This is a genomic window from Perlabentimonas gracilis (assembly GCF_011174675.1).
GTDB lineage: Bacteria > Bacteroidota > Bacteroidia > Bacteroidales > Tenuifilaceae > Perlabentimonas > Perlabentimonas gracilis.
Map to the genome: position 1 here is coordinate 1 of NZ_JAANIG010000013.1, position 95,047 is coordinate 95,047.

62 protein-coding genes are annotated in these 95,047 nt (G+C 41.5%); 26 read left to right on the forward strand and 36 right to left on the reverse strand.

Annotated elements, in window-relative coordinates:
- Window positions 1-240 precede the first annotated feature (240 nt).
- The 10 genes from G8O23_RS07565 to G8O23_RS07610 all read right to left on the reverse strand — a co-directional run bounded on the left by G8O23_RS07565 (window position 241) and on the right by G8O23_RS07610 (window position 20,543).
- A complete protein-coding gene (locus G8O23_RS07565; protein WP_166363391.1) occupies window positions 241-951 on the reverse strand; it encodes a hypothetical protein in 711 nt (236 codons plus the stop codon).
- 26 nt (window positions 952-977) lie between these two features.
- Window positions 978-5,684, reverse strand: a complete 4,707-nt coding sequence (locus G8O23_RS07570) for an efflux RND transporter permease subunit (RefSeq protein WP_166363393.1) — start codon at window positions 5,682-5,684, stop codon at window positions 978-980.
- 32 nt (window positions 5,685-5,716) lie between these two features.
- Window positions 5,717-8,818 carry an efflux RND transporter permease subunit gene (locus G8O23_RS07575; RefSeq protein WP_166363395.1) on the reverse strand — a complete coding sequence of 1,034 codons (3,102 nt, stop codon included), beginning with the start codon at window positions 8,816-8,818 and terminating at the stop codon, window positions 5,717-5,719.
- Between the two features lie 47 nt (window positions 8,819-8,865).
- Window positions 8,866-10,104 (reverse strand): DUF418 domain-containing protein, encoded by a 1,239-nt coding sequence (locus tag G8O23_RS07580; protein WP_166363397.1) that lies wholly within the window; start codon window positions 10,102-10,104, stop codon window positions 8,866-8,868.
- 33 nt (window positions 10,105-10,137) lie between these two features.
- Window positions 10,138-11,187 (reverse strand): efflux RND transporter periplasmic adaptor subunit, encoded by a 1,050-nt coding sequence (locus G8O23_RS07585; protein ID WP_166363399.1) that lies wholly within the window; start codon window positions 11,185-11,187, stop codon window positions 10,138-10,140.
- Window positions 11,188-11,212: 25 nt separating this feature from the next.
- Window positions 11,213-12,727, reverse strand: a complete 1,515-nt coding sequence (locus G8O23_RS07590) for a TolC family protein (RefSeq protein WP_166363401.1) — start codon at window positions 12,725-12,727, stop codon at window positions 11,213-11,215.
- 74 nt (window positions 12,728-12,801) lie between these two features.
- A complete protein-coding gene (locus G8O23_RS07595) occupies window positions 12,802-16,149 on the reverse strand; it encodes a golvesin C-terminal-like domain-containing protein (RefSeq protein WP_166363403.1) in 3,348 nt (1,115 codons plus the stop codon).
- Complete coding sequence (locus tag G8O23_RS07600) at window positions 16,146-17,042, reverse strand: ABC transporter ATP-binding protein (RefSeq protein WP_166363405.1); 897 nt, start codon at window positions 17,040-17,042, stop codon at window positions 16,146-16,148. Before G8O23_RS07600 ends, G8O23_RS07595 begins: the two co-directional genes overlap by 4 nt.
- 349 nt (window positions 17,043-17,391) lie before the next feature.
- Window positions 17,392-19,845 carry an ABC transporter permease gene (locus tag G8O23_RS07605; protein WP_166363407.1) on the reverse strand — a complete coding sequence of 818 codons (2,454 nt, stop codon included), beginning with the start codon at window positions 19,843-19,845 and terminating at the stop codon, window positions 17,392-17,394.
- Window positions 19,846-19,859: 14 nt separating this feature from the next.
- The gene (locus G8O23_RS07610) at window positions 19,860-20,543 is read right to left on the reverse strand and encodes an ABC transporter ATP-binding protein (protein ID WP_166363409.1); all 684 of its coding nucleotides are present in this window, start codon (window positions 20,541-20,543) and stop codon (window positions 19,860-19,862) included.
- 248 nt (window positions 20,544-20,791) lie between these two features.
- Here G8O23_RS07610 and G8O23_RS07615 point away from each other — a divergent pair, with 248 nt between their 5' ends.
- From G8O23_RS07615 to G8O23_RS07630, 4 genes are all read left to right on the forward strand, one after another.
- Window positions 20,792-23,845 carry a glycosyltransferase family 117 protein gene (locus G8O23_RS07615; RefSeq protein WP_166363411.1) on the forward strand — a complete coding sequence of 1,018 codons (3,054 nt, stop codon included), beginning with the start codon at window positions 20,792-20,794 and terminating at the stop codon, window positions 23,843-23,845.
- 222 nt (window positions 23,846-24,067) lie between these two features.
- Window positions 24,068-25,585 carry a F0F1 ATP synthase subunit beta gene (gene atpD / locus G8O23_RS07620; protein WP_166363413.1) on the forward strand — a complete coding sequence of 506 codons (1,518 nt, stop codon included), beginning with the start codon at window positions 24,068-24,070 and terminating at the stop codon, window positions 25,583-25,585.
- 2 nt (window positions 25,586-25,587) lie between these two features.
- On the forward strand, window positions 25,588-25,857 hold the full coding sequence (locus tag G8O23_RS07625) for a FoF1 ATP synthase subunit delta/epsilon (protein WP_166363415.1): 270 nt from the start codon (window positions 25,588-25,590) through the stop codon (window positions 25,855-25,857).
- Window positions 25,858-25,912: 55 nt separating this feature from the next.
- Window positions 25,913-26,641 carry an alpha/beta hydrolase gene (locus G8O23_RS07630; protein ID WP_166363417.1) on the forward strand — a complete coding sequence of 243 codons (729 nt, stop codon included), beginning with the start codon at window positions 25,913-25,915 and terminating at the stop codon, window positions 26,639-26,641.
- A 60-nt stretch (window positions 26,642-26,701) separates the two neighbouring features.
- Here G8O23_RS07630 and G8O23_RS07635 read toward each other — a convergent pair whose 3' ends face one another.
- The 14 genes from G8O23_RS07635 to G8O23_RS07700 form a co-directional block, all read right to left on the reverse strand.
- Window positions 26,702-29,941 (reverse strand): PAS domain S-box protein, encoded by a 3,240-nt coding sequence (locus G8O23_RS07635; RefSeq protein WP_166363419.1) that lies wholly within the window; start codon window positions 29,939-29,941, stop codon window positions 26,702-26,704.
- A 139-nt stretch (window positions 29,942-30,080) separates the two neighbouring features.
- Entirely contained in the window at window positions 30,081-33,773 is a 3,693-nt protein-coding gene (locus tag G8O23_RS07640) for a C25 family cysteine peptidase (RefSeq protein WP_166363421.1), read from the reverse strand.
- A gap of 77 nt (window positions 33,774-33,850) precedes the next feature.
- The gene (gene uvrC, locus G8O23_RS07645) at window positions 33,851-35,674 is read right to left on the reverse strand and encodes an excinuclease ABC subunit UvrC (protein ID WP_166363423.1); all 1,824 of its coding nucleotides are present in this window, start codon (window positions 35,672-35,674) and stop codon (window positions 33,851-33,853) included.
- A gap of 9 nt (window positions 35,675-35,683) precedes the next feature.
- Window positions 35,684-36,703 carry an inorganic phosphate transporter gene (locus tag G8O23_RS07650; protein WP_219932451.1) on the reverse strand — a complete coding sequence of 340 codons (1,020 nt, stop codon included), beginning with the start codon at window positions 36,701-36,703 and terminating at the stop codon, window positions 35,684-35,686.
- A gap of 42 nt (window positions 36,704-36,745) precedes the next feature.
- Window positions 36,746-38,374, reverse strand: a complete 1,629-nt coding sequence (gene ade / locus G8O23_RS07655) for an adenine deaminase (RefSeq protein ID WP_166363425.1) — start codon at window positions 38,372-38,374, stop codon at window positions 36,746-36,748.
- A gap of 152 nt (window positions 38,375-38,526) precedes the next feature.
- Window positions 38,527-40,386 (reverse strand): tRNA uridine-5-carboxymethylaminomethyl(34) synthesis enzyme MnmG, encoded by a 1,860-nt coding sequence (gene mnmG / locus G8O23_RS07660; protein ID WP_166363427.1) that lies wholly within the window; start codon window positions 40,384-40,386, stop codon window positions 38,527-38,529.
- The gene (ybeY, locus tag G8O23_RS07665) at window positions 40,370-40,813 is read right to left on the reverse strand and encodes an rRNA maturation RNase YbeY (RefSeq protein ID WP_166363429.1); all 444 of its coding nucleotides are present in this window, start codon (window positions 40,811-40,813) and stop codon (window positions 40,370-40,372) included. The genes mnmG and ybeY overlap by 17 nt, the downstream gene beginning before the upstream one ends.
- Window positions 40,814-40,824: 11 nt before the next feature.
- Window positions 40,825-41,220 (reverse strand): ATP-binding protein, encoded by a 396-nt coding sequence (locus G8O23_RS07670; RefSeq protein WP_166363431.1) that lies wholly within the window; start codon window positions 41,218-41,220, stop codon window positions 40,825-40,827.
- Between the two features lie 77 nt (window positions 41,221-41,297).
- Entirely contained in the window at window positions 41,298-42,473 is a 1,176-nt protein-coding gene (locus G8O23_RS07675) for a murein hydrolase activator EnvC family protein (protein WP_166363433.1), read from the reverse strand.
- Window positions 42,466-43,221: a DUF4292 domain-containing protein gene (locus G8O23_RS07680; RefSeq protein WP_166363435.1), complete on the reverse strand. Its 756-nt coding sequence runs from the start codon at window positions 43,219-43,221 to the stop codon at window positions 42,466-42,468. The genes G8O23_RS07675 and G8O23_RS07680 overlap by 8 nt, the downstream gene beginning before the upstream one ends.
- Window positions 43,211-44,911, reverse strand: a complete 1,701-nt coding sequence (locus G8O23_RS07685; protein WP_166363437.1) for a tetratricopeptide repeat protein — start codon at window positions 44,909-44,911, stop codon at window positions 43,211-43,213. Before G8O23_RS07685 ends, G8O23_RS07680 begins: the two co-directional genes overlap by 11 nt.
- A 5-nt stretch (window positions 44,912-44,916) precedes the next feature.
- Complete coding sequence (gene dut / locus G8O23_RS07690; protein WP_166363439.1) at window positions 44,917-45,351, reverse strand: dUTP diphosphatase; 435 nt, start codon at window positions 45,349-45,351, stop codon at window positions 44,917-44,919.
- A complete protein-coding gene (locus G8O23_RS07695; protein ID WP_166363441.1) occupies window positions 45,348-46,817 on the reverse strand; it encodes an oligosaccharide flippase family protein in 1,470 nt (489 codons plus the stop codon). Before G8O23_RS07695 ends, dut begins: the two co-directional genes overlap by 4 nt.
- A 109-nt stretch (window positions 46,818-46,926) precedes the next feature.
- On the reverse strand, window positions 46,927-49,296 hold the full coding sequence (locus G8O23_RS07700; protein ID WP_166363443.1) for a patatin-like phospholipase family protein: 2,370 nt from the start codon (window positions 49,294-49,296) through the stop codon (window positions 46,927-46,929).
- Window positions 49,297-49,439: 143 nt separating this feature from the next.
- Here G8O23_RS07700 and G8O23_RS07705 point away from each other — a divergent pair, with 143 nt between their 5' ends.
- The 3 genes from G8O23_RS07705 (at window position 49,440) to G8O23_RS07715 (ending at window position 52,058) form a co-directional block, all read left to right on the forward strand.
- Window positions 49,440-50,261, forward strand: coding sequence for a peptidylprolyl isomerase (locus tag G8O23_RS07705; protein WP_166363445.1), 822 nt, complete (start codon window positions 49,440-49,442; stop codon window positions 50,259-50,261).
- Between the two features lie 6 nt (window positions 50,262-50,267).
- On the forward strand, window positions 50,268-51,287 hold the full coding sequence (gene pheS, locus G8O23_RS07710; protein WP_166363447.1) for a phenylalanine--tRNA ligase subunit alpha: 1,020 nt from the start codon (window positions 50,268-50,270) through the stop codon (window positions 51,285-51,287).
- 72 nt (window positions 51,288-51,359) lie between these two features.
- Window positions 51,360-52,058, forward strand: coding sequence for a Crp/Fnr family transcriptional regulator (locus G8O23_RS07715; RefSeq protein WP_166363449.1), 699 nt, complete (start codon window positions 51,360-51,362; stop codon window positions 52,056-52,058).
- On the opposite strand, the gene ruvB is transcribed toward G8O23_RS07715, so the two are convergent.
- A complete protein-coding gene (ruvB, locus tag G8O23_RS07720; RefSeq protein ID WP_166363451.1) occupies window positions 52,055-53,077 on the reverse strand; it encodes a Holliday junction branch migration DNA helicase RuvB in 1,023 nt (340 codons plus the stop codon). The genes G8O23_RS07715 and ruvB overlap by 4 nt on opposite strands.
- Before the next feature lie 26 nt (window positions 53,078-53,103).
- Window positions 53,104-54,111 carry a quinolinate synthase NadA gene (gene nadA, locus G8O23_RS07725; RefSeq protein ID WP_166363453.1) on the reverse strand — a complete coding sequence of 336 codons (1,008 nt, stop codon included), beginning with the start codon at window positions 54,109-54,111 and terminating at the stop codon, window positions 53,104-53,106.
- A gap of 552 nt (window positions 54,112-54,663) precedes the next feature.
- Here nadA and G8O23_RS07730 point away from each other — a divergent pair.
- The 5 genes from G8O23_RS07730 (at window position 54,664) to trpS (ending at window position 69,111) form a co-directional block, all read left to right on the forward strand.
- Window positions 54,664-56,352 carry a hypothetical protein gene (locus G8O23_RS07730; protein WP_166363455.1) on the forward strand — a complete coding sequence of 563 codons (1,689 nt, stop codon included), beginning with the start codon at window positions 54,664-54,666 and terminating at the stop codon, window positions 56,350-56,352.
- 261 nt (window positions 56,353-56,613) lie between these two features.
- Window positions 56,614-66,402: an InlB B-repeat-containing protein gene (locus G8O23_RS07735; RefSeq protein ID WP_166363457.1), complete on the forward strand. Its 9,789-nt coding sequence runs from the start codon at window positions 56,614-56,616 to the stop codon at window positions 66,400-66,402.
- 150 nt (window positions 66,403-66,552) lie between these two features.
- On the forward strand, window positions 66,553-67,293 hold the full coding sequence (locus G8O23_RS07740) for an MlaE family ABC transporter permease (protein WP_166363459.1): 741 nt from the start codon (window positions 66,553-66,555) through the stop codon (window positions 67,291-67,293).
- Window positions 67,290-68,048: an ABC transporter ATP-binding protein gene (locus G8O23_RS07745; RefSeq protein WP_166363461.1), complete on the forward strand. Its 759-nt coding sequence runs from the start codon at window positions 67,290-67,292 to the stop codon at window positions 68,046-68,048. Before G8O23_RS07740 ends, G8O23_RS07745 begins: the two co-directional genes overlap by 4 nt.
- Before the next feature lie 73 nt (window positions 68,049-68,121).
- A complete protein-coding gene (trpS, locus tag G8O23_RS07750; protein WP_166363463.1) occupies window positions 68,122-69,111 on the forward strand; it encodes a tryptophan--tRNA ligase in 990 nt (329 codons plus the stop codon).
- Window positions 69,112-69,204: 93 nt separating this feature from the next.
- Here trpS and G8O23_RS07755 read toward each other — a convergent pair whose 3' ends face one another.
- The gene (locus G8O23_RS07755) at window positions 69,205-70,632 is read right to left on the reverse strand and encodes a hypothetical protein (protein ID WP_166363465.1); all 1,428 of its coding nucleotides are present in this window, start codon (window positions 70,630-70,632) and stop codon (window positions 69,205-69,207) included.
- A 263-nt stretch (window positions 70,633-70,895) separates the two neighbouring features.
- Between G8O23_RS07755 and G8O23_RS07760 the strand changes: the two genes are divergently transcribed.
- Window positions 70,896-73,925 carry a ligand-binding sensor domain-containing protein gene (locus tag G8O23_RS07760; protein ID WP_166363467.1) on the forward strand — a complete coding sequence of 1,010 codons (3,030 nt, stop codon included), beginning with the start codon at window positions 70,896-70,898 and terminating at the stop codon, window positions 73,923-73,925.
- Between the two features lie 8 nt (window positions 73,926-73,933).
- Here G8O23_RS07760 and G8O23_RS07765 read toward each other — a convergent pair whose 3' ends face one another.
- The 5 genes from G8O23_RS07765 to G8O23_RS07785 all read right to left on the reverse strand — a co-directional run bounded on the left by G8O23_RS07765 (window position 73,934) and on the right by G8O23_RS07785 (window position 79,282).
- Window positions 73,934-74,659: a LytR/AlgR family response regulator transcription factor gene (locus G8O23_RS07765; RefSeq protein ID WP_166363469.1), complete on the reverse strand. Its 726-nt coding sequence runs from the start codon at window positions 74,657-74,659 to the stop codon at window positions 73,934-73,936.
- A gap of 100 nt (window positions 74,660-74,759) precedes the next feature.
- On the reverse strand, window positions 74,760-77,069 hold the full coding sequence (locus G8O23_RS07770) for a TonB-dependent receptor (protein WP_166363471.1): 2,310 nt from the start codon (window positions 77,067-77,069) through the stop codon (window positions 74,760-74,762).
- Window positions 77,070-77,080: 11 nt separating this feature from the next.
- A complete protein-coding gene (locus G8O23_RS07775; protein ID WP_166363473.1) occupies window positions 77,081-77,962 on the reverse strand; it encodes a hypothetical protein in 882 nt (293 codons plus the stop codon).
- 53 nt (window positions 77,963-78,015) lie between these two features.
- Window positions 78,016-78,594 (reverse strand): hypothetical protein, encoded by a 579-nt coding sequence (locus tag G8O23_RS07780; protein WP_166363475.1) that lies wholly within the window; start codon window positions 78,592-78,594, stop codon window positions 78,016-78,018.
- Entirely contained in the window at window positions 78,536-79,282 is a 747-nt protein-coding gene (locus G8O23_RS07785) for a hypothetical protein (protein ID WP_166363477.1), read from the reverse strand. Before G8O23_RS07785 ends, G8O23_RS07780 begins: the two co-directional genes overlap by 59 nt.
- Window positions 79,283-79,471: 189 nt before the next feature.
- Between G8O23_RS07785 and G8O23_RS07790 the strand changes: the two genes are divergently transcribed.
- The 4 genes from G8O23_RS07790 (at window position 79,472) to G8O23_RS07805 (ending at window position 84,494) form a co-directional block, all read left to right on the forward strand.
- Complete coding sequence (locus G8O23_RS07790) at window positions 79,472-80,044, forward strand: hypothetical protein (RefSeq protein ID WP_166363479.1); 573 nt, start codon at window positions 79,472-79,474, stop codon at window positions 80,042-80,044.
- A 111-nt stretch (window positions 80,045-80,155) separates the two neighbouring features.
- Window positions 80,156-81,052 (forward strand): hypothetical protein, encoded by an 897-nt coding sequence (locus tag G8O23_RS07795; RefSeq protein ID WP_166363481.1) that lies wholly within the window; start codon window positions 80,156-80,158, stop codon window positions 81,050-81,052.
- Between the two features lie 52 nt (window positions 81,053-81,104).
- Window positions 81,105-83,405, forward strand: coding sequence for a TonB-dependent receptor (locus G8O23_RS07800; RefSeq protein WP_166363483.1), 2,301 nt, complete (start codon window positions 81,105-81,107; stop codon window positions 83,403-83,405).
- A 27-nt stretch (window positions 83,406-83,432) separates the two neighbouring features.
- Complete coding sequence (locus tag G8O23_RS07805; RefSeq protein ID WP_166363485.1) at window positions 83,433-84,494, forward strand: hypothetical protein; 1,062 nt, start codon at window positions 83,433-83,435, stop codon at window positions 84,492-84,494.
- Window positions 84,495-84,540: 46 nt separating this feature from the next.
- Here G8O23_RS07805 and G8O23_RS07810 read toward each other — a convergent pair whose 3' ends face one another.
- On the reverse strand, window positions 84,541-85,023 hold the full coding sequence (locus tag G8O23_RS07810) for a hypothetical protein (RefSeq protein ID WP_166363487.1): 483 nt from the start codon (window positions 85,021-85,023) through the stop codon (window positions 84,541-84,543).
- 155 nt (window positions 85,024-85,178) lie between these two features.
- Between G8O23_RS07810 and G8O23_RS07815 the strand changes: the two genes are divergently transcribed.
- Window positions 85,179-85,811 (forward strand): MarC family NAAT transporter, encoded by a 633-nt coding sequence (locus tag G8O23_RS07815; RefSeq protein ID WP_219932453.1) that lies wholly within the window; start codon window positions 85,179-85,181, stop codon window positions 85,809-85,811.
- Here G8O23_RS07815 and G8O23_RS07820 read toward each other — a convergent pair.
- From G8O23_RS07820 to G8O23_RS07830, 3 genes are read right to left on the reverse strand one after another with little or no spacing between them, the layout of a single operon-like run.
- Window positions 85,808-86,959, reverse strand: coding sequence for a DNA cytosine methyltransferase (locus tag G8O23_RS07820; protein ID WP_166363489.1), 1,152 nt, complete (start codon window positions 86,957-86,959; stop codon window positions 85,808-85,810). The genes G8O23_RS07815 and G8O23_RS07820 overlap by 4 nt on opposite strands.
- Before the next feature lie 32 nt (window positions 86,960-86,991).
- The gene (locus tag G8O23_RS07825) at window positions 86,992-87,339 is read right to left on the reverse strand and encodes a type II toxin-antitoxin system PemK/MazF family toxin (RefSeq protein WP_166363491.1); all 348 of its coding nucleotides are present in this window, start codon (window positions 87,337-87,339) and stop codon (window positions 86,992-86,994) included.
- Window positions 87,326-87,538 carry a hypothetical protein gene (locus G8O23_RS07830; RefSeq protein ID WP_166363493.1) on the reverse strand — a complete coding sequence of 71 codons (213 nt, stop codon included), beginning with the start codon at window positions 87,536-87,538 and terminating at the stop codon, window positions 87,326-87,328. The genes G8O23_RS07825 and G8O23_RS07830 overlap by 14 nt, the downstream gene beginning before the upstream one ends.
- Before the next feature lie 217 nt (window positions 87,539-87,755).
- Here G8O23_RS07830 and G8O23_RS07835 point away from each other — a divergent pair, with 217 nt between their 5' ends.
- The 8 genes from G8O23_RS07835 to G8O23_RS07870 all read left to right on the forward strand — a co-directional run bounded on the left by G8O23_RS07835 (window position 87,756) and on the right by G8O23_RS07870 (window position 94,996).
- Window positions 87,756-89,291 carry a serine hydrolase gene (locus G8O23_RS07835; RefSeq protein ID WP_166363495.1) on the forward strand — a complete coding sequence of 512 codons (1,536 nt, stop codon included), beginning with the start codon at window positions 87,756-87,758 and terminating at the stop codon, window positions 89,289-89,291.
- 54 nt (window positions 89,292-89,345) lie between these two features.
- On the forward strand, window positions 89,346-90,479 hold the full coding sequence (locus tag G8O23_RS07840; RefSeq protein WP_166363497.1) for a helix-turn-helix domain-containing protein: 1,134 nt from the start codon (window positions 89,346-89,348) through the stop codon (window positions 90,477-90,479).
- A 101-nt stretch (window positions 90,480-90,580) separates the two neighbouring features.
- Entirely contained in the window at window positions 90,581-91,270 is a 690-nt protein-coding gene (locus G8O23_RS07845) for a hypothetical protein (RefSeq protein ID WP_166363499.1), read from the forward strand.
- Window positions 91,271-91,494: 224 nt separating this feature from the next.
- Window positions 91,495-91,968 carry a flavodoxin domain-containing protein gene (locus tag G8O23_RS07850; RefSeq protein ID WP_166363501.1) on the forward strand — a complete coding sequence of 158 codons (474 nt, stop codon included), beginning with the start codon at window positions 91,495-91,497 and terminating at the stop codon, window positions 91,966-91,968.
- A gap of 32 nt (window positions 91,969-92,000) precedes the next feature.
- Window positions 92,001-92,561, forward strand: a complete 561-nt coding sequence (locus G8O23_RS07855) for a hypothetical protein (protein WP_166363503.1) — start codon at window positions 92,001-92,003, stop codon at window positions 92,559-92,561.
- A gap of 24 nt (window positions 92,562-92,585) precedes the next feature.
- Window positions 92,586-93,449, forward strand: coding sequence for a hypothetical protein (locus tag G8O23_RS07860; RefSeq protein WP_166363505.1), 864 nt, complete (start codon window positions 92,586-92,588; stop codon window positions 93,447-93,449).
- 24 nt (window positions 93,450-93,473) lie between these two features.
- Window positions 93,474-94,388, forward strand: a complete 915-nt coding sequence (locus G8O23_RS07865) for an alpha/beta hydrolase (RefSeq protein ID WP_166363507.1) — start codon at window positions 93,474-93,476, stop codon at window positions 94,386-94,388.
- A 41-nt stretch (window positions 94,389-94,429) separates the two neighbouring features.
- A complete protein-coding gene (locus G8O23_RS07870) occupies window positions 94,430-94,996 on the forward strand; it encodes an SRPBCC domain-containing protein (protein WP_166363509.1) in 567 nt (188 codons plus the stop codon).
- The last annotated feature ends 51 nt before the right edge of the window (window positions 94,997-95,047 follow it).

Sequence of the window (95,047 nt, forward strand, 5' to 3'; positions counted from 1 at the left end):
CTCAGGAAAAAATACCGACAATAAGGCCTTTAGGCTTTCTTGTGTTTCCATACCCAAAGGTAATAACTCTTCTCCAGCACCTCAAAATAATATTTAGCCGTTATATAACAGGGGGTTACATCTGACTACAAAAAACAGTGTTGGTATAATTCCAACACTGCCCTAAACTCGGCAACTTTTTAATTATTATCCAATTGCGTGATATCTGGCTTGATTATACTTGCAGTACAAGGGCACCTTTTAAATAAACTTTTCCCTTCGCTGCAAATTGATTAAAGACCATAGCATCGAAACCACGCTACCCACCACTAGCATCAACCGGTTCTGATAGATCACGTTTTTCCATACGGTAAGGCTCATATCGTTTGGTACCGTAAAGGGGTTAAGAAAGATGTTCCACTTGCTATGCTCAACTGCTTCGCTCATAATCCAAAAGAATAAGCCAATTACTATCATTATTACTGCTGCCGCGCTTGCATTGCGAGTTAGGCTTGCCATAAGAAACCCAAGAGACGCAAGGAAAAGTAGTGGAAACATAAGCTGGTAAACCATTTTGAGCACAGGAATCCGAAGAACGGCAAAAACAGTAAAACTCCCCATAAAGAAAAGTAGGACAACAAGAATTAGTATGCTTATCAGGAAGCGAACTAGATAAACCTTGAAGCGGTAATTGGGAACACCAAAAATTATTTCAAGCATCCGGGCATCCTTATCGTTCTGGATATTAAAAATAACGGGGTAAAATATTATAAGAATACCGGGTAAGATGAGGGCCGAATACATATCGCCAGTGTTCATACTTGCTGAGCTCGAAAAAAGCGCAATGGCAATTACCAGTAGGTAAAAAGCCAAGGCTGCTATTAGGAAATACACAAACTTATTGGCAAATACAATTTTAAGATTGTACCTAACCATATCGAAACCTAGCTTTATTCTATTTAGGTGCTTCATAATGCTTAATTTTTAAACTAATCGATTTACTCCCCATCGCTAAGCAGGTATAGGTAAGCATCCTCGAGATTGGCTTTTACTAGCTTTGCATCGTCTGTTGGGGGATCTTTGGCAAGGCAACGACAACGAATAAAATCACCCTCCTTAAGGTGGTGAATAACCACCAGCTTATCCTTTATCTCATCGAACTTGTCATCAGGTAGTCGTAACGACCAAACCCTATCCTTAGCAATCTTGGCCATTTCGATTGGTGCACCCAAGTACCTAATCTCGCCACGTTTCATTACGGCAACCAGATTACATGAGCTGGCCACATCCTCGATTATATGGGTCGAAAAGATTACCACCCGCTCCTTGCTGAGCTCAACCAGCAGGTTACGGAAACGAATTCTTTCCCTTGGGTCGAGTCCGGCAGTGGGCTCATCGACCACTAAAATTCTAGGTAGATGCAAAAGAATTTGTGCAATTCCAACTCGTTGCTTCATCCCACCTGAGAAGGAGCCAATCTTGTCGTGCTTATTGGCCTCCATATGCACAGCGCTAAGCACGTAATTAATGCGATCAAACCGCTCCTGTTGATTGTAAATTTTCTTAAGAATCCCCATATAGTTTAAAAAATCCCAGGCGGTCATATTCTCGTACATTCCAAACTCCTGAGGCAGAAATCCTATTAAGCCCTGCAACTCCTCGCGTTTTTCCCTTAGATCGATGCCATTAATGGTAATTTGCCCATAGCTTTGCTCAAGAACCCCACAAATAATTCGCATTAGGGTTGACTTTCCGGCCCCGTTGGGTCCCAAAAGTCCAAACATACCTGTGCGAATATCAAGCGAAACACCCTTAAGGGCTTTAAAAGGAATTTTTTTCTTCCCAATAATTGGAATGGATAAAACAATTCTATAAAAAATCTTCCTCAGGCCCTTGAAACGGCCTGTGATTCGGTTGATGTTTACTTTATTCTTGTATAGGCTTTCGGATGTTCTTTTAATTGCAATTGCTATATACCAAAAAACACCTACAGGAATAACCAATCCTAAATTTTTATACTTAAAATAGTAAACCATTAGGGCAAAGGCTGGGAATAACCAGAGGAAAACTAGGAAGATGCCTTTTAGTACAAAGGGTAAATACATTCTAGAACCCTCAGTGGTTTTGTTCCAAAAACCCTGAAAAGGATAGAGGAACGAAACAACAATAATGTATAGCCCAATAGGAAGAAACAGACCCCAACCCGCACTATGTAAGTGGAAATAAATAAAATAGATCAGAAAGCCAACAAGAGGAATCTGCCAAATAACCCCCCTTAAATCTTGTATTGACTTGTACTCGGTCTCGATACCGAGCCGCTTACGAATTCCTATACCCGCCTTCCAATCGCGCATAAACCGGCTATCCCATTCGTAAATTTTTACTAAATTCCTTATTCTGATGTAAAGCGGTTCATCCTTGTCAATAAGCTTTTCGTTTGCCTTACGGAGGCTGTTCTGCACAAAGAAGATTGATGCAGGTACAGCAATTACTAATAGTATGAAGTTTATTATCTGCCAAATTCGGCTATCGACCTCGGTGAAGATAAAGTAGCTACCAACAACCCAAACTGCAATTTGAATCACTTTGGTAATGGTTCTTTGTGAATAAATCCAATGCAACGCCGATTTAAGACCTGAATTAAGGGTTGGTATAAATATCAGGGTAAGCAGTGTGCTTATGGCAAGGCCTCCGATAATGGTTATTGCAAAGGGCACACCTATTAAAGCTACGTACTCGGCTTTTCCAAGAGCCAAGGGTATTAGTGCAATTATTGTTGTAATAGCCGTTATTAGTATGGGCCTTACCCTTGCAAGTCCAGCCATCATTAGTGCCCGTGATTCGTTGTAACCTCTTGCCCGCAAAACCCGTGAGTAGTCGATAAGGATTATCCCATTATTGACCACAATACCCAGAAGAATAAGCAACCCGGTCATTACGTTGGTGTTGAGAATAGATGTACCCGTTAGGATTAGCATCGCCAAAGAGCCAATGCCTGCCAACGGGATTGAAAACATCATAACAACAGGCGTTGTAAATGACTCGAAAACAGAGGCTAGTATCATATAAATTAGGACAAAAGCCATTAGCAAGAGAAAAGCAAACTCACCCAGCTCATTCTCCTCATGCACAACCTCTAGCGCTATACCCGATGGTAATGGCATACTGGCCACAATTTCATCAATCTCAATTCGCGCAGCATTAAGCAAATCCTTGCTATCGAGAATTTCGCTGGTAAACTCGTAAACTAGCTCAAGGTGCTTTTCCTGATTTGTTCTTCGAATGGTCGATAACCCTTCGGTGAAATTAAAGTCGCTAATATTCTGTAGTTCGTAAATGGCTCCATCGGCACTCCTAACCGGTAACGCCTTTAAGTCATTTAAATTCCTCTCGCTTTGCTGATTGTATCCAGTTGTTTTTATCTGAATATCATACTCCTCACCATCCTGCTTAAAGGTTACCCCGCTCGAAAAATTGGGTTGAAAACTATTAAGCTCCGAGAGTACCGAGGTTACCGGAATATTGTAAAAGGCTAAAAGCTGCTTGTTAAGCCCAAGGGTTAGTTCGGGTCGCTTGGCGGGTAAACGGATATCAATCTTTTTTACCGATGTTAGCTGGCCAACGTAGTACTTCACGTCGTTGGCATGGCTTAACATTCTATCGAAATCCTGACCCCTAATAATAACCTTTTCACGTTGTCCACCAATACCAAGCATTCGAGCAAATCCATCGTCGTTTTCAAATCCACCCTCATTCCCACCAAATCGTCTGCTGGTAGTTGGTGGATCCCAGCTGAATGAAGCCGGACTAACATCACGCAGCTGTTTAGATATCTCGTTTTTAATTTTTGGAATTGAATAGTTTCGCTTATCAAGATAGTTATCAACCAACGAAATGGTAATCACGGCCTCCTCCTCGTAAATCTGACTTATCAAATCTTTCTTCTCCTCTATCTCCTCTAATTTTTTCTCCGCCTCAGCAACCACAACATCGGTATTATCGAGGGTGCTACCGCTGGGCATCGTAACGTAAAGTTTAAGTTCCTTTATTTCGGCCTCCTGCGATGAGGTTATGCTCACTGCTAAGCTGATAAGTAGGGCAGCAAAAAAAACACCAAGTGCACCCAGAACTGTTTTTGCCGGGCTGCGCATAGTGGTTTTAAGCAAAACCAGGTAGATCTGAATTAGCCTGTTGTGAATGGAGAGGGTTTCAAAACGCATCGGTTTTTTATCTCCTCTTTTCAGAAAAAAATGGGTGATGGAGGGTATTAGTATAAGGGCAACAACTAGCGAAATAACAAGGGTTGATATTATGGATACGCCAATGTGCTTACCAATTAGCCCTATGAAGAAATTCTCGGAAAACACGAATGGCAAAAACACCGTGATGGTGGTAAGTGTAGCTGCAAAGATAGAACGCCATACCTCTTTGGTTCCCTGTACTACAGCCCTATCGGGGTGAATTTTTTGAGATGCTAAACGGTAAATGTTTTCTAATACCACAATGCTATTGTCGAGCAGCATACTTATGGCCAAGGCCATTCCCAATAGCGTAAGGCTATTAATGCTTATCCCAAAAGCGTAGAAAAAGTTAAAAGCGGTATATACTGAAATTGGGATGGCCAGAGCAATAGCCACCACAAGTCTTATATTCTTGAGAAATATCCATAGAACAAAAATGGCCAGCAATCCTCCCAGAAGGGCTAGATCGATTATGGAGTTGATATTATCCTCCATGGTTTCGGCAGTATTGTTCTGCACAACCAGTTCGATCTCCTTATCGCCTAAATCGTGATTTAAAATTTCGATAGCCTCCTTTACCCTATTGGCCAAATCAATAACATTTGCCTGCGAATCCTTTGTTAGGCTTATGGTTACCGATTCCAACCCGTTGACACGGCTATAGGTTTCCTGTGGTTTTAGTCCGAAGTGGATTGTGGCAATATCCTTTAATTTTACATTCCCCGATTCCTTAACCACCAGGTTATGAATATCGTTAAGGTCATCGAATTCAGCTATCACATTTACAAAGTGAAGCTGGTTGTTTTGGGTAACCCTTCCGGCAAAAGTTCTTGCCCTGCTATTGCTGCTCAGGGCCGATCGCACATCGGAAGGTGATATGCCGTAGGCCTCACAAACATCACGATCAAGAATGATCTCTATGGATTTTTCCCGTCCGCCAAAAACTTCGGCATTGGCGACACCATCAATATTTTTGATCTTTTCGACTATTTCCCTATTCGTCACCTGCCTAACCCTATCGACACCACCACTGCCACGAACCTGAATGGTCATGAACATATTGTTCAGCTGCTCCAGGTCGAATTTAAAAACCTGAACTCTGAAATCCTCAGGCAGCTGTTTCTTGGCCTCATCAACCTTTTCGACAAGTTTTAGGTAGGCATACTTTAGGTTTGTGCCCTGCTGATAGGATATTTGAATACTTCCCTGCTGCTGCCCTGCCGACGAAACGATCTCCTCAATTCCCTCCAGTGTTCCAATAGCTCCCTCGAGGGGAATAATAGCCTGATTCTCCATATACTTTGGGTCAACCTCGAGCGGTGTACCCACCTGTACAAAAAGCATAGGGAGAGTGGCGTTGGGATATAGCTCAACTGGAAGATTCTTATAGGATATATACCCGAGCATACTAAGCCCTGTGAAGAGCATAGCAATTAGGGTTTTTCGTTTTATTATAAAATCCATTTACTTATTAATTTGCGTAAAGCGTAAGTAAATTAAGCCTTAAAAAATTTTGCTTTTAAAATTTCAAAAACATAGTAAAGACAAGGAATAACCGCCAGCGTTAGCAGGGTTGAGGTAATCAATCCCGATATAACGGCAATGGCCATGGGTGAGCGTAACGATGCGCTCTCCCCTATTCCAAGCGTTAAGGGCAGTAGGGCCAGTATGGTTGTCAAGCTGGTCATAACTATAGGACGAATTCTGTTCTCCCCTGCCCTAATAATGGCATCGCGGAGCGAAAGACCCTTTTCTCGCAATTTATTAATTGCATCAACAAGAATAATTGAATCGTTAACGGCAATACCCGCCAGCATAATAATACCGATGTATGCCATTATGCTTAATGGCTTTCCAATGATTAGAAACGCCCAAATGGTTCCAACGCCGGCAAGAGGTATGGATAAAAGGATGGTGAAGGGATGCAATAAAGATTCAAACGTGGATGCCATAACCATATAAACAAGTACAATGGATAAAATAAGGGCAAAACCAAGGCTACCCATGGCATCCTTTCGCTTTTGCTCCTCGCCCTCAATGGTTATTTGGTAATCGGCAGGGACATCAATGTTTGATAATTGCTGTTTTACATCATTTACTAGCAAATTTAATGGAATATCATTTGCAACGTAGGCCATAACCCTACCAATTCTGATCTGATTGCGGCGCATTAGCTGCTTGGGCGAAACTGAACTTTTAAGGCTCGCTACCTCGTAAAGATGAACCTCCCCATTTTGAGTGCTTATTTTAAGCGCATTAAACTCTGACAGGCTCATTTCGGGAAGTTTAATGGTTATATCGCTCATTTCGCCGCCCTGCTCGTACTTTCCAGCACTTTTGCCCATAAGCTTTTCCTTTAGCTGATTTATGATATTATCAACCGTTAGGCCAAATATGCCTGCTTTATACCTATCAATTACAACGTCAATTTCTGGTGCACCCTCCTCAACGCTGGTTTTTACATTATGCAGATTGGGTAGGCTTAATAAGCTATTCTTTACTTGCTCTGTTAAATCGCTAATCACATCAATACTTTTGCCCTTAACCTCAACAACCAGGGGTGCCTCATCGGTTCCGAGAGTAGCCTGCAAAGCGGTTTCGTCGCGAAGAATTGAGATTTCGGCATCGGGTATGGATCCAAGCTGATCCTCGACAGCCGCCATTATACTATTCGATTGATCAACCCAGTTGCTGCTGATTACCACCTTTATGGTTGCAGTATTCTCGTTTTGGAAAACGGACTTTTCGTTTCCAAACCCATTACTCGGGCCAATCTGACTATAAAGTATTTCAGCCCTCTCGCCTAGCAAATCGGTAAGCATACCTTCAATAGCCCTAACGGTTTCGGAAGTGCGCTCTAGCTGAGTGCCCTCGTTCAGCTTAACCTCAATGCTAAATTCACTTGTGGCGCTCTTGGGTAAAAACTCCGATCCTACTTTAGGAAATACGTAGGCTGTAGCAGCCATTAGAGCAAGCGCTGATATTAGAATAATCGCTTTGTGATTAAGCATCATTGATAAAACCCTTCCATACCAGGTGATATTCACTGCCTCTAGCTTTTCCTTCGTAATCTTATCTTTAAATGCCACTTTAAAGAGCATTGGAATTACAAGAATGGCAACAAAAAGCGAAGCAAGAAGCGAAAAAGCAACGGTCCACGCCTGATCCTTAAAAAGAGCACCCGATGCACCCTGAAGATATACAATTGGTAGAAAAACCACAATGGTTGTTAGGGTAGAGGCAATTATTGCCCCACCAACCTCGGCCGTTCCATTTATGGCAGCTTCCTTAACCGACATACCCCGCTCCATATGGCGGAATATATTCTCCACCACCACAATGGCATTATCAACCAGCATACCCGCTCCAAGGGCTAGGCCACCCAAAGTCATTATGTTTAGGGTTAAACCATTAAAGTACATCAGGTTAAATGTGGCAACAATAGAAATTGGAATGGCGAATGATATAATGGCTGTTACCTTTAAGCGACGCAAAAAGATGAAAAGAACGAAAACGGCAATGAGTATCCCAATTAGCGCTGTGTCCCTAACCTCGTTAACTGAGGTTTGAATAAAACGCCCCTGATTCTGAACCACAATAAACTCATAGCCAGGTAACGCTTTTTTAATTGTTTCTAATGATTTTGTAAGCTCATTTACTGCTTTAACCGTATTAGTCCCTGTCTCTTTATGTACCGACAAACCAACACAACGCTGGCCATTTATTCGAACTATATTGAGCGGTTGTTTATTCACAAAGTTCACTTTGGCCACATCGGCTAATAGTATGGGAACTCGTTCCTCATTTCCATTCTGCGGGGTAGCACTTGGGGAAGTGGGATCATCTTTAACCAACCTGTAGCTAAGCACCAAATTTTCTATGTCCTCAACCGTTTTAACTAAACCCGAGCCTTTTATAATGAACTTTTTACCCATTTCGATAATGCTACCACCCGAAACGTTACGGTTCATGTTCTGAATGGCCGAAGCAATATCGCCAGTTGAAAGGCCAAAAGCTTTTAGCTTAAAGGGATCGGTTACAATTTGTATTTCCTTTTCTTCGGTACCGCTGAGGGTAATATCAGCAATTCCCTCGAGCCGAATCAGCTCGTTGCGGATATAGCTTTCCCCAACCTTGCGCAGCTCATCCATATCCGATATTTCAGGATGCATCATGGCCACAATCATCACCGGTGCAGCATTAGGGTCGTGCTGGGTGATATTAAAACTCTCAATATCGGTACTTTGGCTGAAAGTGGTAAGGGCACGCTGCAGGTCGAGAAAGGCTTCATCCATATCTGTTCCCCAGCTGTACTCAACCGTTATTCGTGCCGATCCCACCATGCATATTGATGAAACCTGAGCAACCCCCTTTTGCCTTATAGCCTGCGATTCGATGCTCTCCACAAATTGCTTCTCTATCTCCTCGGGTGGTCGTTCGCCCGCATTAAGTTCCACGAATATCCTTGGAGCGTTCATATCGGGAAAAAGATCGATGCTTAACCTCCCGAATGAAATATACCCCAAAAGCAGAATGCCAAGCACCAGCATTGAAACGGTTACGGGGTTACTTACCGAAAATTGGGTTATTCTTCTCATCATTCTCAATTATTGCTGAAAACTACAGCTCCCAGGCTGTATTTATTCTAGTTTATCTTATTGCTTATCCTTTTTCCATAGGTAATCCATCGCCATAGCCATTCGGCAGGGCCAAATTTGTACCGATTAAGCCACCAGTGGCTAATGGGCAGCTGAATACCCCAAACTATAAGGGTAATGAGTAATCCCTGAAAAGCATCTACTTTACCGTAAAGGCCCAAACCGTAACCATAAAAAATGGTTGTACATACTATGCTTTGTAAAAGATAGTTGGTAAGCGCCATTCGGCCTGTTGATGCAACCATTTGTAAAACTTTTACTTGACTAAACCTACTGTAAAGTAGAAGGCCACCAGTAAAATATGCTAAAGCTAAAATGGGTGAGCCCAGAAAAAAACCAATGATATGGTAAGCGCCAGACATATCGATAGCAAGTCGTGAATAGTTAAAAACACCAAAGGGATGAAGTGCTGCTATTGGCAAACCGATTAGCAGGCTAATCCAAAACACTCTTCGTAGGAAAGGCTTATTCTCGCTAATGCTATTGAGCTTACCGCTCTTACCAAAAGCTAAACCTATTAAAAACATAGCCAGTACCGATGGAAAAATCACCATAAAACCTGAGTATTGCTGAGCTAACTCAACTGTTCTCATCCTTATCATTTCAAGATAATTTGTACCCGAATACACCTCGTTGGCAAGTTGAGCCTTTTCGGCAAATGAACTTTCAACCTTTTCAAATTGCTCAAGTACAAAGTCCATATTGGGTAGGTTTTGTAGAAGCTCAACTATCCCAAAAATTAGGATCTGAAAAAGAAGAATAAAAACAATTAATCCAACAGACCACTTGATTAGACCTTTTACAGAAACCCGCTTAAATGCTATTAACAAAAACCCAACCAGGCTATAGGTAATTAGAATATCGCCCGACCATAACAGAAATGCATGTACTAAACCGAACAGCAGTAGCCCAAGCATACGTCGTTTGAAGAACGAATCCATTAGGATACGCTGGGTTTTTTCCTTAAGCAAAAAGATGCTAAAGCCGAAACCAAAGAGTAGAGAGAATAAGGAGTAGAACTTTCCTTCGGCAAAAAAATAGATAAAACCACTTGCAATGCTATTAAGCGTTCCACCAGAAAATGGTTGTTCAAGGGTCATTTCAAAAATTGAACTTCGGAAAATGGCCATATTCACAAGAAGTATTCCTAGCAATGCAAATCCTCTAACAAAGTCAATCTCCTTGATTCGCTCCTTTGGGGCAATTGGTTTAAAGTTTTCGCTCATAGTAAATTGGTTTGGGTTATGTTGAGTTTTAGTTTACCTTACCACTTTAACTTTAGATCTGTTTCTCAAGGTTTCAAAGCCTTTTGTAACCAACCGTTCGCCTTTTTCTAATCCCGAAGTGATTTGAACCTCGGTTTGGTTCTCCAAACCGAATGTAACTAACCTTTCCTGCGCTAACCCCTTATCCACAACAAATACGGTATTTCCCCTTTGTTTTGAAATAATTACGTTTTTGGGAATTACCAGTGCGCTGTCAACCCTGGCAACAACTATTTCGCCCTTGGCAAACATTCCGGGTCGTAGCAGCAACTTGAGATTATTAATGGTAATAATCGTTTTGAATGAGCGGGTGGTAACATCAATGGCCGGTGATATTTGAGAGATTATTCCCCGAAGCGTATCGTTTGGCAATGTATAGTTTGTAATCTTAACCCCTTGTCCAATCTTTACTGTAGGGTAATCCTTTTCAGCCAAGCTGGTTTCCATATATAGCTGGGTATAATCCATAATTTTAAACATTACAGTATTGGCATCGATGCGAGTTGCCGGAGTTTGATACGGCAATTCAACAATTACACCAGAAAATGGTGCTTTAATCTGCATTTTAGCAAGCCTAATCAGGGCATCCTCGTAAGAATATTTTGAGTTGATATAGTCAATCTCGGCGTTTTTTAGCTCGCTAAGGGTAACACCACCCTTTTCGTAAAGCGATTGCTGCTTCTCGTAAACCTGTTTCGATATTTCAAGTCTAAGTTTAAGTGATGTTATCTTTATATTGTTTTCGAACTCTTTATCCTCAATTCTAATGATCTCATCGCCCTCGGTAACGTAATCGCCCAGCGAGTATTTCTTTCCTGTTTTGGGGTTAGTTAGCAGATTGTAAATACCCGAAATTTCACTTTTTAGGGCTGCCTCTTTAATGGGACTAACATTTCCAGTAGTCTCAATGAAACGCTCAATAGATTTTAGCCCTAAATCCATAACCGAAACGGGAACAGATATATCCTTATTCAAATCTTCGTCGGATTGATTGCAGGATAAAAACATCAGGGCTATTACTGTGATGGCTATTAGTTTTCTCATTGCAGTAGTTTTATACTATTATGTTTTACTTTACGTTTTGCAGGTTTTGCTGGAACTCCAAGGGCACAAAAGAGGTATTCCTCTCGAAGTCCCAAAGCGATTGTATTTTCAGGTTAAGCAATTCCAACTTGTAGTTGATAAGGGCATTGGAAAGATTTATTTTTTTCTGCGAAAGCTGGTTCTGATAGCGCTCCAAATCGATACTGGTTAAATCGCCGTTTTTGTATCGCTCTAGATTGATCTCGTATGTTAGCTTGGCATTCTTTTCGTTCTGCTCAGCAATGGCAATCTGAGTGGAAAGGTTTTGCAAGTTGCGATAGATTTTTCGGATATTAATTACGATGTCCTTTTCAAGCTCCTTAAGGTCAATTTCTTTTGACTCGACCCTGAGCTCTGCTGCTCTTATGCGCGCTTTTCTTTCGCCCCAATCGAAAATGGGAATTGAGAATGAAACCCCAACCTGTGGGCTGCGCGTGGGCTTATCGTACATATTTATGAACTGCTCATTGTTGCCCATTATTCCAATGGAAAGGTTTACATCACCTTTAAACTCATTGGTTGCAGAGGTTTCAATCAGATCCATTTCGGCATTGTTTAAATCAATTTTTCGCTGGGTTAGTTCAAGTCTTTGGCTTAGCCCATTTTCAATGGCCTTGTCTAAATCTACCAGCACAGGGATGTAGTTAATATCAGTTGATATTTCAACCTTTTCATCAAGGGGTAAGCCAATTAGCTGCTTAAACTGATCCATTGAGTTTTCAAGGTCAACCAGGGCATTGTCGAGGTTGGATTGGCTGGTGGCATAGTTTAGCTCACCCTGAAGGAGTTCTTCCTGAGCCGAAAGACCAGCCTCAACCTTACTGCGAATAATTTCCAAGCTTACCTTTTGATTTTCGAACTCTTCGCAAGATATCTGAACCGACATCTGCTTTTGATAAATTGTGTAGAACGCCTGCGTAACCATTCGCTCCATGCTAAGCATCTGTATTGAGTATGCAAGGGTTGAATTCTCGAGGCTAAGTTGATTCCTCTTAAGATTCATCTGGGTTCGGTTGTAGGTAAACAGCGGCTGGTTATAGCTAAGGAAAAAATTATTATTAAAACCGCTGTAGGTTTTTGTAGTGGTCCCAGGATTAAGTGGATCCTGGTTGTTCACATCCGATTTGGTGTTCAGGTACTCAAAATTATTTCTTAACGACAGGGTGCCATCGGTCCACTTTATGGGTTGGGCAATGAGCAATCCTCCGCTTGATGATATACGCTCCGATTTATACCACTGCGAAAAATACTCATCGTATGAATCGCTAACCGAATATTCAATGGGAGCAACATTCAACGAAAAGAATGATTTCAGCCTAGCCAGCTGGGCATTTAACAGCTCTCGACTCTGCTCCATATTAATTCTCGACTGCCTAATCTCCGGGCTGTTCTCAAGGGAAATGAGCATTGCATCTTCAAGGGTGATAATTTTTTGTGCATAAGAGTTTAGCACAAATACCGAAGCAAACCCTAGAGCAAAAATAAATTTTAAATGTTTCATATTCGAGTGTTATAGTACATTCAGATTACCTTTTAGTTTTAATTATTGGCTGTAATATATTATTAAACTGATTTTTATTGTTTCATAACCCATTTAATGGCATCGGCAAAAATAATTCTTCCTACCGATTTGTTGGTTAGCTCCACCTTGGCATTCTCTGGTGATATATAGTAAGTTCCAAGGTAGTTCCACCCACTATCGAGCTCCTCGTCGCTTAGGGTTATATCATCAACGCCATCGTCATGATAAACTCTGTAGTTGTAGTTCGACTTTCGTTTATTGCGACCCCAGTAAACATTTACCTTGGCGGTATGGCAGTACACATCGTAGTACGCTCCCTGTGGTAAATTAGGTGTCCACTTGGCATATCTGCTACCATCACCCGAAGCAGTATAGTAACCTGACCGAACATATTTTCCATAAAACCCGGACTCAAGGACAGGTTTCCACTCATTTGGCGGGTTCCATACATGAATGCCCGTGTACTTATACTCTTTTGCTGAGTCTTTATTAATGAGTGATTTTAAATAGCTTTCTTCTATTTCCTGTACTACTTCAAAGCCATCGTCTTCATTGTCAACAACAAATTCGTTTTCTTTAATATCGCTATCAAAAAACGGGATCTTAGCCACTCCATCTAATTTTGCGTTACGCCTTAATTCATCAAATCCAGAAAGATCAAAAGCTATTGTATTCGGCAAATTTTCAGACACTCCAGTAAATATATTCATCCGTATAGGTTCACTATTGAACACAACACCAAGCTCCTTGGCCGACTGAGCAGGTATGAAAATTCTTTGAAAATGATCGGGTTGCCGAGGTTCCTCGCTAGTAAAGCTCCGAGTATTACCACCCAAAAAGAATGAAACCTCCACAATACCATCAACAGAAGTGGGATTGGATATACTAGCCCTAACCTGATACTTTGTATAATCGCCATCCAGAACCTTATGGGTTTGAAGATTACTAATTATAAAACCCGGTAAGCTGGTTGAGGTATACCAATTCTCAACCTCACTAGCAATTGAGCTATTAAAGTTGTTTACTACCAAGCTATCAAACTCACTGAATGACCAGATTTGGCGATGGTTCTCCGCAATTAATCCATTCAGCAATTCATCAAAAATATTTTTGTTGAAGCGAGAACGAAGGATTGAGAATAATTGATTCCCTTTAGCTAAAACTATATCATTCATTACAAGTGGATTAAAAGAATTCTTCTCCTTGTCAATTTGTCTCTTCCCCTCATTAAGTATCATGCTTAAGCTGGCTTGTTGTAACTCGAGGTTAATCTTTTCGTTATTTGATATACCCCTAAAGTACCAAGTATTTTGAGGCATATAGTTTAAGTATCGATTTAATAAGTACACCTCGGTGGCTGAATTAAGAATGGGCCAGCTATGGCTTTCGAGACTTGTTATAAAACTGTAGTAGTATGGTATTAAGGAAAAAGTGTACCGATCCATTAGCTCACCAAACTCAAACCATTCTGTTGGTGAGGCCATAAGATTCGCCCTTACAAAACGCTTGAAAATTCGACTCTGTAGTTCGACGTCTGTAACCTCCTCGTTGTTGGATTTCATCTGCCTCTCAGCTCTCTTTTTGCGTCGAGTAAAATCGGTTTCATCCATTAGAACCCCTTTTTCGGGATAAAAGATTATTTCGGGCTGAACCGCATCACTTACGTTAGAAAAAATATGCCTATCAATAGAAATATTTAGCGGAACCTCGGCCAAGCTTAATCGGTTAAATCCAAAACCTAAACCTATTGATGCCTCATATTCATTTTTCAATTCCCTGATAATGGAGGGTAAGGTATCGCCAAGCTCTTCAAACTGCTCAGCATAGTAATCGTTACCCTTAATGGTATAAATTGAATACTCTATCGAGTCAACATTAAGACTATGTTTCTGGTAGTTCCCAATAAGTAGACTGACTTTTGGTAAAGGATCGGTATTTGAAAACTCGAATTTCCCGTTTTTATCAGATATACTTTCGCCTTGTGATATTGCAACCAGGTTTTCCCTTGTAGATACGCTTACCGAAAATTGGGCAAAGTTAACATTTTGATATGCAGGTTTATTTGTAGCATAGGTTACTCCTGCTAAAGGATACCACAACGATTCGCTTGTTAAACAAACAAAATTTGGCGTAATATAAGCAAAACGCTTGTGTGCTCTAAAAAGCTCCATCGACAGGTTATCATCATATTCATTGGGATGTATATCAAGAAAATGCGTGTTTTCATTTATACTACCACTATAACTAAATTCGATTGTTTTGGATGAGTCTGCTGGGAGCGTTTGGTTAGGAATAAACAAAAGGTGTAAATTCCGATAATACTCAACATTGTGACCATCAATCTGTATAGTTGAAATTGTAAGTGAGGGATTTAGGCTAAACAACAGCGTATCTACCTGAATATTATTTTCATTTGATACTTTAATGGAAGTACTTACCTCAATTTTACTACCATTGTGCTTTAAATCAATGTCATATTCACAAATTCGTACCGTTGGAAAAGAAAGAAACCTATTATTGAGATCAACCATTGCCTGCTTTTCTTCAAGTACATCCTTTTTTTGGCTGATATACATAAAGCCGAGATATGCACTGCTGAAGAATAAAACGGCAGCAAAAACCAAGGGCAAAAATGCATTACGTGGAGTTTGAGGCAATCTGTTTAGCTTAAACACAGTAAAGAATATAAATGCTAGGCCTAACAAAAAGTAAACTCCTCGGTGCAAAACCACTGAGCTTAGGTCTCCAAAACCACCTATGGTTGAACTTAGCAACGGAATCCGATAGCCTATGTAATCGAAAAGATGATGGTAAACATCGTTTAGGTAGAAAACGGTTAGGGCGATATAGCCAAGAATTATAATAAAAGTGATGGCCTGGTTACGAAGCACACTCATTAAGAAAAAAGATAGGCCAAGAATGAAGGTTAGCGTTGGCAAGCTGATAAGAATTGGATAAAGGAAAAATTCAACCACACCCTTCGCCGAATCGGCACTAATAAACGAAAAACCTATGCCAATAATTAGTACAACAAGATTTAGCAAAAGAAACACTGTAAGAATGCCCAGTGTTTTACCAAATACATACTCAAAATTTGTCATCGACCGAACGTAGATAACCTCTACAGTATCGTTTTTTCTATCCTGTTTTAAAAATTCGGATGCAAGAAATACAGCAACTATAGCCTGTCCAAGATTAAGGATTATCAGATTTGCATTGGGTAACGATGCTGGCAGGGCTCTGTAAATCCATGGAACCCCAGTATTATCGAGAAAAACAACAAGATTGAAAATTCCGATGCCAACGATAGCCATTGCTGCAAAAATTCTGAAAAACCAACTCCTCAGGAGCGTTTTCCTTTCAAAACGGGCTACCGTAAAAAGGTTGTGGAGTGCACTCATCGTAATTCAAGTTTTTTTTGCGCTAAATACTCCATAAAGTAAACGTAAGCATGCTCAAGATTTGGTTCAATGGGAATTGCATTGTAGCCATTGAGCTCCTCGCCAACCAGCTGCACCTCCCACCCCTCATCCGATGGAATGGTTGAAATAACAGCGTATTTCTCCTTGAGCAACTCATACTCAAACCCAGATGTGGAGAGCTGCCAAACGTGCCCTTGGGCTTTCTGCACCAGCTCCTCGGGGGTTCCATAAAATCCAACCTGGCCGTTGTTAAGTAGTGCAAGGCATTGACACACGCTAGAAATATCGCCAACAATATGTGTTGAAAGGATAATGATAACATCCCGTTGGCTTAGTTCCGACAGGATGTTGCGAAAACGTATTCTTTCCTCCGGATCAAGCCCTGTGGTTGGCTCATCTACTATAACAATTTTGGGGTCTCCGATAAGGGCTTGGGCAATACCTAATCGGCGTTTCATTCCTCCCGACAGCTTATTTGCACTCCTTTCGCGCACATCGAAAAGACCAACCTTTTCGAGCCATTCATCCACTTTGGCAGAACGCTCCTTTGCGCTTCGAATTCCAGATAACCCTGCTGCATAATCGAGAAACTCCCATGTTCTTAGCCTTGTGAAAAAGCGGAAATCCTGTGGTAAGTATCCTAGCAATTTACGAATCTCGCCTCGTTGTTTCTGAATATCGAAACCATTTACATTAACCCTGCCGGTGGAAGGATTCATAAGCGTTACCAGAATGCGCATTAGGGTGGATTTTCCTGCACCATTAGGACCAAGTAGTCCAAACATTCCGTTTTCTATTTCAAGATTTACGTCAGCAAGCGCTTTCTTGCCATTGTCGTATACCTTTCCAAGATTCTCAATACTTATTCTCATCAAAAAAATATATTGGGAAATACTCTCCCCCTTTCGGTTAATAAAGTAGCGCTAGAATTTTGAAAATTGATCAAAAATTAAACCAACACACATATTCATCTATAAATCTGATAAATCGTTTGGTACTAAATGTAATAAAGTGTTCCTTTTCGCATACTGGGTGTTCGAAAACGAACAATTTGGCCTATTTTAATAGTCTTGCTAAAAGAAAGAAAACTATAAAAACAGCTTAAGGATTCCAATAAGTTCTAACTCGCTTACAAAGCAAATCTAATGAGTTATAATGAGGCCTGCTTGTTTAGGAAAAACTTAACAAGCTGGCCTTTAAAACCAATGTTTACATTTGATATTACTCGTATTTCAACGATTGGGCGGGATTGCTTTCGGCTGCCTTCCAAGCTAATATTCCAACCGTTAGCATAGCAATAAACAATGCTATTAAACTTGCCAAGACTAGAGGTATAGCAGTTTCTAAACTAAAAACTGTTTGGCCAAAGTTAATTCTATACGAAAAACCTTGCAACCACTTTTGCATCGCGTAAAAAGCAATAGGCCAAGCAAAAACATTGGCCATAAGAACCAGACCCAAGAATTGACCCGAAAGTAGCTTAACAATATCAAAACTAGTGCTGCCCAAAACCTTTCTAACGCCAATCTCTTTCGTTTTCTGTTCGGTAACAAATGATGTAAGGCCAAGCAAACCTAAACATGAGATGAAAATGGTTATCAAAGAAAAGGCTCTAAAAAGCCACCCCAGTTTTTGCTCACCTCTGTAAAGCTGCTCTAAACGTTGGTCGAGGAAATAGTAGCTTATATCGCGTGTGGCCTTAAACTCATCGAACTTTTGCTTAACGTGGGTTAAGGCTTGTTCTGCTTGGCCCGGACGAATTCGGATACTAAGCACTCTAGGAGGCGCAGGGGATACATAAAACATAAAGGGCTCAATGGGATTGTGAATTGAGGAGTAATGAAAATCCTTAACTACCCCCACTACACTGCCATCCCTACTGGCCGAACCGTCCATTCTAATACCAAACTGTATTCGCTTTCCTATGGGCTCCCCTGCCCATCCATAAGCTCGCTCTGCAGTCTCATTTATAATAAAAGCTTGCGTTGAGTCGGTTCTGAGAACTGGATCAAAAAATCTTCCCTTATCAAGTTTTACTCCTAAAAGCTCTAAGTAGTCGAAATCACAAGCAATAAGATTAATGCCCATCTCCTGCATTTCGCCATCCTGCTCAATACGACTTACAATCTTACTATTGCCTACACCCAATGCCATTTGGGATCCTCCAACTCCAGTAATCGAAGAATTTCTTAGGAGTTCCTCTTTGAAGGGTGCTATATGGTTACTTATGGCTGTATCTAAATCGGTTATAACCAGCAGGTTGTTCTTGTCGAAACCCATATCCTTATTCCTGATATAGTTCTGCTGCTGGCTAACAACAAAAGTTGCTACAATCATAACAATTGATATAGTAAACTGAAACAATACCAATACTTTGCGTACACCTACTTTTCCCTTTACTTTATCAGCAGTACCCTTTAAAACCTTTACCGGAGAAAAGGAAGAAAGGAAGAAAGCTGGATAGCTTCCCGCCACAAGTCCCACGAACAGGACAATTAGTGCTGTTCCACCAATAAACGTTGGATTAAACAGCTCAGCAAGAGAGATCTCCTTTTCGGTTAAATTATTAAACCAAGGAAGTATTGCTGCTGCAACTAAGTATGCTAGCGCTCCTGCTATGAATGAGATGAGTAACGATTCACTTATAAACTGTTGAACTAGCTTACCTTTGCCCGCGCCAACAACTTTTCGTAAGCCCACCTCCTTTGCTCTATTTACCGAGCGTGCCGTAGCCATATTCATATAGTTTATGCAGGCAACTATCAGTATGAATAGTGAAACGAACGAAAAAATGTATAGATTTGACTTATTGCCAATGGGGAAATCGTCCTGTAATCCTGATATATTGGGAAAGTGTGTCTCTTTTAAGGATTGAAAAATGGGGGTAAACTCTCCGTTAATAATATTTCCTACAGGTACTATGTACTTTTCGTTGAAATGATCATAGTTATCAATGATAGTTTGGGGGAGTGAACCGTTTCGAAGCAAAACGTAAGAGTATACGTTAACATTCCAAAACGAACCTGAGCTATTGTCGTTAAAACGCTCCTCGCCTATCTGTTCCCTTATGGTTGCCGATGAAACCAGCGCGTTAAAACGAAAATGTGATGTTCGTGGCAGCTCCTCTATTACCGCCGTAACTGTAAATGGCTCGTTTCTCATCCCCTGCAACACCTTACCTATTGGGTTCTCATTCCCAAAGAGTCTTTTGGCAAGAGTTTCGGTTAGAACAATTGAATACGGCCTACTCAAAGCACTTGTAGGATCGCCCAGCAGGAAGTTATGGTCGAAAATTTTGAAAACTGTTGAATCGGCAAAGTAGAAATCCTCCTCGTTAAAATCGGCTCCATGGTAACGGAAAAAGAAATTATCAGTAGGAATGAACCTAACATATTCCTCAATTTCATCATACTCATCCTTAAGGGTTGGTGCAATGGAATGAGACGATAGGGCAAACAGATCCTGCTTGTTGTTAACGTGAAAATTGGATACTAATCGATATATTCTTTCGTGTTTTGAGTGGTGCTTATCGAAAGCGCTTTCCTCGGCTACATAAACAAGTACCAGTATAGCTGAAACAACACCTATGGTTAAACCTAAGATATTGATGATTGAGAAGAATCGGTTACGTATAAGGTTACGATAAGCGCTTACTAAATAATTTTTTATAAGCATAGTTTTTATCTCTTTTATAGAATTTTTTTAATATTTTCGGTAACTATATGTCCGTCGAAAAGTTGGATAATGCGATGGGCTTTCTCGGCATCGCTTGGGGAGTGCGTAACCATAACGATGGTAGTTCCCTCATTATTTAGCTCTGATAAAAGACTCATAACCTCTTCGCCATTGGCCGAATCGAGGTTACCGGTAGGCTCATCGGCAAGGATTAACTTTGGGTTAGCCACAACGGCTCGGGCAATGGCTACTCTCTGCTGCTGTCCGCCCGATAGCTGCTGTGGAAAATGCTTTTTTCTGTGAGAAATTTTCATCCTTTCAAGAACCATCTCTACCTTTTTCTTCCTTTCCGATGAGGAAACATTCATATAGAGAAGTGGCAACTCAACATTTTCGAATACGGTTAGCTCATCTATCAAGTTAAAACTCTGGAAAACGAACCCAATATTTGCCTTGCGCATATTTGTCCGTTGTTTCTCCTTGAACTTAGACACCTCTATACCATCAAAATAGAATTCACCACCAGATGGGTTATCAAGCAAACCGAGGATATTAAGTAGTGTTGATTTACCACAACCCGAAGGGCCCATTATAGCAACAAATTCTCCTTTTTTAATTTCTAAAGAAACTTTATTCAAGGCGGTTGTTTCAACCTCATCGGTTCGAAAAACCTTGGACAATTCATTTGTTTTAATCATAGTTTAAATTTTTAAGCTTAAATAATTAAAGAAAAGACGATTTGGCGGAGGCTTTTGTTACAAGTGCTGAATAAATTTGGGGAATAAAGCTAAAACCAAATGCTTTGTTGATGAATAATAATGTGTTTAAAAAACTATTCGAACAGTTAAAATACAGCAAAACAAATATGAATAGCCTAAAAAAAACTATTTTAGCTTCGCTTAAATTTACGATTTATTTTAAAACATAATAAAACATACAATCTATAATGAAAAGCTATAAGCAACTAAATGTAGTAATCGGGTGGATCGTGTTTCTAATTGCAGCCACTGTTTACTTAATGACAATGGAGTCGTCGGCCAGTTTTTGGGATTGCAGCGAACGTATTACAGCTGCTTATAAGCTGGAGGTTCCTCATCCTCCTGGAGCTCCATTCTTTATGCTTCTGGGGAATTTTTTCACAACTTTTGCTGCTAGTCCCAGCCAGGTGGCCATAATGGTAAACTCCATGTCGGCATTAGCCGCAGCGTTTACCATTCTATTCCTGTTCTGGTCAATTACACATCTTTCACGGAAGTTACTTGTTACCAATGGTAACGAACCCACAATGGCTCAAACCATTGCAATTATTGGGAGTGGAGCCGTTGGTGCTTTAGCTTACACGTTTACCGACAGCTTTTGGTTTATTGCTGTAGAGGCTGAGGCGTATGCCACATCATCGCTGTTCACAGCCTTGGTGTTCTGGGCTATATTAAAATGGGAAAATGTTGCTGACAAACCACACGCAAATAGATGGTTAGTGCTTATTGCTTATATAATGGGTTTATCAATAGGTGTTCACCTATTGAACCTCCTTACCATCCCTGCAATTGTTTTTGTATATTACTTTAAAAAACATAAGGCAACTAAATGGGGAATTGTTGGTGCCTTGGCCACATCGGTTGCAATACTTGGAGGTATAATGTATGTAATAATACCCGGAGTGGTTACACTAGCGTCGAAGTTTGAGTTGCTTTTTGTCAACGCCTTTAAGTTCCCATACAATAGCGGGGTTCTAATCTTTATTATAACCCTAGCATCATTGCTTGCTTACGGTTTGTGGTATACGGTTCAACACAAAAGGGTGATGCTTCACACGCTTATTTTGGGTACCGCAGTAATTACCATTGGTTACTCGTCATACGCCCTTCTTGTTATTAGGGCCAATGCAAATCCACCGATGAACCAAAACAACCCATCATCGGTTTTCTCACTACTTCACTACCTAAATCGCGAGCAGTATGGTACTCGTCCTCTTGTAACTGGCCAGTACTACAATGCACCCGTGGTTGATAGTAACGACAAACACACCTACATCAGAAAGAATGGTCGGTATGAGAAAACCTACCTACGGACTGAGTATAAATTCGACGATAGGTTTAAAACCATTTTCCCTCGAATGTGGAGCTGGCAAAGTGATCATACTAACGAATACAAAAAATGGGGCGATATAAAAGGCAAACCTATCCGAATTAACACCCCAGCAGGAGAACAAGAGGTGCGAAGAGTGCCAACATTTGGCGAAAACCTAAATTTTTTCTTTAGCTACCAAATTGGGCATATGTACTGGCGATACTTTATGTGGAACTTTGTGGGTAGGCAGAATGATATTCAGGGACATGGTGACATAATGAACGGCAATTGGTTAACGGGCATTAAAGGATTAGATGCCATTAGGCTGGGGAACCAAGATGAGCTTACATCGGAAATGAAAAATCATCCAGCACGCAATACCTACTATATGCTCCCGCTTATACTTGGCCTGTTGGGCTTGGTTTATCAGCTTCTGCGAGATCAGAAAAATTTCTGGGTGGTTACGCTCCTGTTCGTTTTAACGGGCATGGCCATAGTGGTTTACTTGAACCAAACGCCACTGCAACCTCGCGAAAGGGACTACTCCTACGTTGGTTCGTTCTACGCATTCTCTATTTGGCTTGGAATTGGAGTTCTTGCTATTTACGAATTTCTCAAAAAATACTCAAAGGGTGTGGTTGCCGCTGTTGCTGCTATTGTTATTGCACTGCCCGTACCAACTCTTTTGGCCTCACAAAACTGGGACGATCACGATAGGTCGGGAAGATATATTGCTAGGGACTTTGCTTATAACTACCTGAATACTTGCGATGAAAATGCTATTATCTTCACTAATGGTGATAATGATACATTCCCATTGTGGTATGCCCAAGAGGTTGAAGGTATCAGAACCGATGTTCGAATTGTAAACCTGAGCCTATTAGGAACAGATTGGTACAGCGAGCAGATGAAGTGGAAGGCTAACGACTCCGACCCACTACCCATAACCATGGATTTTGATAAGTTTGTTCAAGGAACAAGGGATGTTGTATATGTTCTCGATAGAATACAGCGTCCGGTTGAGCTGAAACAGCTAATGGATTTTGTTGGTAGCGATAACCCGGACACGCGCCATCGTGGGCAAGGGGGCGAAATGATTGATTACCTGCCATCGAAACACATTAAAATTACTGTTGATAAAGATAAAGTAATTGCAAACGGTATCGTTAAACCCGAGGATGCACACCTTATTGTTGATGAAATAACCTGGACCATCGAAAAGGATTACATTCAGAAGAACGAGATGATGATCCTAGAAATACTGGCAAACAATAACTGGGAACGCCCCATATATTTTGTTTCAACAGGTGGCGATTCCGATATTGGCTTGTCGAACTATCTACAGCTCGAGGGGTTTGCCTATAAGCTCGTTCCTATTCTTACAGAACCAACCGATTATCTTTCGGTGGGCAGAGTAAATGTTGATAAGCTTTACGAAAACTACTTAGACAAATTTAAGTGGGGCGGAATTGATCAGCCAAATGTAATGGTTGATCACAACGTACAAAGAACAACCCTTGTTCTCAGACTTAGAAACAATTTCAACAGGTTAGCTGAAAATTTGCTTGAAATGAATAGGGTTGATTCTGCAGTAAAAGTACTCGACAGGGTTGTAGAGCTTTTGCCGCAGGAAAAATTTCCGTACGACTTTTTTGTAATTGGCTTAATTGAGAGCTACTACAACGCTAACGAAACCGAAAAGGCTAACGCACTTTTAAACGATTATGCCAACTCATCGCTCGAAAATCTTAGGTATTACTTTAGCCTAAGCCCTCAGTTCTTCAGGTTGGTGGGGTACGACACAGAGCTTAACCTACAGATAATGCAGGAGCTTTTGGCTGTTGCGGAACGTTTTGGACAGCAAGATTTAAGGGAATCTCTAGAACCACAATTCAACAGCTACATCTCTAGATATTACCAAACTCGATAGCATTTTAATTGAAACTTTTGAGAGAGCCGCTAAGTAAGCGGCTTTTCTCATTTAACCCCGATTAGTCATTAGGAGTTCTGCGAACTAATGGCTTAGCTGGGTTTAAAAGCGCGTCTGCCCGTTGAGGGTAATTTATATCATCAACAAAAATTTGTAGGTTTAGGCGGATATTACTCCAATTAAGTTATTTTTGTAAAACATCATCTTGAAAATCACATTGCCATGTCACAAATTATCGGCGAAATTATTCAGGTAATCGGTCCTGTTGTAGATGTGTCGTTTTCGGCAACAGGTGAAGACCTGCCTCAAATTTACGAAGCGCTTACCATAGAGCGTAATGACGGTACAACGCTTGTTGTAGAGTGTCAGCAACACATTGGCGAGAGAACTGTAAGGGCTATCGCCATGGATTCGACCGACGGTTTGCACCGTGGGATGAAGGTGGTTGCAACCAAAAAATCGATAACGGTGCCCACTGGTAATCAGATTAAAGGCAGGCTGCTTAACGTGATTGGCAATGCCATTGATGGAATGGAAAGCCTCTCGGACGAAAATGAATACCAAATTCATAACGCTCCTCCAAAATATGAAGATCTTAGCACCGAAACCGAAGTGCTATTCACGGGTATAAAGGTAATCGACCTGCTTGAGCCCTACTCAAAGGGCGGAAAGATTGGTCTTTTTGGCGGTGCTGGTGTAGGAAAAACGGTAATCATTATGGAGCTAATCAACAACATCGCCAAAAAGTACGATGGGATGTCTGTTTTTTCGGGGGTAGGTGAGCGTACTCGCGAAGGCAACGATTTGCTTCGAGAGATGATTGAATCCGACGTAATTAGGTATGGAGAAAAATTTAAAGAGAATATGGAGGCCGGCGGCTGGGATCTATCGCTGGTTGATAATGAGGAGCTCAAAAATTCGCAGGCCACGCTAATATTTGGGCAGATGAACGAACCCCCCGGAGCAAGGGCTACGGTAGCGCTTTCGGGACTTACGGTAGCCGAATCGTTTAGGGATGGTGATAAGGGCGATGGTAAGGGTAACGATATTCTGCTGTTTATCGACAATATTTTCCGTTTCACTCAAGCTGGTAGTGAGGTGTCGGCGTTGCTTGGCCGTATGCCTTCGGCAGTTGGATACCAACCCACCTTGGCTACGGAGATGGGGCTAATGCAAGAGCGCATCACCTCTACCCGTAGGGGTTCTATCACTTCGGTTCAAGCTGTATATGTTCCTGCCGATGACCTTACCGACCCTGCTCCTGCCACCACCTTCTCGCACCTCGATGCTACCACCGTGCTTAGCCGTAAAATTTCCGAGTTAGGTATTTACCCTGCTGTGGATCCGCTTGACTCCACATCAAGAATTCTAAGCGCAGAGATTGTTGGCGAGGAGCATTACAGAACAGCCCAACGAGTTAAGGAGATACTGCAGCGATATAAGGAACTTCAAGATATTATTGCCATACTTGGAATGGATGAGCTTAGCGACGACGACAAGCTGGTTGTTCATCGGGCTCGACGCGTTCAGCGTTTCCTTTCGCAGCCATTCCACGTTGCCGAAGCATTTACTGGTCTTAAAGGAGCCATTGTTGACATAAATGATACCATAAAAGGCTTTAACATGATAATGGATGGAGAAGTAGACAAATATCCTGAGGCCGCATTTAACCTGGTAGGTACCATTGAGCAAGCCATTGAAAAAGGCGAGAAAATGCTTAGCGAATCGAAAAACAAATAGCCATGCTGCTCGAAATTATTACACCGCAAAAAGTATTCTTTAAAGAGGAAGTTGATCTGGTAAGGGTTCCGGGCGAAAATGGCTCCTTTGCCATGATGCATAATCATGCCCCAATCATTTCATCACTTGAACCAGGCATTATTAAGATTACGCAGCTTACCACCGATAGGTATTTTGAGCTACTTGAGCAGGCAATAGTAGAGCAGCATTCCGACAGGGTAACCATACTTGCAACACGCATTGAAGAAACATACCCAATTCTTGTTAGGTAAGCTACGTCCACTCCTGACCTGCCAGTTAGACCCTAAACTATTTGACACTTAGCATATGCTTAGATATACGTTACTCCTGGCAATAATATTTCCAACAATTCTTTGGGGTCAGCAAACCATTACCTTTTCAGCAAACGATGAGGTAACGGTTACAGCCGATCATTACGTTGTTTCAACCCAAAAACCCTACCTACTACTATTACATCAGGCGGGTTATAGCCGTGGGGAGTATAGAGAAACGGCACCCAAACTAGCCAATTTGGGATTTAACTGTTTGGCAGTTGATTTGCGCTCTGGCAATGAGGTGAATTTCATAAAGAACCAAACCACAATCTCGGCCAACCAGAAAGGTTTTCCCACCGATTACCTTGATGCTAAAGCCGACATTGAGGCTGCAATTAACTTTATAGCAGCGCGATCAAATAAGCCTATCATTGTTATGGGGAGTTCATACTCTGCATCGCTGGCACTTGTAGAGGCAACCGAAAACTTTAAGATTAAAGCGGTGGTAGCTTTCTCGCCCGGTGAGTATTTTGGCGATATGCTTAATGTGAAGGATGCTACTCAAGGTTTATATGTTCCCGTATTGGCGCTAAGCTCTGCCTTGGAGTACGATGAGATGTCGAAAATGTTAGATCATCTGAATAAAAAACACCTAAACCTATTTAAACCAAGCAATGGAGAGGGTGTTCATGGATCGAGAGCACTATGGGAGCGTAACCAAACAAGCGAACAGTACTGGATGGCCTTAACGCAGTTTTTTAGCCAATTAAACTTTAAATAGCCTCTTGCCCGCCTCGCACTTCAAAAGCAACCAGATTGGCTCCTAAACAGCATCTTTTTGCTAGTTACGGGAAATGAATTCGTCGATGGTTTTTAGCATTACAATGGGAGGAATAGGTTTAGCCAGGTAGCTATCCATTCCGCTTTCGCGACATGCAACCTGATGATCGTTGGCTGGGTAAGCTGTTTGACAAATTACCTTTACGTTGCTGTTAATCTTTTTAATCTCCTTTGTTGCCTCAAATCCGTCGAGCTCGGGCATAACAATATCCATTAGTATCAAATCAATCTTATTCTCCTTCACCATATCGATGGCCTGGCGGCCATTTTTGGCCCAAAGTAGGTTAGCGCCCGTTGGCCTAAGAAGCGTTTGAATAAACCGATAATTTGAATCAATATCGTCGGCAACAAGAATAGTTTTGCTTTGCCAATTGAAAACATCCTTATGTTTGGGAGTCAAAACTACCGTGTCGAATTTATTTTTCACCGGAATGTAGGGTAAGGTAAAATAGAAGGTAGATCCTTGCCCCTTGGTGCTATCTACCCAAATTTTTCCTCCCAGCCTTTCGATTATGTGTTTTGATATGGCCAACCCAAGGCCCATACCGTTGAATGTTCTTGTTCTGCTATCGTCGGCCTGTCGAAATGGGTTAAAGACAATGCTTTTTTCCTGTTCGCTAAGGCCAACACCAGTATCGATAATGTAAAATAGAAGGTTATTAGCATCCTTAAATGTATAGCCAAACTCAACAAAGCCAGAATTGGTAAACTTAATGGCATTTGAAAGGAGGTGCTTTACTGCCTGTGAGAGTCGTTTTGAGTCGGAAAGTATGCTAAAAGACTCCTCAAGAACGCCAAGCTTAACAATTGTTTTTATGGACTTGGTTTCCATAAATTTTTTATTGCTAATAACCTCGTTAAACGAATCGGTTATGACCTGATTAAGCTTGCACTCTGCTTTATTGATGCTAAACTGATTGGTTTCGATGGCTGAAATGTCGATTAAATCGTTAATAAGGTCAAGCAAATCGTTTGAATGGCTAACTAGTAGGGCGGGAATTTCCTCTTTCTCGTTTAGAGAAACAGCATCGCTGTTAAGCAATGAGGAAAAGCCGAGTATAGCATTAAGAGGAGTTCTAATCTCGTGGGAAAGGTTCGATAAAAAGGAGGTTTTTAAACGTTCCGACTCCTCAGCTTTAGCCTTGGAAAATACAATTTGTTTCTCATACTCTTTTCGCTCTGTAATATTATCAAACACAAATATAAGGTGCGAAATTTCTCCCTCACGATTGAAAACAGGTGCAATAGAAATGGCGTACCATTGTGGTAGGTTATCGTAGAGGGCAATCTGCTGCTCTCCCTGATAAACACCTCCTTTTAGTGCTAGTCCTATAGGGTCTTGCAGCTTATTATCCTTTGATGGTAAAAGGTAGGGAAACTGCTTACCAAGAATATCCTCACTTGTAACACCTGCGTACTTTTCGAACTCGGGATTGCAGAACTCAACATCTCCTTTTGGTGAAGTAATTAAAACGCCTATGGGCGAGTTTACTATGGCTTTTGTTAAAACGTAGGAGTTTTGCTCGGCTTTTTTTCGCTTGGTTATATCAATGGAAACACCGCCAATTAAAGCAATATTATTTGCCCCAGCAAATTTAAACTTGTGAGTTACATAGGTTCGTTCAAATCCATTGTTATCAACTAGTTTTTCTTCTGTAACAAATAAACCATACTTATCAACCAGTTTATCCTCCTCGAAAAATTTATTAATTAAGGTAGGATATATTTGTTTAAGGTTTTTGCGCCCCTCAACAACGGGCCCAAAAACCTTATCCATATACTTGTTCTGATAGAACATATTACCCTGGAAGTCGCGAATGAAAACTCCCACAGGCATCGAATCGAGTAAGGTCTCGTACTGCCTTTGGGTTTGATCAACTGCTTCCTGAGCATTATGCAAATCGGTTACATCTTTAAAATCCTCGATAATTCCAATTAAATCGCCTTGCTTGGTAACAAAGGGGCGTGCCTTGTACTGGTATACCAACTTTCTACCCACATTGGTATACCTAATTTCCTTTGCTTTTACAACGCTAAGTCCTTGCTTTATCTGCTCAAGCGGGCAATTGGTTGTGTGACAACTATTGCTTGGGAAAACTTCGTAGCATTTATTTCCAACTATTGTATCCTCAGCAATTCCTGTAAGTAAACTAAACGAGGAATTGACGTTTATAACGTTGTAGTTCTTATCAATTATCCGAATACCATTTGCTGTGGCGTTAAATATTTGGTTTAGCTGATCGTTATGACTAATAAGCTCATTGGTACGATACTGAAGTTTTATCTCCAACTTTTTTTCGATGCTTAAAAGAAGATTTAGGATTTTGTTGTGGAAAAGCCTAACAATTAGAACAACAACTACCAAGAAAAAAAGGATTGAACCTATAACCCGTAAAAGATGATTGGTATAGGTTGAATAATATTCGGAAATATCAATTGCATAAATAGTTTTAAAAAAGCCTGAAGTGTCAGATATAATGTTAGGTGCAACATCGGTTAGCACGTAGAAAGCATTGTCTGTTTTAACCACTCTTGAAGTGGACATGCTATGTGGATCGAAGCTGCTTAAAATTTGGTTAATGTCGTCTGAGCCATCATCGAACAGAATCTCCGGAGCTAATAATGGATTGCTGGCACTACTGTCGTATCGGAAAATGAAAGGTATTATGCGTGTTGAGGTAATCAAATTTTTAATTCCCTCCTCCTCGCGGAGTCCAAGGACAAGAGTAAAGTTTTGATCCCCGATTTGGACATTCTTCGACAAGTAATAATAGACTCCTCTATCGGTGAAAGCAATTTGATGGCCTGAAGCAACATTTGATGTGGATAAGCTAACTTGCCGTAACATCTGTACACTATCGGAACATGTTGAATAAACCTTACTGCCATTAGAAGTGTAGATGGAGAAGAACGCATTCTTTGGCTCAATAAAATTTTCAACTACAGGTTGAATTTCCTTTGCTATTAAGGTAGGTTGCTGCGACTGAATTGCTGACTTTATGTTACTATTACTCAAAGATAGGGATATGGCGTGATTTAATGAGAGGGCTATTAAATCGTAACACTGGTTTATATGCGCAGTTGTGCTTCGTACTGCCTCGCTTACGAGTATCTCTTTTGTACGACGATACTGGTACTCTGTATTGGCTAAAAAAATTAAGGAAATTACGATGTACAGCGATATAACTGTTATGTATAAATTCCTTCGAGTTTTTGAGTTGATAACTGAAATGGTTTTCACAAAAAATGCTATTTACAAAGGCTTGATATATACTTGAGCCAAATGTAAATTATTTTTTTTTGAGTTCAATGCTTTTAGCCAAGTAAAAAACAGGTTGGGCTTCAATCCTGTTCATTCTCTAGTTACAACAACCTTGGGGTTAATATTTTAAAATCTTTACCGACTTCTGCTCCTTTTTGGCATAAACAATTGTTAGAACATAGATCCCTTGAGGAAGAAAAGTAGTGGGTATGGTTACAGAATGTTCTCGTTCAATGGATGTATTAACCATAATTTGTCCAAACATATTGGTTATTAACAATCTTTTTCCATTTTCAATACCCGTCACTTTTAAAAAGTCGTCAAATGGATTTGGTTGAATAATCAGGGTTGAATCTTCGGGGTTGTCAACTTGAGTCGGGCTTAAGTTAACCGGAATGTTTATATCTCGCCCAGCTATTTGAAATGTGGATTCCAATTTTTGGTACCCAGTGGCTTGCACCGAAAACCTATACTCGCCATTTTTTAGCTTAACATCTATTTGACCAGTTTGGTCAGTAACAAAGAGCTTATCGTACCCATTAATGGAAATTATTGCGTCTTCAACGCTTTCGTTCTTTGAGTTGTTCACAATAAACGTGGCTATGTACTCAGGAATAATACATGAAATTAGAGCCTCCCATCCTTTATAAACAACGCTCCCATCGGATGAAAAGTAAAAGGTTATTGCTCCTTGAGGGTTTGTAGCTGTCAACGTGCCAATATCAATACCATTGGAGTTGCTAAATGGGCTACCCGTAAAGTATGCCGATGTGGTATCAACACCATCGAAAACATATAGTTTGTCCCACAAAGAGTGCGCTCCCTCAATAAATGCATAAGTAAACTCTGCCGAGATTACCTTATCTTCTTCGGCGGGGTAAAATGTCATTATGTACTCCTCGTTATCGGAATAATCTCCATCGGGCCCTCCAGAATCGTAAAACCTTGCCAGGCAGGTTGTATAGGTTTCGGCTGTTCCCATCCAAATTTCGGGTAACTTTCCAACCATAAGCTCAATATCGTGCTCTAGACCATACGATTGTGGATCGATACGCAAATTTAAAACCTCAATCGTCTCTAAAGGAGTAGATTCAAGGGCTGCAATGGGAAACGATGCAGTGCTACTTTGTGCTGGTTCTAATGTACCAATATGTTGATTTTCTGCTCCTATAGTTATTCCTCTTGAAGTTGTTGTTAAATATACTAAAACATTGTCTAGCGCAGAGGCTCCATTGTTGACAACCTCTATGGATAGGGTTGCACTCTCGCCCGGATCGAGGTGATTCGGCGTTCCCTCTTCATTATCTAAAACAATAATATCTTTTATCTCAATATAAGGTGCAAGTGCTTGCAGTTTAAGGTATGATTTCCAATTATTTGTTCCATCGGTTATATTAAGTGTAAATATTGATTGATGCCCATTGGGAACCTCATCCGAAAGGTTAAAGGAGAAGGCATCTTCAAATACCTTTGTAGTGGTTCCCTCCTCTGTACCAAAAGTACCAACCTCAATGGAAGCGCCAGACGTAAGTAAAAAGTATTCATCTTCTCCCACAAGATCAACGATAACCTCATGGGTAGCTTGATCGCCCACATTTCGAAGAGTTAAATCAATAGAAAACTCCTCGCCATAATCTGCCTGCGAGTTATTGTTCCCATTGGGATCGCTTATTGAAAAATGCATTAGCGTAACGTATGGCGCATCGAGCGCTGTTGCGGGTACTTCGGCAAAATAGGGTTGAGTTTGTGGACGGGTTACCACTATGGAAACATTCCCGCCCTCGTAAATTGGCTCAACAGGAACTTCAACCGATCCTTCGGGGCCCACGAGAGCCGCTCCATGAAGTACTCCATTTTTACTGATGGCTACGTATGAACCAGGAAGTGCTGAGACCTGATACATAGGTAAACCTATGGGGACATACTCGGGATGAGCAACTACATTTGCTTTAGGAGCAGTAAAATAGGGTACTAGCGAAGGGTCACCTAACACGTTGTATGCCTCCCAGTAGTATAAGTCGTTAGAATGTGAAGTGTAATCCTGCAAGTGGGCTTCGGTAACCGATAAGTTACCAATAAAAACAAAACCCGAAGCACTTAAATATTGGGTGTGAAATGGCGCATCGAAAGCACCAAAAGAGGTTTCCTCGAATGATGGAACATAACCATCGTTATTCCCTTGAAGTGGAAAAGCTCCAACTGCCCAGTAAAAATCTTCGAACCAATAGGTATTTGGAGATGAGCCAATGTAGGTTACTGCACCCTTATCGTTAGCACGGATCCAACTCTCGCCTATTGATACGCCTGTGGTAAAGCCAAAGTCGGCGGACTCACAACAGTTGCCAATTACAAATGGGTACTGTTGCGAGTTGGAGAAACCATTAATAGTGTTGGCGTTTAGCAACGGATCGCCCCATGTGGTTTGGCTACAATGGGCGGTATAGTTTATAAAACCAACCGAAATACGCTGTGGGTCGTAACAACCGCTATAGCCAGCGCTATTGTTGGGATTGCTTGGGTCATTCGCAACCCCGTATCCCCAAACAGTACTAAACCCATTGGCAGAATTGAAGTAATTTTGGGTAGCATACTTAACCGTAGGCTCTCCAACACGGGGATTCCAAGATGCATCAACACCTGCAATAAGGGTAGCATTGTTAAGGTAGGTTGGATTTGCTAGCTGATATTTCTCGTAGTATAATATCTTACTGATTATGCTCTCCAGTTCTTGCGGTGTTTGGGCCGAAAGTCGGCCATAGTACATTTCGGGGAAGTAATCTCCATCTACACTGGCATAGTACAAGTCGGTTGCTCGGCCAGTTTTTGTACCCGTGGCTGAAGCCGGTACATGCTCCACATCGCCAACCAAAACTAAAAATGTGGGAGCAACTCCTTCGGATTGTTGATCGTTGTAGTAAGCGTGAACAAAGCTTTGAATTTGCTCAGCAGCTTGGCCAATTTCATCGGTGTAGGCAACCTCAACATAAAATCCTTTTTCGCTTTTCCATTGGATGTAGGGCTGTAGCTTTTCTTCGAATAATCGATTGGCTACCACCAACATTTTAACAGGATATTTGGTTAAATCGGGATGATCGTCGTAAACACCCTTGGTATATGGATTGGCGAGGGCTTGAAATATGGGCTCGAAGTAGGGCGAGTAGGTCTTGATGTAAAGTTCGTTTTCTAACTCTTTGCTCCCACCAACCATAGTCACCTCAACATCAATATCATTAAAAACTTTTAATGCACCATTCTGATAGTCATACTGAACAGGATTTACCTGCAGCAACGCTATTCTAACTCCACGCAACGTACCTAAAACTTTAATGTTAACCTCCGGACTATCTGTAATACTTGTATTTATATATGATTGTATGCTGTATTTAAACTGGATTTGCTGAGGGTTCTCGTCCTTACGAACCGATGGTTGGTTTGGATAAATGGGCACCTCGATTCCATAGCTTTCCAAATCTATTTTATGATATGAGTAGCCCTTAATTTGCGCTGTAACAGTAGCCCCATTAGGTATCTGGATTAACTTTTTAAAAGCCGGTAATTTGGGTTCGCCAATGTTTCCAGAGGCGTAACCCTTGCCAAAGTACAAATCAACAAACTCGCCGTGCTCTTTATCGGTAATGGTAACTCCATAAAGTGCATCAACTGAAAATTGCATACTAAGGGATGATATGCTGTTTATGGGCTGGCTGGCATGGGTTGCTTTCCTAATATCACGAAGAGGAATAGTGTAATCTTGCGACATAGCAATTTGCGCAAAGGCGGATAGAAGAATTATGGCGATTAAACGATTCATAATATCTTTTTGCTTTAGGGTAAAGGTGCGCCTAACTTGTATTAAACGATTTGAATAAAAAATTGTTTGATAGTTTGTTAGGTTTTTATTTCATCATTACTTAGGTTGATATTGCTATAAAATTGAAATATCAGCTTGGCCTTGCTGTGCCCAACAACACGGGTTAACTCTTCAACAGATGCTTTGCGTACAGCAGTAATACTTTTAAATTCCTTAAAAAGTTGCTCTACTGATTTTAGCCCAATCCCCTGTATTTCTGTTAGTTGTGATGCTGTGGCAGTGCTGGAGCGACGATTGCGATGGTGACCTATGCTAAATCTATGTGCCTCATTTCGTGCATATTGAACAACTTTTAACGATTCCGAGTTCTTGTCGAGATAAATTGGAACAGGATCGCCAGGAAAGTAAATCTCCTCCAACCGCTTGGCAATACCAATAATTGATATTTTTTGGTGTAATTGTAGACTTTTTAGCGCGTTGTAGGCTGTACTTAGCTGCCCTTTTCCTCCGTCAATAACAATAAGCTGCGGGAGAGCTTCGCCATCGGAAACTAAGCGCGAATAACGCCGGGTAATTACTTCGGCCATGGAGGCAAAATCATCGGGGCCAACCACAGTCTTTATGTTGAACAAGCGGTATTCCCTTTTGGCCGGCTTTGCATCTTTAAATACAACGCATGCCGAAACGGGGTTGGTTCCCTGAAGATTCGAATTATCGAAACATTCAATATGGTGGGGTAAAGCAACGGTTTTAAAATCTTTTTGCAGACTTTTCAGAATTCTCATCGTTCTGCTTTCGCCATCCCTCTTCTCGAGCATCATACTTTTCTCTACAACATACGCTTTGGCGTTACGTTGCGAAAGTTGCAACAGCTTTAGCTTATCGCCTCGGGTCGGAACAGTATACTTACATCCATCAAGCACATACTCGGGTATAATGGGCACAATTAATTCCTTTGCCCTACTATTAACCCGTTGTCGTAACTCCGTGATTGCTATTGCAAGTAAATCGGAAGTTGTTTCGTCCAACCCTTTTTTTAACTCTAAATTGTGCGATTGTATAACCGAACCCTGCACAACCTTAATAAAGTTTACGCAGGTTACCTTGCTGTCTTCAACAATACTAAAAACATCAAGGTCGGTTAGCCTAGGATTAACAATGGTAGATTTTGCCTGAAAACGCTCGAGTGCTGCTAATTTTTCCTTGTACTTGTGCGCCTGTTCAAACTGATAATCCTTAGCATAATAGTGCATTCGTTCAACAATAATACGTTTTACCGTCTGTATATTACCGTTTAGTATATCTACAATTAAAGTTATACTTTCATTGTAATCCTCTTCCGTTTGATTGCCAATACAGGGTGCCAAGCAGTTACCAATTTGGTACTCGAGACAGGGTTTAAATTTTCCAGACTTAATATTTTGTTGAGTAAGTGCTAGGTTGCAAGTCCGCAGCGGATAAATAGATTTTATTAGGTCGAGTATGGTTTTTAGCAATACACCCGAAGTATACGGACCAAAGTATCGACTACCATCATGCACAACCCTTCGTGTACTGTATACTCTAGGAAACGGTTCGTTCTTAATACAAATCCAAGGATAGGTTTTATCGTCCTTTAGCAAGACGTTGTACTTCGGCTTAATTTTTTTTATTAAGTTATTCTCGAGCAGTAAGGCATCGCTTTCAGTATCAACAATAATATGCTTAATATCTACCACTTTAGAAACAAGAACCCTAAGCTTTGCACTCTCGTATTTGTTTTTGCTAAAGTAGGAGGACACTCGCTTTTTTAGATCCTTGGCTTTACCTACGTAAATTACCTCTTTCTCATGATTGAGAAATTGATAAACTCCGGGTTTGTTGGGCAAACGTTGTGCAATATTTGCTGGTGACTGCTTCACAATTATTGGTTAAAAAAGATAAAGTATTGCGTACTTATCGGAAAGGTATACCAAAAAAAACGAAACACAAAAAGCAATTACAGGGGCTAGAAGCCACATAAAGAAGAACTTAACAACCTCTGTCTTTTGCAGAATGTTTTTGGCCCCGAGCTTTGCTATACCAATACCAATAATTGCGGCAACGTTAAGTTGAACCAAGGATGTTGGGATTCCCTTAGTTAAGGAGGCCATAAGCAAAAGAGATGCAGAAATAAATGCAATGATGGCTGCCTCTATCCTACCGAAAAGAATTATTTCCTTGCCAGTATTCTTAAGAATTTTATTGCCAAAAATTGAGCTTCCAATCCCAAAACAAGGTGCAATGATAAGTACAGAGAAATTTGATATCAACCAGCCATATTTCTCGGCGTCAAGATCAAAAAAATTAAGGGTCATTTGCGTTAAAGGGCCAGCAGCATTAGCCACATTATTAGAACCAATGGCAAAAGCAACGTAAAGTGACAGTATAATTAGTAAACCCTTAAGCAAATAGCTATTATTTACCTTGGCAGAAATAGTATAACCTCTTCTACGGAGTGGAGTATAGATATATTTTCCTATCAAAAAACTTAGCACAAACGAAACAAGGGGTAGTATAAACCAGGTTGGAAGTATCTCGTAAAAGAGTTTTGTTGAGTTGAAGTCGCTAAAGTATAAAGCCGGAGCAACCATAGCGAAAACAGTTGATTGGCTGGTAGATTGTGGTATTCCGGCTATGTTTGCAATTAGCAGCGAAAGGGCAACGGAGAAAAACACTATGGACAGCATTACGCTATTGATTAACGAAGGGTTAATTATACCCGAACCAAGCGTAGCAGCCGTATTTTTTCCTGCAATGGTGGCGCCTAAAAAAACCATCAGTCCAAATAGTCCTGGTATTAGGCTTTTGCGGATAACATTCGCTCCATATGCTGCCGAAAAGGAAGGTCCAGTTCCGCTGCCACCCATATTGAAGGCAAGGAACATACCCAGAATGAAAGGGACAAACATTTGCGAATTAGTTTTGGTTTGCTAACTCACAAATATAAGTAATTAATGAAACAAGGGAACGGAACAGAATTTATTAATATCGAATAGTCCGTTATGGTTAATTTTTAGATTAGGTATTACCGTTAAAGCCATAAAGGAAGCAGTCATAAATGGTGCGTTAATACTGCAGCCAGACGAAAGAATGTGTCTATTTAATTCCTCGTACTGCTTGCTAACCTCTTCGCCGGGCTCATTGGTCATTAGACCAAAGAATGGTAATTTTATTCCTGCTACCTTACCTTGATTTGCGAAACACAGTCCTCCTTTACTTAAAACAATCCATTGAAGTGCTGATTGAATACTTTCGTCATCTACTCCTACACAAAGTATATGATGGCTATCGTGAGCTATACTGGCCGCTAACGCTCCACTTTTCAGACCAAACCCTTTAATAAATGCAACTACGGGTGGAGTGTCGGAATAGCGGTCGAGAAGAACTATCTTAAGCATATCTGTTGATATATTAGATGAAACTACACACCCTGCTTGAACCTCTATTTTGAGCCAATTGGTTAAAAGTTCACCCGGAATGGCTTCTATTACGTTCATTGTGGTTCCTGTAGATGTAACTTTTAGCTGTTCCACTGTAGGAATATTTGTGCGGAAAGGAAACGCAGGAGGATGCTGCCTTGGTGTGTTAAAGAGTAATCTTTCTTTACTGTACACTTTAGCTCCATCTATATATGTTTCTAATATATTGAAGTTTACTAAATCTTCAGTAATAATAAAATCGGCTGTATCTCCAACATTAAGCTGGCCTACAGGTAACGAGTAATGGCTTACAGGATTATATGTTGCAATGGTTAACACATCGTACAAATCATAGCCCTTTGATACGGCTTTGGCAACAACCTTGTTAATATGACCACTCATTAAATAATCGGGGTGGCAATCGTCGGTACAAAACATTAGAGACGCTGCGTTTTCAGTTATCAACGGAGATAGTGAATTGAAATTCCGTGCAGCGCTCCCCTCGCGTATTTGAATTTTTTGGCTTAAAGCGATTTTTTCGAGAGCTTCGGAAGTTGTACTACATTCATGATCGGTGCCAATACCGGCCTTTACGTACGATATCAGATCGTCACCTTTTAAACCTGGAGCATGTCCATCGATGGGTTTATTATACTGTTTGGCGGCATTAAGTTTGCCTACTACTTGCGGGTCGTTGTTAAGCACACCGGGGAAGTTCATCATCTCGGCCAAAAAGTAGAATTCTGGATCGGATATCATTCGCGCCACATCGGACGCATTAAAAACAGCTCCACTTTTTTCCATAGGCGAAGCCGGCACACACGAGGGTACTCCAAAAAAGAATTTTAGGGGAACAGTTTTGGAGTCGGCAATCATAAACCTGACACCTTCTTCGCCTGCTACATTTGCAACCTCGTGTGGGTCGGTAACAACAGCTACAGTTCCGTGCTTGACGGCAAGGCGAGCAAACTGACTTGGGATTAACATTGAGCTTTCAATGTGGATATGTGAATCGACAAATCCTGGTAAAATATAAGGCCCCTCTACGGTATCATCTCTCTCAATAGAAGCAATTTTTCCATTGGCGATAGAAATTACGGCTCCATACATTTGCCGATCGCGAGGCATTACCAATACCCCTTTTACAGTAAAATTTTCCATTTGTATTCAATTTATTATCTACTTATTCGCACTAAAAGAAAAGTGAAACTCACAAAGCGTTAAAATACCACTACTTGCATTGCGTAATTAAATATATTGTTCCACGTGGAACAATATATTAGAGTTGTAGGAATTTGGTTCCACGTGGAACACTACCTGCCAAGATATACTAATAGTACATTTATATCGCTAGGTGAAACGCCGGGGATCCTACTTGCTTGACCAATGGTTTGCGGCTTTTGCTTCTCTAACTTCTGGCGAGCCTCTGTACTTAACGATTGTAGTCGCTGGTATTCTAAATCATTTGGAATTTTTACGTATTCTAACCGTTGCAACTTGTCAGCTATTTGTTTTTCCCTTTCTATGTAGCCACCATATTTAATTCTTATCTCGGCGGATTCAATTATTTCGTTAGAATAATTATCTAATTGTATCGTATTAAGCAATTGGAGCAGTTGCTTTAAAGGAACCTCTGGTCTTAGAGCAACGTCAATCAATTTCCGGGATTGTGATATGGGTTGTGAGCCTAGTTTCTCAAGAAATGGATTTACCTGTAATGGTTTGATGCTCTCTTTCTTTATATAGTTAAAGAGATCGTTAATTCTTTGGTATTTCTGGCCGTATGAATTGAAGTCAACTTCGTTTACTAGTCCAATTTTATATCCCAATGGGGTTAACCTTTCGTCTGCATTATCTTGGCGGAGTAAAACTCTATACTCGGCTCTACTTGTAAACATTCGATAAGGCTCGTCAACACCTTTGGTTATTAAATCGTCAATTAAAACTCCTATGTAGGCTTCATCGCGCGATAGAACAATTGCCTCCTCTCCCATGCACTTGCGCGCTGCGTTTATACCTGCCATCAAACCCTGTGCTGCCGCCTCCTCGTACCCTGTTGTACCATTTATTTGTCCTGCAAAGTATAAACCTTCTACCGTTTTTGTTTCTAAAGAGTGTTTAAGTTGTGTTGGGGGGAAATAATCGTATTCAATTGCATAACCAGGGCGTAGGATATGTACTTCCTCAAATCCTTCGATAGTTCGAAGCGCATCGAATTGTATATTTGCTGGTAGAGATGAACTAAAACCATTCAAATACATCTCGTAGGTTTTTTCACCTTCGGGCTCAAGAAAGAGTTGGTGTGAAGTTTTGTCGGCAAAAGTGCGTAGCTTGTCTTCGATACTTGGGCAGTACCTAGGCCCTATTCCCTGAATGGTTCCTGTAAATAATGGGCTTGAATCGAATCCAGTTCTAAGTATGTCATGTACCTCCTGTGATGTATGGGCAATATAACAACTACGCTGCACTAAGGTATTTGGCCCTTTTGTTCTAAACGAGAAATACCGCTCCTCTGTCTCGCCCTTTTGTTCAATCAGCTTTGAGTAGTTTACCGTTCTACCATCGATACGAACGGGTGTTCCTGTTTTCATTCTCCCAACCTCAAAACCAAAGTTTAAAAGTTGCTCCGAAATTCCAACAGAGGATTTCTCTCCTACCCTTCCCCCAGAAAAGTTTACGTCCCCTACATGTATTTTTCCGCTTAAGAATGTACCATTAGTTAGAATTACAGTTTTGGAACTAATTGTAATACCTAACTTTGTTTTAACGCCTACTATACTATTACTATTAAAAACCAATTCCACAACGCTATCTTGCCAAAGGTAAAGATTAGGAATAGTTTCAAGCGTATCGCGCCATAGCTGGGAAAATACCATTCGGTCGCATTGAGCCCTTGGGCTCCACATAGCTGGTCCCTTAGACCTATTTAGCATTCGGAATTGTATTGAAGACTGATCGGTTATTTGCGCCGATAAACCACCAATTGCATCTATTTCGCGTAGTATCTGCCCCTTTCCTACCCCGCCCATTGCAGGATTACAGCTCATTTGAGCCATCTTAGAGAGATCCATCGAAATTAATAATACACTTACACCTAGTTTTGCTGCAGCAGCCGATGCTTCGCATCCTGCATGTCCACCTCCAACTACAATAACATCAAATTCCTTTAACATCCTTAGTTAACCTATTAAGAAGTTCAAGACTTTTATCCTCATTAAGCCTCATTTCTTTTTGTTCAATATCAGTTGAGTCGCTATACCCAACAAGGTGTAAAACACCGTGTACCATAACTCGGTTCAATTCTCGTATGAAAGTTTGTTTAAATTTTTTGGCGTTGTCGTCTACAGTATGTATGCTTATGTACATATCTGCAGATATAATATTATTTACTGTATAGGGAAAAGTAATTATATCGGTATAGTAATTATGATTAAGATACTGGATGTTTACCTTAAGGATTTCCGCGTCGGAACAAAAGATGTAATTAATATCACCAACCTTAAAATTGTAGCTGGCTATTACCTCTCCTATCCATTTCTTAATTATACGCTTTTGGGGTAGATTAAAATCTACATCAACGGTATGGAAAAGAATTGGCACTTGTAAAAATTCTAGATATGAAAAATTAATTCGACTTTAGACCCATTATCGTCGAACTCGATGCTGTCGGCTAGATTTCTCATCAAAAAGACACCTCTACCTGAAACATTCTCTATATTTTCTGGTCGGGTTGGGTCTGGTATGTCGTGGTAGTTGAAACCGGGGCCTTGGTCTTTAACATAAATATGAATGCTAGAGTCGTTTATCTGAAAGGCTACATCTACGGTTTTACTAATATCATATTTGTTACCGTGTGTAATTGAATTATTAACTGCTTCTATGGTAGCTATCAGTATTTTACCGTAAATGTCGGATGATAATTTACATTGCTCAGAAATTTCATCCACCAATTTTTCAATGTGGGTGATATTATCGAGTGTTGATTGTATGCTAATCGATTTTTTCATATAAGTATCTATATCTCAAGTTGCTTATACTAGGTTTAAAGGATAATGTTTCGAAAAGAGTTACGAAATTATAAATATTACGGCAAAATCCATTCTATTGGATTTAAAATGACGTTTTCTTTCCAAATTTGCAACTTGTATACTGCGCTTGATGTTTTAGTATCGTTGTACACTTCGCCTATTACCTGTTGGGCTGTTACACGGTCGCCAACCTTAACTTGTACTTTAATTAAATTTGAATAAACCGTTACAAAGTCTCCATGCCGAACTAGAACTGCTATATTCTGACCAGGAATTGATACTATTTTCCGAACCTCGCCCTCGAAAATGGCTTTTACCTTTTCGTTTGCTTTGGTACTAATATCAATGCCATTGTTTCGAATTTTAATTCCCTTTAGCACGGGATGGTTGTGCTCACCAAACTCGCTTACAACAACCCCCGAAGATGTGGGCCATGGTAATTTACCTTTATTACCGGCAAAACCATCCGATATTCTTAAGTAACGAGCATCACGTATTTGTGTTTTGGCATTTCTTGCTTCCTCGGCAATTAGCTCAGCAATTGCCTTATCAAGAGCTTCCATCGCTTTCTTTCGCTCCTCAACCTCTTTTCGCAGCTGTGTTTCTCGCTGTTGCAAATTTTTAACTGAAGAGGTGTACTGGCGCTCCTGTCGATTAAGATTAGTAATCTCATCGGCCTTTTGCTCTCTCGATTGGGCCAACCGATTACGGTTTTGCGACACCTTAGCAAGCTCGTCTTCTATTGCCTGTTGTGTTTGTACTATTTCCTGTGCTTGCTTTTCGCGAAAGCGTAGAAATTGTTGATAAAACCGCATTCTTCGATAGGCTTGGTTAAAATCTGCTGAGGAGAAAATAAAAACCAATATTTGCATGTCGGAACGGTTGCGTTGTGCAAATCGAATTAGTTTGGCATACTCATTCTTTAAGTTATGTAAATCGTTTTGGTATGCTTTTACCAATAGTGATTTGTCCTCAATCTCAATCTCCAATAAGTTAATTTGCTTTTCGATGTCGTTAATTAAATTTTTACGTAGAGTAAGCTGACGTTTTAATATATTTAAATTATTTAATGATTGCTCCCGCTCCTTCTCTGTACGTTGAAGCAATTGAGTAGACTCTTTTAATTCGCGTTGAGTACGCTCCTTGCGTTCCTCAAGTTCCTTAATTGTTTGACCAAAAACGGAAGAAGAGAAAAAGAGTAGAAATAATATTAATGCAAAAATTCTATTCATTTTCAGTTGTCAAAATTTTTAAGGGAATTAAAGAGTCATACTGAAAAATTGCAGGTATATTAATCTGTAAGTGTTTTATGTCGTATTCTAGCTCAAACTCCATTGGTTGATTATTAAAATCAACTAAAATATTAGTCACCTGAGGGAATGGAAACTCAGATGCTTTATTATACACATATCGGGAGGTAAGCCTTTGATTGGTTGAAGTATTCGTGATATCTACAAAGCTTAATCTGCCATTTGAATTAAACTCAAATTTTGATTTTATATCATCTATTGAAACGTCTGATAAATTCGATACATTAAAAAGGGCGTGTAGAAAACTAGCGGTGTCGCTAGCAGAAACATCGCAAGCTCCAAAAAGTATTCGTTGAATGCCATTAAGAGTTAAAGGTATACCAATTGAAGAATGTAAGTAGCTATATGACATATCAAATCCAGAATTTTGTTGTATATCAATAACTTTCAATCCTTCGGAATCGAACAGTACATTTGCTAGGGGTTTTCGTAAATTTGATAGTATTGTAATATGGATAAATTTATCTCTGTGTGCTGCTAAATTGGCTCGATGAGTACGTAAGTGGCCATCGGTATCAATTCTGAGTATGGAACGTTCAAACTGGGTTGATACAATCCTTGTTTTCGAATCGTAACTATAATTTTCAATATGACTAGTTGTTACGCTCCTTGTGCAATTGTAACACACAAGGCTTAGCAGTAACAATAAAATTAATAGGTTACGGTACATACGTTCTAGTTCTTAGTTTTTCATCTAATCTATCGCTTCCCTCTCCTATCTCCTTAGCCTTCATCCAGTAAATGTAAGCATTTTCTTTGTTCCCAGTTTTATAAAGGGCATCACCATAGTGTTCATTTATTACAGCGCTTGTGCTTCCACTTTTGGCAATGGCATTTCGTAGTACTTCGCGTGCTTTTTCATACTCGCCCATTTGGAATAAAACCCACCCTTTGGTATCAATATATGTACTATTATTTGGTTCTAAATCAACAGCTTTTGTACTCATCTCTAGAGCCTTGGTCAAATTCTTTTTGGTGAGCGATAGGTAGTAACTGTAATTATTTAAAATTCTGGCATTGTTAGGATCATACTGCAAGCTCTTGTCGTATGCGGTGAACGCGTCACTTAAATTGTTTATCTTATAGTGCATATCTCCAAGGGTGCCGTACATTTCCGATTTATCTTCCTTCTTAACATTGTCTACTCCTTGTGATAGAACAAAAATTGCATTCTCGGTATCGTTCAACTCATCGAGCACCAAGGCTTGAAAAATGTAGAAAATAGACTGTTCAGGAAACTGCTTACTTGCCTTAATGGAGTTATAAATTACAAGCTCCTTTCGCTGCATTGAGAAGTCGAAAGAAATTAACTTTTCCCATCGGGCGGGGTTTTCCTCATCAAGTAGAGTTAATATTTGAAGAGATTCGCGGGCCTTAGGAAACTTTCTACGCCTAATAAAATGTTCGAAAGAGAGTTCGTGTACATAGATATTATCGGGATGTTGTGATAAAGCGGTATCAATAAGTTGATCTAGTGGCTCACCATAGTTATTGTAAATAGATTGTTCGAACAGGAGCGGGTAAAATAAGCGCACCTTCTCATCGGGGTTTACGTTAGCATTAGTGTATAAACTGGTGAGGACTTCTAAGGCATCACCATAACTTCCAATTTCTAAATATCTTTGATATAGCTCAATCTGCGGTTGGGGGAAAGTGCTATCCATTGCAATTGCTTCATAAATATCAGCAAAGGCAGTGCTATCCTCACCCATTTTAAAATGGATCTCGCTGCGGTAAAGCAAATACAATGGGTTGGCTGTTTCTATGTTCAAAATTCCATCAACCTCAGCAAGAGCGTTATCAAGACTATTGGTCTCTATTAAAATTCTTAATCGTGTTTCGGCTAAACGTGTGTTGTACCCTAATTGCTCCTCTAGGCTGTTAAGAATAGATACTGCTTGGTCAAAATTTTTCTGTTCACTTTGCAATAGAGCAAGCTGAAATTGATGGTTAATATTTAACGAATCAATTAATACAAGCTGTTGTTGATTGGTTAAGGCTTTATCGAACATTTGTTGATTAATGTACAGCATACCAAGGAGTGAACGATAGTACTTGTTGATTGGGCTTAATTCAACTGCTTTCTCTAAATTTACAATTGCAGAATCAACTTCGCCAATCATATTGTACGAAATTGCTAATTCGTAGTATATGGCGTCATTGTTTGGTTCCAATATTTTTGCAATTTCTAAATTACTGAGAGCATCCTCATAGTTACCGTACAATCGGTTTTGGATGCCTTCGTAATAATGCAGAAAAGGGCCTACTTTACTATAAACCTTTTTGTTAACAGGTGCTTTTTGTGTAAAACAGCCTGATAAAAAAACAGATATAAATACTACAAATACTAATCGTTGCATAAAACTTATTTTACTCCAGTATGACCAAACCCACCTGCACCTCTTTCAGTTGATTCTAGCTCTTCAACTTCAACCCAAGCAATCGATTCATGCTTAGCAATAACCATTTGGCAAATTCTTTCACCGTCCTCAATTATTGCAGTGGTGTTGCTCAAATTAACAATAATTACTCCAATTTCTCCGCGATAATCGGCATCAATAGTTCCAGGAGAATTCAGTATGGTAAGACCTTTCTTGAGCGCTAAGCCGCTACGGGGCCGAATTTGTGCCTCGTAACCTACAGGTAGTTCAATAAATAGGCCAGTGGGTACTAACTTTCGTTCAAAAGGTTCTAAGGATATTGGTGACTCAATATTTGCACGAATATCCATACCAGCACTTTGACTTGTAGTATACTTTGGTAGATGGTGCTTAGATCTATTTACAACTCTTACTTTCATTTATTTATACCTTTTAAAATGTTTAAAATTGGGAGGTTATCAACTTTTACAACAACAAAGATAAAAGTTAAAATCAAACCTAAACGAAATACGAATGAAAGGGGATAATTGGGAATATTTACAAAATATCCTATAAGGAAAAGTAGTATTGCACTAAATATGAATATTAAAAATTTTCTTACTTGGTATGGAACAGGATAATGCTTTTGACCACCGTAGTAACAAACAATCGACATTGTAACATAACAAATAAGTTTGGCAATAGCTGCGCCATAATAACCAATAATAGGTATTAGTAAAATATACAAAGTGACTGTAACAAAGGCACCAATAAATGTATACACTATTCCCTGCCAAGTTCGGTTAGTTACCTTAAACCAAATGCTAAAGTTTATATATAAACCCAAAAATAAATTCGATAGTAATAAAATGGGGACTACATCTATTCCTTCACGAAAACCTTTGCCAATTAAAACCTGAAAAATTTCTGTAAACAAACCTACTCCCATAAAAATAAGTAAAGCAAAGGCTAGAAAATATTTAGTAAGATTTGCGTACTTATCGGGGGAGTCCTTATCGTCGATATTGGAAAAGATAAAAGGTTCTACAGCATAGCGGTACATTTGGATAAAAAGTGTCATTAGTACAGCGAGCTTGGCATTGGCTCCATAAATCCCAAGTTGGTAGAGAGGATTAGTTTCGGGATTGGCCAAGTACTTTAAGAAAATACGATCGAAAAATTCGTTTGATGATCCTCCTAGGCCACTAATTAACAAAGGGAAAGAGTATACAAAAAGTATTTTTAAACGACTAAAACTAAAAGTTGTTGGTAGTAAACCAGGAATAAAAAATATAATAAGGGTTGATACGACTGTACCAATTAGATTGCTAACAAATATGTAGTTTATACCAAAACTAGGGTTATATACTCCGATGGTTTCAAAAATTTCGAATCGCGGACAAATAACAAGAAAAAAGAAGTTAAATGCTACATTTAGAGCAACACCCAAAATTTTAATAAGTGCAAACGTATATGGTCTATTTAATAGTCTTAGCTTTGCAAAGGGTATGGTTGAAAAGGCATCTAGACCAATTATTGCTGCCATTAGCACAACATACTCTGGATTGTTTGGATAACCAATAAAGCCCACTATACTTTTAGAAAATAGCGAGGTAAAAAGGATAAAAACAGAACTACTGAATAGCAGCGAGATAAATGCTGTGGAGTAGGTTACATCTGAATCCTTTTCCTGTGATGAGAATCTAAAAAAACCTGTTTCCATCCCATATGTAAGGAGAACGATAAGAACAGCCAAATAGGCATACATCTCGGTAACAACGCCGTACTCCTCCTGCATAAATACGCGGGTGTGCAGAGGAACCAAAAGGTAATTTAAAAGACGGGGAACAACGCTACTTAATCCATAAATAGCAGTGTGTCCAGCAATTCTCTTTAAATAGTTCATTAATAAATTTAAAAATTATTAATAGGTACGTTACTATATTAGCGGGTGAAGATAAGCTTATTAAGCATTATCATCTCTTAAGTTTTGCAGCAATTCTTTAGAAAATGAATCAATACTGCAAACTTGACTTATTGAAAAGAATGTAACCAAAATTAAAAGTGAAATATAACTGTTTAACCTCCTTCGGATAGTAGTGCAGTGAGGCACTTATGGGCCCTACAGGAGTGTGGTACACCAAGCTGGTTGAACTCATAAAAAATCTGTCTTTAAATGGCTCTCCGTAATATGGTGTAAAATCCTCACTGTTGCGAAGTGTTATCCTATACGGTTGGAATAAATATAACTCTGTTCGCAATGATATATCATTAGAAATATTAAAAACGGGTACTAATCCAACACCCATATATTTATCAGCATGAAAGTACTTAATAAATTGGGTTTTACTATGTGGAGTTGGCGTAAATCCAGGGGAACTTAGCATTGTTGAAGAGTAGTTCACAAAAAATGGTCTATTTGTAAATGTCAAATCAACGTAAACACCTAATGATATTCGATTGGGTACAACAGGATAGTACTTATGAACGTTTAATCGTGCCGACATCCATTCATGGTAAAGAAAATCATCGATCCTACTAGGACTGGTGCTACCAGGTTTATGTTCTTCTCGTGCAGTTACGTATCCAACGTTTAAACTAATGCTGTGCCCCTGGGTTGGAAAGAGTTTTTGGGTAAAGTTGTTAATTTCGTAACCTATACCAACATTAGTAAAGATTAGAAAAGTATGGTCGGGTGTATCATTAAGCCTAAAATTATCTACCTGATAGTACTCATAATCATTCTCACCTGCATTTATATTTAAATTTAAAACAGAATTCGGTTTTGTTGGAAAGCCAAATTGCAAACGGCCAAAACGTTCCTTTTTAATAAGATAAGGAGGCTTAACGTCTTCAAAAAAAGGATCGGTGGTTGAACTATAGTAGTCGAACCTATTCAATATACCAGAAAGTTGGATATAAAAGGGTATTCGGGTTGGATAATCCTGACGAACTTTTGCTTGTGCACTACTGTATAACCGTCCAAAGTATGAATTAATGCTAAATAGTGTTGGGCTTTTTCTAAATAACTTGTAGTCTATACCTAAAAAACCCTGATTTAAGCTGCTAGATGAGATATTACCTCCAATGTGTAAATCAAATTCTGGTTGTAAGGAAACATTAAGATCTAAATCGAATAATTGCTTCTCATTTATGTAGATTGGTGTTGGGAAAATCCTGCTGATATACTTATCCGAAACAAGTTTAAAATATTCAGATTTTAGCTGATTAAAATCTGTTGGAGAGGATTCTCGTCGAATTGATCTTATTACATACTCTAGCTGCGAATCATTTAGTCCCTTTACTGTTATTTCGTCAAAGACCAAATCGGGTTGGTTTTTAATAAACTCTATGCGCTTCTGCAGCACTTCATCTAAAAAAACTCTTCTACGTACAAGACTTTTAATGCTATCCATTAAGCTTAAGGTAGCTTCGTAACCCAAACGGCTAAGTTCTCGTGACTTGCTGAAATCAAGTAATGACAGATCCTCAACGTCGGAGTCTATAACGATTCCTAATGTATCAGGTATATCAAAATCTGTCATTCGCATAATCATATGTTCGAGCTGTAAAAAGGCATCGATTTCTCCAGGAGGTGGAGAATTTTGCGAAACCTTGCTTCCAATAATTACATCAGGCTTAAAATCTTCGTACATAACATCCCAAGGAAAATTGTTGTAAATTCCTCCATCAAAAAGTGGTACACTATCAATTACAATGGGTCTGAAATAAAAGGGAAAGGTCATCGAAACCCTTACGGCATTGCTTAAACTACCATTGCGAAAAATTCTTGGTTTCTTATTATAAATATCAGCTCCTACTGCTCTAAAAGGTACCATCAGGCTATCAAAGTTATTGTTTGCTTTGGCACTGCCTGGTGCATAAATTGACATAAAAGCAATATCCATTTGATGGGTAGGAATTAAATACGATGGTAGAATAGGCTTAAGCAAGTTCTCTTTACGTTTAAATGAAACAGAAAACATTCTAGAATCAAGTTCAGGCTTTTTAAAAAAGTATTTGTATTCTTCAGGTATAATCCCTCTACTCCATAAAAAAAATTGCTCCGATTCAAACTCCTCAAGCATCTGATCAGGAGTATACCCTATGGCATATAGACCTCCAACAATTGCTCCAATGCTAGTTCCGGTTACATAATCTATAGGTATTCCGTGTTCTTCAAGCGCTTGAATTACTCCAATATGTGCTAGACCTTTGGCTCCTCCTCCGCTAAGAACTAAACCTACTCTTTGTCCAAGGGTCAAATAAGGAAGAATGAAAAGCAAAAAAGTAACGATAAACTTCATTTTATGGTATTTATACAAAAATATATATAATTTGATCGCTAAAGAAAAACCTTTTCCTATTTTTGCTGAATGTATCAAAGGGATAAATTTAACTCTCTAAATTATGATATTTGAAGGTAAAAGGTATAATTAATACGATCCATTAACGTATTAGTTGATCTTTACATTACTCCTTTCACCTTTTTTAATAAAAAAGTAATCACTTTCAAAAACTAAGAATTATGAAGTCTCTAACTGTGAAGTTGTTTCTTGTAATAGTTTCGTTAGCATTCGTTTCCGCTTTTTCAGGTTGCAATAATCAATTGTTAAAGGGCGATGAACCAGTGGTTTTAATTGAAACAGATATGGGTTCAATAACAGTAAAGCTATACAACGAAACACCTAAGCATCGCGACAATTTTATTAAGCTTGCCGAGGAAGGATTTTACGATGGGGTAACTTTTCACAGGGTTATTGAAAACTTTATGATTCAAGGGGGTGATCCATCAACCAGAGAAAATTCCGAAATCGACTCAGACGATGCAGGATATACGATAGATGCGGAGTTTGTTCCAACAAAATTTCATAAAAAGGGTGCTCTTGCTGCTGCCCGTATGGGTGACGCCCAAAATCCTGAGAAAAAATCTTCGGGTTCTCAATTCTATATTGTACAGGGTAAAGTATTTAATCAAGATGAATTGAAACAACAGGCCGAGCGAAAAAATCAGATGATTCGCAATTCTACAGTTAATAAGCTGGTTATGGAAAAAGCCGACAAGCAAATGGATGATGGCATTAATCCTGATTTTACTAAGATCTATACCGAAATGCAGGATACCATTGCTCTTGTTATTAGTAATCTAAAGCCATACGAGTTTACTCAGGAACAGATTGATATTTACACCACAGTAGGTGGAACACCGCATCTCGATGGTGACTATACCGTTTTTGGAGAGGTTATCGAAGGATTCGAAGTTATAGATAAAATAGCCACAGTTAAAACTGGAGCGGGCGATAGGCCAATAGAAGATGTTAAAATGAAAATAAAGGTTTTAAAAAAATAAGTTGTAATGAATAGAAAGATTGAGGAAATTAAGAGAGAGGTTCAAGAACTTTCGATTAAAACGCTAAAGGAACTCGAAGACTTTAGGGTTTTAATGCTTGGAAAAAAGGGAAAGATAACTGAATTATTTTCGGAATTTAAAACTATACCTAACGAGCAGAAAAAGGAAATTGGAAAAGTTATTAATGATCTAAAGAATTTGGCAGTAACACGAATTGCCGACCTTAAAGATACCCTAGAATCTTCGAGCAGCAGCATCTACAGTTACGACTTATCGTTACCAGGATATCCAAGTAAAATTGGAAGCCGCCATCCTATTTCGTTGGTAAAGGAAGAACTTTTTGATATCTTTAAAACCCTTGGTTTTAGCGTTGCCGAGGGTCCCGAAATTGAGGACGATTGGCATGTATTTAGCTCATTAAATTTTCCCGAAGAGCATCCCGCTAGGGATATGCAGGACACTTTCTTCATTAAAAGTAAACCCGAGATATTGCTGCGAACCCACACCTCGTCTGTTCAAATTAGGGTAATGGAAAACGAAAAACCTCCCATTAGGGTTATTTGCCCTGGCAGGGTTTTCCGTAACGAGGCTATTTCGGCACGTGCTCACTGCATTTTTCATCAAGTTGAAGGATTATATGTAGATGAAAATGTTTCGTTTGCCGATCTAAAGCAAACCCTTCTATTTTTTGCTCAGGAACTTTTTGGTAAGGACGTAAAAATCCGATTACGCCCATCGTACTTTCCTTTTACCGAACCCTCAGCAGAAATGGACGTAAGCTGCAATTTATGTGGTGGAAAGGGTTGTGGAGTTTGCAAGTACACCGGTTGGCTAGAGATACTTGGCTGTGGAATGGTCGACCCAAATGTTTTGGAGAATTGTAATATCGACTCAAAAAAATATACGGGCTACGCTTTTGGTATGGGTATAGAACGAATTGCTATGCTTAAATACCAAGTTAAGGATTTACGTATGTATTTCGAAAATGACTTACGCTTCTTGAACCAGTTTCGCTGTGTTTTGTAATTAGTAATAATCTGATTTTAAAACATTTTCATTAAAATATTGTTGTTTTGTTTGGATAATGGGATTGTAGATATGGAAGAAAAACACAATTGCAAGGGATGTTCAGCATCATCAAATTCGCTTTTTAAAACGCTGAACCAGGAGGAAACCATATTTCTAGAAAATCAGAAATCGTGCTTTATTTACAAAAAAGGCGACATCCTTTACAAGGAGGGTAGCCGTATTCAAGGTGTTTTCTGTTTAAACAAGGGAGTTCTCAAAATATACAAAACAGGCTCCGACGGAAAAGAGCAAATTGTTGCCTTCGCACGAAATGGTGATATAACTGGGTATCGTTCGGTACTGAGCAATGAACCTGCCTGCACTACCGCAGAGGTTATTCAGGAAGCAGAAATTTGCCAAATACCTGCCAATGTTATTATCCAGCTAGTTAAAACCAACGGCGAATTTGCTTTGTCGCTCATGCAGCTAACTTGTCGTGAGTTAAACCAGGCCAATAGTTTCATTAAAGATATTGCACAAAAAACAGTTCGTGAACGTTTGGCCGAAGCTTTACTTATGCTCGAAGAAACCTTTGGTATAGCCGAGGGTGGCCATTTGAACATTACGCTTACTCGTGAAGAGCTAGCTAATATCGTTGGTACAGCAACCGAATCGGTTATACGTCTGCTTTCCGAATTTAAAGCCGATAAGATAATTTCAATGGATGGGAAAAAAATAACGCTGGTTGATAAACCTTACATTAAGAAGTTGGCCAAATCATTCTACTAAAAAAGAAGACCCTGCTTTCCAAAATTTTCTATTCCCAAATGTTTTAAAGCTAAGGGCGTAATTTCTCTGCCCCGTGGCGTTCTATTTATAAAACCCTCTTTTATTAAGAAGGGTTCATACACCTCTTCGATAGTTCCACCATCCTCTCCTACTGCTGTTGCAATGGTATTTATACCAACAGGCCCTCCGTTAAACTTATGAATAATTGTTGTTAGTATACGATTATCCATCTCATCTAAGCCACGCTTATCAATACTCAGAGCATCTAGGGCTATTCTAGCTATTCTAATATCAATATTTCCATCGCCCTTTACTTGAGCAAAATCTCTTACTCTTCGGAGCAGAGCATTAGCGATTCGGGGTGTGCCCCTGCTTCTTAATGATATTTCCAAAGCAGCTTCCTCCGATATTTCAATATTGAGTATATGAGCCGATCGCTTAATAATTTTTTTTATGGTATCTGTATCGTAGTACTCCAAAAGCGATTTTATTCCAAAACGGGCTCTCAGGGGACTTGTTAAAAGACCGCTTCGTGTGGTCGCTCCTATAAGAGTAAAGGGATCGAGTTGAATTTGTATACTTCTGGCGCTAGGGCCTTTATCAATCAGAATGTCGATGCAGTAATCCTCCATAGCCGAATACAAATACTCTTCAACTATTGGGCTAAGCCTATGAATCTCATCTATAAAAAGAACATCGCCTTTTTCTAAATTTGTTAGTAAACCAGCTAGGTCTGCTGGTTTATCGAGAACAGGGCCACTCGTTACCTTTAAGTTTACTCCTAACTCCTGAGCTATAATATTGGCAAGTGTAGTTTTTCCGAGCCCTGGAGGGCCATGAAGCAAAACATGATCTAAGGCTTCACCTCTCATCTTAGCCGCCTGAACAAAGATCTTTAGGTTCTCAACTATTTTTTCTTGACCACTAAAATCTTCAAACTCAATGGGTCGAACCTTTTTATCTAAGTCTCTATCGGAATCAGTCGATTTAATACTTCTTAAAAAATCTTGATCATCCATGCTTTACTGTTCCTAAAATGAAAGGATTAAATTAAACCTATTTTTTTAGATATGTCAAGCATACGCTCAATAGGCTTCACTGCTTTCTTTCTAATCTCTTCGTCAAGTAATACTTCGGGTAGCTCGTATTTTAGCGTATTGTAAATTTTTTTAAGGGAGATAAGTTTCATAAACGAGCACTCATTACAACCGCAAGAGCTATCCTTGGGGGGTGCAGCAAAAAATGTTTTGGCGGGACAAGCCTTTTGCATTTGATGCAAAATTCCCCATTCGGTTGCTACAATGAACTTATCCCCTTCATCCTTCTGCACAAAGCTAAGCAATGCAGAGGTTGATCCAACATAATCGGAAACTAAAAGTATAGGTTTTTGACACTCGGGATGAGATATAATTTTTGCTTCTGGATTCTCCTTTTTGAGTTCCAGTATTCTCTCGAGCGAAAATTCCTCATGAACATGGCATGCTCCATTCCACACCACCATATCGTCCCTGTTAGTAATTCGTTTAATATAATTACCTAAATTTCTATCGGGAGCAAATATTAAGGGGGTATCTTTGGAGAAACTTTCTACAATCTGCACAGCATTACTCGATGTACAGCAAACGTCAGAAAGCGCTTTTATCTCTGCAGTAGTATTAACATAGGTAATAACTGTGTGATTAGGATGTTTATTGACAAATTGCTCAAACTCTTCAGGAGGGCATGAATCGGCCAAGCTACATCCTGCATTCAAATCGGGGATTAGCACTTTTTTATCGGGCGAAAGCATTTTTGCTGTTTCGGCCATAAAGTGTACACCTGCAAAAAGAATAATGTCCGCAGTAACCTCAGCCGCTTTTTGCGATAATCCTAAGCTATCGCCAATGTAGTCGGCAATATCCTGTACATCGTTGGTTTGATAGAAATGCGCAAGAATAACTGCATTCTTCTCCTTCTTTAACTTGTTAATTTCTTCAACAAGGTTAATATTTGGGTCAACAGGTAAGTCGATAAAACCCTTTTCGAGGTTTTTCGATGATTTATTAACAGCCATATTATTATAATCTTTTTTCTTATTAAAAATTTTAAAAACTTAATGATGATGTTATCCTGTTAATAGCGTTGAAAAGTTAAAACGATATTGCTTGCAAAATTCGTTATTAAATGTGTGATAACAAACTTTTCACACAAGATTAACAAAAACAAACCATGAACCTCAGGCTATTCTACACTTTATTAACAAGTGTTGGTATCCCTTTGTTGATAATAAAAAGTACGATTTCAACAGGCACCTTTTCGGTTAAAAATCGGTTTATAAAAGATTACGATTTTCGGGAGCAAGCTATTTCATTTTTCAGAATAATTATTAACGAGTATAGATGTTCAGAAAAGCAAAAAAACATTTGAATTTTAAATCACCTAAAAGCTAACAATGTTTTAACAGGCAGCTAACGGATTGGTAAAATGCCCTTTGTAGATGAAGAGAGCAGAGTTGTTGTAACGCTATAAAATTGTGCTCTTCCCAAATTATTCTTACTTTGCCCCCAATATATCTGCGCTATTTCTAACGCTAGTCGTTTTCTGGAGTAATTATATCAGCCTTAGTATGAAAAAACAGTTAGTTTGTACAATAGTATTTGTGTTTTCTTTTACTATGGGCATTGCCTTTTCGCAAGCACAAGCCTCACCCTTTCTCGTAAAAGACTCTGTTCGCATCGAGAATCTACTAGACTCAATAGAAACACACATATATGTTAACAATAAGCAAAAAGCCTACGAGTTAACATTAAGAGGTCTAAAAACGTTCGACACCACTAGCTACCAGCAAGGCAAGGTAAAGTTGTTACAGCGAGCGGCTACACTTAATAGCCTTTACGGCATGTCGCTCGACAGTGGCGTGTTTTACCTAAATCAAATGCGAACATTATCGTCGCAAATTGGCTTTAAAAGAGGGCTACTTTGGTATGAGCAAACCTTTGGGCAGATTTACCTTATGCAAAAGGATTACGAAAAGGCTTATCGGTTTTATAGAGGTGCATACCAATTAGCAGTAGATATTGACGACAGTATTGCGATGGCAGATGTTCTGCCATATATCGCCCTGATGCAGATAAATAATGGTCACTACGATAGCGCCAATGTGAGTATTCGCAGAGCTCTTCCTATGGTAAGACGGTTTGGTATGAGCAGAACAGAGATTATGCTTTACGATAGGTTGGCCCGTATTTTAAAAGATGAACAGCAGCTCGATAGCGCCGCATTTTACTATAAACAATCGCTCGAAGTTGCCCAGAGCAAAAATAGTAAACTGGGTATCCTTACGGCAAACTTCAACCTAACTTATATGAGGTTTGTAAGGGATAGTTTTGCAGATATTGAGGACGACCTATCTACCCTACTTGTCCAAATGAAACAGCATGAATTGTTAAATGTGTATATTGCTGGCTCCTACATACTTTCTGATGTTTTGGAAAGCCAAAAGCAGTATCAAAAGGCACTCAATTTATACAAGCAAATAAGATCGTTTGAGGACTCTTTAATTGGTAACGAAAGGGTAAGAAAGGTGGTTGAGCGCGAATCCGATTTTTACCTAAACCTTAAAGAAATAGAAAACCTGCAGCTCAAGAAAGATGGCGAAATACGGGAGTTACAACTTCGCAATCGTAAGCTGGTTATTTACTTTACCTCATTTTCTCTATTGGTGCTTTTTATACTGCTGATAAATATCGTGAAAAAGTATAGAGAAATTCAGCAAAACATTAAAACTATCAGAGAAAAGGATCGCATAATTTTTGAGAAGGATATGGCCATAATGGAGAAGGAGAAGGAAAAAGCTGAGCAAATGGTTGAATCTCAGCGCAAGGAAAACACGGCCAAGCTTATGCGGATTTGTAATTACCAAGAAATTGCTCGTTCAACTACCGAGGAACTCCTAAAACTTAAACGTGAGATTGTGGGCAGTGGGAGGCAGGCAAGCAAAGTGTCAAGTGCAATACAAAATATTATTAACACCATAAATGCTCATAATCAGGAGCACCTTTGGTCCGAGTTTGAGACCTCATTTAACGAAACCGATCCCGATTACCTTAACCGTCTTGCTGCTCGATTCCCCGACCTTACACCCAATGAGCTTAAGCTGTGTATTTTTCTTAAGTTAAACCTACGCACCAAGGAGATATCGGTTATAACACAGCAAAGCCTAAAAAGCATAGAGGTTGGTCGGACTCGGCTTCGAAAAAAGTTGGGTATAGACAACACTAACACCAACATAACCTCCTTTTTGCAGCAGGTATAGGCAATAAGCCCTCGCTTTCCTCTAGTTTTTTTCTTGTGACCCATCCATTGTACTACCATTCAGGGTAAGGCTACGTGATTTGCTATGTCACTTTGGGGTGAAAAATCACCTACTTCAACTCGTGCAACATAAGCCACACACAAACAGCAATATAGATTGTTGTGTAGTGGTATTGTAGCAATTTTGATGATGATAAAAATCATCCTTTTAGCGATGAAAGCTTTTTCTTTACCGCCACAAACTTTCTAAAATAAATTTTTTATGAGAAAACTTTACTTGCTGTTAGTAATTCTTGTCGTCTCTATTTTTACGTATGGACAAGATGTGCTAAGCGTTGGTTCTGGTACACTGGAATCGCGAGAAAATGTAAAAGAGATTCTCTCGGGAGAGCAACAGCTTCACCGGGGTGTCAAGTTTATGGAGCAATACTATGTTGTTTTAACTTTTGAGAGCATTCCCAATCAAGAAAAAAAGGATGCCCTTGCAAAGCAGGGAATAACCCTACTTTCGTACATTGGAAACAACACCTACTATGCTACCATTAAAAGCACAGACGAAGTTGCTATCCAAAAGCAGCTGGTTTCATCGTCGGTTTTGTCGGTATTGCCCGTTGATCCTATGTGGAAAATTGCCCCCCAGCTACTTAAGGGCGCAATACCTGAGCATGCAAAGGTTACAAACGATATTGTACGCGTAAGCGTTATAGTATTCGATACTGCCGATAAGTCTACCATTGAGAGAGAGCTAAAAAGCAAGGGATTTAGGATAAACAGTATGGCACTTGAGTTTAATATTGTAAACATTGAGTTGCCACTAGTAAAGCTAATGGAATTTGCTGCTATTCCTTGGGTAAAGTGGATTGAGTTTGTGGCTCCTCCAATGGAGCTAGATAACAACAGAGGGCGGAGCATGACCCGTTCCAACATTTTGAGTTCAAACCTTATGGGCCAACGCGAACTTACTGGTAAAGGCGTAAATGTTGGTATTTGGGACGGAAGCATTGAGGCTCACCCCGACCTTGGCGACAGGCTAGTTTCCAAGGAGTTTGAGTATATGAGTGAGCACGGACAGCACGTTTCGGGAACCCTTGCTGGTGCTGGTCTTATCGATCCCAAAGGGAAGGGTATGGCTCCTGGTGCAACTGTGTACGCATGGAACTTCAACACCCAGCAAAATGGGCTTAGCGTACAGCAGGAGATGCTTATGTCGGCACGCGATAATGGTGTGGTTATTACATCAAACTCATATGGCGTTCCTATGAGCGAAGCTCGCTGTACTTCACCGGTCGATTATAACGCAACGGACCTACAGCTCGACCAACTTGTAGGTTTTTATCCTGTGCTTGCGCATGTGTTCTCGGTTGGTAACGATCAGCAAGCTTGTATGACCTCAACCGGTTCGCTTTACGGAACATCTACCAAGCGAGCCAAAAATGCCATTTTTGTTGGTGCCTTGGATCACCTAACCGGTATGACCAACTTTAGCAGCTGGGGACCAACCAACGATGGCCGTATCATTCCCCATATCTCAACCTTTGGCGATTGGGTATATTCTACCGTTTATGGTAATACCTACGATGGTGAGTATTGGAGCGGAACATCCATGGCTTGTCCGGCAACATCGGGAACCCTAGCACTGCTTTACGAGCGCTACAAGCAAATTTATGGCGATTTTCCCATTGCCTCGTTGGCAAAGGCTGCCATTCTAAATACTGCCGAGGACAAAGGAAACCCGGGCCCCGACTATGCTTTTGGATACGGGTCGCTTGATGGACAAAGAGCTGTTGAGCTGATTGAAAAAAACAGATTTTTTGTTGGTAGCGTTGACAACGGCGAGCAAAACACCCACACCATTAATGTGCCTGCTGGCGCAAAGGAGTTAAGGGTTATGCTTGTTTGGTCCGATTACCATGGCGTTAGCGCATCAAAAGCCCTAATTAACGATTTGGACCTTACCGTTATCAGCGGCTCAAACACCTTCCTCCCTTGGGTTTTAAACCCTGCTAACCCAAGCGCAAACGCCACCCCTGGTGTTGATAGGCTTAATAACCAGGAGCAGGTTACCCTTACAAACCCAAACCCCGGATCATACACAATTACTGTAAACGGTTTTCATATACCTCAAGGGCCACAGGAGTACGCGCTGGTTTACGAGTACTATATGCCAACCCTAACCGTTACACACCCCAACGGAAGCGAAAAGTTTAGCCCAGGCGAAATGCCTGTGGTGCGTTGGTCGTCGTTAGGCTATGAGGGCGATTACACGCTTCAGCTATCTACCGACAATGGCCAAACCTACCAAACCATTGCGTCTAACATTCCCAATAGTCAAAAGGATTATATTATTACCATTCCAAATACCATTACCGATAAGGCTTTGGTGCGCGTAATTCAGAATGGTACAATGGACGTGAGCGACGCTCCATTTAGCATAATGCCCGCAACAAGCAACCTTAACCTTACACCTGCAGATTGTGGCGGAGCTAACTGGCAGCTAAATTGGGAAGCAGTAGATGGTGCCGCCAAGTACATAGTGCTTAAGGCAAATGTTGGCGAAGGTTATTACTATGAAATTGGCGAAACAGCTAGCACATCATTCGATCTGCCCGAGCTAACAACCGATCGTAATATTTATTCCGTTGCTGCCGTATCGGCCAGCAATGTGGTAAGCGAACGTGCATATGCCGTAATAGCTAACCCATCACTACCGCTCGACCTACAGGAGGTTGGTTTTCCTTTCGAAGAGGATTTCACTAAGTACCCCAGCGATTACGTTAAGGTTACTGCGGGCTCGGCTCTTGTTCACACCTACGAGGCTACCCTTTTTGCCTATTCTGCAGCACAAAACATAAACCTAAAGGGTAAGGCTGACAACCCATGGAATTCAACAGGCGATTTGTTCCAGAGTAACCCAAACAATGTTGGTAAGGCAACCATTTGCGAAATTGATGCAATTAATATTAGCGGTAACTTATTCTTCCGCTTTGCTGGATTACTTCAAAATACAGGCGAAAATAATGCCCGTATGCGAGTTCGTGTAAATGGCGAAAACCTAACCAACACCTACGGTCAAACCGAGTTGGCTGCAACTGGCACAGGTCAAAATATTATGTACTACAACCTTGCCGATTATGTTGGAACCAAGTTTACCCTTGAAATTGAAGCCGTACTTCGCAACGATGGCGATATGCTTCGCGCAGGTCACTTCCTTCTTTGGCAGCCAGAGTTTGATGCGGGCATTACATCAATTACTGTTCCTAGCCCATCAAAGGATCTTTCTACCAGCGAAACAATATCTATTAGGGTAAGAAACTACAGCGGCGAGGAAATTGCTAATGTACCTGTTAGCTATACCGTTAATGGTGGATCAATTGTAAACGAGGTTATTGAAGGACCCATAGCACCATTCTCTAATTTCGACTACAACTTTGTTAACAAGGCTAACTTGTCGCAAGAAGATGTTTTGTTCACTATTGAGGCTACTGTTTCTGTTGAGGGCGACGAAACACCAAGCAACAACTCTCGCTCTGCCCAAACCACACGCTTTGGCAATTACTACGTAATGCCAAAAACTAACACAGGCAATACGCTGGTAGCTACCGCTGAACCAACCATATTTACCGACGATGGTGGAAAAGTAATGAACTACAGCAACGCTGTTAATGGAGCAGTGGTTATTAATCCTACCACAACAGGAAAAAAAGTAAAAATTAAGTTCACCGAGTTTAATGTGGAGGACAACTACGATATTCTTAGAATTCGTAGCGGGAACCTTTCTACCTCTCCTATAATTGCAACCCTAACAGGTAGCGAATTGCCAGAGGATATCTACTCTCTAGCCTCCGATGGTAGTTTGCGTGTTGAGTTTATTTCCGATGCCGAGGGAACTCGCTCGGGTTGGGTAGCAGAGGTTACCGAGGTTGATGCCTCTGAGGTGGTTACTGACAACACCTATACTCTTTCTATGCTCTCTAATTACAACGGCAACTACTCAGCACCAAACAATATCAGAATAACCGTTAAAAATAACACAACAGAACCCGTCACCAACGTTCCTGTTCGATATAGGGTTGACGATGGCGAATGGGTGAATGGCGTTATTCCAACTATTGCCGGCGGAGCATCGCAGGCATATACTTTTGCCCAACAGCTCACTATTCCTGAACTGGGGACTGCGTTTACTCTTACTGCCGAAGTTACCGCAGAGGATGGATTGATGACCGATAACGTTATCTCCAGAGCCCTACTTAGCGACAAGTACTGCTTCTCCTACTCAAGCGGTTCTTCGTGGTCTGGTGGAGGTCTTTTCCTAATTACCAACGTAGCTAAAGGCGAAGAAAGCAACCCTACGTCTGCAGCAGCGCAAGGAGGAACGGCGCCACAGTATTTCCGCTCTACAGTTTTCCCTCTTTATAAGGATTTAGATAACGAGGCAATTACCGTGAACATTAACGCTCACCGTACAGGCGGTAAAATTGGTATTTGGGTTGACTGGAACAACGATGGCGATTACACCAACGATGGAGGTCCCTATTCGGTTAACACAACCGAGGGCGTAACCTCATATAACATTGCCATACCAGTACCCTCAGGAACAGAGCCAGGTATGTACTTTGTGCGCATTAGGGCCACAACCCACTCTACTCTAGCCCCTTGTGCCAGCGAGTATAGCAATAATGGCGAGGTTGAGGATTATATGGTTAGGGTATTCAATAGCTACCCAACAACTTTAGATGTAGCCCCAATTGCCACCAATTTAGCCAACGGCTCAAACCTAACGGCTAACGAAACGGTAACGGTTACTATTCAGAATAACGCTTCAGTACCTGTTAGCAATTTCAATGTGGCAATGAGCGTTAATGAAGCACCTGAGGTTGTTGAAACAGTTACAGATGAGATTCCTGCTTTTGGAACCTACGAGTACACCTTTACAGCAACTGCCGATCTATCGGAAGCAGGTCCTCATACCGTTGAGATTTACACCCAGCTTACCGACGATCAGGATACCGATAACGACCTATTGGTTGCAAACATCTTCAACGAAAAACCTGCTGTTGATGGCTTCTTCGCCCTTAATTTCGACGGTGTTAACGATGCCGTAAATGCAGGAACCCTTGGTGGCACAAATTTACAGTCGTACACCTACGAGGCTTGGATTAACCCAGCCAGCTACGGTGGGCATGGTGGCCCCATAGGCTTTGGTCGTCTATTCGAGGGTAAGGCTGCAACCATATTTCTACATGGTACAACCAACACCAACTACCCCGACCAGTGTCTAGTTATTTCAACCGGAGGTGGCTCATACCACACCAATGCCAATAGCATTAGCCTTAACGAGTGGCAGCACGTTGCAGTATCGTTCGATAATGTCAGCAAGGCGCTCAAAGTGTATTTAAATGGAGTTGAAATACCCGTAGTAGTTAAAACTGCGGCAACTACAATTGATAATAATGCAGCCAGCAGCCTGTACATTGGTAATAACTCGGGTCTGGCAAGGCCTTTCGAGGGCATTATTGACATTGCTCGTGTATGGAGTGTTGCCAAATCGCAAGCCGACGTGGCTGCCAATATGCACACCTCGGTGGCTGGCTCAGCGAATTTAATTGCAGAGTTCCTATTCAACGAGGGGTACTTCAATAGCAAAACCTACTCGGGAAGTATTGAGGCAAGCATACTGAATGCCGATATAAGCATTTCGGAAAGCAGCATTTGGGTTGAACCTAGCGTTGACTTAATTTCGTTTGCTCATGCAACCCAGGTTGTTGACTGGTACCAGGTAAACGGCAACCATTATCGCCTAGAGGTTGAAAATGAAACCGATCTTAGCTCTCTAGCTCCTACATTTAAGGCTAGTATGCCCGGAGCTGTAGTAACGGTAAGTGGAGTAACTCAAACCAGCGGTGTTTCTACTGTTGATTTTAGCAACTCGCTTGTTACTCCTATAGAGTATGTAGTTACAGCAACTTACCAAGGTAAAACGCTTACCAACACCTACACTATAGATGTTATTAAGGAACCTAGCATGGCGTGCGAGCTGCTTACCTTTAGCATACCTTCGTTAGGTATTGAGCCTTCTACTGTAGCCATGAATATGGAATTTGATGTTGATGCCAGTACAGATATAACCTCGCTGGTTACCAACTTCACCATTTCCGATGAGGCTAGGGCTTACGTAAATAATGTTGAAATCTTCACAGGATCATCAATAGACTATACAAACCCTGTGGTAATTGAAGTTGTTGCAGCCAACAACAGAACCATTGGCTACTACAACATATCGCTACGCAAGCAGCAAACCATTACCTGGGAACCTGCTACGCTGGCCAAAAACTATGGCGATCCTGAGTTTACTCTAGAGGCAACCAGCAATACTCCGCAGGATATCTACTACACATCCAACAACCCCGAGGTTATTAGCGTAGTTCTAAACAGGGCTACAGTAGTGGGTGTAGGTAGCGCTACTATTACCGCTTACCAGCTTGCTAGCAATAGCTTTGCCGAGGCTACACCAGTGGCAAAAGAGTTCTCTGTGGCCAAGGCTCCTCTTACCATTACTGCCGACGACCATACAATTGAGTTCTCCGATGCAATTCCAGAACTCACCATGTCGTTCAGTGGATTTGTTAATGGCGAAAACGAGTCGGTTATCGACGAGCTACCTAGCATTAGCACAACTGCAGTACAGAACAGCCCCGCAGGTGTTTATCCAATTACCCTAACGGGTGGTAACGATAACAACTACAGCATCACTCTAAATAATGGAACCCTTAGAATTATTGATGTTGATGCGTTTGATGTAAACTTTAGCGTTACGTATAGTGGAAACCCCGATCAGGGTGTAAACATCAATATCAATGGTATTGATCTTACAACCGATGTAAACGGAGAGGCTACCATTAAGCTAAAAGCGGGTACTTACGAGTATATTGCTACCAAAACCGGACGCGAAGACTACTCGGGCTCTGTTACAGTTGTTGATGCTGCTCAAGCCGTAGATATTGTATTACTGGCTCCTCTCCCAATTTTCACAATTACCTACACAACCGATGGTAATGGTAGTATTACTGGGAATACAACCCAAAGTGTTAAGCAAGGGTTCGATGGTACAGAGGTGACAGCGTCTCCAAAGTTAGGATACGAATTCGATAAGTGGAGCGATGATGTTACCACTGCAACCCGTAAGGAGGAGAACGTACAGGGAGACATTAGCGTTACGGCGCTATTTAAGCTAAAGGTTTACACCCTAACCTATATTACAGGTACAAATGGAACCATTATTGGCGACGATGTGCAGTATGTTGAGCACGGAGCAAGCGGTACCGAAGTTGAGGTTATTCCTGCCGATGGTTACTCATTTGTAAAGTGGAGCGACGGTGTTACCGACAACCCACGTACCGATGTGAACGTGATGATGGATAAAACGGTAACTGCCGAGTACACCAAGATTTACTCGCTACCTTACACCCAAACATTCGATGGGACAACGCTTCCTGAAGACTGGGAAAATGTTGACAACAATGCATCGGGTGGAGTATGGCAATTCAAGGCAGCAACTAAAAATGGTAGTACGCTAGCAGGGTCATCTGCTAATTATGCCATATTGGATAGCGATTTTTATGGTATGGGTCAAGCTCAAGATGCAGACTTAATAAGTCCAACTTTCGACCTAACCAGCTATTCAGCCGTGAATCTAAAGTTTAACCACTACTATAGACACTACTCAAGTTCGGCCACTGTTTCGTACAGTATTAATGGAGGTGCTTGGGTTGAAATTCAGAAGTGGATAATCACTACAGCTAATTCTGTAGAATTCGATCAGGCAATAGATGCTGTTGCAGGACAAGGTAACGTGCGTTTTAAGTGGAATTTCCAAGGAAGTTGGGGATACTACTGGCTAGTTGATGATATTGAGATTACAGGAACCTCTGCCGCTGGCGAGTACACTGTAACCTACCGTGCTGGCGACAACGGAACCCTACAAGGTGCAACCGATGGAATTATTACCCAGGTTGTAACTGCTGGCGAGAATGGTCCAACGGTTACCGCTGTTCCCAACGCAGGATTTGCCTTCTACCAGTGGAGCGATGGCGTTATCGACAACCCACGTACCGATGTGGTGATACGGGATATTGATGTAACCGCAATTTTTGGAAGCGATTGCTCACCTATTACCAGCTTGCCATACTTTGAGGATTTCAATGCCTCAACCTCTGCACCCGATTGTTGGAATGCACCTGCTAATGCCAATGGAAAAACTTGGACATTTGGCCCAGGTAGCTATACCGTTAGCTCGGGTAATAGCGCATACTTCGATGGTATGAGTGTAGGATTTGGAGAAACTGAAACCGCTGAACTGGTTTCGGCTACCTTCGATTTATCTGGCCAGTCACAAGCATACCTATCGTTTAGACATTTACACTACCCAATACTAGGTAGTACAGCAAAGGTTATGTATTCTGATGATAATGGAGCTACTTGGAGTGAACTTAGTGTTTGGACTGGGGATGTTTGGATGCAACATGTTAGCATTGAAATTCCAACGCTATCATCAACAGTTAAATTCAAATGGGAAATTACTTGTAATTCTCTTAACCTAGGCTGGTATATTGATGATGTAGAGGTAAGAACAGAGCCTACAGTAATGCTTACTTATAATGCCCAGGAGGCTCAGGACGAGAATGAAGATTGGTATAGCATGGGTTACATTGATGGTAATAGAACTCAAGTACTAGTTGTTGGTGAGGATGCTACCTCTGTAACAGCAGTTCCCTACGAAGGATTTAGGTTCACTCAATGGAGCGATGGCGTAACCGACAACCCTCGTACCGACCTGAATGTGACAGAAACTAAAACTATTACAGCTTGGTTTGAGGCTATTCCAATGTATGCTGTTAGCTACGGCATAATAGGCTCTAACGGCACGCTAAATGCTGCTGCTGGGGGAACTGAAATTATTACTGGTAGCACAATAGCCGAAGGTACTGAAGTAGTTTTCACTGCAACCCCTGAGGTTGGTTATCGAGTTAAGGAATGGACCAATAATGGTGTTCCTGTTGCTGAGAATGTTACCAATACCTACATTATTAGTAGCATTATGTTGGATGCGGATGTAACTGTTGAGTTTGAGTCAATTCCAACCTACACCCTAACCTACACCGCAGGTGCCAATGGTACTATTACAGGTGAGGCAACTCAAACAGTTGATGAAGGTGCTAACGGAACCGCTGTTACAGCCCTTCCTGCTACGGGTTACCACTTTGTGAAGTGGAGCGATGGTGTAACCGCCAACCCACGTACCGACGAGAACGTGACTGCGGATATTACCGTTGAAGCTGAGTTTGCAATTAACACCTACACGCTCACTTACACTGCTGGTGACAATGGCTCGCTTACAGGTGAAACCACCCAAACAGTAAACCATGGTGCCAACGGAACAGCGGTAGAAGCCGTTGCTGCTACAGGCTACCACTTTGTGAAGTGGAACGACGGTGTAACCGCCAACCCACGTACCGATGTTAATGTAACCGCTGATATTACCGTTGAAGCTGAGTTTGCAGTGACAACCTACACTTTAACATTTGTTGTGCTTGATAAGGACCAGCAGGCCATTGCGAATGCAAGAATAAGCATTAATGGTGCCGACCTTACAACAGATAGTGAGGGTAAAGCAGAGGTAGACCTCGCAAACGGTACCTACGACTATGCTGTTGAACTGGAGGGATACGAAACAGTTAGCGATGAGGTTACAATTTACAACGCCAATAAAGAAGTTACCATTAATATGGTAAATGTTGGTGCAGCAATCAATTCGCTTGCCGATGTTAGGGTATATCCAAACCCATTCTCTAGCAGATTAGTTATTGGAAATGCCGAGAGTGTTACACGAGTTGAGATCACCAATATGATTGGTCAAAACCTATACCGTCATACTTTTGTGTCGGGTGAGCATGAGCTAATTGTGCCAACCTCGTCACTAAAGGCTGGAGTCTATCTCGTGTCAATTTATACTAACGATGGAAAACGAACTGTTAGAAAGGTTATAAGGGAATAATTTAGGTTGTTTAGTTAGGGATTAAGGGCTGCCTTTTTTGGGCAGCCCTTTTTCTTTGTACTTAAATAGTCAAGCTGAAGGAATATAGAGTTAGTGGCTTTGTACGATCTATTTTTTAATAAATTGCTACATTTGTAAAAAAATTACCAAATGAACCTGTTCCACACCATAGGTCAATACATCCTATTCCTGGGGAAGGTGGTTGCAAAACCTGAGAAGTGGAAAATTTTTTATCGCGACACCGTAAAGGAGATCGATAAGCTGGGCATAAACTCCATTGGGATAGTAGCCATTATTTCAGCCTTTATGGGTGCTGTTATTACCATTCAAACTGCCTACAATACCGAAAACCCCTTGCTTCCCAACTACCTTATAGGTGTTGCTGCGCGCGATAGCATTTTGCTTGAATTCTCATCTACAATAGTAGCCCTTATTCTGGCGGGAAAGGTGGGGAGTAATATTGCTTCCGAAATTGGCACCATGCGGATTAGCGAGCAAATAGATGCCCTAGAGATAATGGGTGTCAACTCAGCCAGTCATCTTGTACTGCCCAAAATACTTGCGGCTATGCTATTCAACCCTTTCCTGTGTATAATGAGCAATGCTGTTGGTATTATTGGTGGATGGGCTGTGGGCATCCTTACCGGTGTAATCACCACCCAGCAATACATCGAAGGTATACTGTACGCTTTTATTCCATACTACATTATATACGGGGTAATCAAAACCATTGTTTTTGCCTTTATCATCACTAGCGTTTCCGCATTTTACGGATACTATGTGTCAGGAGGATCGCTTGAGGTGGGCCGGTCTAGCACAAAGGCGGTGGTGCATAGCAGCGTAGTAATTTTATTGTTCAACCTTATTTTAACCCAACTGCTGTTATCATGATTAGGGTGCAGAATATATCCAAATCGTTTCTCGACCGCATTGTGCTAAAGGATATTACGGCAAGGTTCGAAAGCGGGAAAACCAACCTAATAATAGGGCAGAGTGGTTCGGGCAAAACCGTGCTCATGAAATCGATTGTTGGGCTGCACGAGGTAGATCATGGCGAGATATACTACGGCGATACTCTTTTTAACAATCTGAATTTTAAGGAGAAGAAAAGACTTCGGCAGAAAGTGGGTATGCTTTTTCAGGGTGCTGCACTATTTGATTCGGCTACCGTTGAGGAGAATGTGATGTACCCCCTAGAGATGTTCACCGAAATGACCAGCGAGGAGAAACTCGAAAGGGCAAATTTTTGCCTACAAAGGGTAAATATGGATAACACCAACAACCTGTTTCCATCGGAGCTAAGCGGGGGGATGAAAAAGCGTGTTGCCATTGCACGGGCCATTGCGCTTAACCCCAAATACTTATTTTGCGATGAGCCCAACTCCGGACTCGACCCCAAAACCTCAATCCTTATCGACAACCTGATAAAGGAGATAACCGAGGAGTATGGCATAACAACCATTGTGAACACCCACGACATGAACTCGGTGATGGGAATTGGTGATAATATCATCTTCATATATCAAGGTGAGAAGTGGTGGGAAGGCACCAAGGAGGAGATATTGAACTCCGACAACAAGGAGCTAAACGAATTTGTTTTTGCCTCCGAGCTAGCCAAGCAAATTCGCTATGGACACAAGGCCTAGCCCTTTGCAAAGCACAATTTTCACATTCTAAATCTTTGTTATCTTTGCAAATATTTTCAAAAATTTTATTGCTATGGATATTGTTGTAAGCGGAATCAGATCGACTGGTAAACTCCATTTGGGCAACTACTTTGGTGCCCTAAAAAACTTTGTGAAAATGCAGCACGAGAACAAGTGCTACTTTTTTATTGCCGATTACCACTCGCTTACAACCCATCCAACCCCCGAGAACCTTCATGGTTCCGTTAAGCAGGTGCTTGCCGAGTACCTGGCCTGTGGACTCGACCCCGAGGTGGCCACGCTTTATGTACAAAGCGATATTCCAGAGATACCAGAACTTTACCTGCTTCTGAATATGAACGCCTATCTGGGTGAGCTGGAGCGCTGCACATCGTTTAAGGATAAAATCCGTAATCAGGCCAACAATGTGAATGCTGGTCTACTTACCTATCCAACGCTTATGGCTGCCGATATAATAATACACAAGGCGCACAAGGTGCCCGTGGGTAAGGATCAGGAGCAGCACCTCGAGATGACCCGTACTTTTGCCAATCGTTTCAATAGGCTCTACAACGTGGAGTATTTCCCCGAGCCCGTGGCCTACAATTTTGGCGAGCAGCTAGTAAAAATTCCCGGTCTCGATGGTAGCGGAAAGATGGGGAAATCTGAGGGAAATGCCATTTACCTATCCGATGACCCTAAAACTATCCGCAAAAAGGTAATGAAAGCCGTTACCGATAGCGGACCCACTGAACCCAACCAGCCCAAGCCCGAACCCATTCAGAATCTGTTTACGCTCATGAACGTAATTTCATCGTCCGATACCCAGCAGTATTTCAACGATAAGTACAACAGCTGCGAGATTAGGTATGGAGATATGAAAAAACAGCTTGCCGAGGATATTGTAGCATTCACTGAGCCATTTTACACGCGAATAGAGTCAATCCTCGCCGACACCAACTATCTTCGCAAGGTGGCAAAAATGGGAGCAGAGAAGGCTCGCGAAAGCGCAACCCGAACAATTAAGGAGGTTAGAGAGATAATTGGGTTTAGGCAGTTTTAAGTGTTGGCTTTTTTCAGAAAAGTAATACTCAAATCATAACGAAAGAGCTCCTCGGTCATCCGGGGAGCTCTTTCATCGTTAAAGGATTGCTAACTATCTGTTCCTGGTTCTGCTATTAGTACTGTTTTTTGAGTTGCTTTTCGATTCGCTTTTTGTAGCAGAACCCTTACTGCTTGAGCTTGTCGAGGAGCTAGCCTTTGCCGACGATCTGCTGCTCTGGCTTGGTTTTGCTTGTTGAGCCGATGAAGAGGACGACGATCGATTACTTCTGGAAACAGAGGGAGATGAACCCTTGTTGCTACTCGATGAGGATTTGTTAACCTCCCTGCTACTTGTTCGTTGTGTTGACGGCCTTGCCGTAGTTGTTGTATTCGACTGGCGTGTGCTTTGCCTAACGCTATTACCGCTAGTCTCTCTTCGATTGGAAGTATTTCCCGAGCGAACATCACTAGACGTATTATTACTTGTATTGCGTGTGCTTACCCTTGTGGTTTGGTTTGTGTTGCTTCGTTTGCTGTTGTCAACTCGTCTTATTGGGGTGGTAACCGTTGCACTGCCCGAGTTCCTATTACTTACCCTTGTGGTGTTATCTACCTTGGTTCTATCCTGTTTTCGGGTGGTGCTGTTTACCGAAGCGGTACCGGTGGTTGCTCTTTTCCGTTCCGATACCCTTTGGCTGGCAATCTTTTCGCCTGCGGATCTGGTTTCGGGTCGGGTGTATGTATCTCTATACCTGCCGTTGTTTACATTTACAACTACAGTTGAGGATGTACGCCTAACTCGTGAGTAGTAAACGGTTTGGTAGCGAGAGCTTCTGTAGTGTCTACAGTGTCTATAATGCGCATAGTAGTGAGGGTGCCAATGCGAATGGTATCCGTAGTAATAGTGCCAGTAGTGTGGGTGCCATGGGTTCCAGTAGGAGGGGTAGTATCCCCAGCGCCATGCCGAACGCCATGGGCGATAGTATGGACTGTATACGTAAATAACTATAGGCCATTGCGAAACCTCGTAAAAAGTTGTTGATACAACATGACCACCATAGTTTGTTTCGGCTATGTAAACGCTATTCCCACGGTAGCCTGGGTTGGGGGTTTCGGCATATACTGGCTCTACAATGTAGTTCGCACCATATAGAGCCTCATCGCCAATTAGCTGAATTTGTACCGCTCCGTTTGGGAATTTCTCAACCACAATAACTGCTACATCCTGATAGTCATGCTCGTTAAGTGCTACACGAAGAACAATGTTGTGCAAATCATCCTCAGCGTAATCGAGAACCATAATGTAGTCAACATAATTATCGTTGTTCAAATCGAGGTTGTTAACCATTTGCTCAGGGTCGTTAAGCTTGCGCTCAAATGCCTCAAGCGTTTCAGAGCTTTGGAAGAGATCCATCACGGCATAAAGGTTGAAGTTGTCACCGGGTAGTCCCAGATATTCCTTCGGCGAGCTTTGGGCCGCGACCATGCTTGTTCCTAGGGTTAGGAAAGCAAGAACTGTTATTTGAATTAGTTTTTTCATGGCTATATTATTTAAAGGGTTTTCGTTTTTATACTCACTATCAAAACCTATGCAGTTTTTTTATTGTAACAACTTTGGTAATCTTAGCTTTTATAATTAATTTCAATTATCAATCTGAATGTAAGTTAGTTTACAAATTACTACAAATCAAATACTATATTACGAAACGGTATTTTGAGCTTACCAACGTGTTTGTATAGCTATCTTCGTTCATTATTGACATGGGGAAATCTGAAATAAAACGTTTAAAGTAAGTGATTTTGTTGATTAGGTCAAGATTTGGAATAATTGTTTGGTTACTCATTTGTTCGTATGTAACAATTGCTCAACCTCAGTATTTAGGGTATGAGATATTTAGCGAAACAAATGGCTTGCCAAACAACGAGGTTAGGTGTATTCACAAGGACACCAAGGGCTACATATGGTTTGGAACCATATACGGGCTTGCTAAGTACGATGGTAATAAATTCACTGTTTTCAAGCATCAGTCCGATGCAAATAGTATTTCTGGAGATGTTGTAAAAGCACTCTTTGAGGATAGCTACGGAAATATTTTGGTTGGAGCAAATGGTTTATCTATTCTACATCGCGAAACAGGCACATGGCAGAACTATTTACACGATCCGCGTGATCCCTCGTCAATTAGCAGTCCCAATATCACATCAATTACACAGGAGAATGATAGTATTTACTGGATTATTGCTAGTAATGGGCTCAACAGGTTTAATCTAAATACAGGCAAGTTCCAGCTACTGAATCTGCAGCTTACCTCTAGGGTAACCGAATCAAAAATACACAACATAATTCCTGGTGAAAGCCTTACCTTTTCAGTTCTACATACTCTTTACCATTACAGCATAAAAAGCAATAGGGCATCAATAGTTTTTGCCGACGAAGGGTATAGAGAGTTGGAGCATTTTGCGGGAAATGTTGTGGGAATTAAAAATTTTGCCGACAATTCTCATCATTTGGTTAGTTTCGATAAAGACCTTAACGAGGAGATTATTCTAAAGCGCTACGTGGGATCAAGGGGAAAACTATTCCACGATGGCAATCGTTTATATTTTGTTCATAAAAACCAAATTACCGCTTTCGATTCAAGGCTTAATCCTATTGAAACCCTTATTTTTAAGACCAAATCCGATGATATTACCACGGAGTATCTTAGCGTTATAAAGGAAGAGAATGGTACGTTTTGGTTGGGAACCACAAGCGGAGCAATAAAGGTTTTGCCAAAGTCATCCTTCCAAATTCTCGATTCGAAAAGTGGACTCCCCAATGAGTATATCCGTGCGCTTACCATCGATTCAAATAATAACCTGTGGATTGGGGTAAGGCAGGGCCCAGCGTACAAAATTTCCAATATCGACGATTTTTTGGCAAATCGACTCAAACAGATCGATCCAATAAATTTCCCCAGTCCAGGAGGCGAAGTTTTTGCAACAAACCATATACTTGAACTCGCGAACGGAAACCTAATATTTGTTACCAACCAAGCTGTTTATCATTACCATACAAAGGAACGGCGGTTTACCGATCGGTATTATATTCCTAATAACAGGCAGTATTTTTCAGCCATTGAGATTCCTGGAGGCATTCTGGTTGGATCGCTCGAGAAGCCAACGCTTTTCAAGCTTAACATAAAAAACGATAGGTTTGAGCGGGACATGAATTTTAGAATAACTAACAAGCCCGACATTGTATACTCAATGTTTGTTGATCGAACAGGTGAGATTTGGGTAGGAGGCGAGGGGTTGTTCCGTCTAAACCCTCGAGAGAACTTTGCCAACACCATACTCGAGGCCGCAATTCCACCTATTAGTGAGGACAACTACTCCAACAACTCCTTTTGGAGCATAACGGATATTGACGACCATCGGCTAGTTGCAGCAACCACAACCAACGGATACTACGTATACAACAAGAAAACGAAGGAGTATACTCATTATGGGAAGGCCAACGGACTAACCACCGACTTTCTATGTACTGCGCTAACCGATTCCAGGGGAAATGTTTGGTTAAGCACAAAGGAGAGTTTAGCACAAGTTGATACGTTAGATTACTCAATTAGAAATTTCAGCATTAAGCAAGGGCAGTATAACAGCGATTTTACTTTTAAGTGTGGGGTTAGAACACAAGAAAACTACCTGCTCTTTGGAAGCAAGCAGGGCATAATGTTTTTCCACCCCGACAGCGTTACCTCTTCAATTACAGAAGCTCCCCTATATGTAAACGAGCTTCGGGTTTTCGACAACGTTGTAGGCAGAGAGATATCAAACGGCGACACTATTCTACTGAAGCATAACGAAAACTTTTTTTCGCTTGAGTTTTCAATGCTCGACTTCAGAAATCCGCAGGATATTGAGTACGAATATCAGCTGGTTAATTACGACAGATCGCCCCGGAGAGTTGCATACAACCACAATGCGGTGAGCTATACCAATGTGCCACCAGGGCACTACGTATTTAGCCTAACAAGCCAAATTCCTTCGGAAGTCAACAGTAAGCAAACCATTGAAATAGCACTGGTTGTGCAGCCAGCCTACTACCAAACCCTATGGTTTAGGGTTGGTGTTGCCCTTATCTTGATGATGGGAACACTGTGGATTATATATGCTGCTTTTCGTAGAAATGTGCTATATGGAAGGCTACAAAAGATGGAGCTCGATTTGCTTCGTTCACAAATCAATCCACATTTCATTTTCAACACCCTAACTTCCATTCAGCATACCATCATGTCGAGCAGCAAGGAGGAGGCTGTTGATACCCTCTCGCGGTTTTCGAGGCTCATGCGTATGTTTTTGGACTATTCCAGATTGGATTACATCCCACTGGATAAGGCAATTCAGTTTTACAGCACCTATGTTACAGTACACTCAGTAAACCTCGACGAGGTAATCGACTTTAAAATATCCGTCGACGGATCAATCGATCAGCAAAAGGTAAAGATTTCGCCAATGCTTATTCAGCCATTCCTCGAGAATGCCATAGTGCACGGCCTTTCGCCTAAAAGTAAGGATATGAAACTTACACTGGAAATAGCGATGGAAAACCATTGGCTAAGCTGCATAGTGGCTGATAACGGGATTGGCCGCAAAAAGGCTATGGAGATAAAAGCCAAAAAGGCTAAGGCACATAGCTCGGTGGGCATTGAGATTAGCAGTAAGAGCATACTTCTGCAGCTACAAAAGGGACGGTTTATAGAGGAGTCGTTTACAATTGTTGATAATTACGATAAGCAGGGAAGCCCCACGGGAACAACGGTACATCTTAAAATTCCTTACAGAATATAGCCAATAGGCTAGAGCTTAAGGTGGTTTAGCAGCTCATCCTTTTTGCTTTCGCCTACTTTTACCGTCATACCATTGCTCATGGTGAGGTAGGCCCCGCGTCCCCTGTGGTACTTTGCCACATGCCTAAGGTTTACCAACGACGATTTGTGCACCCTTACAAAGAGTTTGGGTTTTAGCAATTCCTCGTAGGTCGACAGCCCTTTGGATGAAACAACCTTTTTCCCGTCCACGGTATGGAACTCGGAGTAGTTGGTATCGGCCTTAACGCAAACAATATCATCAATCATAATAAAAATTAATCCATCGAGGGTGGGGATAAACACCCTATCATCGAGAGCATTGCCTTGCTGCTGGTTGCTCTTTTTCCCCTTTAGTTCGAGTTGAGCCTTGGCCTTTCTTACGGCATTCTTAAGTTCCTCAATATCGTAAGGTTTTAGAATGTAATCTACAGCCGAAGCCTTTATGGCCTGCAGCGAGTACTCGCTATATGCCGTGGTAACAATAATCTCAAACTCATCGGTGTTGGTTCGCCTAAGCACATCGAAACCACTTTCTTCTTGCAGGTTGATATCAAGAAAAACAAGGCTGGGTTTCTCTTGGTAAATTTTCTCCACGGCATCATCAACATTGCTGGCAATGCCAACCAGATGCAAATCGGTAAATAGGTTTGTGAGGTATCCCGACAGTAACTGCGCCGATTTTGAGTTATCCTCAACAATTAGGGTTTTAATCATAGGGTGTGAGTAAGTGAATCCGCACAATGCGCTCAAATTTAATACCAAATTGGCTGAGACGCAATAGTGCGGATTATTTAAAGCCCTATTCAGAGAGAGGCTAATTCACCCCAAAGCTGTAACCGAGGGTGAACAGGAAATAACGACCCGGAGATTGAAGCCCCTTCTTATCAATATATGGATTATCAAAAATATCGAACACATCCATCGAGAACTTAACGCCATTAAACTCTTTCCAAACCCTAAGATCAAGGGTATTCCATGGTTTAATATGGTGGCTGTTAATGTCATCGCCCCATTGCTTACCAGTGTAAATCCATATTACACCAAGGTTGGCAATGCGTTCCGATAGTAAGAATACCTCTACTGATGCCTGCTGCTGTGGTACTTCAGCCAAACCATATCCTGTAAGGTCAACATCTAACTCTGGGTTAACATCGTACCCCTTGATGGTTGAATGATTAAACGAGAAGTTAGCCCTTGTGTAGAGCCATTTTGTGGGAGTGAACCTAACTGAGAACTCGCCACCATAAACATCAACAGACGAGATATTCTTGCGCATAACGATGGGGCGAATATCATCGGCGCCTGCGTCAATTGAGTCGCCTGTTGAAACAAAATACTGAAAATCGCGACCTTGTGAATAGAAGAGCGCTGCATCAAATTTAAGGCTTGAGCCAATTTTGATATTTCCACCAACTTCGTAAGTAACCAGATGCTCGGGTTGGAGATCTGGGTTTGCCAGTTTAAAACCTTTTGATATTCTCCGGGACGAGACCAAATCGTCGAGTTTTGCAGGCATAAACCCGGAAGATACAGAAATGTATGTGCTAAGCCAGTGGTTAGGAATGTATCGAACCCCCAGCTTGGGGTTAAGGGAGTACCAGCTATTCTTTCCAAAGTTTGAAGTAGTATCGGAGGCAAAACCCGTGTTGCTGGTGGGGCTTTGTACATCGAGCAGCCCATCGTAGAACGTGGCATAATCAAGGCGTAATCCACCTAAAATCCGCAGCTTTTTATTTAGAAGAGTTTGCTCGTCCTGTAGAAATATTGCCCCAAAGGTTACCTTTCCGTTGCGCTGAATTATATCGGTTGAGGTGCGATAGATATCGATAGCTTCCATATATCCGTGTTTAACATCAACCCCGAACGTTAGGTGGTTGTTGGGGACGATTTTACGCGACATATTTGCCCATATACCAACATCGCCCGATTGCTGGTCGGTATGGTAAATCCTATAGTTGTCGCCCGTCTTGTTTAACGATTCGTTTTGCCTATCGTACACTTCACGCTGGGCAAAACCATAAATGTCGAACTTAAATTTTTGAATGTATCCATTGTAACCAATGTGTAGCCTGTTAGTGGTGTATGCGTCGTAGCTTCCATCGGCCAAGTAAACAGCCCGACCAGCCCCCCTTCTATCGGTATAAATATTGGTTCCAACATAGAATGATGTGCTGTCTGTGAATGGTATCAAAGCCTTAATGTTAACCCCTTTTTCGGTAAGGTAAAGAGGAACATTGGTAGAGTCCCTAATTTCGGGTGGTTCGGCAATGTAGCCATCGCCATCGCGCCAAAAACCACTGGCCATAATACGAACATCCTGGTTGAATAGGGTGGTGGTTCCTCCAAGGGTAGACTTCACCCCTTTAAAGCCAAATCCACCTGCCTCAGCACCCACAGAGCCATAAAATTTTTTGTCGGCCGGCTCCTTGGTTCGGATATTTATTACACCTGCCATGGCATTATTGCCAAAAAGAGCTGATGATGGCCCGTGTACCACCTCAATCTGCTCCACAATATCGGGCGAAATGAGACTCCAGTTTATAAATCCGTATGATGTTTTGTTAAGCGGGGTTCCGTCGTAAAGAATGAGCACCCTATTTGAGCCATCGAGCCCACGCATCGAAACGGATGCGTTTTTAGAGAAAACACCCTTCGATCGATCCACAAAAAGATTGGGAATGGTGCGCAAAAAATTATCGACATTGGTGGCTGGGCTAGCATTAATATGTGTGCTATCTATAACTGATACCATGGCCGGCACCTCCCTTGTTGACTGTGGGCTAAGGGTTGCTGTAACCACAACCTGATCGATAGGCCAAGGACTTGAGGTAAGGCTCACTTTTGCCAAATCGCCCCACGTTGTAATCACCATTTCTGCTTTGGAGTACCCCACGTGGGTAAACTCAAGAGAGAATGGAGGGGATGCGGGGGGGCAGATTCTAAACCTCCCATCCATATCGGTTGAAACGCCTAAGTTTCCACTCTTTAACTTTACTGTTACACCCGGCAAGGGTTGTTTGCTTTGCGAATCAATTACCCGCCCTGTTACACAATCCTGTGAAATGGCAGAAACACTAATAATGAAAAGAAAAATAAAGGGTATAAATAATTTCGAAAACTTCATATCAACAATTCTTATGGCTGTATAACGATAGAGATGGTTACACTGCCGTTTTCCTGTCCGTTAATTTCATACACTCTAAACATTCCAAACTTGTTGCGAGCTTCATCTTTAAACGAAAAGGTGTCGCCCACCTTTAGGTTTTTAGCCTTACGATTACCCGAGGTGTGGTACTCATCAACAAGATAAATTACGCTGTTGATAGCCTCAAAATCATCCAAACTCATCGATTTGGAGATAAAGCGAGAGGTATTTCGGGTTGTCCACCCCGAAAGTCCGCTGATTATGCTATCGTCGATATTTGCTCCGGGAGACGATATGGTGTTCTCGTCGGCATCAATATTATCGAAGTAGTAAAGCAGGTTGATTAGGCTCTGGTTGTTGGAGGCATCCTGTAGATTTAATGTTGTACCATCGGCCAGGGATACAAAGCTTTTCCCGTTGGTTACGCCCTGAGCATCTAGAACAATATCCTTGTACCAAATGGGTTCGGTATCTCCTGCCGATTCGTCCAGACTAATTGTTATCTGTAGGGTAGCCTCTTTTCCATCGATATCTCTGATGATAAACTCAACAATCTCCTCGGGATCGCTGGTTTTAGATAGTACCACATCGCGCTGAAGCAAATCGGTATTTATACCCTCGTCGATTACCCGACTGCCATTGCTGGATACAATAAAGTTGGTGAGCACGTGAACACCATTACCCTGACACTTTACTTTAAATTTAAGTTCCTGAGCCGGGCCAGCAATGGAACTTCCGGTGATATACCCCTCGGAAGCCATTAACTCGATGGTAGGAGGTGTGGTATTCTCCTCTTTTTTATCGCATGAAGTAAAAACACCTATGGTGAGAATTAGCAAAAGTAACGCAAACGGATTGGTAAGTTTGTGCATAACGACAGGTTTTAAAAAGGGCCAAATAGTACTGTAGCCCTTTTTTAGTTAAACTATTTTTTCTTAACTCTCTTTCTAATTTCCGATATTAATCCTACTCCAGCAAACGCGCCAACAAAGCCAAAGGCGATGTGGGTTAGGAAAGGAACGATATACCCATGCTTTAAAAAGCTATTGTATGGGTACGACCCTAAAAGCATAAATCCCAACCGGATTGCTGGTATTAGTCCATAGGCCAAACCCCCAAGCAGTGCAACCAAGGGAATCCACTTTCGAAGGGTTGACCAACGATACCACGCAAAGTCTATTAGAGCCCCCATAGCCACATATATGTAAGGAAGCATTGGGTCTTTAAAGCCTAGGACAGGAATAAGGGAGGCCAGAACCGAACCCGTTACTGCTACAGTAGCCGATAATCTTAAACCCGAAATGTAGCGAGCGCCCATAATAAGGAGCATAAATTCAAGCCCATGCCTACCAGGCAGATTCATTGGAAACCTAAACCTTGCGTGCAGCCAAGTTGCTGTAAAACCAACTAAAAGCAAAGCCAATACCTGAAGAGCCAGCGAAAAGCTAGTTGGAAATGCTTTTGATGTAGTCCTTGTCTGCGAGTTTGTAGTGGTTGTGCTCATGGATATTTGTATTAGTAATTACTATTGTAGTTTTTCCATTTTTCAATACTGGCCTAAACCAACCGTTATCAAAACATATGGTAATGTTTGATTCAATGCGCTTTCCGTCTATGCCAATAGCCTCATGTACAGGAACAATTTTTTGCAAATCGAGTAAGGAGTGAGTCCCCTCAATGGTTCTAATATCAACACCTTTTAGGCTAACGAATCTGCCATCGTTACCCGAAGACCTTAAGCCAACAGCAGCAAGGGCACCAATTATGCCATCGTGTGTACCGGTTAAACCAATCAGGCTGATATTGTGTGCTTGAGCCAAATCGGCAGCAAGTTTTTTATTAACTAACTCGGTTTTTGCCCTGTAACCCCACTCAACAATGGCCAATGGAACATCATCCTCTTCCACCATACATAAACCACAGTCGGAGCCAACAGCGCAAGATTTGATTAGGAATTCTATCATTGTTTCCCAGAGCAGCTTGGGATTTGATGTGGTAACCTGGATGCAAGCCGAAGAGTTTTGCGACGTATATGGAACGCGGGGGTCGAAAAGCAGCTGATGGCGCGTAATTCCACCTGGTATACCAAGCCCATTATCGTTAATGAACTTAGCCATTGAACGTGCCAGAAAACCAGTTCCCCGGCTCTCCAAATTGTCTGTATCGTCAATACCGACTAGATAATTCGTCATCAAAGCCTAAATAAGTTGTATGGCAAAAATACAAATCTAATTGGGTAGACCACAGCAGACATGCAATAATTTGCATAATGTGTTGTAAAATATGTTTTCTGAAGTTGTATAGAATTATTTATGCCATATATTTGTTGGCGATATGCACCACAATACATATTGAGTTAAAAACAATTAATCGATTCAAACATGAAAGCAAAACTATTAAGTCTTTTTACAGTTGCACTAGTTGTTGCAGTGGGATTCTCGTCATGCAAAAAGGATGACCCAGAAGTACTCCCCAAGGTTGTTACCTTAGGAGCACAAAGCAATACGACCATTTCTGGTTTCTATTCATTTAGCAAGGAAAAAACGTATTCACTCAATGAGGCTTCACAAAATCAGGCCGACATTGATCTTTTCTGTTTTTACGAAGAGGGAAATGACATTGCTTTTGGAGGGCCAGCATCAAATATCAAGGGTATTTTTGGAGGTGAAGACAACGACCCAACCAATTGGACAACACAAAATGAAACCCGTTTTCTTGAGCTACCAGATGTAACCGTTGCCGATTTTGATGCACTTGAGGACGGTGACGAGGCGATTATGAACTATTACGATGAAAACGAGGGGCGAAGAAAATCGAAGTTGCTTACAAAAGATCAAATTTGGTCAGTTAAAACTCGTATTGGTAGTGACAATGAGACCTACGTGTTGGTGAAGATTCTTGAAGTAACGGATGGTGAAACCGGTAGCGTAAAGTTTGAATACATTACCAAGTAGTTTTTCTCTATACTCAACCATTAACCCTGAAAGGAAATTCCTGCCTTTCGGGGTTAATACTTTCTAGGTGTTTGAATGTGCCAGATGGACTTTAAAATACACAATAGAGCTATGGTTAAAAGAATTGTATTTATACTGATAACTGCTTCCACCTTTTTTGCTTGTAAGACCGACGACCCAATAATTGCCCCACCATCCATTAGCCTTAAGGCTGGAGAGTACACCAAGCAAGGTGATGAAATACCTGTTGGAGGGAAAATAGCCTTTGGTGTACAGGCAAACGGTGGGGGAGATGCGCTAACCAATGTGCGAATACAGCGCATTGTCAATGGAGAGGCTACCACAGAGTTGGACAGAGGAATATTTGTTGAGGAGGTTGACTACGAATTTGAGATTAATGCCGTAAAGTCGGGTGCGCAGGTTGAGGAGTGGCGTTTTATGGCAATGAACGCCAATCGCGATACGGCCACAACATCGCTTACCATATACCTTGGTGAGGGGTCGGCGTATGGTTCCATACAGCATTTCGAATCGATAAAAATTGGGATGCAAGACAATACCGAGTTCCCACACTTTTTAGATGTGAACACAGGGACAACCTATACCAATGAGACGGTTGCTGGCAACGAGGCAAAAATCGATATCCTGGCCTTTGTATACCTAACCGGAGGGGAATGGTCGCCAACGCTAAACTGCCCACAATATTCAACCGCACCCAGCTACTACCCCATTTTGTCCGATTGGGAAACTAGAAACTCTACACTATACGATTATAATGCAACCGATAACGACCTTGTGAAGCTCGATGAGTTTGTTGCAGCGGCCAACGATAGCCTTCTGGTTAATTCCTACAGCCCCGGTTCTTCCAGCGGAAACTGTAAGTACTGCTATACCGGCAAGTTGGTTCCATTTAAAACGCAGCAGGGTAAGTACGGCATTATTCGGGTAATTCATGCCGATACCACAACCGACGGGTATATGGAGCTTGAGATAAAGGTACAGGAGTAGCAGGCGGTACTATAAAAACGTATTAGCGAATTTGTTTCAAAAAAGATATAGTATGAGTAGAATTAGCATTTTTTTTCTGTTGCTCTCCTTATCGTTTGGATCTTTTGCTCAGCCAAAAATAAGCGGAGTAGTAAAGGATAAAAGCACCGGCGCACCGCTCGAGAGCGTACACATTACCATTGGCAGGCAAGGGGAGGCAACCAATGCCCAAGGTGAGTTTTCTTTTACAAATCTTGCTAAGGGTTCACACACGGTAAATGCCTCACTTGTGGGACATAAGCCACAGCAGCAAAGGGTTCAGCTGGCTGATAAAGATGTTTATATCGAATTTTTTTTAGAGGAGGATGATGTTTTTATTGACGAGGTGGTTGTGTCGGCAACTCGAACCGAGAGCCGTATTGGAGATATACCCGGAAGGGTGGAGCTGATAACACCAGAGCGAATCTCTATGTCGTCGTACCAAAGTGTCGATGAGCTTTTAGCTCTGCTCCCGGGGGTACATACAGCCCGTTCCTATGGCCTATTTTCGTTTCGAGCCACAGTATCGATGCGGGGAGTAAGCGCAAAGGAGCAGGCCCGAACACTTGTGCTACTCAATGGAGTTCCTGTAAACAAGGCCGATGGAGGCTCTGTAAACTGGAATTTAATCTCAACCGGCGAGGTTGAACGCATAGAGGTGATTAAGGGGCCCGGCTCGGCCCTGTACGGAGGGAACGCCATGGGCGGTATTATAAACGTGGTTACCAAGAAACCCACCGAAACCATTGAGGGTAGCGTTTCGGCTCACTACGGAACTTACAACACAAAAGGTGTTAACGCTAAGTTTGCAGGCAAGCTCAACAACGGTTTTTACTGGGCAGCCAATGGTCTATTTCGCAATAGCGATGGGTACATCACCCAGTCGTTTGCCGATCAGCAGGAGAACCCATACATCGTAAACTCAACCTTTGAGGAGAAGGTGCTGCACTTTAAAACGGGGTACGATGGGGGCGAGCAGTTCTCGGCAGAGTTAGACTTTACCCTTTTTGATGATGTTAGAACAACTGGCGAGCAGGTGTACCAACCCCTTGGCAATACCCGTGAGTACGACACATACCAGATTCGATCAATATTTAGGGGCAAGGTGGGGAAGGTAAACTGGAACGCCTCCACTTTTTTTCAGCGCGAGTATTACAAGCGCGTTAGCGAGTGGATGAGGGACGACTACACGTGGTACGATGTGCTTTCGCTGCGCAGCGATTACGGAGTGCTAACTAGCGCCAACTACAGCGTGGGCCGACACACCATTACCGGCGGGGTTGATGTTCGCCTTGGACAGGTTGATGCCTCCGATGTATACTACACTTCAACCGATCAGGTGGATAATAGGGGAAAGATGGATTTTTATGGTATCTACCTTCAGGATGAGATTAGCCTTTTCGACAACAAGGTTAACGTAACGGCAGGTCTTAGGTACGATTATGCCCGTTTTTACGACGGAGAGTTTGTGATTTCTAGTCCATCGGCCGAGACCAACTTTATGGATGGGTACCAATTCTCTGGTCAGGATCCTGTTAGCTGGGGTGCTTTTAGCCCAAGGCTCTCGGCGCAGTACAAACCAAACGACACCTACAGGGTTTACGCTAGCTATAGCAGAGGTTTTCGTCCCTCGGTACTCGACGATTTATGCCGATCGGGAAGGGTGCGTGGAGGCTTTAAGGTGGCCAACCCAAATCTAACCCCTGAATATCTGGATAATTTTGAGGTTGGTGGCGATTACAAACCCGTGAATTGGATTCGAGTAGCAGCCAGCACATTCTTTTCGAAAGGGAGGGACTTTTTGTACTACGTTTCAACAGGCGAAACCATTGATATGAGCTTTGGCCCTCGTCCAATAATGATACGCTCCAACATATCGGAGGTTGATATTTTGGGTGCCGAGGCCGATTTTACCGCAACACCTGTTCGGTACCTAACGCTATTTGGGGGTTATGCCTTTGCATCATCAAAAATTAGTGGCTATACACCAATTGACCCCGACGACTTTGATTTAACAGGCAAGTACCTTACCGATGTGCCCATGCACTCGTTCAGCGCAGGAGCATTTTTTCGCCATCGTATAGTAAATGTGGGGCTAACATCGCGGTATACAGGTAAGATGTATATTAACGACCAGAACGCCTACGACGACTGGGTGCTGAGTAACCAGCTCCCATCGAAGTTCACCATCGACCTGAAGCTGTCGCGTGAACTATTCAACCACGTAGATATCTCGCTAAATATTCAGAATATTTTGGATCAGAAGGTGTACGAGAGTAATCTGTCGGTTGGTCCAGGACGGTTTATAACCCTTGAGGTTAAGGCCAAAATCTAACAACAAAAAATATTTAATAGATTTATTATGAGAAGACTAATTCCATTTCTGATACTAACAATATGCGTGGTGTTGTCGTCATGCAATATTATCCCCGATGCCATTTCGGGAGCAACCCGTGGTTATGACGCCAATGGTAATAGCTTTTACCACAGAACCGACGAAACCAAGCTACAAACGGGAAACATCGTTGTTGAGGGTGAAGTGAAAGCAACAGGGTCGATAAGGTTTAAGCGTTACCTAAAGCGCGAGGTGCTGCATAAGCAGGCTACGCTAAATGCTGAGGGGAAAATTGATTTTGTTGGGGCATATCGCTATCGTGGATACTCACTCTTCGACTTGCTTAATCCGTTCATTCTCGACAAAAAGAATGCTGAGGAGTTTGTACCCGCCACCGATGTATATATAATTATTGAGAACAACAAGGGCGAAAGGGTTACCTTCTCGTGGGCCGAGATTTACCTTAGCCATACCATGCACCAGGTGATAATTGCCACCGAACAGGCAAGCATTGAGCCATACAAGCGCGAGGTAGACTACCCAAAGGGTAGCGTTTGGAAAGTTGTTGCATCGGGCGACCTGTTTGCATATCGCGAGCTGGAGAATCCTACTAAAATCATTATAAATTCGTTCGATAGGAAGCATTACCCCATCGATAGAGATCTAGAGGATCCCTACAGCCCAACAGTAAACCTGGTTTTTAACGACGAGCTAAAATGCGTGGTGGATGCAGATGCATCAAGCGCACCCCAAATGCGATACAAATCGGTGTTTTACGGAATGGGAATGGGCTACCACGATACGCCCTACTTTGAGGGGCCAATGCTAAGCCATTTTGTAAATCCCCATATTGAACAGAACTATGGCGAGTGGATGCGCAACGGCCTGGCGTTTATTGTGGGTAAGGATGGTTTCCGTAATGTTGTAAGCGTAAGCGAGCTGTTCAATCGGGTCGATCAGGCTGAGCCAATTCTGGCAATACCTCCGGTGGAGTCGGGGCGAGGGCATTTTAGGTTGTATCACCCCTCGGCATTCTATGCCGATTTTTCGGTGCGTAACCTGGCGGAGATATACTTTTTTCAGGAGTAAGCATATAGCAGGGAGGATGAAAATTGCCATCCTCCCTTACTGATCTTTAGTCGGCAGACACGGTAAATCTGTATTCCTTTTTTGAATCGTTATATTGAGAGTAGAACGATAGGCCATAGCTTACATTTACCTTCATACCCTCGGGTTTTAGGAGTACAATTTCGGTGTACCTTGCACCAAACATCATCTCGTTATCTCTAACCACCCTTTTTTTCCAACCGTTATTCACAAGGTTCTCAACCTGCTCGGCAAACCACCCCTCGAGCGATGCTAAGCTTTCCTCATCAATATCGGAGCTTATGAATCTGATTTTATATGCATTGGATTCCATGAGAACCTCTTCAAAAACCAAAGCATCATGCAGGCTGATATCGCAGCTGTTAAGCAACTGCATCATACCCTCCTGGGTTCGTTTCGATAGGGGTTTATCCTTTTTCACCTCTTGGGTCGATTCCTTTTTTGGCGATTCACCACCGCACGAACTTGCCACAAGGGCAAATACAGCAAGAGCATAAATTAATCTTTTCATAGCGAACAGGTTATGTTAATTATTGAGTGTGTCAATATGTGTTTAGTGGTATTTGTATATACAAAGTTCAACAAATAATTAACACACACAAAACAATTTGGCAATTTATACCTTTATAGAAATACGCTAACTTTGCCACTCAATTTTTTTAATAAATGATAACAGTTTACTTTACAGTTTTTGCGGCACTATTTTCGGTTGTAAACCCACTGGGCACTATGCCGGTTTTTATAGGTGTAACCGAGAATAACACCCCAGCCGAGCGCAAGCTCACCGCACTAAGGGCAAGCCTTTACATGTTTATAATTCTTACGGTGTCGTACTTTGCGGGCAAGTTTATTATTCAATTCTTTGGCATATCCATCGAATCGCTTCGTATTGCCGGAGGGCTAATAATTACCACCTCGGGGTTTGCCCTACTTACTGGCAACTTTTCCAAGCACAAGGGTATGGATAAAACTATTCACGAGGAGGCTAGGGCTAAAGAGGACTCGTCGTTAACGCCATTGGCCATTCCTATGCTTGCCGGGCCGGGCTCCATATCGTTGCTTATATCGCTTAACGAGAATTACTCCGATTTGCTATACACCTTGGTTGTTTTCCTCACCATCCCATCTATAGCGTTGGTTACCTACCTAATACTTCGTAGCTCTAACTTTATCTTTTCGAAAATGGGCGCATCGGGTCTTAACTCCATTTCGCGAATAATAGGCTTTATTGTAATAGCCATTGGAATAGAGTATATTATAACCTCAATAAAGGTGTTGGTGCAGCAAATGTGGGGCTAGAGTTTGAAAAGTTGCTCAGCAATAAACTTTACCACATCCACATTTACCGAGTTGCCAAGCTGCTTGTAGGCTTGCTGCTTGCTGGGGTTTAACTTGTAGGTTGAGGGGAATCCCTGTAGATTTGCTGCTTCGCGGGGCGAGATTCTTCGCTTCTCCCATCCAATAATGGGCACGTGTACCATGGCTACCAATGCAGGAAACTCTGTTGGGCGTTTTACCCGAATGCCCGAAGGACGGAATTGGATTATACCCTCCCACACGCTTTTTATTGAAGTGCCCGCCTGCCACTCGAATTTTCGGTGGGTTGCCACAAAGTCTTTCAGGTGGTTGTGTTTTGAGAGCCAGCCATCAATATGAGATTGGTTGGCTTGGTACAGCGTTCTATTTTTTCTGATAAATTCCTGCTTCCAGCGCGGCAGGTGCTCCGTGTTATAGTCCTGACCAAATTCAGTGGCCCAAACAGGGAAACCAATTACACGATGATTTAATCCTTGCAAAAACTCATCCCAGGCCGAAAGTACGTACTCCTCGTACTCAGAAATTTTTAGCTCTTTTGGTGCCTTTCCGTTGATGGCCACCTGTGATTGGGTAACATTACGCTTCGACTTAGGCACGGTAACATTAAGCTCCTTTACCTTTGATTTATCGCTTAGGATACCGGGAATAAATACCCTATCGCGCAGCTGAGGCACACCTATTTGGTGTGGACTTATAATAATTGGTTTGCTGGGGATTAGGTAGCCCAAATCAACAAGATGCTTGTGAATTATGCTCCAGGTACGACCCTTGTCGTGCGATACCAAGTTGCGGACATTCTCGAGCAGTATGTATTTTGGCTTGTGGTGATTAAGTATTCTAAGGATATCGAAAAAGAGAGTTCCGCGGGTATCGTCAAAGCCATTCTGCTTGCCCGCTTTGGAGAATGCTTGGCACGGAAAACCAGCACATAGCAAATCGTGTGTAGGAATATCCTGAGCGTTTACCTGCGTAATATCATGGGCAGGGTCTATACCAAAGTTGTTTTGGTAGGTTTCAATGGCATACTTATCTATCTCCGAGGCGAATACACATTCACCCCCAAGGCTTTGCATGGCGATATGAAATCCTCCTATACCTGCGAAAAGATCGATAAACCTAAAATGTTTCATTTTTGAAATTGGAAAGGTAGAGGGTATAGTAATTAGTAGGTTTCAATCGCTAAAACTTTTGATAAGGCTTCTTTAATATCCTCAAGGTTCCCTGATGATATTTTTCCAATTTTCCTAATGAACCGTTCTTCTGCTATTGACCTAATTTGAAAACAGTCAGCCCCTGATACTTTTGTTAAGTTGTTAATGGAGTCGGGTTTTATGTATACCATCCAAGGTGCTATTTCGTACCTTTCTTTCCAATCCGTCAGAGGCACAATTATTTTTAATGGAAGTTTTCCAAGAGAATTATCATTAACAATAATCGCAGGTCTTGTTTTTTTTATTTCTGCTCCAATTGTTGGGTCGAGATTAATAAGCCAAATTTCACTTTGTTTCATAGAATCCCTCAAAGTCAAGTTGAGTAAAGGCAATTAATTCTTTGTCATTCTTGTAGTCTTCAAAAAGTGATTCAGCAGCGTTTACCATTCTTTTCCTTGTCTCACTTTCTCTAATTGTTTTTAGAGTTTTTTCAACAATAAGCATTCTTTTGCTTACAGGAAGTTTTCTGATTGCTCTAATAATTTCTCTTGTTTCCATAATTCATTATGCCTTTCTGCAAAGGTAACTCTTTTTTTTAGTCGATATCAATCGTTATGTGTGCCGTCTCTGTTTTCTTTGCCTCATCCCCAAATCAGATTAGCGGCTAACACACATATCTAATCTACCTGAAAACTTTGCATTAAACCTTTTGGTATTGGGATTTTCTTATTTTTGTGAAGTATAATCCGAAAAACTAACTCGAAATTCCACACCCATGAAGCGTATTGTTTGTATTCTGCTAGGCCTGCTGCTTTTGCATACCGCAGTATTGGCGCAATCGAAAGTGAAAGTTGATTATAAAAAGTTAGATAGGTATTATTCCCAAATGACTAAGGAATGGGAGGTGCCCAGCGTAGCCATCGGCATTGTTAAGGATGGTCAGTTGGTGTTCACCGGAACCTATGGTGTTAAAGAGGTTGAGAAAACCGACAAGGTAGATGCAAACACCCTTTACGGCATTGCATCAAACTCCAAGGCATTTACATCAACGATTCTCGCCATGCTGGTTGAGGAGGGGAAAATTGGATGGAACGATAGGGTTAAGGATTATTTACCATACTTCGAGGTGTACGACCAGTGGGTAACCAACCAGGTTACCATTCGCGATTTGCTTAGCCACAGGGTAGGGCTTGGCACCTTTAGCGGCGATGTGATGTGGTATAAATCCGATTTCACAGCCGAGGATATTGTTCGAAGGGCAAAGCATATTCCGCTGGCGTTCGATTTCAGGGCAGGTTATGGCTACTCAAACATTATGTATATTGCTGCTGGTGAAGTAATACGTGCAGTTACGGGTAAGAGCTGGAGCGAGAATGTGAAGGAGCGAATTTTTGAGCCGCTGGGTATGAGCCGCACCACCACATCACCCACAAACCTCGAGGGCATTGGCAACTATGTAACCCCTCACGCTCGCGAGAACGAGAAGAATATTCCCATTGGTTGGGAAGACTGGGAAGAGATAGGTGCCCTGGGCGGTATTATTTCCAGCGTTAACGATTTGGCCAAGTGGATGATTTTTAACCTTAACCACGGAATTCACGGGAACGACACCTTGGTTTCTGCCCGCAATTTCAATATGCTGTGGACTCCCCACAATAACTTTATGGTTGACCATACCCGTGATAACGATTTTAACCGACACTTTAATTCATATGGTCTGGGGTGGGGGATAAGCGATTTTCACGGTCGTCTCCGTGTTGGTCATTCAGGTGCAATAGATGGTATGCTAACCTCGGTAACCCTTATTCCCGATGAGAACCTTGGCGTTGTGGTGCTTACCAATGGAATGAAGAGTCCCTACTCTGCAGCAACGAACTATGCGCTGGAACTTTTCCTAGGAGTTTCTCCCCGCGACTGGTCGGCCGAAATGCTTGACAGAACAAATAGTCGTCAACAGGCCGATACCCGCATATCGAGCCGTATGGAGAAGCGTGTGCTAAACACAAGCCCATCGTTATCGCTCAATAATTACGCTGGTACCTATCGATCTCATATTCACGGCGATATCAACATTACCCTAGTGAATGATGAGCTAAGGATGGTGTTTGAGCACTCCGAGTACTTGTCGGCCACACTTCGCCATTGGCACTTCGATGTATGGGAAATTGTGTGGGACAACACCCACGCCTGGTTTAGCTTCGGAACGGTTAAGTTCAATATGGATAATAATCTAAAGATCATGGGGATTGATTTTGATGTTCCCAATAACGATATCTTTTTCGAGGAGCTTAAGCCCTACAGGGTTAAATAGTAGTTTTAACATACCCCAAGAGGCGAGTTAGCCTAGGGATTAATTGCAATTAAGATGGTAGCCCTTCTAATTATAGGAATATTCCAGTCGGCGCTTTTGGTTTTCTTGCTTCTGGTAAAGAAACCCAAAAGCATTGCCGATTATATTCTTTCGGGTTACCTTTTGGTTTCCGCCATCACGCTACTTTTTGCATATCTCGAGATATGGTCACGCACAAACGGCTACCCATATCCTTGGCTTTTAAATCTTTCCACGCCCCTTATCCTGCTAATAGGCCCCAGCTTGTGGCTTTACGTTAAGTCGTTAACAACTCAGGCGTTTAGATTTAAACCCATATTCCTGCTGCTTGCATTGCCCTTTGTGGCTGTTTTGTTACTGTTGATATCTGCAAACTACATTGCCCCTAGCAATATTAAAATTGAGGTGGATCAAACCGAAGCATTCCGTGGCGATTTGGTGTTTTTTATTATTATGGGACTAATCGCACTATCCAACGTGGGCTACACGCTTTGGGGGTTGTTATTGATTAGGGGGTATAGAAAACGGCTAAAAACATTCTTCTCTAAAACAGAGCATATCGACCTTAGGTGGTTACGGTTTTTACTAATATCAGCACTGATTAGCTATGCCAGCATTAGCGTGCTATACATTGTTGACACGGCGTTGGAGCTAATGAGTTATCAGGATCTCCAGCTGGCAGGCTTTGGTATAGCCTCGCTTTTCGTTCTGGCCGTTGGTTTTGTTGGGCTTAAGCAGGGGAACATCTTCACATCGGTGCCCAAGCACTTCGATATGGATAAGGCCGTTAGCCTTACAGAGAAAACAATGCCCATAACCAATCAGGAGGAGGAGTTTGTGCACACCCTGCTTCGGTATATGAAGGATCAGAAACCCCATCTAAATCCAGAGCTTACCATTAGCCTATTAAGCCACGAGTTGGGTTGCACACCAGAGTATCTTTCGGGAGTTATCAACGGAAGGCTGAATATGAACTTTTTCGATTTTGTGAACCATCACCGAATTGAGGAGTTTAAAGAGCTAGCAAGAGACCCAAAAAACAAAAACCTCACGCTAATAAGCCTTGCCTACGATAGCGGGTTTAACTCCAAGGCCACTTTTAACCGAGTATTTAAGAAAGAGGTTGGGTGCACACCCAGCGAGTACTTGGGTAAGGTCTCATCTTTTTGAGACCCCTTTTTTTGTGAGTTGAGACCCCTATCCGGTAATGTAATACCCCATTAGCTTGCCCATAGCATTTCTTTGCATCAACATTTTTAACTAAATAAAAAATGATGCACGGAAAAAGAATAATAGTAGGATCAGTGTTGGCACTCCTTTTAATGGGATGCGCAACCTCCAATGTAACCACGGAGAGAACCAGCACGAAGTTAACCTACCGATTTCAAGTTGGAACCAACAGAGGCGGAGTGGTAGAGAATACTGACCTTACCGTTGTTGGCAGCATACCCGTTGACGCCTACTCGGGCGCAACTAGCAAGGGGGTGAATGTGAGTGGTAAAGTGATAGTACCCCTTAAAAGAAATGCTATTGAAACGGGTCTAGACTTTATGCACAACGGCCAAACCTTTACCTACAACGATGATGCAAATGGCTTTGTAGGCGAACGCAAGCTGGGTGTAAACCAGCTTATGATTCCCATTACCTACAGCATTGGACTATTCCGAAACAAGCATCCCGAGGGACTGCTGCAGATAAAAGTTGGCTATGCAGCACAGCTCAACATCATTTCGGTAAGCGATGGTAATGGCAGTATGCCCAATTTTTCAACCAAGCCATTTAGCAATGGTGCTACCCTTGGCTTTTCCACAACACCATTCCGGTTGAAGAATGGAGCCAAGCTGGGTTTTTATGTCGATGGCTATCGTGGCACGCAAGCCTACGAAGATTTTTACAACCGATCCGAGTTCGAGATGCCCGGAACAGCATTTATTAAGTACGGAATTATATATCAGTTTTAATAGGAACACAGGAACACAGAGGCACAGAGGTTTATTTGAGATAGTGGAATGTACTGCAGGCTTTAACTAAAAAAAGTTACTGTATTTCTACCGGGAAATAGCAGTTGTAGATATTAATTACAATTAGTATTACACTATACATTACCCTAGAGTTTAAACTATTAGCAGTAAAATTATAACTCTGTGCCCCTGTGCCTCTGTGTTTAACCAAAAAGTCAATAATTATGAAAACAGCAATAATTTTCGCATCCAGCCACGGAACAACCGAGAAGGTGGCCTTACAAATCCAAAGCGAATTGGGCAGCAATACAGTCCTAATCAACCTAAAACAAACAAAAACCATTGATCTTGCCCCTTTTGATACGATTGTAATAGGTGGTTCAATACATGCAGGGCAAATGCAGGGTCGGGTGAAAAGTTTCTGTAAGAAAAACCTAGTGGAACTCTTAAAAAAACGCGTAGCGCTTTACATGTGCGGAATGAACGAGCCCGACTTTGAAACAGAGTTCAGCAATGCTTTCCCCGAGTTGCTTCGCAAGCACGCTATTACCTCAAAATGTGTGGGAGGCGAATTCCTGTTCGAGAAGATGAATTTTATAGAAAAATTTATTGTGCGAAAGGTGTCGGGGGTTGACACAAACGTTGCAAAAATAAATGAGGATAGGGTAAAAGAGCTAATTAATGATTTAAAAAAATAGCACGAGGATAAGAGTTCTAATTAAGCGTAAAAATGAAAACAACAGTAAAAACAGTCTTTTGGGTAGTGCTTTTAGGCTTAAGCATATTGAGCGCACAAGCACAGAAAAACGAAGAAAATACAAAGATACAACACCGTCATTCAATTGATATTTTTCCCTTTGCCCCACTTATCGACATATACGGAATACACTACATATACCAAATAACCCCCAAGGATGAGCTGATTACGGGATTATCGTATATGAGTATCAAGAAGAAAAGCGGGACTACCCATTCGCCAGCATTAATACTTGGCTATAGGCGATATCTTTGGAAAAACTTGCATATTGAGTATGAGCTGTGGCCTTGTTACGACGACTTTTGGGAAAGTACCGAGAAAAGATATTACTCGGGGTTCGACCTATGGAATGAGTTCCGAGTAGGCTATCGATTCGACTTTAATGTTAAGGGCCTACCGCTATATGCTAATGTACAATGGCCTTTTGGATTTGGGCTATATTCGAGTAACAAGCCCGAGAGTTTTGTACAGGAGGTAAAGGAGGCGCCCTACTTTTACCATATACCCATGCTTTTTGTAGGAGTAAGATTTTAGTTAATAACCAACAAATCTAAAATTATGAAACCCCTTAAATCGATTATCTATATTGTAATTGCCATCGCGTTACTTTCTGCTATCACAGCGCTTTGTGGTATACTATCAAGCAAGGGGCCGGGAGAATACACCTATACATCCATCCGCGGCCAGGAAGTTACCATATACGGCAAGGGCATTTATCAGCATATGTCTGCCGATGTGGCCGTGCAGGGTATTGGCCATGATTTTGTTACTTTTTTTGTTGCCATTCCTCTTCTACTAGTTTCGCTTATAGGGTATAGGAGGGGTTCGTTAAGATGTAAGTATTTACTAACAGGAACCTTTGGTTATTTCTTTGTTACCTTTCTGTTTTACACTACCATGGGGATGTATAACGCTATGTTCCTTTTTTATATCTCCCTGTTGGGTCTCTCTTTTTTCGGATTGGCTAGCATGCTCTTGTCGTTTAATCCTGATGCTGTTGTGGCCAAGTTTTCAAATAGAACCCCCGTAGGTTTTACGGCAGGCTTCCTTCTTTTTAGTACAGGGTCAATAGCCATTCTGTGGCTAGGTATAGTGATCCCTCCGCTCCTCGATGGTTCGCTTTACCCAATAAACCTACAGCACTACACAACCTTAATTGTGCAGGGGCTCGATCTGGGGCTACTCCTTCCCATTGCATTTGTGTCTGCGATACTTTTCCTTAAAAAAAAGCCCTTAGGCTACCTATTCACAACGGTTTACTTTGTTTTCCTATCCATCTTAATGACCGCATTATCAGGAAAGATTATCGCCATGGCGGTTTCGGGAGTAAATGTGTTCCCTGTAGTTTTTATAATTCCTACATTTAACCTGTTTACAATTATATGCTCCGTTCTTCTAATCAGGAGTATCAATAATCATTAAATATAACCTTTATTGATATATGCTATGCAAAGCTTAATTAGTAAAATAGTGATTGGCCTAATCAAAAACAGGCATCTGTTCAAACTAAAACTTAAACCCGAAGTGGTTGACGAAAACTTTTCGGTTGAAAATTTTCGTAATGAAATTGATAAAGCATCAGCCAAGGTTAAGCTGCCAAAGAGCATCACAACGCAAATGGTATCGGCCGATGGGATAAATGCCGAATGGATAATACCCCAAAACCCTGTTGCAGATAAAGTGTTACTTTACATCCACGGAGGAGGGTTTATCTCGGGTTCATGCCTTACCCATAGGATGCATGTGGCCAAGTTTGCCCAAGGGTGTAACCTTAGGTCGTTAGTGTTCGATTATAGGCTGGCTCCTGAACATCCGTTCCCTGCGGCACCCAACGACTGTGTTAAAGTCTATAATTGGCTGCTAAGTCAGGGGTATGAGCCAAACAACATTATTGTAGGGGGCGAATCGGCCGGTGCAACGTTAACGCTTTCGCTGCTTTTAGCCCTAAAGGATAGCCATTTGCCTATGCCCAAGGCTGCTTTCTCCATTTCCCCTGTAACGGACTTAAGATGCGGTGCCGATTCCTTTACCTATAACGCGAAGAATGATGTGGCACCCATGGGGTCGTGGACAACGTGGACAAATTTTTACATAGCCAATAACGACCCAACTAACCCAATACTGTCGCCACAATTCGGCAACTTTAAGGGTTTACCTCCGCTTTACATCTGCGTTGGAACGCACGAAATTCATTACGACGATTGCGTAAGCATTGCCAGAGTTGCCGAAAAAGATGGTGTTAAGGTAACGCTCCGTATTTGGGACAAAATGATTCACGCCTTTCCGCTTCTGTCGCCCCTGTTCCCCGAGGCAAAGAAGGCATTAGATGAGATATGCGAGTTTGTAAGGCATTACGCCTAGTGCTTATTACACACCAAATGGCTTGCATTTGTATCATGGCTATGCTACTCACAGGGTGTGCCGCAAGCAATCATAAAGCCACTAATATTGCTGACGAAATTGCAATGAGTAAGAAAAGCAAAACAAGACTAATGCATCGAGTTATTGACGCATCCATTATTATTGATGCACCCGTGGAAGAGGTTTGGGCAGTCCTAGTCGACTTCAGCTCATGGGGATCTTGGAATGAGTTTATTCCAGAAGTCAAAGGGACTTTTCTAGTGGGCGAACGTTTACGAATAAAGGTTGTTTCGCCCGGTTTAAAGCCAATGGTTTTTAATCCAGAAATTTTTGAAATAAAGCAGAATGAGGCAATAGTGTGGGGAGGAAGTTTTCTTGGAGTTATTTATCGAGGCGATCATACCTTTCTTTTAGAACCGGCTCCAGGTGGGAAAACACTGTTTCGACAGATTGAAAGATTTATGGGGCCCATGGTTTTGCTTATGGGCAGTATGATAGAAAAAACAAAGCTAGGTTATCACCAAATGAATCGCGCATTGAAGGAGCAGGTAGAAGGGAACTGCCCAGTCATGTTCGGAAAACTAACATCTATCTGTGATTTGGGCTAATTTTAGGTTTGTTTTTTTGTTATTTATTAAGGTGTTATTTTTGGATTTTAA

What these genes read in the sequence shown, in the direction of transcription:
- G8O23_RS07565 (WP_166363391.1), bottom strand. Translation starts at nt 951, where the DNA reads ATGAAGCACCTAAATAGAATAAAGCTAGGTTTCGATATGGTTAGGTAC.
- G8O23_RS07570 (WP_166363393.1), bottom strand. Translation starts at nt 5,684, where the DNA reads ATGGATTTTATAATAAAACGAAAAACCCTAATTGCTATGCTCTTCACA.
- G8O23_RS07575 (WP_166363395.1), bottom strand. Translation starts at nt 8,818, where the DNA reads ATGAGAAGAATAACCCAATTTTCGGTAAGTAACCCCGTAACCGTTTCA.
- G8O23_RS07580 (WP_166363397.1), bottom strand. Translation starts at nt 10,104, where the DNA reads ATGAGCGAAAACTTTAAACCAATTGCCCCAAAGGAGCGAATCAAGGAG.
- G8O23_RS07585 (WP_166363399.1), bottom strand. Translation starts at nt 11,187, where the DNA reads ATGAGAAAACTAATAGCCATCACAGTAATAGCCCTGATGTTTTTATCC.
- G8O23_RS07590 (WP_166363401.1), bottom strand. Translation starts at nt 12,727, where the DNA reads ATGAAACATTTAAAATTTATTTTTGCTCTAGGGTTTGCTTCGGTATTT.
- G8O23_RS07595 (WP_166363403.1), bottom strand. Translation starts at nt 16,149, where the DNA reads ATGAGTGCACTCCACAACCTTTTTACGGTAGCCCGTTTTGAAAGGAAA.
- G8O23_RS07600 (WP_166363405.1), bottom strand. Translation starts at nt 17,042, where the DNA reads ATGAGAATAAGTATTGAGAATCTTGGAAAGGTATACGACAATGGCAAG.
- G8O23_RS07605 (WP_166363407.1), bottom strand. Translation starts at nt 19,845, where the DNA reads ATGCTTATAAAAAATTATTTAGTAAGCGCTTATCGTAACCTTATACGT.
- G8O23_RS07610 (WP_166363409.1), bottom strand. Translation starts at nt 20,543, where the DNA reads ATGATTAAAACAAATGAATTGTCCAAGGTTTTTCGAACCGATGAGGTT.
- G8O23_RS07615 (WP_166363411.1), top strand. Translation starts at nt 20,792, where the DNA reads ATGAAAAGCTATAAGCAACTAAATGTAGTAATCGGGTGGATCGTGTTT.
- atpD (WP_166363413.1), top strand. Translation starts at nt 24,068, where the DNA reads ATGTCACAAATTATCGGCGAAATTATTCAGGTAATCGGTCCTGTTGTA.
- G8O23_RS07625 (WP_166363415.1), top strand. Translation starts at nt 25,588, where the DNA reads ATGCTGCTCGAAATTATTACACCGCAAAAAGTATTCTTTAAAGAGGAA.
- G8O23_RS07630 (WP_166363417.1), top strand. Translation starts at nt 25,913, where the DNA reads ATGCTTAGATATACGTTACTCCTGGCAATAATATTTCCAACAATTCTT.
- G8O23_RS07640 (WP_166363421.1), bottom strand. Translation starts at nt 33,773, where the DNA reads ATGAATCGTTTAATCGCCATAATTCTTCTATCCGCCTTTGCGCAAATT.
- G8O23_RS07650 (WP_219932451.1), bottom strand. Translation starts at nt 36,703, where the DNA reads ATGTTTGTCCCTTTCATTCTGGGTATGTTCCTTGCCTTCAATATGGGT.
- ade (WP_166363425.1), bottom strand. Translation starts at nt 38,374, where the DNA reads ATGGAAAATTTTACTGTAAAAGGGGTATTGGTAATGCCTCGCGATCGG.
- mnmG (WP_166363427.1), bottom strand. Translation starts at nt 40,386, where the DNA reads ATGTTAAAGGAATTTGATGTTATTGTAGTTGGAGGTGGACATGCAGGA.
- G8O23_RS07670 (WP_166363431.1), bottom strand. Translation starts at nt 41,220, where the DNA reads ATGAAAAAATCGATTAGCATACAATCAACACTCGATAATATCACCCAC.
- G8O23_RS07675 (WP_166363433.1), bottom strand. Translation starts at nt 42,473, where the DNA reads ATGAATAGAATTTTTGCATTAATATTATTTCTACTCTTTTTCTCTTCT.
- G8O23_RS07680 (WP_166363435.1), bottom strand. Translation starts at nt 43,221, where the DNA reads ATGTACCGTAACCTATTAATTTTATTGTTACTGCTAAGCCTTGTGTGT.
- G8O23_RS07685 (WP_166363437.1), bottom strand. Translation starts at nt 44,911, where the DNA reads ATGCAACGATTAGTATTTGTAGTATTTATATCTGTTTTTTTATCAGGC.
- dut (WP_166363439.1), bottom strand. Translation starts at nt 45,351, where the DNA reads ATGAAAGTAAGAGTTGTAAATAGATCTAAGCACCATCTACCAAAGTAT.
- G8O23_RS07695 (WP_166363441.1), bottom strand. Translation starts at nt 46,817, where the DNA reads ATGAACTATTTAAAGAGAATTGCTGGACACACTGCTATTTATGGATTA.
- G8O23_RS07705 (WP_166363445.1), top strand. Translation starts at nt 49,440, where the DNA reads ATGAAGTCTCTAACTGTGAAGTTGTTTCTTGTAATAGTTTCGTTAGCA.
- pheS (WP_166363447.1), top strand. Translation starts at nt 50,268, where the DNA reads ATGAATAGAAAGATTGAGGAAATTAAGAGAGAGGTTCAAGAACTTTCG.
- G8O23_RS07715 (WP_166363449.1), top strand. Translation starts at nt 51,360, where the DNA reads ATGGAAGAAAAACACAATTGCAAGGGATGTTCAGCATCATCAAATTCG.
- ruvB (WP_166363451.1), bottom strand. Translation starts at nt 53,077, where the DNA reads ATGGATGATCAAGATTTTTTAAGAAGTATTAAATCGACTGATTCCGAT.
- nadA (WP_166363453.1), bottom strand. Translation starts at nt 54,111, where the DNA reads ATGGCTGTTAATAAATCATCGAAAAACCTCGAAAAGGGTTTTATCGAC.
- G8O23_RS07730 (WP_166363455.1), top strand. Translation starts at nt 54,664, where the DNA reads ATGAAAAAACAGTTAGTTTGTACAATAGTATTTGTGTTTTCTTTTACT.
- G8O23_RS07735 (WP_166363457.1), top strand. Translation starts at nt 56,614, where the DNA reads ATGAGAAAACTTTACTTGCTGTTAGTAATTCTTGTCGTCTCTATTTTT.
- G8O23_RS07740 (WP_166363459.1), top strand. Translation starts at nt 66,553, where the DNA reads ATGAACCTGTTCCACACCATAGGTCAATACATCCTATTCCTGGGGAAG.
- G8O23_RS07745 (WP_166363461.1), top strand. Translation starts at nt 67,290, where the DNA reads ATGATTAGGGTGCAGAATATATCCAAATCGTTTCTCGACCGCATTGTG.
- trpS (WP_166363463.1), top strand. Translation starts at nt 68,122, where the DNA reads ATGGATATTGTTGTAAGCGGAATCAGATCGACTGGTAAACTCCATTTG.
- G8O23_RS07755 (WP_166363465.1), bottom strand. Translation starts at nt 70,632, where the DNA reads ATGAAAAAACTAATTCAAATAACAGTTCTTGCTTTCCTAACCCTAGGA.
- G8O23_RS07765 (WP_166363469.1), bottom strand. Translation starts at nt 74,659, where the DNA reads ATGATTAAAACCCTAATTGTTGAGGATAACTCAAAATCGGCGCAGTTA.
- G8O23_RS07770 (WP_166363471.1), bottom strand. Translation starts at nt 77,069, where the DNA reads ATGAAGTTTTCGAAATTATTTATACCCTTTATTTTTCTTTTCATTATT.
- G8O23_RS07775 (WP_166363473.1), bottom strand. Translation starts at nt 77,962, where the DNA reads ATGCACAAACTTACCAATCCGTTTGCGTTACTTTTGCTAATTCTCACC.
- G8O23_RS07780 (WP_166363475.1), bottom strand. Translation starts at nt 78,594, where the DNA reads ATGAGCACAACCACTACAAACTCGCAGACAAGGACTACATCAAAAGCA.
- G8O23_RS07785 (WP_166363477.1), bottom strand. Translation starts at nt 79,282, where the DNA reads ATGACGAATTATCTAGTCGGTATTGACGATACAGACAATTTGGAGAGC.
- G8O23_RS07790 (WP_166363479.1), top strand. Translation starts at nt 79,472, where the DNA reads ATGAAAGCAAAACTATTAAGTCTTTTTACAGTTGCACTAGTTGTTGCA.
- G8O23_RS07795 (WP_166363481.1), top strand. Translation starts at nt 80,156, where the DNA reads ATGGTTAAAAGAATTGTATTTATACTGATAACTGCTTCCACCTTTTTT.
- G8O23_RS07800 (WP_166363483.1), top strand. Translation starts at nt 81,105, where the DNA reads ATGAGTAGAATTAGCATTTTTTTTCTGTTGCTCTCCTTATCGTTTGGA.
- G8O23_RS07805 (WP_166363485.1), top strand. Translation starts at nt 83,433, where the DNA reads ATGAGAAGACTAATTCCATTTCTGATACTAACAATATGCGTGGTGTTG.
- G8O23_RS07810 (WP_166363487.1), bottom strand. Translation starts at nt 85,023, where the DNA reads ATGAAAAGATTAATTTATGCTCTTGCTGTATTTGCCCTTGTGGCAAGT.
- G8O23_RS07815 (WP_219932453.1), top strand. Translation starts at nt 85,179, where the DNA reads ATGATAACAGTTTACTTTACAGTTTTTGCGGCACTATTTTCGGTTGTA.
- G8O23_RS07820 (WP_166363489.1), bottom strand. Translation starts at nt 86,959, where the DNA reads ATGAAACATTTTAGGTTTATCGATCTTTTCGCAGGTATAGGAGGATTT.
- G8O23_RS07825 (WP_166363491.1), bottom strand. Translation starts at nt 87,339, where the DNA reads ATGAAACAAAGTGAAATTTGGCTTATTAATCTCGACCCAACAATTGGA.
- G8O23_RS07830 (WP_166363493.1), bottom strand. Translation starts at nt 87,538, where the DNA reads ATGGAAACAAGAGAAATTATTAGAGCAATCAGAAAACTTCCTGTAAGC.
- G8O23_RS07835 (WP_166363495.1), top strand. Translation starts at nt 87,756, where the DNA reads ATGAAGCGTATTGTTTGTATTCTGCTAGGCCTGCTGCTTTTGCATACC.
- G8O23_RS07840 (WP_166363497.1), top strand. Translation starts at nt 89,346, where the DNA reads ATGGTAGCCCTTCTAATTATAGGAATATTCCAGTCGGCGCTTTTGGTT.
- G8O23_RS07845 (WP_166363499.1), top strand. Translation starts at nt 90,581, where the DNA reads ATGATGCACGGAAAAAGAATAATAGTAGGATCAGTGTTGGCACTCCTT.
- G8O23_RS07850 (WP_166363501.1), top strand. Translation starts at nt 91,495, where the DNA reads ATGAAAACAGCAATAATTTTCGCATCCAGCCACGGAACAACCGAGAAG.
- G8O23_RS07855 (WP_166363503.1), top strand. Translation starts at nt 92,001, where the DNA reads ATGAAAACAACAGTAAAAACAGTCTTTTGGGTAGTGCTTTTAGGCTTA.
- G8O23_RS07860 (WP_166363505.1), top strand. Translation starts at nt 92,586, where the DNA reads ATGAAACCCCTTAAATCGATTATCTATATTGTAATTGCCATCGCGTTA.
- G8O23_RS07865 (WP_166363507.1), top strand. Translation starts at nt 93,474, where the DNA reads ATGCAAAGCTTAATTAGTAAAATAGTGATTGGCCTAATCAAAAACAGG.
- G8O23_RS07870 (WP_166363509.1), top strand. Translation starts at nt 94,430, where the DNA reads ATGCTACTCACAGGGTGTGCCGCAAGCAATCATAAAGCCACTAATATT.